This is a genomic window from Allobosea sp. CRIB-10 (genome assembly GCF_900112185.1).
Taxonomy (GTDB): domain Bacteria; phylum Pseudomonadota; class Alphaproteobacteria; order Rhizobiales; family Beijerinckiaceae; genus Allobosea.
In genome coordinates this window covers 510272-611514 of the sequence record NZ_FOKP01000001.1, presented here as the reverse complement: position 1 = coordinate 611514, position 101243 = coordinate 510272, and the positions used below count along the sequence as shown (strand labels likewise).

Sequence of the window (101243 nt, the reverse complement as noted above, 5' to 3'; positions counted from 1 at the left end):
CGCCGTCACAGCCATCTCGGCGGCATCAGTCCCGAAGCGTTCGAACGCGCGTCGGCGTGAGGCTCGGCTTTGTCCACGAAACCGGGGACCGTCCAACTCCAACTCCACTCGCTGCGGATCGGTTCCTTGGGATGCGGGCTGTAACCGATGATCTCGCTCGTCATCTTCTGGTAGGTCCCGTCCGCGAGCATGTCCGACAGCGCCTTGTTCAGCGCCTTGGCAAGATTCGGCTTGTCCTTGCGGATGGCGAAACCTTTCTGCACATGGCTGAGATAGCCCTCGGTCGCCTTGATCGGCAGCGCCGACTTCTGGATGCCCCAGGCACCGACGATCGCGTCGGTGATCATGCCGTCGATGTTGCCGTTGACCAGATCGCGCAGGGCGTCGACCTCGACCTTGTAGTACTTGGTTTCCCTCGCTTTAAGCTTCTCCGCCAGCTTGGCCCATGTCGAGCTCGCCAGCACGCCGATGACGCCGTTGAACTCCTCGGGCTTGGAGATCTTCGCATCCTTCGAGACGAGCAGGCGCCCGCCGGATTCGAGCCAACCATCCAGGAACCTGACCTGCTTTTGGCGCTCCGCCGTGATGTCGAGAACGTTGCAGAGCACATCGTACTGATTGCTCATCAGGCCGACGAGGGCGGAGTCGAACTTGACGACGACCGGCGCGTATTCGAGGCCGACGCGGCGAGCCATCTCCTTCATCACGCGGACTTCAAGCCCGTCGAACTCCCCCTTTTCGTTGGTGAAGGAGAAGGGCGGGTAACCGCCATCGGCGCCGCAGCTCAGCTTGCCGGGCTGCAGAAGCTCAAGCTGGCCCTGTGCCTGAGACGCCGCGGGAAGGAGCATCGCCATCAGAGCAATGGCGCAGCCGAATACCTGTTTCCTGATCATGCGTAACTCCCCTTCTTTTGTTGCCTATATCAGTAACGAAGCGAATACCTGTTCTCGACCTGGCGAAGAGCCGTAAGGCAAACCGTCGTCATCAGCAGGTAAATTATTGCTGCCGCGATATAGAACTCGAACGGCTTGAAGGTTGTCGCGACGATCACTTCTGTTTGAAGGGTGAGTTCCATCAACGTGATCGTCGAGAGCAGGGATGTATTCTTGATAGACGAAGCGACTTCGTTCGAGATCGGCGGAATGATCACTCGCACGACCTGCGGCAGGATGATGCGACGCATGGCGTCGCTATGAGTCAGGCCTAGCGCAAGCGCCGACTCGCCCTGTCCGCGAGGGATGCTGAGAAGCCCGCCCCGGATGGTTTCGGCCACATAGGCCGCACTGTTGAGTCCCAGGGCGATCGTGCCGGCGACGAAAGGCGACAACCTCAGCCCGAACTGGGGCAGGCCGAAATAGACGATGAAGATCTGCACCAGCGCCGGCGTGCCCCGGATGAACCAGATGTAGAAGCGGGCCGGCCACTGCAGAAAGCGCGACTTCGACGACCGCATCAGGGCGATCGCCAGCCCGAGCACCCAGGACAGCAGGATGACGACCGCCGTGACCTGGACGACGAGCCAGCTCGCCTTGGCGAGAAGCGGGAGGTAGCCGTCGATGACGCCCCACCAGTTGGTGATGACAGCAAGGCCCGTCACGACGTCTTCCTCGATTTGAGATCGGGATGCAGAACACGCTTGAGGAAGCGCTGGGCCTGCTCGCTGCGCGGCGCACCGAGCACCTGCGCCGAGGGTCCTTCCTCCTCGCTCACCCCTTGATGCAGGAAAATGGTGCGGTGGCTGACATCGCGCGCGAAGGCGATCTCGTGAGTGACCACCAGCATCGTCACGCCTTCGTCGGCGAGCTGGCCCCGTATATCGGCGGCTCCACTGGAGAGGCCCTTGAACGGACCGCCCGCCATGTCTCCGAGGACATCGTCCGGGTTCTGCGCGGAGAGCAGCCTCGCAATCCAGTCGTGGAGCGAAGGCCGTGAGCAGGCCGCCAGATCGCCATCCCCGCGCCTTCTTGCCTGCGGCGATGCGGCGCTGTCGGTCGAGTTCGGCAACGAGATCGACGAAGGCCTGAACGACCGTGTGCTCGCGCTCGACGCGGCACTCGGCAAAGCTGCCATCCCCGGACTGGTCGAGACGGTTCCGACCTATCGCTCGCTGCTGGCCTGCTACGACCCGGTAACGGACGTAGACGGGCTGAAACAACGGATTCTCGCGCTCAGCGGAGACGCGGCGGATGAACCTCGACGCATACGGCGGTGGCGTGTGCCGGTGGTCTATGGCGGTGCCTTCGGCCCCGATCTGGACGCGGTTGCCGAGCGTCACGGCATGACGCCTGACGAGGTGATCGCGCTGCATGCGGGCGCGACCTACCGTGTCTACATGATCGGCTTCATGCCCGGCTTCGCCTATCTCGGCGGCCTCGATGCGCGCCTCGAAACGCCACGGCGACTGCAGCCACGCCTCAAGACACCGGCGCAATCCGTTTCGATCGGCGGCGCCCAGGCGGCGATCAGTTCCGTCGAAGCGCCGAGCGGATGGCATCTCCTCGGACGCACACCGGCGAGATCCTTCATGCCCGGCCGGGATCCCGGCTTCCTGTTCGCGGCAGGCGACGAAATCCGGTTCGAGCCGACGCCTCCGAAACACTGGGACGAATTGGACGCTGCAGCGGCACGCGGGGAGCCGGTCATCGGCTGCGAGATCGCATGAGCGAACTTCTCGTCGAGTCCTGTGGTGCACTGACGACGGTGCAGGACGCCGGACGCTTCGGCTTGCGTCGCTTCGGCGTCTCCCCGGCAGGGGCCATGGACGCGACCGCCCTCGCGCGGGCCAACGCGCTCGTCGGCAATGCGCTCGATACGGCAGCGATCGAGTTCTGCCTGATGGGAGGCCGGTTTTGTCTCGAGGGCGGCCCGGCTTTGATCGCTTTCTCGGGAACGAGCGCCAACGCAACGGCCGGGGGCCGCGCCCTCGATGCAGATAGCTCAATGTTGGTCCACGCCGGGGAGCACCTCGTCATCGGACCTGTGCGCGAGGGCGTCTACGCCTATCTCGCCATCGCCGGGGGTATCCGGCTTGCGCCCGATATGGGGAGCAGATCAGTGCACCGACGGTCAGGCATCGGCGGACGCCCACTCCAGCGAGGTGATCGGCTGCCGCTTGCCGATGACGCGGGCGAGGCCCAGCCGCGAAGCCTCCCGCCGGCCGAGGCGCTCGGAAACGCCCCAATTCGGCTGATCCTCGGTCCGCAGGACGACCTGTTCACGGAGCGAGCGCTCAAGACGCTGTTTCGTGAGGAGTTCGCGATCAGCGCCCAGGTCGACCCTATGGGTTGCCGCCTTGAGGGCCCAAAGATCGAACACAGCAGCGGCTTCAACATCATCTCGGATGGCATCGTGCAAGGAAGTGTTCAAGTCCCCGGCGATGGGCAGCCGATCGTGCTGCTGCGCGATGGCCAGACCACCGGTGGATACCCCAAGATTGCTACGGTGATCAGCGCCGATCTCGATCGGTTCGCGCAATTGCCACCCGGATCTGCGGTGCGCTTTCATCTGGTAACGCGTGAGGAGGCACTAACGCTGGCGAAGGCTCGCGCGCAGAAAATCGCATCGTTCCATGAATGCGCAAAGCCCTTAGCGATCGAGTCGCCGGCGGATGCACTTTTCTCAAGCAACCTGATAAGTGGTGTCACCAACGCTTTCGCCTTCGATCATATGTAATTTACTCTGCCTCGACATGGTGAGGGACATTACAATAATGATGTCGGTTCTTGGTGGTGCAGGGTGCCACTTCGTGCCAGTGAACGGACGTTGGCACTTGCCTGAAAGCGGACATTCATAACGCAATGGTTTTTACAGCCAGGCGCTCCATCGATGATGGCAATTTTCCAGTTGTGCATCTGACAAAACCGTCGAAACGACAGCACGAGCATTGGCAGAGGTTCGCTACCGGTCGGCACTTTGCCATTCTGCTCTAGTGAGCCATAAGCAGCGTGACGGGAGAGCTGGCCAGAAGATCCGCGGTGACGCCGCCCAGGGCCCATTCTCTGAAGCGCGAATGGCCGTAAGCTCCTGCGACGATCAGGTCTGCAGAAGTCCGTCTTGCCTCATTGAGAAGAGCGTCGCCTGGGGCGGTCTCGGTTTGCAGGGCATTCGCAGTCACCTTGGCGCCGCAGCGGGTGAGGTGGGTCGTGATGTCGGCCAGGGCTTCGGCCCCGCCCATCCGTCCATGGGCCTCTTCGCTGACCGTCACGACCTGCACCTGCGACGCCCGGGCGATCAGCGGCATGGCTTCCGCAACCGCGCGGGCGCTCTGCCGCGAATCGACCCATGCGATGAGAACCGTTCGGATCGCGGAGCGCAGCTCCACCTTCGGCGGCAGCAGGAAGAGGCCTCGTCCGCCGTCGAACATCACGCTCTCGATCATCGCACGCCAGCGCGCCTGTTCGCCGTCGCGCGGGCTGCTCGCCACGAAGAGATCGTTCCAGCGCGCCTCGGTCGCTACCGCCTGCTCGAGCAGGCCGGGGAAGGCGTCGAGGCGACGCAGCTCATTGGCCGGGCCGAGCCTGCCGAAGCGCCGCTTCAGGCGCGTCTCGATAACGTTTCCTTCTTCAATGACGGTATCCGTCAATTGCCCGATCGCCGAGATGCCGCAGTCGCCGGCGAACAGCGCGGGATCGGGCAGCATGTTGGTGAAGATGCCGGTGAGCCGTGCCGCATGGCTTGCCGCCAATGCTTCGGCCCAAGCCAGACGGCACTCATCCTCCGGTGAGCCATCGAGATGGACGGCGATGTCGCGATAGGTAGCGCAGCCACCAGCCGGCATCGACCGCGCGATCTCGGACGATGATGAGACGTCGTTCATGGCAACCTCCGCTTTCACTCTGTATGGCGTGCGATCATCGAGCGACGGGCGGAGCGGCTGCGCATTGATCTTCGTCAAAGCGCTTTGAATTGGCGAAGTCGCCGCGGTTTGCGTTGCATCAATGCGGTTGCCTGAATCTGCCGCAGTCTCCGGTCGCGGCAGTTCGACGAGATTTCAGAGAGCGACCCGCGACGCTCGGTTAAAGCGCCCGGTATCGACCGGTGGCTGCGGCGCGGGTCCGCGGCAAATTTCGATCGTTTCCAACCCACTGAACACGTGCTGTATTGATCCGGCGGCATGACCCAGGCCGGGTGTGATTCCGGTCGAGCTCGTGCCTTCGCGTCAAGTCTCGGTCTCTTTTTGGCGCCCGGATGCAGAGATCAACGGAAGCAGACGAGATCCTGGCCGAGACGGTTCCGGCTGACATCCCGTTCTCGGACACGGTCGAGCGGTTCGTTCTTCTGGTGCTCGACGCCAGCGGCCGGATTTGCAGCGTCAGCGCCGGCTGCGAGCAGGTGGTCGGATGGAGCGCCGACGAGCTCTGCGGGCAGTCGCATCATCTGTTGTATGGCGAACAGGATCAGGAGACGGGGCGCCCAGCGTCCGACCTCAGCGCTGCGCGGCTGAAGGAGCTCCGGCTCGAGGCGCCGCGCCGGACCAAGAGTGGCGCCGACTTCCAGGCTCGGATCACCATCTCGGCCCTGTACGGGGATCGGAAGCAGGTCCTCGGCTTCGGTATCGTGCTGCGCGATGCCGGTGGGCAGCGTAGCGCCGAAGGAGCCTTGCGCGCCAGCGAAGCGCATCTGCGTTCGATCCTGGAGACAGTGCCGGATGCAATGATCGTCATCGACGAACGGGGCCACGTCCAGTCGTTCAGCGCTGCGGCGGTCAGGCAGTTCGGCTACGAGCCCGGCGAGGTCATCGGCCAAAATCTCAAGATGCTGATGCCCGACCCCTATCGTTCGCAGCATGATGGCTATATCGCGCGGTATCTCACGACTGGCGAGAAGCGGATCATCGGCATCGGCCGCGTCGTGGTCGGCCAGCGCAAGGATGGCTCGACCTTCCCGATGGAGCTCTCCGTCGGCGAGATGCGCTCCGGAGGGCAGCGCTACTTCACTGGCTTCATTCGCGACCTCACGGAACGTCGGCAGACCGAAACCCGGCTGCAGGAGCTTCAGTCCGAGCTCGTTCACATGTCGCGCTTCACGGTCCTCGGCGAAATGGCCTCGACGCTGGCTCACGAGCTCAACCAGCCGCTGACGGCGATCACGAACTATCTCAAGGGCTGCCACCGCATCCTGCAAAGGTTCGAGGGCGACGAGTTCCAGCTGCTGCGCGACGGGGTCAACCAGGCGGCCGAGCAGGCCTTGCGAGCCGGCCAGGTGATCCGGCACCTGCGCGAGTTCGTCGCGCGCGGCGAGAGCGAGAGGCATGTCGAAGCATTGCCGAAGCTCATCGAGGAGGCGAGCGCGCTCGCCCTCGTCGGCGCCAAGGAAAAGGGCGTGCGCATAACCTTCGCGCTCGATCCTGCGGCCGCTTACGTGTTGGCGGATCGGATCCAGGTTCAGCAGGTCCTGCTGAACCTGATCCGCAACGCCCTCGAAGCCATGTCCGGCTCGCAACGACGCGAACTTTCGATCTCGACGAGGGCGGTTGCCGACGAACTGATCGAGATCAGCATCGCCGACACGGGCCCCGGCATCAGCCCAGCCGTCGCCGAGCAGTTGTTCCAACCGTTCATGACGACCAAGAAGCAGGGCATGGGCGTCGGCTTGTCCATCTGCCGAACGATCGTCGAGGCGCATGGCGGGAAGATCTGGGCCGATAGTCGTTCTGGCGAAGGGACCACCTTCAGCTTTACGTTGCGCGCGTTCGATCCCGGAGAGTTCCAGAATGGCTGAAGAGCCGGTCGTTCATATCGTCGATGACGATGCGGCGGTGCGCCAGTCACTGTCGTTCCTCCTCGCCTCGGACGGCCTGCCGGTCAGGCTGCACGAGTCCGCCGTCGCCTTCCTCGACAAGGTCGGCGTCGGTGGCAGGGGCTGCGTGGTGACCGACGTCCGGATGCCGGAGATCGATGGCATCGAATTCCTGCGCCGTCTCAGGCAGGGCGGCTATGCCATGCCGGTGATCGTGATGACCGGCCATGCCGACGTGCCCCTGGCAGTCGAGGCGATGAAGGAGGGAGCGCTCGATTTCGTCGAGAAGCCCTTCGACGACGAGACGATCCTCGGAGCGGTCCGCTCGGCGTTGAACCGCCACCGTGAGCGTTTCCGCATCGACAGCGAGACCCAGGAGATCAGCCAGCGACTTCAATCTCTGTCCGAACGCGAGCGTCAGGTGCTGGACGGGCTGGTTGCAGGCAAGGCAAACAAGGTCATCGCCTTCGACCTCGACATCAGTCCTCGGACAGTCGAGATCTACCGCGCCAATGCCATGACGAAGATGCAGGCGCGCAGCCTGTCCGAGCTCGTCCGCTTCGTGCTTCTAGCCGGGGCCAAGGACGACAAGCCCTAAGGGGTTTCCCGGAATTTCCGAAGAGCTTGGCGAGCGCGATAACGGCTCGCATGTCTGTCGAGAGCCCTCCGACATTGGAATCCACCGGGCCGGTGATCATCGTCGACGATGATCCCGCCGTCCTGCGTTCGCTGAAGTTCGCCCTCGAGATCGAGGGGCTCGACGTCCGCATCTATGGCGATGCGCAGAGCCTTCTTCTCGACGACGATCTTCCTGCCCGTGGCTGCCTCGTCATCGACTATGCGATGGCCGGGATGGATGGCTTTGAGCTGATCGACCGGCTGAGGCGCCGCAATGTCCGGCTTCCGGCAATCCTCATGACCGGTCTTCCCAGCCGGGAGGTGCGGGAGCGCGCGAGACGGGCAGGCTTCTGCAAAGTGCTCGAGAAACCCCTGCATGACAGCGCACTGCTCGACGGAATCCGGAGCGCCCTGACGCGATCGCAGGAACGGCCTCAGTAAAATCCCTTAGGAGTGTATCGGATTTTGGCAGGGTTCCGCGGGAGGTAGAACGTCATCACAGATCGCAAGCGGAGACATGCCGATGCAGACCGCTCTTCAGTACCCCCACGCCGGGCATGCGGTACCAGGTGCCATCGTCCAGAAGCGCGCCATTGCGTTCATCGATGTTCCGACACGCTTCAAAAAGGGGCAGACCGTCTTTTCCGAAGGCTCAGCTGCGCTGCACTTCTACGAGGTGGTCTCCGGAACGGTTCGGACGTCGCAACTCCTCAAGGACGGGCGGCGCCAGATCGACGCCTTTCACCTGAAGGGTGATCTTTTCGGATTTGAGGCGTCCGCCCTGCACCGGGTCGGCGCCGAGGTCGTCGAAGACGCGACACTGCGGATCTATCAGCGCTCGCAGCTCGAGCGGATGCTGGCGGAAGATGCCGAATTCGCCCAGCGCGTGGTCGCGGCGATGATGCATGCGATCGAGCGCGCGCAGAGCCACATGCTCCTGCTCGGCCGCAAGAGCGCCCTGGAACGCATCGCGACCTTCCTGCTGGACATGTCGGGACGTCTCTCCGAGATGAGCCATCTGGATCTGCCCATGTCGCGCAGCGACATCGCCGATCATCTCGGTCTCACGATCGAGACCGTCTCCCGCACGTTGACTCAGCTCGAGCGTAAAGGCGTCATCGAGCTGCCGTCCCATCGCCGCTCGATCGTCCTGCGCGACCGGATCGCCTTACGCCGTCTCGACGCCTGAGGCCTGCGCCGCGGCGATCAAGGGACACTCGGCCTGCTTGTGGAGCAAATGTCTCAAAGCAGCGGCACTCTGTCGCCGTAAGCAAGCATGGAGCCGAGAATGAGCACATACCGCTTCGATGCGCTGATGCAGCCGCGCTCGGTCGCGGTTGTCGGAGCCAGCGAACGCGCCGGCTCGGTCGGGCAAGCCGTTCTCGCCAATCTTCGCGAGGGTGGCTTCGCCGGGTCCCTGCGCCTGGTCAATCCCCGCCATCGCGTGATCTGCGGCGAAGCCTGCTATCCCGATCTCGCGACGCTCCCGGAGCCGCCCGACCTCGCCATCATCTGTACGCCACCGGGGGCGGTTCGGGGCGTCGTCGAAGCTGCCGCCAAACAAGGGGTCAGGGCCTGCCTGATCCTGACGGCAGGGCTGGGACGCGGGCCGGGTTCCGCGGCCTGGGCGATCCGGGAGCTCGGCCGCGCGGTCGGAATGCGCATCGTCGGGCCCAATTGCCTGGGGCTGATGTCGCCCTATGCGCGCCTCAATGCGAGCTTCGCTTCCGGACAGCTCCAGCAGGGCGATCTCGCCCTGATCTCCCAATCCGGCGCTGTCGCTGCCGGCCTGATCGACTGGGCGGCGGCGCATCGCCTCGGCTTTTCCGGAGTCCTCACGCTGGGCGACCAGATCGACGTCGATTTCGGCGACTGCCTCGATCATTTCGCACTCGACCCCGGGACGCGGGCGATCCTGCTCTATGTCGAGGCCATCGCCGATCCACGCAAGTTCATGTCGGCGGCGCGCGCGGCCGCGCGAGTCAAGCCGGTCGTCGTCATCAAGGCCGGCCGCCATGCGCCCGCAGCCGCGGCGGCCGCGACCCATACCGGCGCGCTTGCCGGCTCCGATGCGGTCTACGATGCGGCCTTCAGGCGAGCCGGGCTGGTCAGGGCCTATGATGTCGCCGATCTGTTCGCCGCCGCCGAGACGCTCGGACGCCAGTCGCCGTTCGATGGCGATCGGGTCGCGATCCTGACCAATGGCGGCGGTATCGGCGTGCTTGCGGTCGACCGTCTGCTCGATCTCGGCATCAGCCTGGCGACCCTGACTGAGGCGACGAGAGCCCGGCTCGATGCCGTCCTGCCGCCATCATGGTCCCAGGCCAACCCGGTGGACATCATCGGCGACGCCGATGCCGATCGTTTCGCCAAGGCGCTCGATATCCTGCTCGAGGACGAGAACAGTGATGCCCTTCTGGTTCTCGACGTCGCGACCCGCCTGACCAGCCAGCGCGAGGCCGCAGAAGCGATCGCGCATGTCGTCGAGCAGCGCCGGGCGCGCCGAGAGCTCCGCAAGCCTGTGTTCACGGCCTGGATCGGAGCCGACAAGGAGGAGGGGCCCGATCGTTTCGTGGCTGCCGGGATCCCAAGCTTTCCGACCGAAGCGGATGCCGTGAGCGGCATGGCTCATCTGATTGCCTATCGCCGGGCTCAAACCGAGCTGATGCGCATGCCGGACGGCATGCCGCAGGATTTTGTCCCAGACACGCCGACTGCAAAAGCGGCCATCGGCGAGGCGCTTCGGAAGGGTGGAAACTGGCTCGATCCGATCGAGACGGCGCGGGTGCTCGAAGCCTATGCGATCCCGGTCGCGGCGCCGCGCCTGGCATCCGATCCGCAGGAGGCGGCCAGGTTTGGCGCCGAGGTGCTCGCGGCCGGCAACACGGTGGTGCTCAAGCTGCATTCGGCCGACATCATCCACAAGTCCGATGTGGATGGTGTCGCACTCGACCTGACCACGGCCGAAGCTGTCCGCGTCGCCGCTGAAAACATGCTGGCGCGCATTCGAAAGATCAGGCCGGAGGCACGGATATCGGGCTTTCTGGTTCAACCGATGATCCGGCGGCGCAATGCCCGCGAGCTGATCGCCGGCATTGCCGACGACCCGACGTTCGGTCCGGTCATCGTCTTCGGCCGAGGCGGGACGGCGGTCGAGGCGATCGCCGACAAGGCACTGGCGCTGCCGCCTCTCGATCTCGATCGGGCTCGCGACCTCATTGCCCGCACCAGGGTGTCCCGTGTCCTGGCGGCTTACCGGAACGTTCCTGCCGCCAATCTCGACGCTGTGGCGACAACGCTCGTCAAGCTTGCCCAACTGGCGGCGGATTGTCCCGAAATCCGCGAGCTCGACCTCAACCCTCTGCTCGCCGACCCGGACGGCGTCATCGTGGTCGATGCCCGGATCAGGGTGATGCCGGTTGGCGCCTGCCGCGAGAATGATCATCCGCGCATGGTGATCCGGCCCTATCCCCGCCATCTGGAGCGGCGGACGGTGCTGAAGGACGGCCGCAAGATCCTGATCAGGCCGTTGCGGCCCGAGGACGAAAAGCTCTATCCGGATTTCCTGGCGGGCATCACCGAGGACGATCTCCGCCTGCGCTTCTTCGCCCTTCCGCGCAAGCCCAGCCACGATTTCATCGCGCGGCTGACCCAGCTGGACTATGCGCGCGCGATCGCCTTCGCCGCCATCTCCGAGGAGGATGGGCGTCTCCTCGGCGTCTCACGCCTGCATGCCGACGCCAATCACGAACGCGCCGAATACGCCGTGCTCGTCCGCTCCGATCTGAAGGGCCAGGGCCTGGGCTGGACGCTGATGGAGATGGTGATCGCCTGGGCTCGGCAGGAGGGACTGTCGGTCATTCACGGTCAGGTGATGCGCGGCAACTCCACCATGCTGAGGATGTGCCGCGAGCTCGGCTTCGGCACGCGGCCCGAGCCGAACGACACTGAGCTGGTCAATGCCGAGCTGATTCTTCGGCCTGCTCCCGGCGTTTGAGGAACATCAAGGCGCTCAAGGGCGCCGCGTGCTCCTGCTTGTCGATCACAAGGCGCACTCGGGGTCTCGATCGCGGGAATGGGCTGACCATAAGGAGGAGGTTACAATGACAGGCTTGAGCAAGATTTCGCTGCAGCTCGCGCGTTGTCCCGAGTTTCCCGAAGGCAATCCGCGCGACGGCTACGAGATCGTCGCACCGCTCGACGAAGCGGGGCGGCTCGACACGGAGGCCTGGCACGCCCAGCGCGATCACTGCCGCGTGAGGCGGTTGGCACCCGACGGAGCAACGCGCCACGGCAGGCTGCTCCACCGCGCGGGCGGAGCAGGTGGAGCGACCTGGGTCTTCGACTATGATGACCGGTCTGACGCGGACGATGAAGGCGGCTTTCGCCTCGACAGCCACCGGATGGCGCCTGGCGAATATGTGTCGATCAAGGACGCCGGCGGGCGTTTGCGGACCTATGCCGTCATGGCGGTCCGGAAGGCCTGATCTACCGGCTGCCGGAGCACCTGCACCTCACGCCGCGGCGGCCGGTCAGCCCTTGGGATGCATCTGCTTGGTGTGTTCGAAGAACGTGGCGTTAGGGCAGAAGTCGGGGCCGCGCTCGGCATTTTGATGCTGCTCGATCCATCTGCCGCACTCTTCATGAGCGGCGCACCAGAGACAGCGGCGATTGGCGGCGTCATAGAGCCGCCCGCGACTTGCCGCCAGTTCGGGCTCAATGCCAATTCGCTCCATCATGGCGCCCATCAACCGGGCCTGCCGTTCGAAACGGCGCCTGAGCCAGATGCGCATGGTGGTGCTCCATCGGTTGCAAGTCGAGCACGCATTATCGGGATCGAGCGACATGCGCGCCTTGATCTCGGACAAGTCCGCGCATGGCGACCCGGTTGAGGGGGCTTTGACGCGCATCAAGGCGGAGCCCAATGCGCGATCTAGGATCGTCTCCGATAGTCATCAGTGGGAGGCTCCGATGTCCTACGCCGAGATATTGGTTGCCCTGGGCGAAGACGATGCCGCCTATCAGCGAGCCAGCTATGCGGGAATGCTCGCTGGCCAGCTCGGCGCGAGCCTTCTGGGTGTTCTGTCGCGATGGCCGCACCCGCCGGAGGTCGAGCCAAACGCCACAATCGGGATGGTGGGCGAGCTGCTCGCGGAAGCGCGCGCCAGCTGCCATGTCGATCTCGCCACAGTGGAGGCAGGGTTCCGCGCCACGGTCGAAGCGAGCGTCGACCAGGTCTTCTTTGCTGGCGGAATCGGATCGATGACCGAAGCGGTGCTGCGCGAAGCTCGGCGCGCCGACCTCATCGTGATCGGACAGTCGACATCATCGGGCAATGATGATGGTCCCTGTGATGCGCAGGTGTTGCTCGTCCGCGGCGGGCGGCCCGTCCTGGTCGTGCCGCCTGCCTACGAGGCTCGCGCGTTGCCGCGACATATTGCGATAGCCTGGCGCGACTGTCGGGCCTCGCGACGCGTTGTACGTGAGGCTCTGCCGCTGCTGCGCCGGGCGCAGCAGGTCAGCGTGGTCACCTTGAACGAGGTACTGTCGGCCACACCGGCAAGCAGCGCCGCCGATGTCGCCGATTTCCTGCAGAGCCACGGCGTCCCCGCGAGGGCCCGCGGTCGAAGCGGGGCAGCACCGCTGCGAGAGCTCCTGCATATCCTCGACGAAGACGATGCCGATCTGCTCGTCGCGCCCGCCTATTGCAGCAATCAGCTCGTGTGTTCCGAGCTGGTGCGGCAGACGACGCGGATGTTGTCGCGCTGCCGCATTCCCTGCCTTCTCTCGACCTGACTGCGAGCAGCGCCGCTCCGAAATGGGCTGTTGGCACACTCATGATTGACCGGATCAGGCAAACAAGGCGCGATCGGGCCGGTTTTCTTAGTGAGACATCAGACAGCAAACCGGCGTCGATTCCAGTAGATCTGCAGTCATCCCGCCGAGCAGCCACTCGCGCATTCGGCTGTGGCCATATGCGCCGGATACAATCAGGTCCGAGTTCTGGCGGCGCGCACAGTCGATCAACTCTTGCGCTGCGAAATTGGTGATCTTGGGCCGCACATCGAGGTCAGCCGCAACACCGTGCAGAGCGAGATAGTCGCGTACGTCATGGGTGCCCTGCTCGGGAGCCCCCTCTCCAACGGAGACGATGGTCACAGTCTTGGCACGCTTGAGGAAGGGCAGAGCATCCCAGACGGCGCGTCGCGCCTCCCGCGTATCGCGCCAGGCGATCACGATGTTCTCGGCCGAAAGCTCGGCGACGTCCGGCGGCGCGACGAGAAGCGGACGCCCGAGATCCATGACAAGATCAGCAGGGGCGAGTGCCATCCTGCCTTGCGGCGCGTCGAGTGAGGACTGCCGGCCCACCACCACGATATCGGCAGCGCGAGCGTTGCGCGTGATGTAGGGAAGCGGCGTGTCGATGGCGCTGCGCCAGACGATGTCATTGTAGTGCCCAGCGACGCGCCGAAAGATGGCCTCGGCCTTTGCGAGGTCCTCCTGCGCGGCCTTCGTGGCCTCCTCGACAAGCATCGCATCGACGCTGACTGTACCGTCTCCGAGATAAAGGACAGCACGTTCCAGAGCGGCAATCCCGATCAGACGACTGCCGAAGCGCTCTGCGAGCGACAATGCGAGCCTGACACGATCGGCCGCGCCAGCGCCGAGATTGATCGGGACCATGACGCTCGCGAGGCCAGAATCCTGTGATGAGGCCGTGTTCAGTTCCATGACGATCTCCCTGGTTGGAGTGACAAGGAAGCTTCGACCTGAGTGGAGAGAACGGCATTGATTTGCCGCAAGCAGTGGCACGCTTGTCATGCGTGCGCATCGGTGGCGCCAGCTTGGCCGAGCAAGACGCGCTTCACTGCCGCGGCTACGGTCGCCGCTTCGACGTCAGCACGGATCGTGGTCCAGTCGGTCGGCGCCTCATGCCTGGCGATCTGCTGCACCACCACATCCGGCGTGGCGTCGGACGGATCGTCCCGGCGATGCGCGACGCGATCGACCAGGATCCTTTCTGGGGCCTCCAGCCAGACGCCACGAAGCGTCGCACCGACGCAGGCCGCTATCCAGGCGAAACGATCGCGATCTGCCTGCCGGTCGAACACCGCGTCGGCGATAACGGATCGGCCACCTTGTAGGACGCGCTCTGCGGTTTCGGCGAGCTCGGCATAGACGCGGAGGGAGATCTTCGTCCGATACGCATCTGCCGGCAGGCGGGCGCGCGCCGCGACGCCGAAGAGGCGTTTCCGGAAGCGATCACTGGAGAGGACGCGCGCTCCGGGCGCGGTTCCCAGGCACGGCGCGACTGCGGCAGCGACAGTCGATTTCCCAGAGCCGGAATAACCGCCGATCGCCGTCAGGGTCGGCGGGCTTTCGCGCAGGAGTTCGCAGCAGAGGTCGAGATAGCCCTGAGCTTCGAGGGCATTCTGGCCGATCGTCGCGGTTCGCGCCGTAACATGGGCCCGGACCGCGGCGCGCACCGCCATGAACAGCGGAAGCAGGGCGATGCCGGCATCGTCTCCGGTTGCGTCGAGATAGCGGTTGAACAGGATGTTGGCCAAGTCCTTCGCGCCGCCATGCCACAGATCCATCAGCGTGAAGGCGACATCGTAGAGCACGTCGGTGGTGGCGAGGTCTTCGTCGAATTCGAGGCAGTCGAACAAGGTCGGCCTGCCGTCGATCAGGCAGATGTTGCGAAGGTGCAGATCGCCATGCACGCGCCTCACGAAGCCGTCTCGTGCGCGCTGATCGAGCAGGGCGGCGTGACGCGTCAAGGCCGCGCGGCAGGCGGAATCCGCGGCGGCGACGGCATCCGGCTGCAGATGCGGCGCGCTTGCGAAGGCGCGCGCATTAACGTCGAGCACGCGGCGGAGGCGCTCCGCGCCGCCGGTATCGTCGCAGACAGCGGCCGATCGATGGAAGCCCGCGATGACATCGGCCAGATCCTCCATCTGTGCCCCGGTCAATGTCCCTGCGCCGGCCAGCTTGTCGAACAGCATGGCACCGTCGAAGCGCCGCATCTCAAGGACGGCGTCGACGAGTCGGCCGCTGCCGTTTAATGCGAGGCGGCCGTCGGGCTCGCAGGTAATGCGGTGTACATGGCGATAGAGATCGGGCGCCGTCCGACGATTCAACTCGAGTTCGCGCTGGCAAAGCTGGAGCCGGCGCTCCGGGCGGGATAGGTCGACATAGGGAAGGCGCACCGGCCGCTTCAGCTTGAAGGCGCGTTCGCCCAGCAGCAGCACCGTCGAGATATGCGTCGAGACCGTCTCGTCCGGCGGCTCGCCCGAGCCGAACGCCCGCTGCGAGCACAAGAAGGCGACGATGTCGTTCTGGCTGTCGGCATCATGCTGCGGTCTCCGGCTGCACGACGCGAGAGTAGCCGGCACGGACGCTGGCGGCCTTGACGTCTCTCAAGGCCGAGCCTTTGCCGCCGCAATGTGGACTGAACCCAAAAGCAGGCGCAGTGGTTCCCGCGTGTAGCGCTGGCTGGTCGCGAGGGCGAACGCGCAAACCTGCGCGTCAGTCGCTCAGAGCACGCAGCGCGTTGAGCACCACCGCGACATCGATTCCCTCTTGCAACAGAGCTCCCTGCACGGGGGTCAGCCATCCCATGGCCGCCGCCGCCATGCCCAGGAGCGACAGCCCGATTCCGGCGAAGACGCTCTGGAGCGCGACCTCGCGGGCGCGGCGTGCAATCTGCAATGCGAGCGGAAGACGATCCAGGCTGTCGACCAGCAGGACCATGCCGGCCGTCTCGGCGGAAGCGGTCGAGCCGTGCGTGCCGAGCGCGGTCCCAATCGTCGCGGCGGCGAGCGCCGGGGCATCGTTGACGCCGTCGCCAACCATCATGACCGGCCCGTATCGCTGCTCCGCCTTGACGATAGCGACCTTGTCGGCTGCGGATTGGTCGGCGTGGACGGCATCGAACGGCAATCCCGCGGTCATTGCCGCCGCGATCTTCGGCTGGTCTCCGGTGGCCAGGAGCACCCGTTTCACACCGAGGGAACGCAGTTGGCCGAGGACGTCGCCGGCGCCATCGCGCAAGCGGTCGGACAACAGGATCTTGCCTGCGAACCTGCCATCAATCGCAACGGCGACGATCGGCACGCCATCCTGGCCCTGAGCTCGGCCTGCCGCGTCAGGCAGCGCGATCAGGCCCGTCACGAAATTCCAGCCGCCCAGGGCGAGATGCAGTCCCTCGACATAGCCGGAGATGCCTTCGCCGGCCGTTTCGCTCACCGCCTCGGGAACGGCGAGAGAAAGGCCACGGTCCCGGGCTTCATCGACGAGGGCACGGGCCGCGACATGTGGTGACGCCTGGTCAAGGGACGCTGCGAGCCGCAGCAGCGTGGTCTCGTCGCAGACAGGCGGCTCGGCCAGTTCGATACCGGCAAGGCGAAGACGCCCTTCCGTCAGCGTGCCGGTCTTGTCGAGCACGATCGTGCGAATGCCGGCGAGACCTTCGATGACCTGGGCGCCCTTGACGAGAATGCCGTGCCGGGCTGCGCGCGACATGCCGGCCACGAGCGCGACAGGGACCGCAAGCAGAAGAGGGCACGGGGTGGCGATCACCAGGACAGCGACGGCCCGGACGGCATCGCCGCTCGCGGACCAGGCCAGGCCCGCCAGTGCAACGGTGATCGCGAGAAAACCCAGCGCATAATGGTCGGCTAGCCGCGACATCGGCGCCTTGGAACGCTGCGCGGCTTCGACCATGCGGACGATGCCGGCGTAGGCGCTGTCCTTCGCCGCGCGGGAAGCGACGAGCTCGAAAGCCTCGCCGATATTGCTTGCCCCGCTGGGGATCTCGGCGCCGATCTCGCGATGAACCGGCAGCGATTCACCGGTCAGTGCCGACAGGTCCAGCCGGGCAATCCCCTTCCTGATCAGCCCGTCGACCGGCGTGACGTCGCCCTGCCGGATCAGCAGTCGATCGCCGGGTGCGATGCTTTCCGCTGATACCTCACGCAGCCCGTTGCCGTCGAAGCGCATCGCTCGCACTGGCCGGCGCGAGAGCAGCGCGGTCATGTCACGTTGTGCGCGTCCCTCGGCGAAGGCTTCCAGATACTGTCCGCCGGCATACATCAGTGCGACGATCGCAGCGGCCAGGCTCTCGCCGACGAGGAGCGCGGCGCTCATCGACAAGGCCGCCGCGATGTCGAGCCCGAACTCGCTGCGACGCAGGCTGACGAGGATGTCGAACGCGAGCTTGGCGAGGACCGGTAGCGTCGCGACCATCCAGGCCAAGTTCGCCGCAGCTTCGGTGCCGTACAGCTTCAAGGCAAGGCCGAGCGGCAGCCCGACCAGAGGCGATGCCACGATCCCGCGCTTCATCCAGCCGTGGAACGGGGCTGTCACCCCCCGCCTGTCCCTGCTTTCCGAATGAGCGGGGAGTATTTGAGGCGGCGAACCGATCATGTCCGCAACTGGTCCTTGCCGGCTGCATCTGCCGCCGGCAAGATCTCGACAGTCAAAAGTGAGACAATGCTGCGGCGGACGAGCATGACGGGCTTGGAGGCTTTGCTCGGCATTGCGATCCTCCTGTTTGCATATTCAAGGTTGGCCGTTTCGACGGCAGACCGGTCAAACCAGCTGGTCGATGAACTCCACCCCCAGCTCCTTCTGTCTCCGCCAGCGTACCTTCACCTGCCGCCTCTGGGCCTGATGCGGCAGCATCAGCTCGAACTCCTCCGGTGCGACCAGGCTGCTGTTGATCCGCAGGCGTGCACCGGTCGATGAAACATCGAGGACCGCGCAATCGATTGTCGCGTTGAGGTGCGGGAGGACAATCTTGCCACGCTTATTGACGCGGGATCGTTCGCCGAGGCGACGGTTCACTTTGCGACCGCGCCCGCGGGCAAATGAATGCTGCAGGGGGACGCCGTAGGTATCCGCATCGGCGATATGGTAGCGGACCCCTCGGGCCATCGCGTTTTCCAGGGATCTGTCGGCGCATTCGATTGCCAGCAGCGCTTCCGGTGCGATGCCGGAATCGCAGGCGCCGATGACGCTTTCGATGCGGAAATCCAGATCACTCAGCCGCACTGCGAAGCTCAGCTGGTTCGAGATCTGGCCAATCGCCATCTCCAAGGCAGCGGCTCCCGACATCGGGATTAGCAACGCTACAAAGCTCGCATCTGGCCGTCGGCAAAAATAGCCAGTCCCCTGGAGCGCCAAATTCAGGCGCTTCGCGAATTCGCGTGAGATCTCTTCGGCTGTCTGGCGCCCGAATTTGGCGGCGAAGTAGCCTAGCTCCGGGATTTGAATTGCCAGGATACCAATCCCATCGCCGGCATTTGCCCGCACCTCGTCGAGCTTGCGCACCAGCTTTTCGGGAGACAGCAAGTTCATGGGGAGCTGCCCGGCCGCGGCGGGATCGTCATATGCGTGCGAGCTGGAAAGCGAACCGCGATCAAACGCGGTTCTCAGTCTCTGGATCGCCTCGACGAGGTCGTCGGCGCAGGCTTCCGTCATCGTCACGCAGTCGCGTGCTCCAAGGCGGAAGGCCTGGATGACCGCATCCTGGCGTTTTTCCGGCGCCACGAATATGACCGGAGCGCGCCCCGATACGCGGTCGACGACGCTGCCAAGCAGGGGCAGGCCTTCATCGAGACCGGCGTCCGAGCAGAGCACGCACTCGACTCGATTGCGACTGACCAAGTGGTCAAGTTCGTCGAGGTTGCCGGCGGCGGACACCATGCAGGCGCTTCGCGCGCTCAGACGGGCGGCGAGTTCCTCGCCTTGCGCGTCATCGCCCCAAAGTGCGGCGATCACGCCACTTTCCGCTGTCGCCTGCCCCTCCATCCCAACCCCACGAGATAGGTGTCGTTGGTTCAGCCAGCGTGAAATCGCCGAGCGTGTCGTTGATGTAGATCAAATCGTCCGCAATGGCCGACGCGATTTCCTTTCGAATGCCCGCGTCGGCAGCCCTGCCAGAGGCGCAGCCATGATCCCGCGCTTCACGAGCCGCGGAACCCGGCAACCACCCCTGCCTATCCCTACTCCCCGGATGAGCGGACAAGACCCTAAGTGGCGCGCCGATCACGCCGCAAGCTTGCCCTTGTCGCCGGTGTCCGCGACCAGTTCGGCTCCGACCGCCGACAGCGAGGCGATGTTGCGGCGCATGACCTCGGAGAGCTGGTTCACCTCGTCCGAGTAATCCTTGGTGACGCGTTCGGTGAACTGGCGCTGGAGGTCGACAGCCTCGCCGAGCTCCTGGCAGCGGCCGAGGCTGCGGCAGAGATCCGCCTGGGCCTGCAGGCGCCGGCTTGCGAAGCTCAGGAACTCGGACGCGATCGCCCAGTTCGCCTCGACGATCGCTTGCGGGATCGCGGCCGCCGCCTTGAGCTGCGACTGAGCGGTCCGGGCAATTCCATCCAGCCCGGCGATCGCGTCCTTGGCCGCCTGCTGGTTCGACTTCACATTGGTCATATCCGCCTCCGTTTCTGGGATCGTGCGGTATCCAGGCTGCACGCCAGACAATTGCCGCGTCCGGCATCTCGGTGCCTTGACACAAGTCAAAGCACCGGCCGCCAGCATGGTCATGCTTTCACGAGTTGCCCGGATCCGCAGGGACCGCCATGACCGCCGCTACTTCACAGCGTTCCGCCCTTGCCTCCGCAACACCGATCGCGGTGACCGCGCCAGCGGCAGCTCCGGCTGGCGGCGAGCCGCGCGTGGACCGGCTGCTCCATGCGGCCATCGGACGATCATTCGCTGGGTTTTCGCCGATGGGACTGGCGGAAGCCTGGTTCGACTGGTCGCTTCATCTTGCCGCCTCGCCGGGACGGCTTGCCGAGCTGGCACGCCAGGGATTGGCGGAGACGATGCGCCTCACCGAACTGGCATTGAGCGCGAACACCAGCAATGTCTGCACGCCTTGTGAGCGCTCGCTGCCGCATGACAAGCGCTTTCGCCACCCATCCTGGCAACGTTGGCCCTATGCGCTCTGTGCGGAATGTCTGCTCGCGAGCGAGCGCCTGTGGGATTTGGCGACCCGCGACGTCCATGGCGCAACGCCGCATCACCTTGCCCAGCTCAACTTCGTCGGCCGGCAGACGCTCGATCTGCTCGCGCCATCGAACTGGCCCTGGAGCAATCCCGAGGTGGTCGACACCACCGTTCGGGAACGCGGATCGAACCTGCTTCGCGGCACCATGTTCGCGCTCGAGGACGTGGCCCGGCTGGCCAGGCGCGAAGGTCCGCGCGAAGCGTTGCAGTTTCAGCCCGGCAGAGACGTCGCGTTGACCGAAGGCAAGGTCGTTCACCGCATCCCGCTGGCGGAGATCATTCAATACGCACCTTCCACCGGCGAGGTTCGGGTCGAGCCGATCGTGATCGTGCCCGCCTGGATCATGAAGTACTATATTCTCGACCTGCGCCCGGAGAACTCGCTGATCCGGCATCTGGTCGAGCAGGGCTTCACGGTCTTCGTCATCTCCTGGAAGAATCCCGAGCTGTCCGATCGTGACGTCGGCCTGGACGACTATCGCGTGTCCGGGGTGCAACCGGCCTTTGCGGCGGCGCTCGCCGCGACCGGCGCCAGCCGGCTTCACGCCGTCGGCTATTGCATCGGCGGCACCTTGCTCGCGCTCACGGCTGCCGCCATGGCACGCGATCTCGACGACCGCCTGGCGAGCCTGACTTTTCTCGCCGCGCAGGTCGATTTTCGCGAGGCGGGCGAGCTCAGCCTCTTCGTTGACGAAAGCCAGCTCGCGATCCTCGACGACGTGATGGCGGAGGACGGCGTGCTCGAGGCTGCGCGCATGGCGGGAACCTTCCACCTGCTACGCTCGAACGACCTCATCTGGTCGCGCATCGTCCGGACCTATCTCCTCGGACAACGGGAAAAGGCGACCGACATCACGACCTGGTCGACCGATGCGACCCGCATGCCGGCGCGCATGCATTCCGAATATCTGCGCGCCTTCTACCTGAACAACGACCTGGCCGAGGGCCGCTTTCAGGTCGAGGAGCAGGCGGTATCGCTGCGCGACATCCATAGCCCGATCTTCGCTGTCGGCACCGAGCACGACCACGTGGCGCCGTGGCGGTCCGTCTACAAAATCCATCAGTTGGCCGATGCCGATGTGACCTTCGTGCTGGCCGATGCCGGCCACAATCGCGGCATCGTCGCCCCGCCATCGCAGGCCGGCCGCCATTTCCGTATCGGCACGATGCCGGCCCACGACCATCATGCGACGCCGGAACAGTGGCTGGCCCGGGCCTCGCCTCAACAGGGATCCTGGTGGCCTGTCTGGGTCGACTGGCTCAGCGAGCATTCGAGCGGGTGCGTTCCCGCCCGGACCGTCGACGATCAGGGCCTTGGCTCGGCGCCCGGCAGCTACGTCCACGGGTAAACGAAGGCCGGTTCTTGATCTGACGCAATGAACGCCCGCCGTTATCGCTCATCATGTTGGCAGCAACAGGAGGATGACATGCTGACCGGCATCAAGAGCGTTTTCGTCGCGATCACCGAGGAAGGTCGAGAAGAGCCGAGCGCGGCGCTGAGCTATGCGCTGTCACTCGCGAAAGCGGCCAATGCGCATCTCGTCGTCGAAGCCGCGGCGATGCGCTACACGATTCCTTATTCGATGATCGACGATTTCGGCCAGGCGCTGATCTCGTCGGAGAACCGCCGGATCGCCGCGTTGGCCGAAGCAGTGGCCGGGACGGCGAAGTCGGAAGCCGACTTCGCCGGCGTGGTCGCCACGATCGAATCGGAGCCGGTCCACTACAGAGACATGCGGGACCGTCTGATCCTCCGCGCTCGCGTCGCCGACATCACGGTGCTCGACGCTGAACCCTCGCCCGCGGAGATCGATCGCGGCCTGATCGAGGCTGTTTTGTTCGAGAGCGGCCGGCCGGTGATCATCGTGCCGCCTGATCGTCCAAAGTTCGACGCCAAGCAGGTCCTTGTCGCCTGGGATGGCGGGGCAAGGGCAGCTCGGGCCGTGGCCGACGCCATGCCTATTCTGCGGGCAGCAGAGGCCGTCGAGATCCTTTCAGTCACCGGGGAGAAAGAGCTCGAGGGAATGCTCCCCGGAACCGATCTGGCTCCTCATCTGGCACGGCACGGGATCAAGGTTACCGTCAATCTCGCCGATACACGCTCCGGCGACGTCGCTGACGTCATCCGGTCGCATGCGGTCGGCAGCGGGGCGGGGCTGGTCGTGGCTGGCGCCTATCGCCATTCAAGGCTGCGCGAATTCCTACTCGGCGGAGTGACGCAGTCATTGCTCAAGGAATGCACAGTGCCGCTCCATCTCTCCCATTGAGAGCCATCGACGCGGAGCAGGGAGGCCAAGCTTGCGGGCGATGGTCTTGCATGAGATCGGGTCGTCTCGGTGGCAAACCTGGCCCGGGAAGACGCTGGGGACTTCATCGCCATCGCGCCTCGCGCCGGTGTCAGGACGACGACGCATGTCTATCGGCTGGATCAGGCGACGAAGCCCTGGCCGATCTGCGAGCCGGGCGCTTCCAGGGCGCGGCGGTGTTGGTACCCTAGCTTCGCAAGGCTGATCTACGCGAAGGGCACGACTGAATGCCACCAGCGGAGAACATCATCGGCACGCTCGGCGCCGGCATTCTGATGTAGCGGCCGGGACGGGAAGGGTGGCCTCTTACCGAGGCGCATAACCGATACTGCCCCGGGCAATCTCCGCTGCTCGACAGGCTCCAGGCGCTCTGCGAAGGCACGAGCTGAGCCAGGGCGCCTGTTTTCATCGCCGCGGCGGCCGGTGGGACCGGTCGATTGTCCTACCGCCGAATATGATCTGCCTGAGCAGGCTCAGGAACCCCCTGACATGCATCCAGATCGAGATGCGCGGCTCGCTGTCGAGCTCCCCAGCTAGATCCCCGGAGCGGCTTGCGTCGGCCGTGCGGCGATGCTGGCGGAACCTTGCTTTGCAACGATCGAAAGACGAGCGGGACATGGGAGCAACCGACGCTGACAATCGACATCGACAGATTGGAGCAACGCCGGCTCGCGTCTTTGATATCGATCAATCCGGATGGGGTTCTCGCCGAGAAGCAGACAAGCTGGTGGGGCCGGGTGCGCGCCGGGATCAGTCGACCCTTTCGTCCGCGAAGATGGTCCGCCCGCGCTCGCCTGCGAAATAGGCCTGGAGCCAGGCATCTTCATGGGCAAGCAAGTCGCTGAGCGTTCCGGTCGCGATGACCTTGCCATGCGCGATCGCAGCGATCCTGTCGCAGGTCGCGTGGAGGCTGCTGAGATCGTGGGTGATCATCATCACCGTCAGGTCCAGGCTGGCTTTGAGCGTCAGCAATAGCTCGTCGAAGGCGTCGGCGGCGATCGGGTCGAGACCGGATGTCGGCTCGTCGAGAAAAAGAATCTCCGGATCGAGGGCAAGCGCGCGCGCCAGAGCGGCCCGCTTGGTCATGCCGCCCGAGAGTTCCCACGGATATTTGCCTGCGGCATCGTGAGGAAGGCCGACCAGCTCGATCTTCAACATCGCCATTTCCGCCATCAGGCGCGGCGACATATGGAGGCCTTCCCGCATGGGAAACTGGATATTGTCGGCAACGGTGAGGGAGGAGAACAGGGCGCCGTGCTGGAACATGACGCCGAAGCGCTGCTCCATCGTCCGGCGTTCTCTGGCTGACAGCGTATCGACATCCTGGCCGAAGATTTCGATCACGCCGCCGCGCTTTGGCACGAGTCCGAGAATCGTCCGAGCCAGGACCGACTTGCCCGAGCCTGATGCACCGATCACGCCGAGGATCTCGCCGCGCGCGATCTCGATATCGAGGCGATCCAGGATGGTCTTATCGCCAAAACCGACCTCGAGTCCGCGCACGCTGACGACGATCTCGCGCTGCCGCTGTTCACCCTGGATGGTCAACGTCATATGCCCGTCAGCAGCTGCTCGATCTCCTGGATCGGGTGCTTGGTCAGATCCTTGTCGATCTCGGCGATGACGGTAGCCTGCACACCATTGCGCAAGTTCTCGCGGAGCGCAGCGAGCATCCGCGGTGGGGCCACCAGCACGACCCCGTGTGGACGGCTGCGATAGAGTGCTGCGAACGCGTCGACCGTCTCGCGTGCGAAGTCCAGCTCGGCCATCTCGTGCCAATCGGTCGGTTCGGCTGCACTGATGGGACCGAAGGCGTTCTGGATGCGCCCGGGACGGTCCGTTCCCTGCTTCGCGGTCGATGGGTTTGCGGGCGCTTGGGTCGCTCGTTCGAGCCGCAGGTTCGGAAAGGCCGCATCGCCTTCATTGCACAGGAACAGCGCCTTGCCGGCATCGCAGACGAGAACCCAGGCCTTGGGTGGAATGCGCAGTTCCATGGCGTCGATCTCCACAGCATGCGGCGGCGCCGCCCGTTGGGATGATTTCCGATCGATCGACGGCGTTCATTGATCGAGCGCAAAGCCCGGCCGAATGGTCGATGACCTCATGCAGCAGCGGGCGTTGCCATGGCTCGCGGGCATGGGGAGGGCTGCGACGCTTTAACTGAGAAGAAGCGCCGCACCCCGGCATACGCCTATCGTTTCATGGCGCGGCCAGGCCGTGACCGGATCGTGCTACGCGCTTGAGACCAGCGAGGCGCGCATCCTCGTCGATTGTGGCCTGTTCCAAGGCTCGAAGGCGGAAAAGGAGCTGAACTACAGGCCGTTCCCGTTCAACCCCGCATCGCTCGATGCAGTGCTGTTGATGCACGCCCATATCGATCACAGTGGGCTGCTGCCCAAGCTCGCAAAGGACGGTTTCGGCGGGCCGATCTTCGCGACATCGGCGACCATCGACCTCCGCTCGGTCATGCTGGCGAAACTCCTAGCTGACCCGTTCAGTTTATTGTTTTGTGATGGGGTGATCGCATCCGCGAAAATGCGCGCTGCCCCAAAGGTCAATAGGAATCGCTGCCGGCCGAGCGCCTAGTGGCAGTTCCGGCGGACGGGCCGGAGCGCCATCGCTTTGCGCGAGGATGCGTCAGCGTGCGGAGGTCATGTGATCCGGAATTGTCTCCTTCTGTCGCTTTTCGCGATTCTGACCACGGCATGCGTTCCGCGCGATGCTGCGGTGCAGAGTTCCAGCGGTCCAGGCTATATGCAGGAAAGCGTTCGGCGCCCGCCTCAACAAACCGACTTTTTCGGAAACAGCTTGCGGCATCAGGGCCCGTGACCCGCCTGGCGAAATGAAGCTGCGGCAGAAGATTCCCGGCCGACGCCTGAAGCTCAATATACTTGGTCGAAGGAGGCACGCATGAAGCTTTCGGTCATTCTGTTGGCGATATCGATCGGCTTGATCATGGGGACCGCCGGCGAGGTTCGCGCCGTGGTCTACTGCCAGTACGTCAACTACCCGGTCGGCTGCATTGCCGCTCCCGGCGTTGTCCTGCGCCCCCGACCGGTCGCCCGCGCCGCAGCCACTCCCGGCGTTGGCGCGCCGGGGGTCGGCGTTCGGCCGGGAACCCCGATGAACCGCGGTGGGCCGGTCAATCGCGCCGGGCGACGCTGAGATCACCGTCGCTCAGGGGCGCGATGTCGCCTCCTCGCCATTCCGCCGAGCCCCGGCCATCCAATTCGTCGGTGTGCCGGCTCAGTTGCCTTTCCCCACGGGGAATCCTGCGCGCCGTGCCCCGTCGACTAGTTTCTCGCGATCGCTGGCGGTAAAATTCCGCATTGCCAGCTCGGCCTCGAAATTGTCGAAGAAGCGCGGCCGCATCGTCAGAAACTGATCGACGCTTTCAGCGCGCTCCGTCTCCAGGCCGGCACGAGCGAAGATGAGCGCGGCGACAAAATGATAGATTGAAAACCTCGGCAGATCCGTCCTCTTGATCCATTCGACGGCCAGCTCGTCATTTCCCATCATATGATGCGCTTGGGCTATAAGCCCCGTATAGTAGCTCGCTTGACTGGGATTTCTGGCCAAGGCCTCTTCCATCATCGCCGCGCCACGCTTCCAATCGCCGGCCTGAGCAATCCGGCTGCCGAACTCGGCCAATATCTCGGTATCATTGGGATTGAGCGCCAGCGCTCTTGCGCCGATCTCGAGGGCAGCGTCCGGCAGCCGGCTGAAGAACAGCACTGTCATGAGCGCCTGGAGCGCCCGAGCGTTGGTGCGATCGAGCTCGACCGCGCGCTCCGCGGCCTGGCGCGCGCGATCTGTTCCAGACGGGGCGGGCCCGCGTCTATTGAGGTCGAAACGATCCTCGTCCAAGTACAAATACGCCAGCATGGCCCAGCCAGTCGAATAGGCGGGGTAATCGGTGACTGTCTTCTCCAGGCAATCACGTGTTGCGGAGTGCTCCTGGTGGTCGAGCACCTTGCGATAATGGTAGAAACGCAGAACGCACAGATAGGCCGCCCCATTCGCGACCGTATGCGCCAGAGAGTTCTGCGAGGCGGGCGCGAAGATCGCGCCATATGGCTGCGCGACCGCTGCCGCCACCTTCGCTGCAATGTCAGCCTCGATCTCGAAGCTTCCTGCCCCCTTCAGGCTTCGGTCATAGATCTGGCTCCAGACGACCCTCCAGCTTTGCCGGTCCATCAGCCTCGCCGACACGCGTAGCTGATCGCTTGCGACACGAACCCCACCTGTCAGCAGATACCGGGGGCCTGCCAGCAGATCGGTGACATTCGCTGTCTGGCCCGGGGCGCTCGGAAAGCTTGCGACGACCTTCAAATCCCTGAACCGGGCCAACTGGGTGAGCAACTCGTCGGAGATGCCGGAGGCGTAGAGCGATCCTGGAGGCCCGGACAGGTTCGCGAACGGAAGGACCTCGACCGTGATCTCCGGATCGAAAGGCCTTGTCGGCAAACCGATCCGCCCTCCAATCACCGCCAGGACGAGCAGCGCAATCGACAGGGCGACCGCCCATCGGCCGAGGCGCGGGCGTCGCGCCCAGGGCGCCTGGCTCAGCGGAACAGACATATCCAGAGGGGCGAGATCGGCCTCCAACGAAGGCTCGCGGCCGGTCCACTGCAAGGTGGGAATGTAGGTTCCCTTGGGGATATCGATCCGGATCGGATCGTTGCGGCCGGACAGCAGATAATATCGCTCTAATGCGCGGCGAAGACGCCCGGCTTCGATACGGACCACCGGATCGTTCATCGTGTCGAAGTTATCGCCGCGCCCGAAAACCTCCTTGGCGATCACATAGGCCTTAAGGCGATTGCCTCGCCCCGCCAGCGCTTCTTCGACGACAAAGCTCAGGAAACTCCGCAGCCGCCCCGTCGCCGCGAAATCTACGCTCCTCAGGATTCGTTCTACCTGTTCTCGAACCGCGTCGGCGTCTACGCCGTCATGGTCGTCGCGGTGCGCCCTGGAGCTCCTCATGATGTCGCACCCCCATGCGAGGCGAACAGTATTTCCGGCCCCAAATTTGGACAACCCGAATATCCCAATCAAAAAGCCAAGTATTTTAGCTAATTGGGATTAATATTAGGATTAGTCCGTCCCGGACGGGCGTATTCGGCAGGCGCCAGCGGACGACTATGAATAGCCGTCAACCTTCGGGCATTGATCGATGTCAAAGAGTCGAGCGAGGTCGCTGCGCCCGCGGATCCGTGATCACTTCGGTCAGATCGACATCAGGGCGACGAGCACGGGGCCCCAGGCCGTCAGCAGAATGTTGCCGATCGCGTAGGGCACCGTATAGCCGAGTGCCGGAATGCTGCTCTGCGCCTCGTCCTGAACTGCCCGCAATGCGGCGGTGATCGTGCCTGCCCCGGCGCAGGCGCCCAGGACGATGAGCGGATCCATCTTCAGCACGTAACGGCCGAACAGGATACCGATCGTGTGCGGCAGCAGCGCGGAGACCAGGCCTACCGCGACAAGACTGGGCCCGGTCGTGCTCAGCCCCGAGACGAAGCTCGGCCCGGCGCTCAAGCCGACGATGCCGATGAACATGCACAGGCCCAGCGTATCGAAGACCCAGATCGCCGGCTCGGGGATGCGACCAAACAATGGGTAGGCAGAACGCAACCAGCCGAAAATCAGTCCCATGAGCAGGGCGCCGCCGCTGGCCGTCAACGTCAGGGGCACGCCCCAGACAACGACCGACAACAGGCCAAACAGGCCGCCAAGGAAGATTCCGAGTCCGACAAAGACCATGTCCGTCGCCGTCGTGCGCCTATCGGGATAGCCGATCTCGGCCGCTGCGCGTTCCACCTCGGTCAAGGGACCGACGAGCGACATGACGTCGCCGCGGTTGACCTGCGTCGTTGCGGCGACCGGCATGGCGAGACCCGATCGTGTCAGCTTGGCCAGAAAGACGCCGCGTGCGAACTTGGCTTCGGCCAGCTCGGCTAGGGACTTTCCGTCGAAGTCGCGATTCGTCACAACGACGTCGAGCGTTTCGAGCGGTATGTCGAGCAGCTCGGGATCGCTAACCTCCGGTCCGATGACGTCCCCTCGCGCGGCGTGGACCTCGTATCGGGCGATAACCGCGATGACATCTCCTGCCTGGAGCTTGTGGGCGGACGCCGAGTCGAAGACCATGTTGCCGCTGCGTCCGCGCAAAGCGAAGACCCGCGACGCCTTCGGCAGAGCTTCCAGCTCCGCGAAGGTTTTGCCGACCAGCGCCGGGCTCGTCACCCGATAGGCCCGGACGTCGAACAGGCGCGCCGCCGAGATCACGCCCTCGACGTCGGCGACCGCTGCGACCGACTGGGACCGCGCCTCGGCTGCAACCGCCTTCAGGTCGACGCGCATCAGCTTCGGCCCGATTTTGGGTAGGAACCAGACGAGCGAGGCCGTTCCGACGAGATAAGTCACGGCATAGGCGATCGGAATATTGTTGACTAGCGTCGTCCGCTCGGATTGCGGAAGGTCGAGGCGCTGGATCGCCTCGCCGGCCGTACCGATCACGGTCGATTCCGAGAAGGCTCCGGCGAGCAGGCCGGCAGCGGTGCCGATGTCATAGTCGAGCAGCTTCGCGAAGCCGAGCGCCGTGAGCAGGCAGGTCACGCAAAGAACGACCGTCAGGGCCATTTGCGGGAAGGCGTCCCGCTTCAGGGCCCGGAAGAATTGCGGCCCCACCTTATAGCCCGTGGTGAAAAGGAACAGGTCGAAGAAGACCGTCTTGACCAGCGGCGGGACCTTGATGTCGAGCTGCCCGATCAAGACGCCGGCCAAGAGGCAACCGACGACGATGCCGAGGCTGAAGCTGCCGAACTTCAGCCTGCCGATCATGAACCCGACGGCGATGGTGAGGAAGATCGCAAGTTCCGGATTCTCACGCAGCGCGTTCGCGATATAGCTCATGGCCGCCTCGTCGAGACACGGGTGCCGTGGACCGGTGGAGGCCCGACCCACCAGATCTAGCGGCGGCTCTGCCGCCGTCACGCGTCGATGCTCCGACTATTCGCCGGGCGCCGGTGCTGGCGTCCGCCTTGCAGCCTCGGCCAGCGCGAGCTTGTAAGCTTCGAACGCCTGACGATATCCGCGCGCGACCGCGCGTGTCGCCCGGCCGATCTGGCCGTAGACCTCGTCGTCGAGGTTGGCGAAGGAGACGCGGACCGACCAGTCCGGCGCGTGGAAGCCGCCACCGTTGAGCAGGACGATGCCGTGGTCCTCCGCCAGGCGGAAGACGATGTCGAGCGGATGGATATTCTTCTTCATATAGGCGACGACTTCCGGGCCGACATATTTGTTGGCCCAGAATTCGAAATCGACGAGCCCGTAATAGCGGTCGTGCAGGACGTTCTCCGGTACCTCGATGCCGAGCCCTTCGATCATCTTCTGCGCCCGGTTGTTGACGATCTCCATGCAGGTCTTCTGGTAGAGCTTGGCCTCGTCCATCAGTTCTGACAGCGAGAACAGCGTCATCATCACCTGCTGCGGCAAGGAGAGGCCGGCGGTGTGGTTGAGCGCGATGTCGCGGCTGTCGGCCACGATGCGATCGATCAGCTTCATCTCGCGCGGCTTGAGCGTCAGCGGCCCATAGCGCTTGTCGAGTATTGCCAGCGTTTTCTCCGGGTGGTTGGCGATGACTTTGTCGAAGATGTTTTCGCGATGGACAGCGATGACGCCGAGCCGCCAGCCGGTGCAGCCGAAATACTTCGAGTATGAATAGACGCCGATGGTGTTGCGCGGCAGGGCACCGAGCAGGCTGCGGAAGCCCGGGACGAATGTGCCGTAGACGTCGTCGGTCAGGATCAGGAGATCGGGACGCTTGGTCTCGACCAGCTTGACGATCTTGGCGATGGTCTGTTCGCTGAGCGCGACCGCATAGGGATTGCCCGGATTCACCACGAAGAACGCCTTCACCTTCGGGTCCTCGAGCTTCTTCAGCTCCTCGTCGGTGAATTGGAAGCGGTTCTCCTGCGGTGCCGCGACCGAGATCACATCGAGGCCGTAATCCTCAAGATGGGGCATTTCGAGATAGGGGGTGAAGATCGGCGTCGCCAGCGCGATGGTGTCGCCGGCGTTGAGCAGGCGATTGGCCTTCAGCGACTTGAAAAGATAGCACATCGCCGCTGTGCCACCCTCGACGGCGTAGAGATCGAACTGGCCGGAGGGGCGCGGCTCGCCGCACATCGCCCACATCAGGTATTCGTGCACGACGCGCTCGTTGTGGACGAGCATCCGGTCCGGCACCGGATAGTTGTCGCCGATGATCGAGTCGACCAGCTCATGCACGAAGGCGTCGGGCTTGAAGTCGAACTTCTTGACCGCGAAGGCGACCATGTCCTTGAGGAAGCCGGCGCCCGGCGTGCCGCTGTGGTCCGCGAGCCAATCGTCGAGCCGCGCGGCGATGCCGTCGGCCTTCGGCATGCCGCCAATCCCGGCCGGCTTGCTCATTACCCGCCGGCTCTCGGTGATCGCGAACTGGCCAAGCAGAAAGAAGCCTTCGCGCGGCGTCGTCGCGACCCAGTTCGGGTTCCCGCGCCCGGCATTGAGCATCGCGATCGACGAGTTCTGAGCAGTCAATTTGGCGAGTCGGATCAACTCGTCCTTGATCTCGAAAGGGCTGAGCTTCTCGAAGCTGCGCAGAGTGACAGGATCCATGACATTTCTCCGAAATTTGCGTTGTTTCAAGGAGTTATGACGTGGTCGGCTAGGTCATGAGCATGATGATAACCATGCCCCAGATCGTGAGCAGCGTGTTTCCGACGGCATAGGTCACAGTGTAGCCGAGGGCCGGAACCTGGCTCTTGGCGGTCTCGCAGACCATGCCGAGCGCAGCCGTCGTGGTGCGGGCGCCGGCGCAGGCGCCGAGCAGGATCGCCGGGTCGAAGCGGAAGATGTACTTGCCGGCGAACATGGCCAGGATCAGCGGGATCGTCGTGGCGAGCGCACCCCAGAGGAAGAGGCCGACGCCCTGGGTCTGGAGGCCCTTGACGAAGCCTGGACCGGCCGAGATGCCGACGACCGCGATGAACATGTTGAGGCCGACCGAATTCATGAACCAGACGGTCGAGCTCGGAATGCGGCCGAAGAACGGGCGCACCGAACGCAGCCAGCCGAAGACCAGGCCGGAGATCAGCGCACCCCCGGCCGTCGACAGCGTCAGCGGAACGCCTGCCACGTTGAAGACGATCGCACCGATCAGGGCGCCGAGCACGATGGCGCCGCCGATGAAAGCAACGTCCGCCACATCGCTCGGACGATCTGCATGCCCCAGGGCCTTGGAGACCGCAGCGATGTCCTGCGTGCGACCGACGACGGTGAGGATGTCGCCGCGGTGGATCACCGTTTCCGGCAGGATCGGGATGCTGACCGCGGTTGCGCCACGAACGATCTTGCGGAGAAAGACGCCGCGCGCCGTCGGCAAATGCGACAGCTCGGTCAGGGTCTTACCGTCGACATCCTTGCTAGTGACGTAGATGTCGATGCCCTCTGCCTTCAGATCGAGCAGCTCGGGATCCTCGACCTCGTCGGCGTTCTGGCCTATCAGGTTGACGAGGGTCTCGCGCGGCCCGGCCAGTGCGATGACGTCCCCTTCCTGCAGGATCGTGTCGGCGGTGGCATCTTCGACGACCCCGTTGCGGCGGATGCGCTCGACGAAGACGCGGGCGTCCGGCACCAGGGCCTCGGCTTCCGCAGCGCGCATGCCGGCGACCTTGGCGCCCTCCCGCAAGCGGAAGGCGCGCAGCTCGAAGCGACGCCAGGCGGAGCCCGGCCCACCGATCTCCTTGCCGCCGCCCAGCCTCGCTTCATAGTCCTTGCAGGCCTGGACGAGATCGATGCCAAGGAGCTTCGGCCCAAGTAGCGCCAGCACCATGGCAGAGCCGACCGTGCCGAAGATATAGGTCACCGCATAGGCGACCGGCATGGCGTCGAGATATTCCTTGGTCTGTTCGGGAGAGAGCCCCAGGCGGTTAATCGCATCGGTCGCCAGACCCATCGAGGCCGAGATCGTCTGCGTGCCGGCATAGAGGCCAGCGGCATAGCCTGGATGATAGCCCGCGAATTTTGCGATGATGACGGGGACCGCAAGGCAGAACACCGTCACGAGGACCGCGAACACAGCCTGAGGGGCACCATCCTTGGCGATGCCCCGGACGAATTGCGGCCCGACGCCGTAGCCGACCGCGAACAGGAACATCAGGAAGAAGGTCGACTTGACGTTCCCTGAGATCGTGATGCCGAGCTGACCGATGATCACCGCGGCGATGAGCGTCGATGTGACCGCGCCGAGGCTGAAGCCTTTATAGGCGAAGCCGCCGACGTAATAGCCGATGGCGAGTGACAGAAAGAGTGCAATCTCAGGGTAGCTGCGCAATGTGCTGACGAACCAGTCGAACATGACGATCCCTCACTTCAGTGTTCAGGGCCTACGCGCTGACTATGCCGCCTGCGATTTCTTTCGGCCGTTGCCGGTAACGCGGGTTTTCTTGCTAAGAAGCGCGTCCGACTTCAGCAGCTTGAGACCTTTTGCCTTCTCGTAGCCGTGGATCTCCTTCACATCGAGCTTGCGCATGAAGGTGATCGTTTCGTGTGTCACCACCTGTCCCGGCACCAGGATGGGGAAGCCGGGCGGATACGGGATCACGAAGTTCGCCGAGATCAGCGCCGGCCCCTTCTCGATCCGGCGGTTGCAGTCCGGGCTGTCGATGCGGAGATATTCGCACTGCTCCTCGGCATAAGCGGCGAAGAAGGCGCTTCGGATATCGCCTTCCGGGGTCGTCTCGCCGGCATCGGCGCGGAAGGCGTCGTGGAAATGACTGAAGTTCGGCAGATCGGGCACGTCGTTCATCAGGGCGTGAACGCGGGCGGCGAACGCGCTTTGCTCCGCTTCCCCGCCGCGCTGCAGCCGCGCCTCGATCTCGTTGCTGATCTTGAGCAGGACGCTGATCAGCAACGCGACATCGCTGCGCGTGTTGTTGATGTTCGACTGCAGCAGGACCGAGTTTCGCGAGGTCTTATTGACCTGGATGTTGTATTGGGCGGCGAGCAGCCCCTTGAAGCTCGTGCCGTCGAAGCCGGCCGTGCCGCAGACCAGGGTCATGCGGGTTGGATCGAGGCAGAACTCGTCCTCCCGCATGCTGCGCAGCTGATTGTCCCAGCGGGTGTCAGGCGCGAGGAAATCGATGAAGCCGCTGCTACGGTATTCCTTCGGCACCATCCCGTCGGCGCCGACGATTCGGAAATATTTCGAGATCAGCGGGTGGATCGCGACCTCGCGCCGGATGTCGAGCGCCACCTCGATCGCGTTCATGACCAGGCCGTAGCCCTCGAGCTCCATCTGGCGGCGGGCGACATCGAGGCTGGCGATGAGCTGCTGGTTCGGGCTGGTCGAGGCATGGGTGAACACCGCCTCGTGGAACTGCGCCTCGACCTTGTGGAAGTCGACATCCTTGACCAGGACCATCGAGCCCTGCCGGATCGCCGACATCGACTTATGGGTGGAGTTGGTCTGGTAGACACGCAGCCGCACCGCGCGCGGATCGGGCACCAGGCGGGTGTCCAGCAGCTTGTCGATCGACGGCTTGCTGCCGAGTTCCTTGCGCTGCCGTTCGTACTGGACGATCGAAGCGGGATCGCGGATCCAGGCCTCGATATCGGCGGCCGCTCCCATCGCGGTGCGTGGGCGCAGGAAGGGCGACCAGCGGGCGAAGCCAAACCAGGCCTCGTCCCAGAGGAAGATCAAATCCGGCTTGATGGCGAGGCATTCCTCCATCACGCGCCGGGTGTTGTAGATGTGGCCGTCGAAGGTGCAGTTGGTCAGGTCGACCATCTTGACCCGGTCAAGCCGGCCTTCCGCCTCGAGGTCGAGCAGAGCCTGCTTGATCGTGCGCAGCGGCACGGCGCCGTACATCGAGAATTCCACCATCGGGAACGCCTCGACGTAGAAGGGCTGGGCCCCGCTCAGCACCAGCCCGTAATGGTGCGATTTGTGACAGTTGCGGTCGAGGATGACGATGTCGCCGGGCGCGATCAGCGCCTGCAGCACCATCTTGTTCGAGGTGCTGGTACCGTTGGTGACGAAGAACACCTGCTCGGCGCCGAAGGCACGCGCCGCCATGTCCTGCGCCCGCTTGATGTTGCCAGTCGGCTCCAGAAGGCTGTCGAGGCCGCCGGTGGTGGCGCTGCTCTCGGCCAGGAAGAGGTTGATGCCGTAAAACTGCCCCATGTCGCGGATCCACGGCGAACGGAACACCGATTTGCCGCGCGCGATCGGAAGCGCGTGGAAAGTGCCGATCGGCCTTTGCGCATAGAGCTTGAGATTGTCGAAGAAGGGCGTCTCGAAGCGGGCCTTGATCCCTTCCTGCACCGAGAGGTGCAGCTCGAGCGGCTCCTCGATCTGATACATCACACGACGAATCATCGCCGCTCGCGGATCACCGGCGAGCTTCTCGACGCGCCGGTCCGAGAGCAGATAGATGTCTAGCTCCGGCCGGATCGCCTTCAGGCCCGCCGCCAGCCGCAGGGCCAGATCGGCTTCGTCGACCTTGTCGAGCAAGGGCTGCTGCGCCGCGAGCACGCTGCGCAGCACGGGCGCATCATGGGCCGAGCGCAGGGCAAAGCCTTCGTAGATCGCGACAGCCGCAATGTCGGGGTTCAACACGGCCGCGCAGATCGCGTCCTCGAGGCTGCCGACCAGAACCGCTTCGTAGATGAATGCGTCCTCGGACCGCCGCAGCCGACGGAACTCGGCAGCCATATGGGCCCAGCGTCCGGCAGGCGCCGGCGTCACTACAAGCATCTCGAAATAGGGGCGATGCGAAGGCGCGTCACCGAGCGCGGAGGGCAGCACGTCGATCGTCTCGGACAGCGAGAGATCCATTGCCTGCCATTCGTTGACGTCGTGCTTGTAGTTTCTAGTAACGATCGCGAGTGAAATCCGCTTGGCCAAGGCGAGGAAGCCGTTTGCGTCCTCGTTCTTCAGCCGCTCGCGCAATGCGCCGATCAGCTCGCCGCCGGGAAAGGCGTAGAACTCCTCGATCGCACCGAGTTCGTCCAGCGCGGCTGTCACGGCCTGCTTCGGTTGCGCGCCCTTCGCCCATGACCGCGCGATTGCATGCAGGTCGCGCCAGCGGTCGATGCGGCCCGACGGGGCGGAGAAGAAGTGATCGATGGCGCGCGCGTCCTGGAGGGTGGAGGCCATCTCGAGCCCTTTCCTTGACCGGCAGAATGTCGTGCCGCAGCCGCATTGCGTCGGAAGAGGTGTCTCAGAACCCGGCGGCCGCGCGCAGTTAAGTGTCCAGGAAACTCAACATAAGAACCGCCGGTGGCGTATTGTCCTTAGGTACAGGTTCTCGTCGCGCAGGATCGGCTAGTATTGGCTTCCAATCTCGATAAGCACGAAGCCGGCAGTAGAGCCCCGCGGGTCCACCGGATGTGATCGCCGCCGACGTCGTCGAGATAGCCGTGTTCCCGGGAGGTCAAGTCATGGTCAAAAGCATCTTTCTGGGATCAGCTTTTTTCCTTGGCCTGCATGTTTTCCACGTCGTAGTCGGATCAGATATAGCCTTCTCGTGCAATAGAACTGCCGGTTGCGCGATGGATAATATGCTAGAAAACTACGATATGATGCATAGCAATAAGATGAAAGATGCGATGACTGCGGGGAAAGAAAACATTGAAGCGTTCCGCCGACTGCAGGAAGCTGAGCGAAAACGCAGCGGGAGCTTGGGCACGGGCGCGGGCAAGCCGAAGCTTTGAGAAGAACAGACTTCACCCCGGACACTGCCATATCTAGGAAATTTCTTGGGATCTCAAACCCATTCTTGGCGCCTTGCCTGCCCAGGGAGAGAGGCGATGTATTTCCGCATAGCTCTGGCTTGTCTCGTCGCGACCGGATTGAGCCCTCGCGCGTTCGCCCAGGCACAAGCGCCTCAGCCCCCTCCCGCAGCTGCAGCCACGGCAACCGCCATGCCCAGCGAGCAGCTGCTGAGCCAGGCGCAGCTCGACGCGCTCGTCGCCCCGATAGCGCTTTATCCCGACGTGCTGGTGGCCCAGATCCTGATGGCCTCGACCTATCCGCTCGAAGTGATTCAAGCCGAGCGATGGGTCGCCGCCAACAAGCAGCTCAAGGGGGATAAGCTCACCGCAGCGGCCGAGCAGCAACCCTGGGACAGCAGCGTCAAGGCGCTCGTCGCGACGCCCGAGGTACTCGAAAGGCTGAGCAAGAATCTCGACTGGACCCAAAAGCTCGGCGACGCTGTCCTGGCTCAGCAGGCTGATCTGATGGATGGCATCCAGCGCCTGCGCGCCCGCGCGCATGAAGGCAAGAAGCTGTCCTCCGGCTCGCAGCAGACGGTGGTGGTCCGTCAGGAGAACGACAAACAGATCATCGCGATCGAGCCGACGGCCCCCGAGACGATCTACGTGCCGCAATACGATCCGGCTGTCGTTTACGGCACATGGCCCTATACGGACACGCAACCCTATTACTTTCCGGCTCCCGGCTACATTGCCACCGGTGTGATCGCGACGGGACTTGCCTTCGGCGCCGCGTACGCCCTGGGCCGCTGGGCCTGGAACGGCAATTACTGGGGCGGGAACATCAACTGGAACAACAACAACATCAATATCGACCGCAACCGGGTGACCCATTGGCAGCACAATCCGCAGCATCGCCATGGCGTCCAGTATCGCAACAACGCCGTCCAGCAGCGCTTCGGCAACAACAATATCCGCGCGGGCAGCGAGGGGCGGATGGACTTCCGTGGCCGTGGCGGCGACCAGGTCCTGCGGCCCGGCGGTGGTGACCGCGGCCCTGGCGACATCGGGTCCCGCCCGCGTCCCGAGCAGCGCCCGGGCGCCGGCGCCAATGTCGGCGACCGGCGAGCCGGCGACCGTGCCGGTCCCGGCCAGTCGCGTCCTGGCGGCGGCGCAGCCGGCCGACCGGCGCAGCGCCCGTCCGCCGCGCGCGCCGCCCAACCCGCCCGTGACGGCGCCTTCGGCAATGTTCAGTCCGGCCGCGCCGCGAACCTGCAATCGCAGCGTGGACGGGCGAGCTATGCCAATTCCGGTGCTGCGCGCGGCATGGCCGGCCCCAGGCCATCGGCCCCACGCGGCGGCTTCAGCGGCGGCGGAGCCCGCATGGGCGGCGGACATATGGGCGGAGGAGCGCGCATGGGCGGCGGCGCAAGGGCAGGCGGCGGAGCGCGGGGAGGGGGACGCCGGTCCGACCTCGCGCTGAAAACCGATATCGAGCTGCTGGGCCGGTTTGCGAACGGGATCGGCCTGTACCGCTTCGCCTATCATGGTTCCGACAAGGCCTATGTCGGCGTCATCGCCCAGGAGGTCCAAAGCGTGGCGCCGCAAGCGGTGTGGCGCGGGGCGGACGGCTATCTGCGCGTCGACTATCGCCGGATCGGGGTCCGGTTTCAGACATTCGAGACATGGCGGGCGTCAGGCGCTCCTCTGCCAGCCGCGACGACATCGCACTGATCGCAGGCTGTCGGGACGGACTCATGAACGAAGGACGGAGGCGATCACATGCCGAGGTTTGCAGCCCGCTCCGCCAGGCGCCTCATATGCTCGACGCTGGCAAGCCTTCTCGCCTCGATCGCAACCGTCGAGGCGCAGGAGCTCTTCAAGACGCCCGAAGACGCAGCCTCCGCGCTGGTCGCCGCCGCGCGCGACAGCAATCTGCGGCGCCTGTACTCGATTCTCGGAGCCAATGGCCCGAAGATCGTGTCTTCCGGGGACCTTGTGGCGGACGCCGCCGACCGCCAGCGCTTCGCCTCGGCCTATGACAACCGTCACTCGATCAAGGAGCAGGGCAATTCCGCGACGCTCCTCATCGGCCAGGACGAGTTCCCGTTCGCGATCCCGCTGGTGCGCGCCTTCGGCCATTGGAAGTTCGACACGCAAGCGGGATACCGCGAGATCAGGTTGCGGCGGATCGGCCGAAACGAGCTCAATGCGATCCAGACCTGCCTCGCCCTCGTCGACGCGCAGCAGGACTATGCCGCGAAGGACCGCGGCCAGGGCGTCGGCGCCTATGCGCAACGGATCGTCAGTAGCGAAACGGCGAAGGACGGCCTGTACTGGGAAACGGCTCCCGGCGAGGAGGAAAGCCCGCTCGGCAGGCTCGCGGCAGAGGCCGCCAGCGAAGGCTACCGGGCCAGCCAGCGGCCCCAGCCCTTCCATGGCTATTTCTACAAGATTCTCAAGCGCCAGGGGAATGCGGCTCCTGGCGGCGCGATCGACTACGTCGTTGGCGGCAAGATGATCGGCGGCTTCGCGCTGCTTGCCTATCCGGCCGAATACGGCCGGTCCGGAGTGATGAGCTTCATCACCAGCCACGCCGGCACGATCTACCAAAGGGATCTCGGCATGAGCACCGGATACACGGCAGCGCGCATGACCCGCTTCGACCCTGGCAAAGGCTGGAAAGAGATCCCGCCCGCTGACCTCAAGCCGAGCAGCGCCGGCACAGTGGGCAATCGACCCTAACGCTCGATGGCGGCGCGTGCGTATCGCGCTCCTTCATTGGAGGCTCCGGTGATTGGTGGCATTCCGATCTTGGCCGGGCTGGCGGGCTATCAGCGGCGGTGGCTGCGGTTCGACGTCACCGCCGGCCTTGCCGTCGCCGCGGTGGCCATCCCCAGTGCGGTCGCCTATCCGGCTATTGCCGGGCTACCGCCTGAAACCGGTCTCTATGCGAGCATCCTGCCGCTCGTCGGCTACGCTTTGCTCGGCCCCTCGCGCAAACTGATCGTCGGCCCGGATGCCGCGACCATGACCGTCCTTGCCGCGGCGCTGGCGAGCCTGCCGCTGCACGATTCGGCCGAGCGCGTCGGAGCGGCGGCGGCACTGGCATTGCTCGTCGGCCTGTTCTGCCTTGTCGCCAGCAAGCTCAGCCTCGGCGTCGTTGCCGCGTTCCTGTCGCGTCCCATCCTGATCGGCTTCATCAGCGGCATTTCGATCTCGATCCTGGTCGGGCAGATCGGGCGCTTCACCGGCGTGCGGATCGAATCCGACGGTCTGCTGCCACCGATATTGGAGATTGCCCGCAAGGCAGCGCAGATTCACTGGCTCTCGGTCGGTTTCGCTACGGCCATGATCGCGCTTCTCGCACTGCTTGCGCATCTGCGCTCGCCGATCCCCGGTCCCCTGGTGGTGGTCGCAGTCGCAGGGCTGGCATCGGCCCTTTTCGATCTCGAGGGGAAGGGGATGAAGGTCATCGGCAGCCTGCCGGAAACACTCCCGACCTTGAGCTTTCCGAACGTCTCGCACCTGCCGTTCAAGGAGCTTCTCCTCGGCGCCGGAGCGATCTGGTTGGTGGGCGTGAGCTCAGGCCTCGTTGCGGCGCGCAGCTTTGGCGCGCGCGACCGGTTCGACGTCAACGCGAACCGGGAACTCGACGGCATCGGGGCGGCGAATGTCCTCTCCGGCCTGTTCAGCGGCTTTCCGGTGACGGTCAGCGATTCCCGCACCGCGATCAACCTTTCCGCAGGGGGGCGCTCGCAACTCTCGGCGCTGGTGTCCGCCGCAACGCTGACCATACTCCTGCTCTATCTCGGAAATGCGCTGCGCCTGTTGCCGAGCCCGGCCCTTGGGGCGATCCTGGCCTTTGCCGCGCTCAGCCTGATCGACCTGCAGGGGCTTCGCGAAACCTGGCGCATCAGCCGCATGGAATTCGTCTTCGCGATCATCAGCATGTGGGGGGCGATCAGCCTCGGCGTGCTCAGCGGCATCGTTATCGCGATCGCCGGAACCCTGCTCTATGTCCTGCTGCACGAGATGCGTCCTCGCGAAGCCATGCTGGGGCGAATTCCCGGGCGGAGCGGCTTCTACAAGCTGCATCGTTCGAAGGATGCCCGCCCGATACCGGGCATGGTTCTCTACATGGTCCAGGGGAGCGTGCTCTTCTTCAACGCCGACTATGTCAGGTCGCGAATCCAGAGCATCGCGGATCAAGCTCCTCCGGGCACGAAATGGCTGGTCCTCGATGCGAGCGCGATCGCGCGGATCGACTCGACCGGTGCCGTCATGTTCCGGGAATTGTACGGTGTCCTGGCGGAAAAGGGCCTGTTGCTCAGCTTCGCCGAGCTCCATGCCGATCCCCGCGATATTCTCGAACGTGCCGGCGCGCTCGATCCGCGGCGGGCGAATATGATCTTCGAGGATCTCGATGACGCCTGCCGCGCTTTCGACGTCAGGGCGCCGTGACGGATTCAGCAGATTTCAGTCCATCTGCAGGTCGCGCTCGCTGAAGAGCATGTCGGCGCTGACGATCAGCGCCCACAGCGGAAAAATCAGAAAACTCCAGTCCACGACATGGCTGCCGAACAGGATGAAGCCCGCCGCAGCATATCCGGCCAACGCCGTCCAGCGGGCCGTGATCCCGGTGCGCAACAGGATCGTCGAAGCCGTGAGCAGGAAAACGCCAGCCATCTTCACTGCATAAATGCTTGCGAGATTATAGGCGAAAGACCTCGCCCAGATGAAGCTGACCGAGCCGGAGAGCTCGCGCGGCAATGCCGCATGAGCGGTCAGGATCGCTCCAATGGCCGAGGCTGCAGTGAAGAGCAGCGCGACGAAGAGCAATCCGCTGCCAAGAAAGACCGTGGCGAACAGCTTGTGTTCCTGGGCCCCGAGCTTGTCGCGCAACACCCCCATGAACCACAGAAAGGCGATACCGGCGAAAGGAATCAGATTCAGCGCCAGCGTGACTTTCCATGCCGGCGCTCTGAGCCAGTCACCAGGATCGCGCGGGTCCACCCGCAAGGTCTGCAGGATGAGAAAGATCGACGTCAGCAGCAGGAACGAAAACAGAATTCCAGCCACTGCGGCAGCCCGCGGCGTCTTCAGTCCCGCAGGTGCACTCTGTAACGACACGGTGCGCTCCTGTCAGTTCCACGGTCTGCCGGCTCCCGCGCTATGCGACCGCGGTTCGCAACAAGCCGAGCCGTTCGGCACAAGAGACCAGCTCGGCCACGGAGCGGACCTCCATCTTCTCCATCACCTTGTGGCGGTGGGCTTTCACGGTTCGCTCGGTTGTGCCGAGCTCGAAGGCGATTTGCTTGTTCATCTTGCCGCGGACCACGAGATCGAAGACCTCGCGCTCGCGCGGCGTCAGCTGGTTCAGCCGCGCCAGACGCTGCCTTGCCCAGCATTCCTGCTCGCTGACCAGGCGGTGACGTGTGATCACCCGGTCGATGGCCTCGATGAATTCGTCGCGTTCCACCGGCTTCGGCAGGAAATCTTCGGCACCGGCCCTGATTGCGCGGACGGTGGTGCGGATATCGCTGTCTCCCGCCAGAAAGATCACGGGCAGGCTCGTGCCGGCGGCGATCAGGCGATCGCGAAGACCGGGGCCACCGACGCCTGGAATCTGGACGTCGATGACGATGCAGCTGTCGACGCTGCTGTCGGGCAGCCGGCTCAGAATTTCATCCGCGCTGCGATAGGCCTGGATCCGATATCCTGACGCCTCGAGAACCGGGCCGATCGACGCCTGGAACGCCGCATCATTGTCGACGAGATGTACAAGGGCCATCGTATCCCCCTTATTCCTCGCGCTGGTTGGCGGACCCGGAACCGACGCCGCCATCATGGCGCTCGCTTGAGCGAAATCTGCTAATCCGTGCCTGTGCTGCGATCCGCCGTGGTCAGGTCCTGCGGACCACAGCGCTTGTACTTGGCGGCGACGCCGCCATCGGACGCGAAGTATCGATAAAGCATCCCGTCCGCGGCCGGCGCGAGAATAGCCCGGGCCGTGTCGCTGGCGATCGACGTCGTGCAGTGGAGGGTCAGAGTCTGCCGGTCGCCAGTAGCCAGGACCTTGACGATCCGGCACGTCGCAAGCGACGTCGACAGACGCCGGCCGGTGATGATGAAGGCCGGGATGAAGGCATTTGCAGGTCGCTTGAAGCCGATACCATTGCGCGTCGAAGCGAAAACGCTGGCGCAAGCGATATCGCCGTCGAGCCAGGCGCCCTGAAGATCTCGGGTCTGCGACAGGGCATCAGGCACCGGCGCAAACATTGCGATGGGAAGCAGATACAGCGCCGCTCGGCGAAGTCTTGCGATCATGGCCCCCTCCGCGCCGGCTGCGGCATCACCCGCTTGCGATGCGCCTGCGTCGGCGATCCATCTTCTCAATGCGCGTCGGGCCTTTCGCGAAACATCATCGCGCCGCCAAGCCGATCACACATGACCGGCTGTTCCCCCGACTGGTGCGTTACGCAGCAATCAAGGCCGCATCGCCTCTTGCAGGTAGTATCTTACGGTACGCTACGCGGCCGGAGGCGCGCGAGCGATGACAGGCTCGAGCTCGCTGCGACGGGCTATTCTTTCACATCGGCGATGTGCGGCTTCACCGGGAAGCCGGCGAGCGCGGCGGCTCGGAACAGGATGACGCGGTCCCTTGTGTTGAAGTTGCGCTTGTCGAGCTCACCCTCGAAATCGTCGAAGAATGTCGGGCGCAAATTGAGAAACCGCACGCGGCTGTTCTCTGCCTCATCGTGCAGCCCCGCACGCGCAAAAATCAGGGCTGCCACCAGATGGTAGATCGGAAAGCGCCGCAGATCGGCCCCGCGGATCAGCTCGACCGCCCGCTTGTCGTCATTTTGCATATAGGCTGCGAAGGCGAGGATTCCGACATAGTAGTCGGCATGGCCGGGATTGCGCGCCATGGCCTCCTCAAGCAGTGCGGCGCCGCGTTTCCACTCTCCTGCCTGGGCGATCCGGCTGCCGAATTCTCCGAGTAGCTCGGTATCGTTCGGATTGATCGCAAGCGCCTGGTCGCCGACACGAAGCGCCGCGGCGGGGTCCTTGAGCACAAACAGAACCGTCATCAGCGCCTGCAGGGCGCGGACGTTCTGAGGCTCCAAGCGCACAGCAGTCTGCGCCGCCTTACGAGCTCGCTCGACCGGCCCCGGCGAGCCAGGGCGCCGGTTCCGATCGAAGCGGTCCTCATCGAGATAGAGATAGGCCAGCATCGCCCAGCCCGTGGCGTAATCGGGATAGAGCGTCGTCATCCGCTCGAGGCATTCGCGCGTCGGCAGATGCTCGCGTGCATCCAGCGTGGTCCGATAGCGGTAGAAGCGGAACGAGCACTGGTAGGCTTCGGAACCGGGCAGGCGGGTTTCGCGGGAAGAAGCCATCTGTTTGAAGAGGATGCCATAGGGCTGCGCGACAGCTGTCGCGACCTTGGACGCCACGCTCATCTCGATGTCGACGATGCTGCTGGTGCGCAGATCGGCATCATAGGCGTCGGACCAGATGACCGTCGCGGTCGCGCCGTCGAGGACGCGGCTCGTGATTCTGAGCCTGCCGTCGAACATGCGGACGCTGCCTTCCAGCGTAAAGCGGTTGCCGAACTTGCGCCGGATTTCCGGCGCCGACACACCAGCGGGCACCGCGCCGGACGTCTCGCGTCCGAAAACAGTCAACTCCTTGAAATGAACCAGCTGCGCGAGAATCTCTTCGGACAGGCCGGCCGCATAAACGTCCCCTTCGGGATCGCCTGAGAGGTTGATGAACGGCCTGACGATGATGGACGGACCGGCCACGGCTATCCGTTCCTTTTGTATCGTCGATACAATCGGCAGGTCGGATATCCCGACGAAGAGCAAGCCCAGGCCAATCATCAGCGCGATTGAAACACCGGCGAACCAGCGGCACCTCAGCCAGTTGGCAGTGAAGGCGAGGAGCTCTTCACCCCGCGATGAGCCGAGCAAAGGCCGCAGTGGGACCGGCTCCGGCTGGTTCGACGTCAGCTGCAACTTCGCTTGACCTGGATGATCCACTCGCCGGCAGAACCGGGGCGCATAGCCGCCCTTGGGGATCTCGATCAGGATCGGGTCTCGGCCTCCCACCACCAGATAGTAGCGTTCGAGGGCGCGTCTCAATCGGCCGGCTTCGATGCGCACCACAGGGTCATTCTGGATGTCGAAGTTCACACCCCTTCCAAAAACCTCGACAGCTATCGAATAGGCCTTGATGCGGTCCGCATGGCCTGCAAGCGCTTGTTCGACCACATATGACAGGAAGTGCCGCAAGCGTTCAGGGACGCTAAACTCAACATTACCTAAAATACGAGCCAGTTGAGCGCGAACATCTGCTTCACTGGGCCTAAGCACCGGCAAGGTACTTGGCACTCCATTTACGATAAGCTCTGTTCCAAACCGCCCCATGGAACCGACCCCCGGCCGAAAATCCACGGCATTTGCCTTCAATTCGAAGGGTAATGGCGCGTAACATCCCGTTATTTACTCCCCTCCGACGCGCCGCGCCACATAATTGTGGCTCTCACAAGGGGGTGCCTTCCCATGGATCGAGGCATTCTGGCCGCCATCCGGCTTCTGCCGAACCATAAGAAGTCGATCCAGGAATTGATTCTCAGAAACGGGGATTTCCGTACTTTGTGTACGGATCTCGTTGAAGCAGAGGCGGCGCTCGAGCGGTGGGAAAACTCGAAATCACCGAACAAGGAAGCGCATTGCGCTGAATACAGGCTCATCATCATCGGGCTCGAAGCAGAAATACGACAAACGTTTCATGATAAATAGCCTCTGAATCTAGGCTTCAGATGTCGATCTGGAATGTTTTCTGCGTGAGATTCGCGAACGGGAGATTCTCGCCATGTCGAAACGCATCAACTGGATCTTCGCCCTGGCCGTGGTGACGGCAGCATCCGGCTGCGCTCCGTACCCGCTTGTCAGCAGCGAGACCGTGATCGTCGCCGGTATCGGCCCGGTGGAAATCGAGCGCCTTAATGCAAGGGTGGTGTCGGTCAACCGAGCCGATCGCTCTGTCGTCGTCGAGCAAGGCCGCCGCAGATGGCTGGTCAACGTTCCCCCAGTGTTCGGCGATCTGCGCCGGGTTCGTGCGGGGGACATGGTGGAAATCAGCCGGATCGAAGGCGCCGCCGTCGACGTCCGGCGCAGCCGACGCGGTGATCGGCCCGCCATCACCTACACGGAAGCGGTCAGCGGCCCGGTATTCCAAAACTTGCCGGATAAATACGTCGTGCGCACCGTGACCCTGACCGCCCGGTTCGAGAGCTTCGATCCCGCCAGCAGCATCGTGAATTATGACGGCCCTCTCGGCCCACGCTCGCGCACCGTCGTCGATCCCGTGGTAAAGTCGGAACTGCAGACCTTCAGGCGCGGCGACATGGTCGATCTCACCTTCGCTGAGGCATTCTACATCACGCTGAACTGAAACGCGCCGGTGCCGCTGGCGATGACAGGGGCCGCGTCGGAATTGCGATCATCAACAATGAAGGAGACGAGGGCCATGTCGACAGTCAGCGATCCGGCCAAGGCGGGCACCCTCGCCGACGAAAGCTTCATGTCGGCGGATGATCTGCGCTCTTACATGACCGAGTTGGAAATGGCCAAGGCCTCCAAGATGGCGGCGGGCATGGACAAGGCGGAACAGGCACGAAAGAAGCTCGTCGCCTCCCTGCAAGAGGAGATCGCGGTCACGCCGGCCAAGATCGCCGAGATCAAGCAGAGTCTCGCGACGAAAACGCGTGCGGCCGCCGAACGGGGCGAACAGGAGGTCCTGGTCATGCGCTTTCCAAGCGCACTCTGCACGGACAAGGGCAGAGCGATCAACAATATGGAGCCGGATTGGCCAACAACCCTCACAGGCAGGCCTCGGCAGGCCTACGAATTCTGGAAGGAACATTTGCAGCCGGCAAAGTACAAGCTGCGCGCGATGATCATCGACTGGCCGGGGGGGCTACCGGGGGATGTCGCGTTCTTCCTGAGCTGGTCCTGAGAACGGGAGGATTTTGCCATGGAAGTGCCCATCCGCGAACCGTTGAAGCGTAAGCGTTATGAACGGAAACTCCGGGACCTGCACGCCGAGCTGGTGAAGCTCCAGGAATGGGCAAAGCACACGGGTGCCAAGGTCTGCATCGTCTTCGAGGGACGCGACGGTGCTGGAAAGGGCGGCTGCATCAAGGCGCTGACCGAACGCGTCAGCCCCAGAGTCTTCCGCGTGGTCGCGCTACCTCCGCCGACCGAACGCGAAAAATCGCAGATGTATATCCAGCGCTATCTGCCGCATCTGCCGGCGGCCGGCGAGATCGTGATCTTCGATCGCAGCTGGTACAATCGCGCCGGTGTCGAACGGGTGATGGGCTTCTGCTCCGAAGACCAGGTGAGGAATTTTCTCGAGATCGTTCCGAGCGTCGAGAAGGCGATCGTCGGATCCGGTACGATCCTGTTGAAGTACTGGCTTGAGGTCGGGCAGAAGGAGCAGACCAAGCGCATGGAGGAGCGTATCACCGATCCGCGCAAGATCTGGAAGCTCTCGCCGATGGATCTGGAATCCTATTCGCGATGGTACGATTACTCGCGCGCCCGCGACGAGATGTTTCAGAAGACCGATACCGCTTGGGCGCGCTGGTATGCCGTCCACTCCGACGACAAGCGCGCCGCGCGCCTCGACGTGATCTCTCACATCCTGGCGTCGATCCCCTACGAAGCACCGGAGCGGGAGAAGATCAAATTGCCGAAGCGGCAGAAGCCCGGCGGCTATGAGGAGGCGGATTTCGCCCGCAACTGGATACCGCAGGTGGCGTGAGGCCTCGAGTGCCCATCACTGTGGCCGATATCGGCCAGCGCACGCTCGCCGAGGAATACGCGCCGCGTGGAGGAACCTTGCCGGAAATGTCAGCGGAGCTCCCTACACGCAACTCAAACAAGCAATCAGGCTTGAACAATGCCGGCGGGCGCGGGCGTGTCGCAGGAACTGAACGTCGCGCCGCTCCATTGTCCTAGAGGGCTATTGCATTGCCGTCCCAATCGGGCAGCATTTCGATAAACCTGATGTCGGTGATCGGGCGATGCGTATCGAAATCGAGCGGAAGTTCATGGTGACCGGACAGGAATGGCGCGCAGTGGCCAGCCCCGGGCGCTTGCTCCGCCAAGGCTATTTCGTGCCGGCTGGCCGCGCCGCAACCATACGCGTCCGATGCTCGGCCGACGGTGCGTGGTTGGCGATCAAAGGCCCTCGTGAAGGACCTGTGAGACCAGAGTTCGAGTATGAGGTGCCCCTGGCGGATGCAGAAGAGATGCTGCGGACGCTATGCGTCGATCGTACGATTGAGAAGCTGCGCTACAGTATTGAAGCCGACGGCCTGGTTTGGAATGTCGACGAGTTTCGGGGCGCAAACTCCGGGCTGGTTTTCACGGAAGTCGAATTGGAGAGCTCCGATCAACCGGTGAAGCTCCCGTCCTGGGTCGGGGAGGAAATCACTGGGCGCGAGGAGTACAGAAACGCCGTTCTGGCCGAACGGCGCTTCCGGGATTCTCCAGCACTGCCGTAAACCTGCGCCTATCTGCCATAGGAGGGCGTCGCTGTGGGTTCCGATGTCCGTCTTTTCCTATTCCGTCAGTCCGATCGCGACGAGCGATCGCGCCGAATGGCGGTTTCAGCCGACAGTCATCTTTCAGGAATTTTCCAACGAGGATCGCTGCCGGGCTGCAAAATCGAAGTTGGAGGGCAGTTTGAAGGAGGCTGGCGAGAAGCTGAAGAGCGCGCTGAACGACCACCAGTTCGTGGGCCATATCAGTCCGAAGGATATCATCTTCGCCTACAATGTAGAGTGTATTCTGAAGTAGTATGTTAATTTCGGGTTCCGGGCTTCTGATCTCTCGTTGCAGAAATAGGCGCTTAGGCTCGTCGAGATAAAGTGTTTCTTCAATTTTTCGAATCGCGAATTGCCCGATCTTCTTGTTTTATTGCATTTTCTCACGCGAACCGGTGTCCATTTTGCTCGAAAATGCTCTAGGATACAGCCAGCGCTGATATAATCGTGCCGATAACGTCTATTCTTTACGGGAGCATTATTGCGGCGCCTGAGGCGCATGGCCGGACAGGCACTTTCCTGCGCCGATCCTGGTTGCTCTGGCTTTCGTCTACTCGTGGTCGGCTTGAAATAACATTCTCCGAATAATTCTCAAAAAGTGGATACCAGGATGCTCGACTGGATCGTCCGAGTTGTATCACAGCTTTCCGGTACGATGGCGGGGTGGATTATTGCACCCGACGCGCACCGATTCGGGCTCGCCCAGATTGCGTTTGCGATTCTATTGGTGACTTCAGTTGTCGTGCTGGCCGCGGTTTTGCCTCTCACCTGGTCTCGCAAGCGCCCCCAAAAGCACGACCCTTGAGGGTATGCATGCCTAACTCGCAAGAGGGTTTCGGCTGCGGCATGAGCATGTGGCGCAGATGTCCGCTGTTCGGACAAGGTCACTCAAGCCGCTCGAAGCGGGACGTTACAAAACATGTCTTTGCGGCCACGGTGTAAGCGTTGATGGCGACTGCGGAGGCTGCTGACTCCCTATTTGCCCGCGCTCATGATGGACACGGTTCTCGATGAGGTTCGTCTGGACCGGGTTGCGAACTCGTTCGGGTTTAGAGCCTTTCCGCAATTCTTCGAATCGCGAAATTGCTCTAGATCCTTGTTTTATCGCATTTTCTTCACGCGAACCGGTGTCCACTTCGCTCGAAAATGCTCTAGTCCGCCTAAGCTCGTATATCGCCGGTAGGCGTTATAGTCCGTCCTGCATCCACGATCGACCGGCGAGCCCACCACCACGCACGGCGGACAATGAGCACTGTCCATTGCATTGAGCAAGAATTGCTCGCGCTGATCCATGTTGCAGAACTGGCTTTGCCAGGCTCGGCAGGAGCTTCTGCTTTCACGCGACGTGCCAATGGGGGCGGCGCACCGCGGCCGGTTCATCGCACGGAACGGGCAGGGGATCGATATGCCCCCAATCGCCGTGCAGTGATTGCTGAAGCGCGGCCAGCGCGCTTCAGCATGTATGGATTAGAAGGTCTGGCTCACAGCCCGTACTGCCGTCGCATGATGTCAGCCGCTCGCTCGCCGACGATCGCACAGGGTGCCATCGTGTTGCCGGTCGTGACGCGCGGCAGTACCGAACCGTCGGCGATCCGCAGGCCGGTGATCTGATGGACCGAGAGCCGGGCATCCACCACCGACATGTCGTCCGAACCCATCTTCGCCGTGCCGCATTGATGCCAGTAGGTGACCGCCGCATCGCGAATGAACGCGTCGTCCGCCGGCTGATCGACACCGGGGATGCGCTCACCGATGACGAAGGGATGGAAGGCCTCGCTGCTACCGATCTCACGGCAAAGCCTCACACAAGCCCGAGCCGCTTCCAGATCGCGCGGATCAGACAGCATGTTGGCGTCGACGACAGGCGTCTTGCTCGGATCGGCAGAGTTCAGGCGTATCCGACCACGACTATGGGGCTGGGCCAGCCCTGCGAACATCGTCCAGCCATGGGCCGGCACGCCCAGTAGTGCCGTCCGCTCGCTCGGAACCGGGAACTCCACCTGGCAGAACAGCAAATCCGGCTCGGTGAGGTCGGGACGGCTTTTCCAATAGAGTTTCGCCTCGCTGCCACTGTTGCGGGGCGCAAGCGGCTCACGATACTCCCACGTACAGCCGAACGAGACGTGATCTTGCAGATTGCGGCCCACGCCTGGGAGGTGCTGGACGACGGGAATGCCGAGCCAAGCCAGTTCGTCACGATCACCGACGCCGGACAGCATGAGCAGCTTTGTCGTATTGATCGCACCGGTCGAGATCACGATCTCGGTGCTTGCCTTGATCGCTGAGATTGATCCGGCTCGTTCGATCTCCACACCGATAGCGCGGCGCCCCTCGAACAGTATGCGTCGAACGACGGTCTCGGTCAGGATCGTCAGGTTCGGATGATCGGCGATCGGCTGGACATAGGCCCGATACAGGGAATGTCGTCGACCCTCGCGGACCAGCATGTCGGTGTAGGCAACCCCTCCTACGCCTTCCATCAACTCACCATTGGGATGATCGAAACGAGGGATGCCGAGGCCTTCCGCTGCATCCAGCAGAGCGCTGGCGATGGGGCTCGGGTCCTTGGCGGGCTGGACCCAGACCGGCCCGGTCGTGCCGCGATATTTGGGATCCGGCTTGCCCTGCCAGTTCTCGATACGGCGATAAATATCCAGCACTGAGCCGTAGCTCCAGCCGGCGTCGCCCGTCTCGGCCGCGAAGTGGTCCCAGTCGCTGCGGTGGCCGCGGGCCCAGACCATGACGTTCACGCTGGAGCCGCCGCCGAGGCCCTTGCCCATCGACATGGAAAGCGCTCGGCCGTCGAGATGCGGATTGGGCTCGGCCCGGAACCCCCAGTCGCGGTCCGAGCCAAGATTGGTAGGCCACAGGGCGGGGTTGAGGACGGATTCTGCTTCATCATCCGGTCCGGCCTCGATCAGAAGGACGTTACAGGCCGGGTTCTCGGCCAACCGGCGCGCAACCACCGATCCCGACGAACCGGCGCCACAGACGATGAAGTCGTAAATGGTCTTGAGGTTGGCTCTGCGCTCCGCCTGGTTTTCGCGCGCGCGTCGTTCGAAGCCCCCGGCATCGCCGGGGGCGGGCATGTCAGTCATGGTTTGATCTTTCCAGTTCGGCGCTAGGCGCAGGATGCTTCTGGCCGGCTACTTCGCAGCTGCACTGTTCTGGCGAGCGGCTTGGTCGACCACATCGGCGATGACCTTGGGCTGGGTCATGAAGAGCGCATGACTGGCCGAGACCTTCGTGACCTTGGCGCCGATGCGCTTGGCCATGTGATCGAGCATGGCCTGATCGAAGGCCTTGTCCTCGCTGGCGATCACGGCCCAGCTCGGCTTGGTGCGCCAGGCGGCGTTCTTCAGCTTGGTGCCGAAGGCCGACAGGTTGATCGGCACCTGCGAGTCCCGCATGAAAGCGACGTCAGCATCGGAGACATCGTGCGCGAAGCCGGCCTTGAACTTGGCGCGGTCGACGAAGGCGAAGCCGTCCTGGGCCTTGTCGAGGACGAACTCGGTCGCCGGGGCGAATCCTTCGTACTGCTGGGCCGTCGTCTCGCCGGCATCAGGGGAGAGGGCCGAGACATAGACAAGCCCAGTGACCTTGGCATCGACGCCCGCTTCGGTGATGACGGTGCCGCCCCAGGAATGGCCGACGAGGATCGTGGGGCCGTCCTGCCGGTCGAGGGCCCGCTTGGTCGCCGCAACATCGTCTTCGAGCGAGGTCAGCGGGTTCTGCACGATCGTGACGCGGTAGCCGCGAGCCGTCAGCAGGTCATAGACGCCCCGCCATCCCGATCCATCCGCGAACGCGCCGTGAACCAGAACGACATTCTTGGCAGGCTGCGCCGTGCTCGCAGGCTGGGCGAGGGCGGCCTGCGACATGCTGCCGATGGCGGCTGCGGCGAGGAGGGTGTTGCGGATGAACTTGTTCATGACAGTGCTCCTCGGGTTGGGTTATTGCAATAACTGTTATTGCGATAATAGATGTGCCGATTATCGCCATCCTTGTCAACCAGACATTTGTCGCGATATATGTTTTCGAGATCACGGTTCCGTGAGCCGCAACGAAAGGCCTGTCGATGACCGATGCGACCACCGCTCCGCCAGTGCCGCTGGAGGACCAGCTTTGCTTCTCGATCTACTCCGCCGAGATCGCGATCCAGCGGGCCTATAAGCCCTTGCTGGATGGTCTGGGGCTGACCTATCCGCAGTATCTCGTGCTCAACGTCCTCTGGCGCGAAGACGCCCAAACGGTCGGCGGCATCGCTCAACAGCTTGCCTTGGAGTCCAGCACGCTGACGCCGCTACTGAAGAGAATGGAAGCGGCCGGGCTGGTGCGCCGCACTCGCAATCCCGAGAATGAGCGCCAGGTCATCATCGCGCTCACCTCGGAAGGTGACAGCCTTCGCTTTCGCGCGCGCTGCCTGAACGACAATCTGCTCCTGGCCTCGGGACAGACGCCCGGCCAGCTTGCCGAGCTCAATCGCCTCGTCCGGCAGCTCCGAGATGCGATCTACAGCCATACCGGCGTCCCGGAGTTGGCAGCGCCAGAGCCGGTCGCTGCCCCCGCGAACTGACGGCGAGGGCGCCCGGCGCGACAACGTCTTCGTCTAGCGCCTCTGGAAATCGGTCAAATACGAGGAGGTATACCTGCGCGCCTATGCCAGCGTGTCGGAGGCACGCGCCTCGATCGGTCGGTATCTGGCCTTCTACAACGGCAGGAGGCCTCACCAGAGCCTGGCCCGTCAGACACCCGACCAGGCTTACTTCAACGCGCTGCAGCCAATCCCGGTTGCGGCATAACCAGGGCCGAAGCCCACCTAGCGACAGCCCCGAAACTGTTCAGCTCAACCGAGCCAGCTCTTTTTGGGCATGTCTATCCAGATCGCTTAGTCGAAGCACTATGACGGTACTTTTTCTTTTGAGGGCCGCCTTGGCAAACCGCTCGAACCGGCGGAAAATATCGATTGATATCGGCAGACGCCGAATACCCACATCTTTATTTTTCGGCCAATTTCTCAATGAAATCAAAATCGTAGCTTATTGATGACCTCAAGGCCGGGCTGCGCTCGCCATACTAAAAAATCAACTCGTGAAATCAGTACGTTATAGCAATATCTTACAATCGACTGGGGAGTGAGAAGAGCTCTCAGACCCCGAACACCATCGTGCCGCGGCGTTTCATCATCAGATAGAACACCGTCGCGATGCTGCTCATCAGCAGCGACCAGAGCAGGCCGAGCGCCGCGACTTCGCTGAGCTCGCCATTGACGGCACGGTCGAAGATCGCGACCGCGATCGTCTTGGTGTCGGGGCCGGCAAGGATGATCGCGGTCGAGAGATCGCGTGCTGCCCTATCTCTCGGCCCATCGCATCCGCGAAATCTATCTGCGCAGCCCCGCGGAGATCGCCTCGGCCGGGCTCGGCGACAGCTGGGACCAGTTTCGCCGGGCCATGGCGACGATAAGGCGCGCCGGCTACGCCACCAGCCATGGCCGGATCACGCCCTATCTCAGCGGCGTCGCCGTGCCGATCCTGCCGCCCGACGGCTCGCGAGTCGTCGGCAGTCTCGCTCGCACGATACCGACTGCGGCGCTCTCCGCAGAGGCGGAGACGCAAGCGGCTGCCGAACTCACCAAACTCGGGCAGCGCATCGCGGAGCGCTATCTCGCTTTGCTGCGCGCCTGAGGCCGTTCTCGCCACGTGACGCCGGGGCAGGGCAGCGATGGCCCGCGCCGGCGCGTCGCGGATGCCCCTTTGATGTCGAGGCTCGACAGATCATGCCTACCTCACCACCCCGCCTGCTCGAAATCGGCCCGCTGCCGCCGGGGCTGACCAAGGCCGCGCGCGAGCGATTCTCACTCCATCCGCTCTGGCAGGAGGCCGATCCGGCCGGCTTCCTCGCCAGCCATCATGGCGCTTTCGCCGGTGCGGTCACCATGGCGCGCCATGCCTGCACGGCCGAGCTGTTCGCGGCAATTCCCGGCGGAGTGGTCGCTTCGTTTGGCGTCGGCACCGAGAAACTCGATCTGGCGGCGGCGGCCCGCTTCGGCGTCCAGGTCGCGATCACGCCGGATGTCCTCAACGACTGCGTCGCGGATACAGCCTTCGGGCTGATCCTGGCGACGACGCGGCAGCTCGTGAACGCCGACCGCTTCGTGCGCGAAGGCCGCTGGAAGGCCGGCGCCTTTCCGCTGGCGACGCAGGCGACGGGCAAGCGCCTCGGCATCGTCGGCCTCGGCAAGACCGGTCGCGAGATCACGCGCCGCGCCGCCGGTTTCCGTATGGAGATCCGCCATTTCGGGCGGCGCCGGCAGGCTGATGTGCCTTATGGCTTCGTCCGCGACCTGATCGACCTGGCGCGCTGGGCCGATATCCTCGTCCTGTCCTGCAGCGGCGGGCCGGCGACGCACCACCTCGTCTCGGCGGCTGTGCTCGAAGCGCTCGGCCGTGACGGCTTCCTCGTCAACGTCTCGCGTGGCAGCGTCGTTGACCAGGCGGCGCTGGTCGAGGCGCTGAGCGACGGCCGCATCGCCGGCGCGGGCCTCGACGTCTATGCCAACGAGCCGAACGTGCCGGTGGAGCTCATCGAGAATGACAGGGTCGTCCTGCTGCCGCACATCGCCGCGAGCACGCATGAGACGCGGCGCGCCATGGAAGCGCTGGTCATCGCCAATCTGGACGCGTTCTTCACCTCTGGCGCCGTCCTGACCCCACCCGAACCATCAGCCTGAGCAGGTCGCCATGATCATCGAGCACCGGACCTATGTCGTCGAACACGGGCGGACCGAAGAATACCTCGAGCGTTACCGGCAGCTAGGACTGCCGCTGCAGCAGAAATATCTTGGGCGGCTGCTCGGCGTCTTCGTCAGCGAGATCGGGCGGCTGAACGAGGTCCTCTATATCTGGGTCTATGACAGCCTCGCCGATCGCGAGGAGCGGCGGGCGAAGCTCGACGCCGACCCGGCCTGGCACGAGTTCCGCCGTGGCAATCGCGGCACCTTCGTCCAGCAGGACGTCAAGATCATGCGCTACGCCTCGTTCAGCCCGCAGTGATCGTTCCGATCAGCTCGGCCGTGCGCCCCAGAACAGCGGAATGCCGCGCGGCAGATCGGTGATGCTGGTGCGCCGCGCGCTCTGCGTCTTCCACTGGCCGAGCGGGATGAAGGGCACGTCCTGCCAGGCCTTTTCCTGGAGTGCCCGGCAGATCCGCTGGCGCTCGGCGAGGTCCGGCGCATCGAACCAGGCGTCGCGTAGCCGCTCGATCTCCGGCGAGGTCAGCCAGCCCCCCGCCGCCTTGCCGTCGCCGCGCAGGCTGATGCTCACCGCCGGGTTCACCAGATCGTTGCCGGACCAAGTGCCGACGAAGGCGCTCCAGCCACCGCTGTCGACCGGCTGCTGGCTCGTCCGCCGCTGCATCACCGTGCCCCAGTCGGTCGAGACATAGTCGACATTCATGCCGATGCGGGTCAGCAGGTCCTGCGCCACCTGGGCGAGGGCGTGGATCGCATCGATGTTCGAGGCGGCGAGCAGGACGACCCGTTCGCCGCGATAGCCGGCGGCGGCAAGCTCGCGCTTGGCCTTGGCTAGATCGCGCGGGCCGAACAGCCCGGCCATCCCCGCATCGCTCGCCATCGGCGTTCCCGGCGTGAAATAGCCGACCCGGTCGTTCCACATCGCCGGATCATCGCCCGCAATCGCCTGCATGAACGGTGCCTGGTCGACCGCGCCGAGCACGGCGCGCCGGATCGCCGGGTTGTTGAAGGGCGGATGGAGATGGTTGAAGCGGAAGACGCCGACCGAGCCGGCAGGGTCGAGCGTCTCGACGGCGATCTTGCCGTTGCTCTTCAGCAGCGGAATGAGATCGGGAGGCGGCGCTTCCCACCAGTCGATCTCACCCGACTGGAGCGCGCCTGCGGCTGTGCCGGCGTCAGGGATAGTGATCCACTCCACGCGGTCGAAATGCGCGACCTTGGCGCCGGCGACGAAGCTCGGCTTGGCGGGAGCCGGGACATAGCGGTCGAATTTCGCATAGGCCGCGGAGGCGCCGGGCACCCGCTCCGAGGCGAGGAAGCGGAACGGGCCGCTGCCGATCACCTCGCCGATCTGCGTCGTCTGCGGGGTGAGGGCGATCCGCTCCGGCATCATCGCGCACATATAGGGGCTGGCCTTGCCGAGCGCGGCGGGCAGGAGCGGGAAGGGGCGCTTGAGCCGAAATCGGATCTCGCGATCGGTGGCAGCCGAGAGCTCGTCCGTCGCGGCCATGAGCTTCTGGCCGAACGCGTCGGCGCTCGCCCAGCGCCGGATGCTGGCGACGCAATCCTGCGCACGCACCGGCGTCCCGTCATGGAAGAGCAGCCCATCCCGCAGCGTCAGTCGCCACAGCAGGCCGTCATGCTCGACGACATGCCCCGCGACCATCTGCGGCTGCGGCTCGAAGCCGGAGTCCAGCCCGTAGAGGGTGTCGAACACCATGAAGCCGTGGTTCCGGGCGACATAGGCCAGCGTCCAGCCGGGATCGACGAAGCTCAGATCGGCATGGGGAGCAAAGCGCAAGGTGCGAGCGCGGCTGGATTGCGCATGGCCGAGGCGTGGCATGGCGAGGCCCGTGGCGGCGGCGCTCGCCCCGGCGATGAACTGGCGGCGGTGCATGCTCCTGATCTCCCTTCAGTCGATGGTCCCGTGACGTCATGCAAGCGGTGCGGCGGCGCTGCTCTCAGGCGCTGCCATGGACGAGCCTGCCCTCGAACCAGGTGGCCAGGACCTCCGTCTGCGCGATCGCCAGTGGATCGATCGTCATCAGGTCGCGGTCCAGCATGATCATGTCTGCCGACAATCCCGGCGCGAGCCGGCCGGTGCGATCGCCAAGGCGCATCGCTGCTGCCGGGTTGGTCGTGTAGAGCGGCAGGACTTCGGCGACGCTCAGGGCCTGGTCGGGCGCGTGCGCGCCGTCGTGGCGCCCGGTCGGGTCGCGGCGAGTGACGAGGCCGCACATGGCTTCCCAGGGATCGAGGTCCGGCGCGATCGTGCGCCAGTCGGAGGCGGCGACGACGGCAGCGCCGGCGGCGAGGATGTCGCGCACCGGCCAGACCGTCGCATAGCGCTCGGGGCCGACCATCCGCTCATGCGTCAGGCTCGCGGAATTGGGATGCCAGAGCGGCGGACACATGTCGTGGAGGACGTTGAGCTGCGCCAGACGCGGAATGTCGTCTGCGGTGATGAACTGGCCATGGGCGATCTGGTGCTGTGGTCCGCCCGGGCCGTTGCGGCGACGCACCTGCTCGACGGCATCCAGCACCATGCGGATGGCGCGATCGCCGACGGCATGCACCTTCACGCCGATGCCGTCGCGATCGAAATCCGCGATCGCCTCGGTCAGCTCGTCCAGCGTCAACGAGGTCGCGACCGGCGGCTCATCGGGCGCGCTGGCATAGGGGGCGAGCATCGCGGCGGTGCGCAGCGACGGTACGCCATCGAGGAAAATCTTGGCGAAATCGGCGTTCATATGCGGGCCGCAGAGTTCACGCCGCTGCTCGCGCATGAGCCTGGCCTCGTCGGCCGAATAGCCGGAGCAGGTCGGGCTGAGGGCAAGATGGAAGGCAGCCCAGCAGGTCAGGGCGCCGGCATCGTCGAGAGCCCGGTAGAACTCCAGCGCCTCCAGGCTCGCCGAGGCATCGGCGAAGCCGGTGATGCCGAGGCTGTTGAGGTAGCCGATCGAGGCACGCGCCGCTTCGGCCTTTCCGGCTGCCGACAGCTCCGGAATGGCGGCGGTGACGGCCCAGGCTCCGGATTCGACTAATAGCCCGGTCGGTTGGCCTGCAGCGTCCCTGACGATCTCGCCATCGGGCGGATTCGGGGTCGCGGCGTCGATGCCGGCGAGCCGCAAGGCGGCGGAGTTGGCGAAATGGCCATGGCCGCTGAGATGCTGCATGACGACCGGCCGGTTGCCGCTGACCGCATCCAGGGCCGCAAGCGCGCCCGGCTCGCGCATCCGCTGCAAGGCGAGCGCGCCATAGGAGTTGGCGACGACCCAGTCGCGCCCATCGCCGCGCGTGCAGGCGTCGGCGACCTTGCCCAGGATCGTGTCGAAGTCGTCGGCGGTGTCGATCGCCGTCGTGTGGAGACGCGCGATCATGCTCGGGAGCAGGTGGACGTGGAAGTCGATCAGCCCCGGCATCAGCATGCGGCCGCCGAGATCGATGACAGCCGTTCGCTCCCCTCTGAGAGGCTCGATCTCCGCCCGGCTGCCGACTCCGATGATCTTGCCGCCGGCGATGGCGAGGGCCTGGGCGACCGGATTGGCCGCGTCCATGGTGCGGATCACGCCGTTGTGCAGGATCGTTTCGGCTGAAGGGTTGGACATCGGTCTTCCTGGCTCCTGACGACGTTCAACAGGTCGGCTTGCGTAGCGCGGGCTCTCACAAGGTCCGCGCCAGGCGTGGGTCGAGCATGTCGCGCAGGCCATCGCCGATCAGGTTGATGAACAGCACGGTCGCCCCGAGGAACAGGCTCGGATAGAGCACGACCCAGAAGGCGAGCTGCACGACATTGCGCCCCTCCGAGATCACGCTGCCCCAGGTCGGCGTCGTCGGCGGGATGCCGAGGCCGAGGAAGCTGAGATAGGCTTCCGACAGGATGGCGGAGGCGCAGACGAAGCTCGCCTGCACGATCAGCGGCGCGATGGTGTTGGGCAGGACGTGCCTGATCAGCAGGCCGGGAAAACGCACGCCGCTCAGGCGCGCTGCCTCGATATAGGGCTGCTCGCGGATGCTCAGCACGACCGAGCGGACGAGGCGCACGACGCGTGGCACTTCCGGGATCGCGATCGCCACGACGACCGTGGTGATGCTCGGCTTGACGATGGCGACGAGCGCGACGGCGAGCAGGATGCCGGGGATCGCCATCATGCCGTCCATGATCCGCATCAGGACCGCATCCGCGACCCGGTTGAAGCCGGCGACCATGCCGATCGCAAGGCCGAGGCAGACCGACAAGGCGGCGACGCCGATGCCGACCGTGAGCGAGACCCGCCCGCCCCAGATGACGCGGCTGAAGACGTCGCGGCCGAACGGATCGGAGCCGAACAGCCAGGCATCGCTCGGCGGGCGCAGTCGGGCGGCCGGGTTGATCGCAACCGGATTATGCGTCGCGATCAGCGGCGCGAACAGGGCGATCAGGATGATCGCGGCGAGGCCGATGCAGCCGAGGATGAAGAGGGGATAGCGCCGGAGCCAATAGCTCAATGTCTTGGAGCCGGCGCTCTTGCGAGGGGCCTCGATGGCGATGCTCATGGGCTCGTCCTCAATAGCGGATGCGCGGATCGAACAGCGAATAGGACAGGTCGATCAGGAGGTTGATCAGCACGTAGAGCGCCGACAGCACGAGGATGACCCCCTGCAGGATCGGGAAGTCGCGCCTGATGATCGCGTCGATCATCAGGCGCCCCATGCCGGGGATGGCGAAGACGGTCTCGGTGACGACGATGCCGCCGAGCAGCGAGGAGAGCCCGATGCCGACCATGGTGACGATCGGTACGGCGGCGTTCTTCAGCGCATGCACGGCGAGGATGCGCGGCGTCGCCATGCCCTTGGCGCGGGCGGTGCGCATATAGTCCTGGTTCAGCACGTCGAGCACCGTCGCGCGGGTCATCCGCGTCAGCAGGGCGATGTAGATGAAGCTGACGGTCAGGCTCGGCAGCACGATATGCGGGAAGAACTTGGCCGGTCCCGCCGACATCGGCTGGTAGCCCCGGACCGGGAACCATTTCAGCTCGACCGAGAACTTGAAGATCAGCAGATAGCCGATCAGGAAGATCGGCATCGAGAAGGCGATGACCGCGAGCGTCATGATCAGCTGGTCGATCCAGCTGCCGGCTTTCCACGCGGCGACGACGCCGAGCGGGATCGCGACGATCACCGCGAAGGTCATGATCGTCAGGCCGATGATCAGGGTCGGCTCGATCCGCTGCGCGATCAGTTGCGACACCGGCATCTGGTTGAACAGCGATGTTCCGAGATCGCCCTGCAGCACCTGCCAGAGCCAGCCGAGGAACTGCTCGACGATCGGCCGCTCTAGCCCGAGCTGCTCGCGGATGCGGCGCAAATCCTCGGGGGTGGCGAGGTCGCCGCCGATCAGCGCGGCCGGGTCGCCCGGCGTCAGATGCAGCAGCATGAAGACGATGACCGCGACGGTCGCCATCACCGGGATGGTCGCGAGCAGGCGCTTGAGGATATAGGCCAGCATCGATGGCTCCGTTCCAGTGTTTTTGGGGCGGGCCATGCGCTTCGCCGACGTGATGCCGGCGTTGCGGAATGGCGTTGCCGCGGCAGAGAAAGGCGGCGCGCGCCAGGCACGCGCCGCCGGCCGCTCACTTCTTGCTGACGTTCCAGAACAGCGGGATCGGCGAGTCGATCAGGCCTTCGACCGATTTGCGATAGGCGGTGAGCTGCTTGTACTGGCCGGTCAGCCCATAGATCGAGGCGGCGTAGGCCTCCTGCTGGATCTTGTCGGCGATGGCGCCCTGCTCGGCCTCCGGCGCCTTGAGGAAGGCGGCCCGCAATGTCTCGATCGCCTCGTTCTTCGGCCAGCCGATGGAGGCCTTGCCGACGCCTCCGGCACGCAGGGCGTTGTTGAGGAAGGGCACGGAGTAGTTGGTGCTGTCGGCGTATTGCGGGCCGATGTTCCAGCCGCCCTGCGTGATCGGCTCCTGCTTCAGCATCAGTGCGAAGATGGTGGCGCCATCCGTCGCCCGGAGCTCGACATTCATGCCGATCGCCTTGAGGTTGTCGAAGAGCACGACGGTGATCGGGTGCAGGATCGTATCGTCGACGGCGTCGAGCAGCACGACCTTCTCGCCCTTGTAGCCGGAGGCGGCGAGCGTCTTCTTCGCCTCCTCAAGGTTCTTCTTGAACAGCAGCTGCTCGGACGCGAGGTCCCGTCCGAAGCGGGTGCCGCAGAAATAGAAGCTGCGGCAGGGCTCCCAGCTGCGCTTGTCGTCGCTGAGGACGCGCAGATATTCGCCCTGCTCGATCGTCTGCAGCACGGCGCGCCGGACCTTCTCATTGTCGAAGGGCGGATGGATATGGTTGAAGCGGATCATCGTCTGCATGCCGAAGGGATCGACGGCGCGGACGGTGATGTCCTTCTCCTTTTGCAGCGTGGGTAGAAGATCGGACGGCGGATGCTCGAGCCAGTCGACCTCGCCGGCCATCAACGCGGCGGCCGCGGTGGCGCCGCTGGGGATGAACACCCACTCCATGCGCTCGACATTGACGACCTTGCCGCCGGCCATGAAGTCCGACGGCTCGGAGCGGGGCTGGTAACCCTTGAATCTCTTGTAGACCGCCTTGTCGCCCGGCATCCATTCGTCACGCGCGAACATGAAGGGGCCGGAGCCGATCACCTCCTTGATCTGCTCGAAGCCGCTGGTCTTGGCGATGCGCTCGGGCATCATGAACGGCACCGGCGAGCCGGTCTTGGCCAGCGCTGAGAGCACATGGCCGAACGGCTCCTTCAGCACGATCTCGAGGCTGTCTGCTCCGGTCGCCTTGATCTCGCCGGCGGCGGCGATCAGCGCCTGGCCGATGGAGTCGCGCTGGCCCCAGCGCTTGATCGAAGCGACGCAGTCGGCAGCGGTGACCGGCGTGCCGTCATGCCAGCTCAGGCCCGGCCGCAGCTTGAAGGCATAGCGCAGCTTGTCGTCCGAAACTGTCCAGGTATCAACCATTTGTGGCTTGACCTGGAATTTCGAGTCGAAGGCGAACAGCGTATCGTACACGAGATAGCCGTGGTTGCGGCTGTTGTATTCCAGCGACCAGATCGGGTCGATGACGCGCAGATCGGTCGCCGCCGCGAAACGGAAGGTGTCCTTCTCCTGCGCGGCGACGAGCGTCGCCATGCTGGCCGCGACCACGACGCCAGCGGCGCCCATGGCACGCGCAAAACTTGTCCGGATGTTCATTGTCTGAGCTCCTCACCTGAACGAGATCACGGGTCGCGCGCTCTGCGGCGTTTGATCGACCGGTGTCGGTGAGGAAGGCTCGATATAACGAGGATTGAGACCCTCGCTATCGCCAACCGCCTGATCTTTGAAGCCTGAGGCCATGCCTCGGGAATGTCAAGCATTCTCCGATAGTTGCGACAATCCGGAGCCGACACCTTGCGGTAGAAAAAGCTGGCCCTCCACAGCCTCCAGTCCGGTGAAGGGATCATCGAGCAGATGATCGAACTCGGCGAACTCGACGGGGTAGTGGAAGGAGGGCAGCGCTGCGGCCAGATGCAGGCATTGCGCCGCGATCAGACGCGGCCCATAGGCGGTGCCGACCCGGTACGCGCGCCCGGCCGCCTCGCAGATCTGCGCGGCGATGAAGACCTTGCCGAGCCCGCCGAGGACCGAGCTCTTCAGGTTGAAGCTGTCGCAGGCGCCCTCCGCGATCAGTGTGACGATATCGCGCAACGAGCGGATGGCTTCATCGGCCTCGATGGCGATCGGGCTGCGCTGCGAGACGAAGGCGAGGCCGGCAATGTCTGCGGCAGGGACCGGTTGCTCGACGAGGTCGACGCCATGGCGGGCGATGCGCTCGATCATGCGCAGCCCGGCTTTCGGCGTGTAGCTCTGGTTGGCGTCGGCTGAGATCCTGACTGCAGGTCCGACGCTTTCGCGCACGGCCTTGACGCGCGCCTCGGCGAGATCGGCATCGCCATCGACCTTCACCTTGAGACAGCGATAGCCGAGCCCGGCGAGCCTGATGGCATCGGCGGCCATGCCCTGCGGGTCCTTCAGCGGCAGGATGCGCTGGAGCTCGACGCTGGTTCGCCGCGCGCCGCCGAACAACACATGAAGCGGCACGCGCAGGGTCCGCGCCGCCAATTCATGGAGCGCGCTGTCGAGGCCGGCCTTGACCGCTTCGTGTCCGGACAGGACCTTGTCGAGGCGGTCCCGCGTCTGGGCATAGTGCAGCGGATCGGCGCCGAGCAGGACAGGGCGCAGCACCTCGATCGCAGCCTCCGAGCCGGCGAGATCGTCGGCATAGAAGGCCATCGCCTCGACATGCCCTTCACCGACGGCGCCTGAAGCGGCGCGCAGCGTCACGATCAGCCCGTCGAGGCGCGGAATGCCGCCGAGCGCAAAGCGCCAGGCCGGGTCCTGCTGCGGCTGGACGCAGCGCCTGACTTCGACGGCGACGATCCGGTCGGCCTCGGCGGAAGGGGTAGCCATGATCGAGGTGCTCCTAGCGGCTCAGCGAGCCGAGAAAGTTCAGGATTTCGCGGTTGTAGAGCTCCGGCACCTCCCACCAGGGCGAATGGCCGGAATCGGGCAATATCGTCAGGCGCGCGCCGGGAATCCGGCTGGCGATCAGGCGGGCATTGGCCGGCGGTGCATAGAGATCGGCATCGCCCGTCAGGACAAGGACCGGGAAATCGAAGCGCTCAAGATCGGGCCAGCGGACGTAGGTGGCGAAGCGCAACGGAACGCGCTCGACGCCCGAGCGCGCCAGCATCGCCTTCCAGCGTATGAGGCCTTCAGGGCACTGCGCCCGGTAGGACGGGCCGAGCTCGCGGAAGTCGTGGGGAAGCCGCTCGAACTCGGGCGGCAACAGCCGCTGCAACATCGCCTGATAGTCGTCGTCGACCAGCCCGACGATGCTGCTGGAGATGACGAAGCTGAGCAGGCGCTGCGGATACGAGACGGCGAAATCGGTCGCGACCATGCCGCCGGCAGCGGTGCCGATCAGGTGGAAGCGCTCGAGCCCGAGCGCATCGACCAGCCGTAGCAGATCGGTCGAGGCCGGTGTCGTCGTGGCCGCCACGTCGCCGTCGTCGGAGCCGAAATGCCCGCGCCGGGAATAGCCGATGACGCGATAGCCGGCTTCGGCGAAGACCGGCCATTGCCGGTCCCAACATTCGCCGCTGCCGGCCGAGGCATGCAGCAGGACGATGGCCGGGCCGTCGCCGCCCGTATCCCAGGCCCAAAGCCGGACGCCGTCGCCGACATCGATTTGGGTTTCGAGCCGTGAACGGCTCGGGGGCAGGGCGGTGTTCACCGGCTCAGTCCGCCTTGAAGGCGATGGCGTCGGCCTCGATCAGCCAGGCCGGGTTCGCCAGCCCGCCGACCACAAAGGCTGTCGTCGCCGGCGGCTTGTCGGAGAAATAGCCGTTGCGGATGCCGGCATAGCCGATGATCTCCTCGGCGCTGCGGCAATAGGCGGTGATCTTGACGATGTCGTCGAAGCCCATGCCGGCCGAGGCGAGGACGGCGCCGATATTCTCCATCATCTGCCGGACCTGATCGTCGAAGGCTTCGGGGATGGAGCCGTCGGGCCGGACGCCGACCTGCCCGGCGATGAAGAGCTGGCGGCCGGGGCCGCGAGTCTCGACCCCATGCGAATAGAGATTGCGCGCGGGCGGCGCGATCGAAGCCGGGTTGTGCTGGAGCGTGGTCATCGGTCGTCTCTTGGTGGAAGGGGATGCGCTCAGGCGCCGACCTGGCTGACGAACTTGGTCGAGAGATAGGCTTCGAGCCCCTCCGTGCCGCCTTCGCTGCCGTAGCCGGAATCCTTGACGCCGCCGAACGGGGTCTCGGCCGCGGCGAGGCCGAAATGGTTGATCGAGACCATGCCGCTCTCGAGCCCGTCGGCGAATTGCGCGGCACGTTTGGTCGAGCGGGTGAAGGCGAAGGCGGCGAGGCCGAAGGGCAGGGCGTTCGAGCGCTCGATCGCCTCCTCGACCGAGCCGACCCGCACCAGCGCCGCCACTGGACCAAACGGCTCGTCGCGCATGATGCGGGCGCTGTCCGGCACGTCGGAGAGGACGGTCGGCTCGAAGAAGAAACCCTCATTGCCGATGCGGCGGCCGCCGGTTTCGAGCCTGGCGCCGTGCTGGACGGCGTCGGCGACGAAATCCTGCAGCGCATCGAGCCGGCGAGCATTGGCGAGCGGGCCCATCTGCGTGCCCGCGGCCGCGCCTGGGCCGACCTTGACCGCCTTGGCGGCCTCGGTGAAGGCGGCGCGGAAGCCGTCATAGACGGCGTCCTGCACATAGAAGCGCGTCGGCGAGGCGCAGACCTGGCCGGCATTGCGGAATTTCAGACCGACGCCGAGCTTCACGACTGCGTCGAGATCGACGTCGTCGCAGACGATGAACGGCGCATGGCCGCCGAGCTCCATGGTGGCGCGCTTCGCCTGCGCGCCCGCCAGCGCGCCGAGATGCTTGCCGACCGGCACCGAGCCGGTGAACGAGACCTTGCGGATGATCGGCGAGGCGATCAGCCGCTCCGAGATTTCGGCCGGCACGCCGAAGAGGATGTTGAGCGCGCCCTCCGGCAGGCCGGCCTCCTGGAAGCACTTGGCAAGCTCGATGCAGGCCGAGGGAGCCTCTTCCGGCGGCTTGGCGATGATCGAGCAGCCGGCGGCCAGGGCGCCGGCGATCTTGCGGACGAGCTGGGCCAGCGGGAAGTTCCAGGGGCTGAAGGCTGCGACCGGGCCGACCGGCTCCTTGATGACGATCTGGCGTGCGCCGGGGATGCGCGAGGGGATCACCCGGCCATAGGCGCGCCGGCCTTCTTCTGCATACCACTCGATATGCTCGGGCGCCGTGCCGGCTTCGCCACGCGCCTCGGCCAGCGGCTTGCCCTGCTCGCGGGTCATATGCTCAGCCATCAGCTCGGCGCGCTCGCGGACGAGCGCCGCGGCGCGATGCAGGATGCGCGAGCGTTCGAGCGCGGTCATGGCGCGCCAAGTGATGAAGCCTTTCCGTGCCGCCTCCAGGGCGGCATCGACATCGGCCGCCTCGGCGAAGCCGAGCCTGCCGATCACCGCGCCGGTGGCGGGGTCGACGACGTCGCCGGTGCGGGAGCCGGATGGCGCGCGCCAGTTGCCGGCGATGAGGAGGGGCTTGTCGAGCATGATCGATGTCCTGCGTTTGGAAGCTTGAAGGCCGCAGCTGCGCGGCCCGGTCGTTGGTCGGGGAGGGTGCGGGCGCTATTCGAGTTTGACCCCGATCGACGCGATCAGCGGACCCCATTTCGCCCGCTCGGCCTTGATGAAAGCGACGAACTCCTCCGGCGAGGTCGGCGAGGAGATCGCCTCCTGGCTTTCGAATTGCCCGACCAGCTCGTCCGAGCGGAGCGTCGCCAGGGCGGCGGCGTGGATCCTGCCGGACACCTCGGCAGGCATTCCGGCCGGGCCGACCAGCCCGTACCAATTGTCGGAGACGACCTTGGGAAAGCCGGCCTCGGCCGTGGTCGGCACATCCGGCAGGGCCTTGATGCGCTTATCCGTGGTGACCGCGAGGGCATTGACGCTCCCGGCCTGGATCTGTGGCAGCAGCACCGGGATATCGGCCGTGACCATGTCGATATGGCCGGCGATCAGGTCGTTCACGGCCGGCGCGGCGCCGCGATAGGGCACATGGGTGATGTCGACAGCCGCTTCCGCCTTGAAGAGCTCGCTGGCGAGATGGGTGATGCTGCCGAGCCCGGCCGAGCCGAAATTGACTTTGCCGGGGTTCTTCTTCGCGTAGGCGACGAGGTCGGCGAGGGTCTTGAGGCCGAGCCTGGCATTGGTGGTGATGACCTCCGGAACGCGCGACACCAGAGTGAGCGGCGTCAGGCTCGTCTCCCAATCGAACGGCATTTTCGGGATCATGAACGGCACGGTCGAGAGCGCCGCCGCGCCGGCCAGCGCGATCTGGTAGCCATCCGGTCCGGCCTTGGCGATCGCGTCGATGGCGGGCAGACCCGCTGCGCCGCCGGGGCGGTTGTCGATGACCACCTGCTGGCCGAGCCGGGCACTCATCCCGCTGGCGAGCGTGCGGGCGAAGAGATCGGCCGGGCCGCCGGCTGCGAAGGTCACGATCAGGCGGATCGGCCTGACCGGATAGCCCTGTGCGCCGGCATTGCGCGGCGCCAGCATCGCTGCCCCGGCCGTCGCCATGAATCTGCGCCTGTCCATCTCGATCCTCCTCCCGTTTATGGTTTTTCCGGCTCTGGCGGCGCGGATGTTTACGAAGGCTGCAAGGCGGGCTCGCGGATGAGGTGGGCTGCGGGCAGTCGCGCCAGCGTCGCCCGATATTCCCCGGCAATCCGTGCCACGAGCTCGCCGGCTGGCACGATGTCGTCGATCAGCCCGGCGCTCTGCCCGGCCTCGACCTTGCCGTCCTCGATGTCGCCGTCGAAGGCGGCGAGCTTCAGCGAGGCGCGCTGGAAGAGTTCGCGCCGTTCCTCGTCCGGGCATCCGGCGCGCTCGGCCGCCGCCATCGTCTCGGCGAAGCGGTTGCGCAGGACGCGGATCATCCCGAAGCCGCGGCCGACCACCATGGTGTCTGAGACGGAGGCTGCGACGACGCGGCGGCGATAATCGTCGTGCAGGCGCGCTTCCGGCGTCGCCATGAAGCGGGTGCCGAGCTGCGCGGCGTCGGCGCCGAGGGCGAGTGCGGCCGCAAGGCCCTGGCCGTCAGCGATGCCGCCGCCCAGCACGATCGGCAGCTCGGGCACGGCCTTCGCCACGGCGCGGCCGATCACCAAAGTCGAGACCAGCTCGGGCGGCGGATGGCCGCCGGCCTCGCCGCCGACCACGACGAGGCCGTCGACGCCCTTGGCAGCGGCCTTGGCGGCATGGAGCTCGGAGGCGACCACATGCAGGCAAATCGCCCCAATTGCCTTGAAGCGATCGAGATAGCGGTCCGGCCCGCCCTGCGAAGCGATGATGACGGGGACGCGCTCGTCGACCAGCAGAGCGAGGATGTCATCGACCTCTTTGCGATAGAGCGGGACGTTGACGGCGAAGGGCCGGTCCGTCTGCGCGCGGACGCCGGCGATCGCGGCCTTGAGGTCGTCGCGCCGCATCGGCCCGGCGGCGATGACGCCGAGCCCGCCCGCGCCCGAGACCGCTGCCGGCAGCGCCGCGCAGGAGGAGGCCCAGCTCATCCCTGCCTGTACGATCGGCAGATCGATGCCGACCAGCCGGGTGAAGCGCGTCTCGATGCGCAGGCTCTCGACACGCGTGTTCATGCCACCGCCTCGAGGCCGAAGAGCTGGCGCGCATGGGCGGCGAGCTTGTTCTTCTGGACCTTGGAGCTCGCGGTCATGCCGATCTGGTCGAAGCTCTCGACGATCTCGACATAGCGCGGCACCTTGAAACCGGCGAGGTGCTCCTTGCTCCAGGCGATGATCTCATCGGGCGCCAGCGAGGTGCCGCTCGCCAGGATTACGAAGGCGGCGGGCACCTCGATCAGGCGCTTGTCGGGCACGCCGACGACCTGCGCCTGCTGGATGCCGGGATGGCGGTGCAGCACGTTCTCGATATCGGCCGAGGCGACGTTCTCGCCACCGACGCGGATGATGTCCTTGGCGCGTCCCACGAAGGCGAGCCGGCCATCGGGCGAGAGGCGGCCGAGATCGCCGGTGCGCAGCCAGCCATCTTCGCTGAGGACCGCGCGGGTTTCCTCCGGCTTGGCATAATAGCCCTGCATCACGTTCCAGCCGCGCGCATAGATCTCGCCGATCTCGCCGGGGCCGGGCTCGGGGCCATCCTCGGTCGCCCGGATCTCGACCTCGACGCCGGGATGGATGCGCATCCAGCCGGCGATCCGGTCGGCGAGCGGGTCCCACCAGGCGGCAGTGCAGATATTCGGCGAGGCTTCCGACTGGCCGTAGCAGACCGCCATCTCGGTCGCGCCGAGCTGGCGCGCGATGCGCTCCATCACCGAGGGCGTCGCCGCGGCCCAGCCGCCGCGCAAGGAGAGCTTGCGCTGGGGCAGGTCGGGATGGTCGAGCAGCATCAGGAAGATCGTGTCGTTGCCCGACATCAGCGTGCAGCGCTCCTCCTCCATCAAACGGAGTGCATCGCCCGGCTCGTAGCGCTCACAGCTGACGAGGCAGGCGAGATGCTGGAGGGAGGCGATAACGGCGAGCGTGCTGCCGGCGACATGGAAGAAGGGGCGGGGGCTGAAATAACGCTCGCCCGAGCGCAGGCCGAAGAAACGGCCGGCGGAATAGGCGTCCCAGGTCATGTTGCGATGGGTCAGCACCGCCCCTTTCGGGAAGGAGGTAGTGCCGGAGGTGTACTGGATCAGCAGCGGATCATCGGCCGCCGGCACGGGGGCCGGGACGGGCTGACCGGCGCCTGCCTTCAGGAAATCAGCGAAGCTGGTCGCGCCCGCCGGAACGGTCTCGCCGAGCACGACGACGCGGGTCAGCTTGGGCAGGGCCGGGTCCGGCAGCGTCTTGTCGACCGCAGGGCAGATCTGCCTGAGGATCTCGACGAAATCGATCTTGAGCAGCCGGTCGGTCATGAACAGCAGCGAGACATCCGACTGCCGCAGCGTGTAGGCGATCTCCTCCGCCTTCAGCCTGGTGTTGACCGGCACGGTGACGGCGCCGAGCCGGGCGACGGCGTGGAACAGCACGATCCATGGGATGCTGTTGCCGAGGCAGATGCCGACATGGTCGCCCTTGCGAACGCCATGCGCGGCGAGCGCGGTCGCGACCTCATCGACCCGCGCGGCGAGGGCGGCATAGCTGATGCGCTCGCCATTGCAGACGACGGCTTCTTCCTGACCGGCCAGGCGCACGGCCCGCGCCAGCGCCTCCGGCAAGGTGTCGGCGCAGCCGAATAGTTCGGATGGCAGCTCGCTGGCGCTCATGAGCTCTTTCCCTGTGCGTCGCGTTCGGCGAAGGCTTCGAGGCCCTTGCGCCATTCGGTGTCGGCGAGTGCGCGCTCGATCGCGGCGAGCTCGATGCGGATGCCTGTGGCGAGGTCGGTCTTCTCGCCGAGCTCGATCGACTGCTTGGCGAGGGTCAGCGCCAAAGCCGGCGCCTTGGCGATTTGCGCGAGCAAGTCCGCGACGGTCGCTTCCAGTTCGTCCGGCGCGACGATGCGGTTGACGAGGCCGGCGGCCAGGGCGTCCTCGACCGGCCAGCGCCGCGCCGTGAACAGCAGCTCCTTCGCCAGCCTCTTGCCGACGACGCGCTGCAGGCGCTGCGTCGCACCGACCGTACCCCAATGCGCTTCGGGGAAGGTGAAGCTGGTGCGCTCGGAGGCGATGATGAAGTCGCAGGCCATGGCGATCTCGCCGCCGGAGCCGACCACGGGCCCATCGACGACGCAGATCACGGCCTTGCTCGAACGCTCGATCGCGTCATAGGCGGCGAAGGAGGCGAGCCGGCGCTGCCGGACCCAGATCTCGTCCTTGTCCTTGCGCTCCTTGAGGTCCGCCCCGGCGCAGAACACCGGGCCAGCGCCATCGAGCCGGACGATGCGAACAGCCGGGTCGGCCTCGATCGCCTCGAACACGGCGCGCAATTCGCGGCACATCGTCAGGTCGAGGGCGTTGCGCGCCTCGGGGCGGTTCAGCGTCACCCGCAGGATCGGGCCATCGGCGGAGATCGCGAGGCGCTCGAAGGTCATCCCGGACGGAAGAGTCTCGCTCATGCGCCGATCTCCTTCAGGCCGAATTCGGCGACGAGGGCAGCGCTGTCGGCGCCGTGCAGCGGCGGGGTGCCGAGCGACGGGGTGTCATAACCCGTGAAGCGCAGCGGGTTGCGCAGGGCCGGGAAGGTGCCGGCCGTCGGATGCTGGAACTCCGCCACCATGCCGCGCGCCTGGACATGCGGATCGGCCAGCGCCTGCGCGACCGTATTGACCTCGCCGGCCGGGACGCCGGCTGCGCGCAAGGCTTCGGCGACGTCGGCACGCTTGCGCCCAGCCAGGGCCTCGCGCATTGCCGCCATCACGCGCTCGCGCTGCTTCACCCGTTCGGCGTTGCGGGCAAGGGCTGCGTCGGCTGCGAGTTCGCCCAGGCCGAGGACCGAGCAGATCGCCTGCCAATGCTGGTCGCCGCCGCTGATATGGAGCCATTCGGCGCCGGCGCAGGCGAAGGCGGCGGAGGGGACGCGGCCGGGATGCTCGGTGCCGGTGCGCTGCGGGTCCTCGCCCAGGGCGAAGAGGCGCGCTGCGGCGATGGTCAGCAGGCTGATCTGGGTGTCGAGCATCGAGAGGTCGACATGGCAGCCCCTGCCGCTGCTGGCGCGGCCGACCAGCCCGGTCAGGATGGCGACGGCGTTCCAGAGCCCGGCGGTGAGGTCCGCCATCGGCACGCCGACCTTGGCGGGCGGGCCGTCCGGATGGCCGGTCAACGCCATCACGCCGCTCAGCGCCTGGAAGATGGTGTCGTAGCCGACGCGGTCGCGATAGGGGCCATTTTGGCCGAAGCCCGTATTGGAGACGTAGACGAGCTCCGGCTTCTCCTTGGAGAGCTGCGCATAGCCCAGCCCCATCTTGTCCATCTGGCCTGGCAGGAAGTTCTCGAGGACGACGTCGGCCTGGAGCGCAAGCGTCTTTGCCGCGGTGCGGCCGGCCGGTGTCTTCAGGTCGAGGACGATCGATTCCTTGCCGCGGTTGAAGGCGAAGAAATAGGCGCTCTCCTCGCCGACACGCGGCTCCCATTGCCGGGATTCATCGCCCGTGCCGGGCCGCTCGACCTTGATGACCCGTGCCCCCATCTCGGCCAGGATCATCGTCGCCATCGGCCCGGCGAGGACGCGCGAGAAGTCGACGATGGTGATGCCGTCGAGCGGTCTCATGCGCCGTCCCCGTCGCGGAAGCTGCGCATCAGCGCGTTGATGTCGCGCCCGGCCGCCATCGCCGCCTCGAAGGGCAATTCGGCGACGCGGTAGAACAGGCGCTTGGTCGCCTCCATCGCGACCGGCTTCACCTTGGCCCAGCCCTCGGCGATGGCGAGCGCTTCGGTGAGCACGTTTTCGGGCGCCACGACCTTGTTGACGAAGCCGAGCCGCAGCGCCTCCTCGGCGCCGACCATCCGCCCGGTGCTGACCAGCTCGAAGGCGAGCTTGCGGCCGACTGCGCGCTGCAGGCTCGTCATCACGATGGCGGGGACGATGCTGTGGCGCAGCTCGGGATAGCCGAATTTCAGGTCGCTGCCGGCGACGACCATGTCGCAGCCGATCGCGGTGCCGGCGCCGCCGCCGACCGCGACGCCCTGCACGGCGGCGACGATCGGCTTGGAGAGGCCTGGCAGCAGCATGTGCAGCCGCGTGGTCAGGTCGGCGCGGGCGACCACGGCCTTCTGGTTGGCCGGGGTGAGGTCGGCGAATTCCTTGAGGTCGGCGCCGGCGCAGAAGCCGCGCCCGGCGCCGGCCAGGACGACAGCCCGGATCGCTTCATCCGCTTGGGCCGCCAGCAGCGCGTCGAACAGCCCCTGCGTCAGGGCCGTGTCGAGCGCGTTGAGCTTGTCGGGCCGGTTCATCGTCAGGATGCGGACGGCGCCGCGGGTCTCGATGAGCAGCGGGGCAGGGGGCTGGGACATGATACCTCTTCAGGATCAGGCGACGAGGCCGAGCCCGGAACGGGCGACCATCGAATGGAGCTGGCGACCGAGAACCTCCTCGCAGCGATGCGCGGTCTCGATCAGGGCGGTGAGGTCTAGGCCGGTCGGCACGCCCATCGCCTCGAACATGTTGACGAGGTCTTCGGTCGCGACATTGCCGGTGAAGCCGCCGCCATAGACGAGCTGGGCCGGGTGGCCGCCGATGCCGCCGAAGGCGCTGTCGAAATTGCGCACGCCGGCCTCATGGGCGGCGACGCAATTGGCGAGGCCGGTACCCCGGGTGTTGTGGAAATGGGCGATCAGCGTCAGCTCGGGCACGGCCGCAGCGACGGCCTGGAACAGCGCCTTGGTGGTGCGCGGCGTGGCGAGGCCGGTGGTGTCGCCGAGCGTGACATGGCGCACGCCGAGGGCTGCGAACCGCTTAGCGTCGGCGATGACGGTCGCGGCGTCGACCTGGCCCTCGAAGGGACAGCCGAAGGCGACCGAGATCGTGCCGATCAGGCGGAAACGGCCTTGCGCGGCGGCGACCATCGCCTCGACATTGGTCCATTGCCCGGCCCGCGAGCTCTTCAGGTTGCGCTCGCTATGCGCTTCCGTCGCCGAGACCAGCAGGCTGATCTCGTTTGGTCCGTAGCCGGCTTCCGAATCGGCGACGGCGCGGGCGACGGCGCGCGGATTGGGGCAGGTCGCCTTGTAGAAGACCCCGTCATTGCGCCGGATGCCGGCGAGGACCTCGCTGGCGTCGGCGAAGGCCGGCACCACCTTGGGATTGGAATAGGAGGTCGCCTCGATCCGCTCGAAACCGACGGCGGTGAAGGCGTCGATCAGCGCGATCTTCTGCTCGCTCGGCAGGAAGACGGGCTCATGCTGCAGCCCGTCGCGGGCAAAGCATTCGCAGATGACAACCGCATCGGTCATGGCGTCAGTCCAAAAAAAAACCGGCACACGGACGAGCGGGGTTTCCGCTCCTGCGTGTGCCGGTCCGATTTGCTGTGGTCCCGCTGCCTTTGAGGGGCGTCGGGGCACAAATCTCCTAGCTGCTTTCAGGTCTATGCCCGTGTCCGGCGCGCCGTCAAGTGGCGAAATTCGGGGTGCTCATCGACGCACAAGTGGCCGGTTCCTCCTCATCGGGGCATGGCGGATGCGCGCTGCCCGGTTTGACAACCACCGTGCCCGCAGGCATTTTCGACGCTGTCAGGCGATTGGCGATGGGCGGCTTCGACGGCTGCCCAGACAAGCGATCGAACCGGCTCTTCCCGAAAATTTGCGCGGATGCGAGGCGGTTTTCGGCTGCCTTGAGCCGGCATGCGAGGTGCGCCATGACCGCCAATTCCAATCACGCCAGAGACATCGCCTATCAGCTACATCCGCAGACGAATTTCTCGCTGCATGAGAAGATCGGCCCGACGATCATCTCCCGTGGCGAGGGCTTCCACGTCTATGACGACGCCGGCAACCGCTATCTCGAAGCCATGGCCGGGCTGTGGTGCGCGGCGCTCGGCTTCAGCGAGAACAGGCTGGCCGAGGCTGCGGCGAAGCAGTTCGCGGCGCTGCCCTATTACCAGAACTTCGCGCACCGGACCTCGGAGCCGGCGATCGCGCTGTCCGAGCGCCTGATCGAGATCGCGCCGGTGCCGATGTCGAAGGTGCTGTTCCAGAGCTCGGGCTCGGAAGCCAACGACACCGCCGTCAAGCTGGCCTGGTATTATTTCCACGCGATCGGCAAGCCGCAGAAGCGCAAGATCATCGCCCGCAAGCGCGCCTATCACGGCACCTCGATCGCCAGCGCCAGCCTGACCGGGCTGCCGCATATCCACCGTGACTTCAACCTGCCGCTCGATGGCTTCCTGCATGTCACCTGCCCGCATTTCTACCGGGAAGGCTTGCCGGGTGAGAGCGAGGAAGCCTTTGCGACGCGCCTCGCCAAGGAGATCGAGGACCTGATCCTGGCCGAAGGGCCGGAGACGATCGCGGCCTTCTTCGCCGAGCCGGTGATGGGCACCGGCGGCTGCGTCGTGCCGCCGAAGGGCTATTACGAGAAGGTCCAGGCGATCCTGAGGAAATACGAGGTCCTCTTCGTCGTCGACGAGGTCATCACCGGCTTCGGGCGCACCGGCAACTGGTGGGGCTCGCAGACCTATGACCTGAAGCCAGACATGATCAGCAGCGCCAAGGCACTGACCGCCGCCTACCAGCCGCTCTCGGCCTTGCTTTTGTCGGAGCCGATCTATCAGGCGATGAAGGAGCAGAGCGACAAGATCGGCGTCTTCGGCCATGGCTACACCTATGGCGGCCATCCGATCGCCTGCGCGGTCGGCCTGGAGGCGCTGACGCTCTATGAGGAGCGCGGGCTGATCGCCGGCGCGCCGGCGCTGGGCACCCGTCTGGAAGGGCGTCTCAAGGCGCTGCTCGACCATCCGCTCGTCGGCGAGGTCCGCGGTGTCGGCCTGATGTGGGGGATCGAGCTCGTCCGCTCCAAGGCGACGCGGCAGGCTTTCGAGCCCGCGCTGAAGTTCGGCCTGGAGATCCAGCGTCTCGCCTTCGAGAACGGCCTGATCGTGCGGGCGCTCGGCGACACGCTGATCATGACGCCGCCGCTGATCATCACGCCTGAGGGCATCGACGACGCCGTCGACCGCTTCACCAAAGCGCTCGACCTCGGGCTCGACTTGCTGACGACCAAGGGCATCGCGCTGGACAAGGCCGCCTGAGGGCGGCCAGGCCGGTCTTTGTTTCACGCAATTCCGGACGCAGAACCGCTGCACACTTCTGCTGGAATTGCTTGAGCTCAGCCGCGGTTGTCGCGGATCTGGAAATAGCGCTGCACGGCGGCGCGCGTGGCGACGATCAGCGCCTCGCGCGACGGCGTGTGCACGGCCGTGGAGATCAGCCGCTCCAGCGGCGCCATGCCGTTGCTGACGTCGTAGCCGACGATGAGGCGCGAATAGAACGAGCGTGCGAGCTGGGTGACGAAGGTAGCGTCGACCGCGACGATGACGTTCGTCGCCGGGTCGATCTCGAGCACGACGCCGGCATGCTTGAACTCCTCGAACATGCTGGTGCCCTTGGGAGCGGCGGAATAGCCGCTCACCAGCACAGTCCTGACATCCGACATGACGTTCCCCTGTTTCGTGCTTGCTTGGCCAGACGGCTCTCACACTCGCCTGCCAGCTGGCAAGGGCTGAAAAGACAGGAGCAGGACGACGGTTGACAGGGGTGAAATTCCGGCGCGTACTAAATGGGCTAGGTGATTTGTGCTGGGCCTGCCCCTCTCGCGACGGGCTCCCAGAGGAACAATTCAGACCGGCGCTTTTTCTCCAGGCCGATCCGGCCGGGGTCAAAGCGCCGGTCTTTTTTTGTTTTCGGTCACCTCGGCGAAAGAACAATTCCGAGGGGTTGGCAATGACCGATAGGACAGACAGCGCAAGGCGCCGGCAGATCGCCGCGATCGTCGGGGCGGCGATTTCCGCGATGCTTCCGGCTGTCGCGAGCGCGCAGGAGAGCGTTACCGTCGCCGGCTATGGGGGCGCGATGCGCAGGGGTTTCGATGCGGCGCTGGTCAATCCCGCTGCGCAGAAGGTCGGCGTCAAGATCCGCAGCGAGACGCATGGCGATCTGCCCTCGATCCGGGTGCAGGTCCAGTCGGGCGCCCCGGCCTGGGACCTCGTCCATCTCGGCGGCGATGAATGCGCCCGCGGCGAGAGCGAGGGGCTGTTCGAGCCGCTCGATCTCTCGAAGCTCGACGATGCCGCGATCCCGGCCACGGCGCGTGGCAAGAGCTGGGTCGCGACCAACTATTATTCCGTGGTCATGGCCTGGCGCACCGACAAGGTGAAGCAGCCGCCGAAGTCCTGGGCCGATTTCTGGGATGCCAAGGCGTTCCCGGGGCGCCGCGCCGTCTCCGGCCTCGCCCAGGAGACGCTGGAGATCGCGCTGCTCGCCGACGGCGTGCCCAAGGACAAGCTCTATCCGCTCGATGTCGAGCGCGCCCTTGCTGCGATCAAGCGGCTCAAGCCGCAGATCGGCGTGTTCTGGACGACGGGCGCGCAGTCGACCCAGCTGATCAAGGATGGCGAGGTCGACCTGATCGCGATCTATGGCAGCCGGGTCTCGCCGGTGATCGAGGATGGCAGCGCGGTTCAATTCACTTACGACCAGGGCATCCTCGGCTATGGCTGCATCGCCATCCCCAAGGGCGCCGGGAACGTCGCGAAGGCGAAGGCGCTCGCGCTGGCGATGATCTCGCCCGAGATCCAGGCCAACATCATCGAGAAGATGGACAATTACGGCCCGGTCAATGCCAAGGCCTACGAGGTCCGCAAGTTCACGCCGGAACAGCTCGCCAAGACCAATTCCTCGCCGCAGAATGCCGCAAAGCAGGTGCTGATCGACGCGGCCTGGTGGGCCAGGAACGGCGACAAGGCGGAAGAGGCCTTCAAGTCGGCGATCCTGCAATGAAGGTTCCGGTTTCGATCCGGGGGCTCTCGAAGACGTTCGGTTCGTTCGAGGCCCTCAAGGACATCAATCTCGACATCGCGCCCGGCGAGTTCGTCACGCTGCTCGGCCCGTCCGGCTCGGGCAAGACGACGCTGCTGCAAGTGCTCGCCGGCTTCGTCACGCCGACGAGCGGCAGCATCCTGGTCGCGGGCGAGGAATTGCTGACGAGGCCGCCGCACCAGCGCGGGATCGGCCTCGTCTTCCAGAACTACGCGCTGTTCCCGCATATGAACGTGTTCGAGAACGTCGCCTATCCGCTCAAGCTCCGGCGCCTCTCACGCAGCGAGATCGAGACCAAAGTGCGCGGCGCGCTCGATATGGTCAGGCTGAGCCAGTTCGTCGATCGTCCCGTCGACAAGCTCTCGGGCGGGCAGAAGCAGCGTGTCGCCCTGGCGCGGGCGATCGTCTTCGAGCCGCGCATCCTCCTGATGGACGAATCGCTCTCGGCGCTCGACAAGAAATTGCGCGAGCAGATGCAGATCGAATTGCGCCATCTGCATGAGCGCCTGCACACGACGACGGTGTTCGTGACGCATGACCAGCGCGAGGCGCTGACCATGTCGGACCGGATAGCAGTGATCAACAATGGCGCCCTGATCCAGTTCGATACGCCGCGGGCGATCTACGACCGGCCGCGGACGCGCTTCGTCGCCGATTTCGTGGGGGAGACGACCTTCCTGCCGGTGGAGCTCGGGGCAGGCGGCGGCGCCAGCGTCTTCGGTACCCCCTTGCGCCTGCCCGATCATGCGGGAGCGTCGAGCGCTCCCCCCCGTGAAAGCTGGCTGGCGTTGCGGCCGGAAAAACTGGCGATCGGCCCGGTCGCCGGTCCGGAGGCCGAGGTCAATTCGTTCTCTGCCGTGGCGCGCGAGACGATCTTCCAGGGCGACAGCCTGCTGGTGATCGCCGGCTTCCCCGATGGCCAGAACATAGCCGTGCGAGTGGTGCCGCAGGAGGCCAATCGCGGGCTGGTGCCGACACCCGGCCAGCCGATCCACATCAACGTCCACCGCAACGACAGCATCCTGGTCAGCGGCGATGTCTGAGGCGCGATCCATGACCGGCGTCATTGCAGCCGCGGCGCCGGGCTTCACCGACGCGGCCTATTTCGCCCGCGCCGAGCGGCGCGAGGCATGGTCCTTCGCGCTCCTCGCCGTGCCCGGGCTCGTCGTCATCGGGCTGCTGCTGATCGTCCCGGTCGGCTGGCTCTTCGTCCTCTCCTTCATCGGCAAGGATGGCGGCGTCTCGCTCGAGAACTATGCAAGGCTGGCGCAGCCGGTTTACGTGATCACCTTCGTGACGACCTTCCAGATCGCCGGGATCGTGACGCTCGGTTCGATCCTGCTCGGCTATCCCGTCGCCTATCTGCTCTCGCAGCTCAGCCCGCGGGCGGCGGCGATCTGCATGATCTTCGTGATTCTGCCGTTCTGGACCTCGGTGCTGGTGCGCACCTATGCCTGGCTCGTGCTGCTGCAGCGACGCGGCCTGATCAATAGCTGGCTGGTTAGCCTCGGCATCATCAACGAGCCGATCCCGCTGGTGAACAACTTCATCGGCACCACGATCGGCATGCTGCATGTGCTGCTGCCCTTCATGATCCTGCCGCTCTATTCGAGCATGAAGACCATCGACACCGATTATCTGAAGGCGGCGTCGAGCTGCGGCGCCTCGCCGATGCGGGCCTTCTGGGACGTGTTCTTCCCGCTCAGCCGCCCCGGCCTCTTCGCCGGCACGGTGCTCGTCTTCATCCTGAGCCTCGGCTTCTACCTGACCCCGGCGCTGCTCGGCGGCGGGCGGGTCAGCATGTGGTCGATGCAGATCGCCACCAATGTCTCGACCTACAGCAACTGGGGCGCCGCAAGCGCGCTCGGGGTGCTGCTGCTCGTGGTGACGATCGCCATCCTCGCCGCGCTGAACAAGGTGTTCCGCGTCGACAAGCTCTATGGGGGCCGCTGATGCTGACCGCCGCCGCCAGCGCCACGCAGATCAGGCATTATCAGAGGCTCTGGCTCTACGGACTCTGCGCGCTGATCTTCACCTTCCTGATCGTGCCTTGCGTGCTGATCGTGCCGATGTCGTTCTCGGCCTCGAACTATCTCGAGTTCCCGCCGCGGGCCTGGAGCCTGCGCTGGTATCGCGAATTCTTCGACTCCGCCGAGTGGATGGATGCGCTCTGGCTTTCGCTCAGGGTCGCCGGTCTGACGACGCTGATCGCGACGCCGATCGGCACCGCGGCGGCTTACGGCCTCTCGCAGATGCCGGAGCGATTGACCAAGCCGCTGCGTATGTCCTTCCTGCTGCCGATGATCGTGCCGAACATCCTGGTCGCGATCGGTGTGTTCTTCGTCTTCGCCAAGCTCGGCCTCAACAACACGGTGACCGGCCTCGTGCTCGTCGGCATCATGCTGGCGCTGCCCTTCGTGCTGGTGACGGTGTCGAGCGGGCTGCAATCCTTTGACGGCAATCTGGAGCGGGCGGCCCGCAGCCTGGGTGCGACCCGGCTGAAGGCGTTCCTCACCGTGACGGTGCCGCAGATCAAGAGCTCGATCGCGGCCGGGGCGCTGTTCGCCTTCGTCGCCGCCTTCGACGAGGTGGTGATCGCCCTCTACATCTCCAGCGGCGAGAACTCGACCTTGCCGCGCCGGATGTTCGCCAACATCCGCGACCAGGTCGACCCGCTGGTCGCGGCAGTGTCCTCGGTGCTGGTCGTCGCTTCGATCGTACTGCTGCTCATCGTCCAGATCGCGAAGCGGCCAGAGAAGGGAGCAGCGCGATGACCGCCAGATCCGTTTCGAAGCGCGGCGACGAGGAGGCGGCCGAACTGGACTCGCTCTGCCAATACGCGATCCAGGGCGTGCACGAGGCCTCCTATCTGGAGTTCCTGCGCTTCGCGCCGCTGGAGAAGCCGGACGCCGAGATCAGGGCGACGCTGCATCCCGGCTGCGACCGGATGCGCCTGCCCGCGCATATCGAGGCGCGCGCCGGCTTCTATCTCGCGGACGCGCTGACGGCGGTCTCGCCTTCGACCTGGCCGGACGCTTTTGCCGGGGCACGAAACGTTATAGCCGGTGCTTTGCAGATTGCGGCGGGCGAACGGCAGGCCGTTATCCGCGGGGTCGGTGGCGGGCGCCACGCCTATGCCGGGCGCGCGGCGCATGGCTCCTACCTCAACCATGCGGCGATCGCGGCATCCTTCCTGCGCGAGAGCCTGCCGCGTATCGCGGTGCTCAGCCTTGGTCAGCATCACGCCAATGGAACCCAGTCGATCTTCCTGGCGCGCGCCGACGTGCTGACCGTGTCGGTTCATGGCGATCCCGCCCAGCGCTACCCCTTCTACACCGGCTATGCCGACGAGCATGGCGGCGAGGGTGCCGCCGGCGCCAATCTCAATCTCGTCCTTGGCGCAGAGGCCGATGAAACGACCGCCGATGCCGCGCTCGCCGAGGCCTGCGAGGCGATCAGGCGGTTCTCGCCCGGTGCCGTCGTGGTCGATATCGAGGCCGGGCTGACGGCGCCGTTCGACCGCCTCGCTTTGTCGGGCCCCGCCGCCGCGGCGCGCAAGCTCTCGGGCGCCCTGAATTGTCCGGTCATGGTGATCGCATGTGAGACCAGCTAGACGGCCGCGCGCCCTTGCATAGGGCGCCTGGCCGAACCCGCCTTTTTCATCAACGTCGCAAGGCATTTCGCGGTGTCCTTCCCGCAAGGACGGACACGGGCAAGCGGATGAACCGGCGCCGGCATGCGGACAGCCCGTCCGCGTGCGCGGCGCCGTTTTCATATCGGGAGGAGAAACATGACGCAGTTTTCATCGGGCATGACGATGTCGCGCTTTGCGTTTGCCGCCGCCGTGCTGATCGGCTCGGCGCCGGTCGCCATGGCGCAGGATTCGGTCACCTTCGCCGGCTTCGGCGGGCAGTATCAGGGTAGCGTCCGCAAGGCGCTGTTCGATCCGGCGGGCAAGAAGCTCGGCGTGCGCGTGCGCGAGGAGAGCCATAGCGGCCTCGCCAGCGTCAGGGTGCAGGTCCAGTCCGGCAAGCCCGGCTGGGACATCGTCCAGCTCGGCGAGGCCGATTGCGCCCGCGGCCAGAGCGAAGGGCTGTTCGAGCCACTCGACTATTCCAAGATCGATACGACCGGGATCGCGCCGCAGGCGCGGGGGACGGCCTATATCGGCAGCAACTATGTCTCGACCGTGCTGGCCTGGCAGAAGGACAAATACAAGGACAAGCCGCCGCGCAACTGGAAGGATTTTTGGGATCCGAAGGCGTTTCCGGGCCGGCGAGCCATGCACATCTATCCGCAGGAGAGCATGGAGGTCGCGCTCCTCGCCGACGGCGTCGACAAGGACAAGCTCTATCCGCTCGACGCCGACCGTGCCCTGGCCTCGCTGGCGAAGCTGAAGCCCTCGATCGACGTGTTCTGGCAATCGGGTGCCCAAGCCGCGCAGCTGCTCAAGGATGGCGAGGTCGACATGATGGTGATCTGGGGCAGCCGGGTCGCCAGCGTGCTGGCCGATGGCGCGCCGGTCGAGTTCACCTATGACCAGGCCCTGCTCGGCTTCGGCTGCTTCGGCATCCCCAAGGGCGCGGCGAACGCTGCTGCCGCCCAGCGCATGATCGCGCAGATGGTGACGCCCGAGATCCAGGCCAACATCCCCGACCTGCTGCCCTATTACGGGCCGATCAACGAGCGCGCCTTCGCGGTGAAGCAGTTCTCGGCCGAAGCGCTGGCGAAGGCCAATTCCTCGCCGCAGAACAAGGATCGCCAGGCTCCGCTCCAGCCCGCCTGGTGGGCTGACAACATCGCCCGCGTGCAGGAGCGCTACCAGGCGTTGATCGCGAAGTGAGCCTTTGAGGACTGCCCGAGATGAAGACGATCTTCCATCCCGACCAGTATGGTCACCACGTGCGCACCCGGCTTTCGGGGGGCACGCTCACCACGGCGCTGGAGGTGCCGGACCGGGCGCGCGTCCTGCTCGCGGCGGCCGAAGGCTGCACCGAGGCGGTGGTCGCGCCCGGACCGGCCGACATGGCGCTGATCCGGCGGGTTCATGACGCCGGTTATCTCGCCTTTCTCGAAACCGGCTTCGCCGCCTGGAAGCAGCGCTTCCCGGCGAGCGAGGAATTACGGCCGAGCCTGCATCCCAACGCCTATATGCGCCAGCTGCCGCAGGACCTTTTGGGGCGGGCCGGCTACTACATCGCCGATGCGGCGAGCGTGCTGCTCGCCGACAGCTGGGCGGCGATCCTCGCCAGCGGTGCGACCGCAATCGAGGCGACGGCGCGGGTGCTGAATGGCGAGCGGGCGGCCTATGCCCTGTGCCGGCCGCCGGGGCATCACGCCTATCGCGACCAGGCTTGCGGCTATTGCTTCCTCAACAATACCGCGCTGGCGGCGACCTTGGCGCGCGATCACGCCTCGCGCGTCACCATCCTCGATGTCGATGTCCATCATGGCAACGGCACGCAGCAGCTGTTCTATGATCGCGCCGACGTGCAGACCATCTCGGTCCATGCCGACCCGGCGACGGTCTACCCGTTCTATGCCGGCTATGCCGACGAGATCGGTGCGGGGGAGGGGGAGGGCTTCAACCTCAACCTGCCGGTTCCGGAGCGGGCGGACGACGAGGTCTATCTCGCCGCCGTCCGGCATGCGGTCGAGCGGGCCAAGGCCTTCTCGCCCGATATCCTGGTGATCGCGCTCGGCCTCGATCCCTCGGTGGCCGATCCCTTCGCCTGCACTGCCGTGACGACGGAAGGCTTCCGGCGCATGGGCGAGAGCCTCGCCGGCTTACGACGCCCGACCGTGATCATTCAGGAAGGCGGCTATCCCTCGCCGGTGCTGGGCGACAATCTCGCGGCGTTCCTGACCGGCTTCCAGGAGGCGATGGCGTGAGCGGTCTTGCTGCGCCCGCTCTGGACGATGCGCTGATGGCGCCGCTGCCCCAGTTCGCTGGCGATGAACTGGCGCAAATGCTGCGCGAACATTTCGGGATCAGCGGTTCCCTCGCGCGGATCAGCGGTGAGCGCGACCTCAACCTTCATGTCGCCTGCGCGGATGGCCGCGACGTCGTCTTCAAGATCTGCGGCGACTCCGACAGCGCCGAGGAGCTCGCCTTCCAGAACGCGGCGCTCACCCATCTGGCGCGGACCGATCCGGCCCTGCCGGTGCCGCGCGTGGTTGCCGCACGCGATGGCAGCACCATCGTCGTGCATGAAAGCGGCGGCCGGCGCAATCTGCTGCGCGTCCTGACCTATCTGCCGGGTGAGCCTGCCCTCGGCAGCGCCTTGTCGCGGGCCCAGCGGGTCGAGATCGGCATGCTGGCGGCCCGGCTCGATCGGGCGCTGGCTGATTTCGATCATCCGGGCGCGCACCGGGCTTTCATCTGGGACCTCGTCCACTTTGCCAGCCTGCGCGAGAAGGTCGCCTTCCTCGATACCGGCCAGCGCAAGGCTCTGGCGGAGCGCGTGCTCGATCGCTTCGCCGAGGCCGTCGCGCCGCTTCTGCCGGCGCTGCCCCGGCAGGTCATCCATAACGACCTCAACCAGAACAACCTGCTGCTGCAGCCGCAGGACGGCTCGGTCTCCGGCATCATCGATTTCGGCGACATGATCAGGACGATCCGCGTCGCCGAGGTCGCGATTGCGGCGGCGCATCTGCTCTATCGCGAGGCCGACCCGCCGAGCGCGATGGCACAGGTGGTGAAGGGCTATGCCCGGGTCCTGCCGCTCGAGACGGACGAGATCGCGGTTCTGCCGGTTCTCATCCAGGCGCGGCTCGTGACCCGCGAGCTCATCGTCTCCTGGCGCCGCCAGGCCAACCCCGCCGCGACCACCTCCTATCGCGACGATGTCAGCCGCTTCGGCTGGGAAGCGCTCGCCCGCTGCGACGCGCTATCCCCTACCGAACTCCACGCTCGCCTCGCCGAGGCCGCCGGCCTCGGCAACCGTTGACAGTCTCCCTCGGAAAGACGCTCGCCATGTACGACACGCTGATGGAACGCCGCGCCCGCCTGCTCGGGCCGATGTACAAGCAATTCTACCAGGCCCCGTTCGCGCCGGTGCGCGGCGAGGGCGTCTGGGTGACCGACGCGAACGGCAAGCGCTATCTCGACGCCTACAACAACGTCCCGCATGTCGGTCACTGCCATCCGCGCGTGGTCGAGGCGGCGAGCCGCCAGCTCGCAACCTTCAATTCCAACACCCGCTATCCCAGCGAATTGATCGTCGACTACGCCGAGCGACTCGCCGAGACCATGCCGGACCCGCTCAAGGTCTGCATGTTCGTCTGCTCGGGCACCGAGGCGAACGAGCTCGCCTGGCGGATCGCCATGGCCAATTCCGGCGGCAGCGGCGCGCTGATCACCCGCTCGGCCTTCCACGGCAATTCGACGATCATCGGCGCGCTCGATTCCTCGACGCTTCCCCCCGAGCGCCAGCAGGGCTGGGTCGCGACCGTGCCCGCTCCGGAGCATCGCGGCGTCGGCGACAAGACGCCGAAGCTGACGGCCTCCGAATACGCTGAGCAGTATCGCCGGGCCATCGCCGGCCTCGCCGAGCGCGGGCACCGGCCGGCGGCGTTCTTCGCCTGCCCGGTCTTCGCCAGTGACGGCCTCTACAGCCCACCGGCCGGCTATCTCGACGAGGCGATCGCCGAGGTCCGCAAGTCCGGCGCGCTGATCGTCGCCGACGAAGTGCAGTCCGCGCTCGGTCGCACCGGCACACATTTCTGGGGCTTCCAGCACGCCGGGATCACGCCTGACATCGTCACCATGGCCAAACCGATGGGCAACGGGCTGCCGCTCGCCGTCGTCATCACGCGCCGCGAGCTGGTCGAAGGCTTCTTGAAGACCGAGCGCTACTTCAACACCTTCGGTGGCAATCAGGTCGTCGCCGCAGCCGGCATCGCAGTGCTCGACGTGCTGCGGGACGAGGGTTTGCAGGAGAATGCGCTTGATGTCGGCGCTTATCTGCGCGATCGGCTCGCCAGGCTGATGGAAAAGGACGAGCGCATCGGCGATGTCCGCGGCACCGGTCTGTTCGTCGGCGTCGAGATCGTCAGGGATCGCGCGAACCAGGCGCCTGCGCCTGAAATCGCGCGCGCGCTCATCGAAGAGCTTCTGCAGCAGGGCGTCCTCGTCGGCATCACCGGCGCCGGTCGCAATCTGCTCAAGATCCGGCCGCCGATGATCTTTTCGAAGGAGAATGCTGACCAGTTGGTCGAAGCATTGGAGCGGGCACTTCGGCTGACCTACCCGGCGGTAGCTCCTGTGCCGCGTTGAGCTCGGTTTGAGATCGGACGTCGCCAATCCGTCGCGGCCGATCGTCGGATCGGTCCCACGATTGCGGTCAGGCGGACGGCATTGGCGGGTGGAGCCCGTCACTGCTCGATCATCCGCCGTGCAGAGATCGGTCAGTACAGCTTCAGCTCTCATGGGGATGCGGTTTCCGCTCCCGGAAAAGCATCTGTACCGAAGTCGGTTTATATGGCGAAGTCGATCTCTGGCTTGTACGCCGCCGCGCGACTCACGAGATCGGCGATAGTGGTGTTGTCGACCACCGCTGCGATCGCGTCGCGCGCCTCGCGCATGACCGAGCGGACGACGCAGGCTTCGATGTCGTCGCAGTCCCGGCAAGGCCGAAAGGCCGACTGGCTGGCGCATTCGATCGGTGCGATCGGCCCTTCCAGGGCCCGGATCACCGCCCCGACCTTGATGGCGCGGGCCGGCTTTGCCAGTGCGTAGCCGCCGCCCGGTCCCTTCTTGCTACGCAACATGCCGGCATTGCGCAGATCGAGCAGGATGGCGTCGAGAAACTTCTTGGAGATGTTGTTGCGCTGGGCGATTTCGGAGATCTGGGCGGTCTCGCCGGCATCGAGGCCGGCGAGATGGATCATCGCCTTGATGCCGTATTTGCCCTTGTTGGTCAGCACTGCCCGCCCTCGCAAAGAAGTATACTAGATCGATCTATTTTGCGGGAACTGCAAGTGAATCGGCGTCAGCGGACGTCCGGGGGAGAAAGTCCAGGGGGCCGGACCGCCGTGAGGCTGGCGGGCCGCGTCGATCCACGCCTCGATCGCCGCCGTGATCTTCGGCTCCAGCACCGGCGTGGAGTGGTTCCGGACGGGTCGCGCCGATGATTGCCGAGGTCACGAACAGGCGGCGTGGTCACTGCCGCCTTCGGCGAGGCCGGGATCAGAAATGCGCCTTTGGCTGCAGCCTCAGCGTCGTGCGCGTCGAATCCGCCATTTTCGACAGCAGCCAATCGGGGTTGCCGAGATTGAAATAGGCCTTCAGCAGGAGACGCCAGAACTGGCGCTCAGCCTGCGACGAGGGGCCGTGCTGCGCGTAGACCTTCGCGCATTCGGCGGCCGTACGGCTCCCATGAATCGCGCTGTTGTTGACGCCGGTCCGGCGGAAGCAGGCGATCGGCCGGTCGATCCGGCCATAGGGCTCCTTCGCCAGGGCCCGGCAGAACATGTCGTAGTCCCCGGCGTCCTTGTAGGCGATGTCGAAGCCGCCGAGCTCTTCGAAGAAGGTCCGGGAGAAATAGGTCGCCATGTGCATGATCGGGTTCCAGCCCAGGCAGACCAGCATGGCGGGCGTCATCCAGTTCGGAGGCGCTGCGAGGCCGCCGAGACTGTGCCCGTTCGAATCGATCCACCGGATGGCGCCGACCACCCAGCGTCGACGGCTCTCGCAATAAGCGTCGACGACGGCCGCAGCCGCGCCCGGCAGCATGACGTCGTCGGCGCCGAGAAAGCCCAGCAGTTCGCCGGAGGAGTTGAACGAGCCCTTGTTGATGGCATCGAAGATGCCGCTGTCCTTGCCCTGCATCACCCGAAGCCCATAGCTGCGAGCGAGCTCGACGGTACCGTCGGTACTGCCGCCGTCGACGATCACATGCTCGATCTCGACGCCGCGCGTCGCGTTGCGGCGCGCGGACTCGATGCATTCCTTCAGATAATCGACGGCGTTCAGCGTCGGGGTCACGATTGTCACGATCATGGGCTGGCTCCGGCGCTGAGGGGATCCGATCACACGAGACGAGGCGAGCTCATCATGTCCGGTCGCGTGGCGATGATCGGCAGCGGTGTGTCCTCCACCGTGTCGGCCTCTTCGACCACCGGGATGCGGGTCACCGAGTTCTGCATCGCCCACATGGCGGCCTGGGTGCGGTTCCTGACGCGGACCTTGCGCAGGATCGCCTTGACGTGAACCTTCACGGTGGCTTCGGCGATATCGAGCTTGCGAGCGATCACCTTGTTGGATTCGCCCAGCATGAGGCCTTCCAGAATGCTCACTTCCCGGGCGGAAAGACCCTGGAACGGCGAGCCGTCCGCTCTGCGCTGCACGTCCTGGAGGAGCCGCTGCGGCTCGACCGCGACTTCGGAGAACTGCGAGAGCAGATCGGGAGGGAAGACGGCGCCGTTGGCGATCACGACCTCCAGCGAGGTGATGAGGTCTTGCGCCGAAACGGACTCGACGAGGTAGCCCACCGCCCCGAGCTGCATGGCGCGGCGCATCAGCTCGCGGCTGTCGCGCAAGGCGAGCGCTACGATCTTGGCGCTCTTGAACTGTCGCCGGATGTCGCCGACGATCGAGCAGGACATGTCGTCGATCACGACGATGAAAAGATCGGGCGCCGCCTGGCTGTCCTCATGCCTTTGAAAGTCGAGGCTCGTGCTTCTCTGGCTCACCCGGAAGCGTGCCCCATTCAACAACTGGGTTATCCCCTCCCGAAGCAAGGCGTTGTCGCTCAGCACGGCCGTCTCGATAATGTCAGCCATTGTTACTCCCCTTTACTCAAAACAAGACTGTTGTCGCGGATGCAACAGAAGGCAAAAACTCTCGCTTTCGGTGATTTTTGTTTTGCGTAAGCCTTGGCGCAAAATACGCGCTGGCTACTCATTTGTGGGCATCAGGTGACAATGAGGGATGCCGCACCCTCGGCTCGATGGTTAATAATTAGTTCATTCGGATGTATTCGTCTTGTCAGGAAAATTACGATCCTGTCAGGAGAAACCTTACAAGAAAGAACGTGCGATGATTGCAAAAACCTCGGGTTAGGCCGGACGTATTACTTCAGGTTGTAGGGTCGACCTTGAGGATGCGGATGAGGTCCTTGGCCAGCACTGCGGCCTCTGTCCGGTTGCGTACATTGAGCGTCCGCATCAACGCCGAGACATGAATTTTCGCCGTCGGTTCGGCGATGTGCAGGGCCTGGGCGATCTCCCGGTTCGAAAGCCCGTCGGCCAGCAAGGCCAGGACCTCCTTCTGCCGGCGGGTCAGGCCGAACGGGTCCTGCTGCGAGCCGGCGCGTCGCTGCGGCGCCTCGCGAAAGCGATGCCCCTCTGAGGCGGACCCGAACGGCGTGAGGCCACGTGGGACCGCAAGGCGCCCGGCCAGAACCTCCTGGATCGCCTCGACGATCTCGTCATCCCGCTGCAGCTTCGAGATGAAGCCGTGGAACCCTTCTGCGATGTAATGGAGGACTTGATCGAAAGAGCCATTGCTCGAGATGACGACATAGCGCGTCGTCGGCGAGGCCCGTTTGAAATCCCAGATCACTTGCGGATCGGTCGAACCTGTCAGGCCCATGCTGACCAGCACGAGATGAACCGGCTGTTCCTCCATCAGACTATGCATCAGGCCGCTGAAATCCTCGGCCTCGAGAATATCGGCTTCGGGCAGCGCGGCATGCAGGATCGTGCGTAGACCGGTGCGGTAGAGCGCATGTTCGTCGGCAACGAGAATCCTTGCCATGGTCGTGCCGCCGGTCTGGTCGCCTCGCAGTTGGGAGACACAGTGCCTTGGTCAGCGCCGCACGATCGTACGCGACAACCAAATGCAGGCCTCTATCCCCAGGGACCTGTCGTACCGGGAACGGCCCTCCAAGTCGCGACGCTCTTCCGGAGGTGTCGTTGCCCGGCGCGTGGCCATTATCGTTTCGACGAGGCCAAGTTGAGTACTCCGCACAGCTGAAAAGCAGAGTTCAGAGCACCGACGGCTTAGAGCCTCCAGCAAAACCTCGACCTATCTGGATGGGTCCAGGTTTTGCTGGAGGCTCTTAGTCAGGCGCGTCAGATGTCGAGAATCCAACCATGGCTGGCGCCATATCTGATGATATCGAGGCGCGAGTGCAGCATCAGCTTCTTGCAGGCCCTGTAGCGGTAGGTTTCGACCGATTTGATGCCGAGACCGATCCGTCGGGCGATCTCCTTGTTGGAGTGGCCGACGGCGGCAAGGCGCAAGACCTGCATTTCGCGGTAGGTCAGCGTATCGGCGGCTGCGGCAGGAACCGCGCCGGCAGTCGGGCAGAGCTTGAGGATCCATTCGGCGCGGAAATCCTCCAGATCCGAATCGATATAGACGCCGCCGCTCAGGACCGTTCTGATCGCCTGCGCGACCTTTTCGTCCGCGGAGGCCTTGAGGACATAGCCGCGAATTCCGATCCGCAGCGCCTTCTGGACATAGCTCGGCTCTTCGTAATGGGTCAGCATGACGATGCGCATGTCGGGCGCCTCCTCGAGGACGCGCTCGGCCAGAGTCAAGCCACTCATGCCCGGCAGGCCCATGTCGAGGATCGCGACATCGGGGCGTTGGCTGCGGACAAGCGCGAACGCTTCGGATGCGCAGCTCGCTTGCCCGACCAGTTCGAGCTCCGGCAAATCGAGCACAAGAGCCCGCAAGCCGGCCAGGATGACCGGATGGTCGTCGACGAGGATGAGGCGCGCCGTCATGACGGAGCGTCACCATGCATTTTGCAGGCCAACGCCACTGTCGCCGTGACGATCGTGCCGGCGCCGGGGCGAGGACCAATGTCGAAGGTGCCGCCAATGTCGTCCATGCGCTGGCGCATTCCGCGAAGTCCGATGCCGGCATTCTCGCTCCCCACGCCTTGTGCGGCCTTCGCCGGGCAACCCGCGCCGTCGTCGGCGATCACCAACGACAGCGAGTGGCCGGTGAATTCCAGAAGGAGCTCGACCTTCCGGGCGCCATGTGCGTGCTTGAGCACGTTCGTCAGCGCCTCCTGAGCCACACGATACAATGCGCTTTCGACGGCGATCGGCAGAGCCTCGGGAACGGCTCCCTTCTTCCTGAAGCAGAGATCGAGCTTGCCATCGGCCGCGAACGAGGCCGCCATCGTTTCGATGGCTCGGGCAAAGCCGAGTTCCTCGACGATGCGCAGCCGCCCGCCAACGACGGCATGATGGATCTTGCGTCCGACCCCGGTGACATGCTCGACGATCTCGTCGAGGCGCCGCTTCGCCGGCCCCTTCACGCTCTCCTGCAATGCTCTCAGCTCGGCCAGGACCCGGGTCATTTCCTGCCCGGCATGGTCGTGCAGGTCCTGCGCGATGCGCTCCCGCTCATCGGCGCGGATATGGCTCATCTCGGTCTGAAGTTCGCGTGTCCGCGCCTCCACAACACGCAGCGCTTCGGCGACGAAGCAATATTGCTCGACGAGCCTCAGACGGTCGCTGCGTAGCTCGTCGAACTGCTGCTGGGCAAGGCGGCGTTGCTGCTCCGCCGTCAGGCGCCTCATCCGTTCGGCAGCCGCAGAGAAGCGCGCGTCGAGCACCGGAAACAGCCGCAACAAGAGTATGGCCGGGCGGTTTCGGGTCCGCGGGACCAGGACGTTGCCGAAGCAGCGATAGTCAACCGAGCCGTCGGCGCCGTCGAGGCTGACCTTGTCGATCAGCGGTTGGCGGGAGCCCGAGCAGGCGAGGAGATAGCTCCGCAGGGCTTCCACCCGTTTCGTGCACAGATCGAGCAACGACGGGGTTGCGCTTGCGGAATTGAGGGTCTGGCTCGCGGCACGGTTGAGCGCGCGAACGCTTCCGTCGCTGAGGGCGAGGATCGACGGCTCGAGATAGGTTTCGAGATCTAGTTCATGGCGAAGCTGCAGATGCATCATCGCGGAAGTATTCCCTCGTATCCGGGCTCAGTTCCGTTCGCTTCAGATGGAGAACCACGCGGCATCCGGCCGCGCCTTTCGCGATCGTCTCCTCCAGATCGACAGCGGCATACCCGACCGCGTTCGCGGTCAGGCGGCCGAAGATGTTCGAGGTCAGCATGCAAAGAGAAGGGTGGTTCGCAGCGGCATCCCCGAGCGGACAGGCGCAATTGCCAAAGACGATCCGCTCGTCGCTTTGCTCGATGACGGAGAATTTCCCGCCGGCGCGATTCTTCAGATCGATCAGTACCTCGATCAACTGATCGCGATTGAAATGTTGAATGCCGAGCGCGGTCTTGTAACGCTGCTCGATGTCCGCCCCCAAGCGTGCTGCGATGCCACTGACATAAGCGCATGCGTCATCGATGCCCGCGATGCTCTCCAGCAGCTCGGCCATGTCGGAGACCAAGGTGCTGAAAAGACCATGGTGATCGATGCCGATGTCGAGCGAGCCGATATTCGGCAGAGCTGCGTTGGCGACGGGTGCAGTCACGCTGGCAGACCTCCTGGATTGATAACTAATTAAGCGAGGAGTGCTGTGTGTTTTGGTTCTCCGAATTCTGTTGGTTTTCTAAATTAAAGGATTCTATTTATTATGAATGAATTTATATATTACTTATATAAACTAGAATATTTCCTATATAGGTTCAATGATTTCTATTTTTCTTAGAAAAATATTTATAGAATTTGCTATGGCGCGTATCGCGGCAGTGAATTTTAGGAACGCAAAATTTTAGACCCGATACTTACCTAGCGGAATGTGAAGCAAAAACCCGCATCTACATCCGATATAGGGTCAATATTTTTTCAGCTTGCATTCGATTTCCTATAAAAACCTTCACTAAAAAATGCCACTATGACAATAAGCCAATTCGCTGTCGGCGTAGATCGAACACGACCTCCCAACCCTGAATACGTATTTTCCTGCTGATGATAACATACTATCGGGATTTGTCTGCCAGAAATTAAATAGGACAGTCTCAAATGGTTTTTGCGAGTCTCGATTTCTAACATAAGTTGTATCTTGAGGGTTTTTTGAGGCTTGCAAAGTTCGAGTGTATTAAGTTATGAATCAATGTTGATGTAATTACGCCAATAAAATCTCATAGAATTTCTGAATTTAAATTTTAGAATGAGATTCAAGATATTAATTTATGTTCATAGTTTCCAGAATAAATGAATTATACGCTGACAGTTCGATGTCCTGATTCTTGTCAGGTTTTTGTTGTTCTTGAAGTGCATTCTGCTCTCAAAAGCTAGGCAGTGGGTAGCGCCAAAGCCCTCGTGGTAAGAAATTCGTGATCGCAGCTTCGACCCTGCGAACCTTCCACGAAATCTCGTGTGAAATGCCGAATCCTTAGGCATTGACCAAGATCGTTGTTGACGGCTGTTCACATTCGCGCGCTTTGGATTGCAGCCTCCGTTGCATCGATCATCTGGCGAGCAGGCCCGGCCGGCGAAGTCGCCGTTGCGTCGATAGCGCGACGAGCTTCCGGAGCCGCCGCCAGGCGAAGGGCAGCAAGCTTTGCTCGGCGTGATCGGCGGGTGTGCGCAGCACCAGGCCAGGGTCGATCAGCATGGTCCCGCCGGTCAGAGCAGCGAGGTGGCGATTGAAGACGAGGTGCTCGCAGATGGCGGGAGCGGCATCGACGTAGGTTCCCAGTCGGTAGATCTCGGCGCGGTAGAGACAAAGGCCGTTGAAGGTCGAGGCGCAGGTGATCTCGCGATCGCTCGTGAGCGCTTGCTGGTGCGGATAGATCCGTGAACGGAAGAAGCGATGATACTGGAAGATGTCGGATCGGCTGCGCGCTAGATCATCGAGAAGCGTCGTGAAGGACCGATGTTCATCCTCGAAGGCGAGGAGGTCGTAATAGTGCGGGCGCGAGCTCGCCGACACGCCGAAAACGCCCGGACGATCGAGTTTCGCCGCGGCTGCGAGCAAGGCGGCGGGCGAAGGCGGCTGGACGATGACGTTGTCGATGTCGAGGACGCAGACGAAGCGGGTCTGGATCCCCGATGCGTCCAGTTCGTGCTTCAGCCGCTCGCGTCCCAGAGCCATCCGCCGGAGCCGTTGCGGCTCGTCCGCCATGAACGGGGTCGGAACGAGGGTGATCCCGCCCAGCATCTGCGCACGCTGAAGCAAGGCCTGCGTTCCGTCGCTGGAGCCGTTCTCGCCGACGAAGGCCGTGACGCTGATGCCGTTGCGACGCAGGGTCGCGAGCAGTTCCAGGAAGCGCGGGATCGTGCCGGCGCAGTCCTTGGCCAGAGCCAGAATGACGAAGTCCCGGTGCATTGCTTCCTCCTGCGTTGACCCCGGCGACTTTCGAGGGCGGGCGCGGTGTCGACCCGCAGGACAGGGCTGATCGAACTGGAACAATTCCGCAATTCTTCCAATCGCGGAAATGTTCTAGGCCCTTGTCTTATCGCATTTTCTTCACGCGAACCGCTGTCCACTTCGCTCAAAAATGCTCTAGTCTGGTCTGACGACCCGGCCGTTCGCCTCCTGGCCGAGGCTGCGGAACGTTTCATAGGCGACCGGTTCGTGCCCCCAGATGAAAAACCGGGCATCGCTCGATCGACGCAGCACATAGGTGTTGCGATCGAACTGGTTCGCGCCCGTCTCGATGATCCCGAAGTTGGGGTTCGACGCGGGGACGTCGCTCGCCCCGCCGGACAAGCCAGAGCTGCCCTCATAGACGATCTCGTTGTCATGCACGGCGTTGCGCATCGTCCGGTAGAGCAGCTTGCCAGCGCCGTGTCGGCGCTTGGGCTGGTCAGTCAGCTCCCGTCCCTGATCGACGATGACGATCCCGGTGCCGCCGTCCGCCACGGTGACGGTGTTGCCGTAGACCTGCACGCCTTCCGATGCGGCGATCTGGATGCCGGCGCCCCAGACCCAGACGCTGCCCTGCTGGCCGCCGCGGCCGGTCCCATTGAGGCGAACGATATTGTTGCGGATGATCGCCTCGAAACTGATTTCGTAGAAGATGCCGGCATCCGCGTTGCGCTCGACGAGGTTGTTCTCGAACAGGACGTTGCGGCAGTCGACATCGCACCAGAGGCCCGAGCCGTAATTGTCGTGCACATGGTTGCCGCGCAGGGTCAGGCGCTCGACCTTGCCCGCCTTGACGCCGCCGGCCTCCCAGCCGGCATCGAAGCCGTAGATGTTGTTCTCGTAGATCTCGTTGCCTTCGATCAGGACGTCGGCGCCGTTCGGCGAGATCCCGAGCTGCCCATTGTGGTGCACCTTGTTGCGGCGCACGACGCTCCTCGCGCCCGTCGCGATGCCCGACCCGCTGTTGAAGCGAGCCTCGTTGTCCTCGATCAGCCAATCCGCGGCGCGGGGGGTCTCGTCGCCGAAGATCGCGCCCTGCTGGGCGGGCGTCGCATATTTCTCGACGATCAGGCCTTTGACGGTCACGCCGCGTGCGCCGCCGTTGTCGAACGCATAGAGCTGTCGCGTCCGTTCCAGGACACGGCCGCTCGGATCGTCGGCGAGATAGCTCAGCCCGGTCGCGGCATCGGAGTAGACGCGACCGGGCTGGAGATCGGCCCGGTCGACGACCGGCTCCAGTGGCTGGTCGTCGAGGAAAAAGCGTCGCGGATCGTTGCACCGGGCCCGATGCGGAAGGCAGCTGCCGAACGGTCTGACCTCGAGTTGGCCCGTGGCGGTGATCCAGAACGCTCCCTTCCGGCGGATGTCGCTGACCCGCTCGGCGCCGTTCAGCACGGCGCCGGGCTGGCCGATGAAGACCTGTCTGTCCTTCGGTGTGATCGATTGGGCGCGGTGGACGCCGGCGGCGATGCAGAAGACCGCTCCCGGAGGAGCCTTCTCGACGAGCGCCTGGATGGATGCGCCGACCGGAACAAGGATCGCACCGGGCGGGCAAGCCGCGGTCTCGGCAGCTTCGGGGCGGGAGCTGCCCAACGGCGTCGCGACCACAAGGAAGGCCAAGGCTGCGATGCGTGCGCCGTTGCGGGCCGTGCTCCTGAAGCCAGCTGGCGCGTCGACGACATGCCAGGCGCGGTAGACCATCAGCGAGCCGACGCCGATGCCGAACACGATCCAGAAGGGGATGCCGAGCATCGGCCCTTCGAGCGCGACGTCGAAGGAGGCATCGATGACGATCGAGGCGAAATAGCAGGCCAGGAAGACGAAGTAGCGCCCCCAGTCGAGGTCGCCGCGCCGCCAGGCGAGATGAGCGGCCCGCAGCAGCGCGATCGTCCAGCTGCCGATGGTCAGGAGCCACAGCGCGAGCCCGGGCACGCCGGCCCTGGCGAGGTAGGTCATGTGCACGCTGTGGGGGCTGCGCACGACCGGCCCGCCACGTTCGAGCCCGACGACGAAGCCGTCGGCCTCCGCCAGGCTCATGCCGAAGCCTTTGCCGGTCCAGAAATAGGGGCCGTGGAGCGTGTAGTCGCGGATCGCCTGCCACCAGCTCAGCCGCCAGAGCTTGGTGCCGTCGAGATTGTTGGCGGCGCTCGCGGAGGCGACGCTGGTGAGATTCTCGACCACGGCGACGGCACTGATCGGCCGTTCGCCGCGGGGCAGGTCGATCTCGAAATCGATGGCATAGCCGACGAGCATCACGAGTGTGAGGACGGCGGCGATGGCGGCGAGGCGACCGACCTGGCCGGTCAGGATCATGGCCCCAAGCAGTGGGATCAGCAGGGCCAGCATGCCGCCGCGGCTCTGGCTCGCGATGAGCAAAGCCGCGCCGAGAGAGGCGACGACCCAGGTTCGGCTGACCTTGCAGAGACCGACCACGACCAGCACGAGCGCACCGCACAGATGCGCGGCGAGCTCTCCCGAGCGCACCGAGATGATATCGATGTTCTGCCCGGGCACCTTCGGGATATGGGCGCCGAAGAAGCGCGCGATGAGATAGAGCACGATCGCGATCGGGATGAGCACGCGCGCGTGCACCCTGAAATAGCCGACGATCTCGGCGATGCGGATCGGGCGCTCGATCAACAAAGCGGCGACGATGAAGCCGAAACCGGCATAGAGGGCCACCGCGCCGTCGCGAAGCGCGTCGACCCCGTAGCTACCGAGGCCTTGCAGCGTCCGCAGCAACACCCAGGCCATGAGCAGTGCCGCGCTGATCGCCGGCACGGTGCTGAGCAGCGCCGTCGCGCTGCCGGAGACCAGGAAGGCGAGGAGCCCGAGCGCGAACAGGACCTCGCCGACGAAGAGCGGCGGCAGGCCGAGATAGGCGAAGCTCTTTCCGAACACGACATAGCCGGCAAAGCCCAGCGCCAGGATCGGCAGATAGCGATCGGTCGCCCGCCGCTCGGACGCGGCGTCGGTCGGTACTCGTAGTCGTTCTCTCACTGTCAACCCTCGATCGGCGCGGCGACCGCCGTCGCGTGACGAAGGTAATCCTCCGCCAAGCCGAAGCAGGTTGGGCATCCGAGGTAGCCATGCCGGCGAGGCTGTCCGTCCCCCTTCCTTTTGGGCAGCTCCTATGCCCAGCGCTGCCGAGAGCAGGACGACGCTAGAGTTCGGCTGACCATGCGGCCGGGCGACCAGCGATTGGGGCACTAAAGAATGCAGCGCGCGCGCGAGATCGGCCAGGGGCGCGGTCTTCCGGGACCGGGCAGGTCCGGCGACAAGGCACGGGCCAGCATGGCGGCGCGGCTTCGGGCGCTACGCGATCCGGCGCTGTCCTTTAGCGATCAGCTCTTGTCCAGCGCCTGCAATTTCCTGACGACCATCCTGCTGGCGCGGGCACTGGGTCTCGAAGCCTTCGGCCTCTACACCATGGTCTGGCTCGCGCTCTTTTTCGCGATGAGCCTGCAGCTCGGGCTGATCGTCAGCCCGATGATGAGCATCGGCACCAAGGAGGACGGGGCGGAGGCGGAAGCCTATTACACCGTCGTCTTCCTGCATCAGGCAGGCTTCGTGGTCGTTGCGACCATCGCGATCTTTGCCGTCCTGATGCTCGCTGCGGGCACAGCTTCGTCGCTCGCGGAGGCCGCGCTACCGGGGGCGATGGCGGCCGCTTCCTATCTCACGCAGGATTTCCTGCGGCGGTACCTTTTCGCCCGCAGCCGGCCCGCAGGCATCCTGCTGATCGACACGATCAACCAGACTCTCAAGCTGGGTGCGCTCATCATCCTCTGGCAGGCCGGGATGATCAGCGTCGCGAATGCGCTCTGGGTCGTGGCCGGCGCGGCCGCGATCTCGACGCTCTGCGGCCTGCGCATGTCGGGGCCGCTGCTGTGGCGGCGGGAGACCCTGACCAGCGTCACCGGGCGGCAATGGCGCTCGGCACGCTGGCTCGTCCTCACCGGTTCGGTGCAATGGGCGCTCGGGTATAGCGGGCTCCTGGTGACTGCCGGCCTGTTCGGGCCGAAGGTGCTCGGTGCCTTGCGGGCGGCGCAGAGCCTGCTCGCCGTCCTCAACGTGGTGCGTGAGGCGCTGGAGAACATCGTCCCGCCCTTGGCCGGAAAGGCCCTCGCGGAAGGCGGCATGCCGGGCCTCCATCGGATTCTCGGTCACACCATGCTCTTTGCGGGCCTGACCGGCGCCGTCGCCGTCGCCGGCCTCGGATTATTCGGTCCGTGGCTGCTGCACCAGCTCTATGGCGGCGAGATCCTCGAATTCGACTGGGTGCTCTTCTGGTACTCCTTCGCTCTCCCGATGGCGCTGATGAGCCTGGTTCTCGGCTGCGCGTTCCGGGCGCTCGAGCGCACCCGCCCCGTCTTCATGGCGACGCTCGTCGGAGGCTGCTTTAACCTGCTGGCGGTCTATCCGGCGGCACTGACCTTCGGCGTCGCCGGGCTGATCGCGGTGACCCTTCTGTCGGAGCTGGCGGCGCTCACCGTGCTGGTAGTGCTCGCGATCCGGATTCCTGGCCTGCTGGCGAGCCGGCCGGCCGGGCCGACCGGCAGTCGCGTGGTGCCGGTGCCGTCGCCATGATGCCGCTACCGCCCTCCGAAGTGCACCTCTGGTGCTGCCGGGTCGATCTCCGGGCGGCCGAGGCTGCCGAGCGGCGCGGAATCCTGTCGGATGAGGAGCGCTCCCGCGCCGATCGCTTTCATGACGCGAAGGCGCGGATCGCCTTCATCGCGGCGCGGAATTGGCTGCGGCGCGTCCTGGCGCTCTATATTCCGGTCGCGCCGCCGCAGCTGCGCTTCGGCGAGACGGCGTTCGGCAAGCCGTTTCTGGCGAACGAATATCGCGGGCGGCCAATCGCCTTCAATCTCAGCCATTCAGGCGAGCTCGCGATCGTCGCGGTCGCGGAAGGCATGTCCGTCGGCGTCGATATCGAGCGCATCAGGCCGGTCTCGGCCGATCTTCTGGCTGGTTGCCTTGCGCCGCGCGAAATCGCCATGCTCGCGGCTCTGACTCCGGAACTGCGCGAGGAATCCTTCATCCGCTGCTGGACGCGCAAGGAGGCCTGCCTGAAGGCGATCGGTGTCGGCCTCAACGGCAGCCCGTCGAGCTTCGAAGTCTCGCTCGATCCCTTCAGGGCGCGGCTGCTGGCGGTCGAATCCGACCAGGCCGAAGCCGATCTCTGGCAGCTCGCCGATCTGGAGCCGGCGCCGGGCTATTGCGGCACGCTGGCTGCGCGCCAGCGCGGCTGGTCCCCGGTCTGGATGGCCCGGCCGTAGCCTCGCAGGTGACGGGGGGAAGCCGGGTCAGCCCCGGTCTTGGCTCGTGGCTGCGAGAATCCGCTCCGCCATGGTCCGCGAGCCCGCCTCTGAGAACGCGCCCTCGTGACCTTCACCGTCCACCCAGAAGCAGGGTGTGTCCGGCGCCAGATGCGTCCCCCAGCCCAGCGTGGCGTCCGGCGGCCAGCCGGGCGGGATCGCGCCGCTCCGGAAGACCAGGACGCGCCCGTCATAGTTCGGCAGCGTGTAGCGTTGCACGAGAGCTTCGAGCTCGTCGGTCGTCCGCCAGAAGTCGGCCTCGTCCGCCGCCTCCTCGGCCGGGCGCCAGAAGAACAGGCTCTTCGCCTTCCGGATGGCGGCGGTGGACTGCAGCCAGAACGACATCCGCGTCACGAAGCTGCGCGGGCCGGCCTGCCAGAACCGCCGGGCGAAGCGGCCCGCGCGCTTCAGCCTGAACCGCAGGCGCGCAACATAGGGTTGCCGCAGGAAATAGCCCGGGGCCCAGCAATCGATCAGCGCCACCAGATCGACTTGCCTGCCGCTCGCTTCCAGTTGCCTTGCGACCTCCAGCGTGATCACGCCGGAACGACAGAAGCCCGCGAGCCGATAGCGGCCGTTCGGCTCGGTCGCGACGATCGCCTCGCAATAGGCTGCCGCGAGCTGCTCGAGCGAGGCCGGTGCGGCGCCGTTCACCAGCGGGTCGAGCAATTGCAGTGCGACGAACGGCTGATCGGGCCCAAGCTCCTGCGCCAGCGGCCGATACAGGCGTAAGTTATGGGCAGTGTGGTTTAGCGCGAAGAGCGTCGGCTGCGTGCCGGATTTCTCCAGCCAGGTGCGGCGCAGCGCCGTCGCGTCGATCACCGGCGCCAGCGCCGGAGCGGCCGGCAGCCAGAGCGGGGAGGCGACCGGCAAAGAGGTCGGCGCCGGCCGCGGCAGGCGGGCGGCCGGCTCGGAGACGAGCGTCTCGGCCAGGCGCTCGAACTGCTCCGCCAGCTCGTGCGCCGTCGCTTCGTCATAGAGGTCGCGATGGTACTCGCAGGTCAGCCGCCAGCCTTCCTCGCGCTCGACCAGGATGAAGTTGAGGTCGTAGAGCGCGCCGGGCAAAGGCGAGGGAATCCCCGACAGCTGGAAGCTGTCATTGGCGAGCTCGCCGATGAAGGCGCGCTGCACGATGAAGTTGATCGAGACCGGCGGCCGGCTGGCGTCGTCCTTGCTCGGCAGCAGCGGCAACAGCCTGTCGAACGGCCATTGGTGGTGATCGACGGCTTCCTCGAAGGTGTCGCGCGCGGCCCGGCAGAGATCGAGGAAGCTCTGTTCGTCCGAGATCGCCGTGCGCAGCACCAGCGTGTTGACGAAGGGGCCGACGATCCCTTCCAGATCGACATCGTCGCGGTTCGCCATCTGCGTGCTGAGCACGATGTCGCTGACGCCGCTGCGTTGCCGAAGCAAGGTCAGGAGAACCGCATAAGCGACTGAAAAGAAAGTCGTACCTTCCTTGCGCGCCAGATCCGCGAGGCCGGCAGTCAAGGGGCGGGGAAGCAGCCGCGACAATGAGGCGCCGTTCGTGCTCCGCGTCGCCGGTCGCGGACGGTCGCCCGGAATCTCGATGATCGGCAGATCGGTGAGCCTGTCTTTCCAATAGGCTTCCTCGCGTGCCAGCACGCCGCCGATCATGCTGTCCTCGCTGCCCTCGGCGAAGTCGGAATATTGCAGCGGAAGCTCGGGCAGCACGGGCTCGCGGCCACGGCCGAGCGCCTGATAGGCAGCGACGAAATCCTTGGCGATGAGGCCCATCGACCAGCCGTCGCTGACGATATGATGGGCGACGACGAGGATCACCGCCTCGGCGCGGCTCTTGCGCAGCAGCGTCGCCCGCAGCAGCGGCGCTTCGGCGAGGTCGAAGTGCGTGCGGGCTTCGCTCTGCGCGATGCGGTCGGCTTCTCTGCTACGGTCGGCCTCCGGCAGTCCGGAGAGATCGATCTCCGGCAGCTTGAAAGGGACGTGTTCGGTGATCGCCTGGACGGGCCGGCCGTCCTCGAGCCGGATCGCCGTCCTGAGGGATTCATGACGGTTCAGGATCGCCTGGAACGCCTCCTGCGCCAGAGAAGCGTCAAGGTGCCCACGGATCCGCCATTTGACGGCGATGTTGAGCGCCGGCGTGCCGGGGTCCCGGCTGTCGATTTCCCAATAACGCTGCTGGGCAGACGAGCACCTGGCCGTCATCACGATGCGCTCGGCTTGGCGCAACTGCGGCTCGGGCTCGCGCGTGAACTGATTGGCCATGACGCTCAACTTCTCTGGCGCTGCGAGACGGCGCTCGGCCCGCTCGGCTGCTGCGCGCCGTCGCGCGGCTGTCGCCAGGGCCGCTTCCAGAAGGCTGCGGCAGAGGCCCTGTTCTCCGTCACGACCTCGTCGGGCAAGGCTGCCGCGACGGCGGCGATCGTGCGGTTCCGGAAGAAATCCCTGGCTGCGACCTTGAGGCCCTCGCGGCGGGCGCGGCTGGTGATCTGGAAGATGCTGAGGGAGTCGGCACCGAGATCGAACAGGTCGTCGTGGACGTCGATGTCGTCGCGCCGCAGTACCTCGCTCCAGATGCGGATCAGCGCGTCTTCGATCGGTGTCCGCGGCGTTGCCGGGTCGGCTGCCTTGTCGACCTTCGGTGCCGGGCTCTGGCCATCCGGCGCCGGCAGCGCTGCGCGGTCGAGCTTGCCGCTCTGGTTCAGCGGCAGGGCCGGCAGGCCGACCCAGGCGGTCGGAA

General features: G+C 65.0%; 91 protein-coding genes and 2 pseudogenes (1 of these 93 cut by a window edge). 41 read left to right on the top strand and 52 right to left on the bottom strand.

Going from position 1 to position 101243, the window contains the following annotated elements:
• Positions 1 to 5: 5 nt before the first annotated feature.
• Genes BMZ69_RS02790 through BMZ69_RS02780 form a run of 3 tightly spaced genes read right to left on the bottom strand, consistent with a single transcriptional unit; the run spans position 6 to position 1860 of the window.
• On the bottom strand, positions 6 to 893 hold the full coding sequence (locus BMZ69_RS02790; protein ID WP_092154540.1) for a transporter substrate-binding domain-containing protein: 888 nt from the start codon (positions 891 to 893) through the stop codon (positions 6 to 8).
• A gap of 29 nt (positions 894 to 922) precedes the next feature.
• Complete coding sequence (locus tag BMZ69_RS02785; RefSeq protein WP_244543175.1) at positions 923 to 1597, bottom strand: amino acid ABC transporter permease; 675 nt, start codon at positions 1595 to 1597, stop codon at positions 923 to 925.
• Entirely contained in the window at positions 1594 to 1860 is a 267-nt protein-coding gene (locus BMZ69_RS02780; protein WP_092154537.1) for an ATP-binding cassette domain-containing protein, read from the bottom strand. Before BMZ69_RS02780 ends, BMZ69_RS02785 begins: the two co-directional genes overlap by 4 nt.
• Here BMZ69_RS02780 and pxpB point away from each other — a divergent pair.
• A complete protein-coding gene (gene pxpB / locus BMZ69_RS02775) occupies positions 1841 to 2662 on the top strand; it encodes a 5-oxoprolinase subunit PxpB (protein ID WP_244543174.1) in 822 nt (273 codons plus the stop codon). The two genes, BMZ69_RS02780 and pxpB, sit on opposite strands and share 20 nt — an antisense overlap.
• Positions 2659 to 3672, top strand: coding sequence for a 5-oxoprolinase subunit C family protein (locus tag BMZ69_RS02770; RefSeq protein WP_092154533.1), 1014 nt, complete (start codon positions 2659 to 2661; stop codon positions 3670 to 3672). Before pxpB ends, BMZ69_RS02770 begins: the two co-directional genes overlap by 4 nt.
• A gap of 253 nt (positions 3673 to 3925) precedes the next feature.
• Here the strand turns inward: BMZ69_RS02770 and BMZ69_RS02765 are convergent, their stop codons facing one another.
• Positions 3926 to 4894 carry a universal stress protein gene (locus BMZ69_RS02765; RefSeq protein ID WP_139218960.1) on the bottom strand — a complete coding sequence of 323 codons (969 nt, stop codon included), beginning with the start codon at positions 4892 to 4894 and terminating at the stop codon, positions 3926 to 3928.
• Between the two features lie 293 nt (positions 4895 to 5187).
• Here BMZ69_RS02765 and BMZ69_RS02760 point away from each other — a divergent pair, with 293 nt between their 5' ends.
• The 6 genes from BMZ69_RS02760 (at position 5188) to BMZ69_RS02735 (ending at position 11843) form a co-directional block, all read left to right on the top strand.
• Positions 5188 to 6720 (top strand): PAS domain S-box protein, encoded by a 1533-nt coding sequence (locus tag BMZ69_RS02760; RefSeq protein WP_092154529.1) that lies wholly within the window; start codon positions 5188 to 5190, stop codon positions 6718 to 6720.
• A complete protein-coding gene (gene fixJ / locus BMZ69_RS02755; RefSeq protein WP_092154526.1) occupies positions 6713 to 7336 on the top strand; it encodes a response regulator FixJ in 624 nt (207 codons plus the stop codon). Before BMZ69_RS02760 ends, fixJ begins: the two co-directional genes overlap by 8 nt.
• Before the next feature lie 50 nt (positions 7337 to 7386).
• Positions 7387 to 7797: a response regulator transcription factor gene (locus tag BMZ69_RS02750; RefSeq protein WP_092154524.1), complete on the top strand. Its 411-nt coding sequence runs from the start codon at positions 7387 to 7389 to the stop codon at positions 7795 to 7797.
• A gap of 76 nt (positions 7798 to 7873) precedes the next feature.
• The gene (locus BMZ69_RS02745; RefSeq protein WP_244543173.1) at positions 7874 to 8545 is read left to right on the top strand and encodes a helix-turn-helix domain-containing protein; all 672 of its coding nucleotides are present in this window, start codon (positions 7874 to 7876) and stop codon (positions 8543 to 8545) included.
• A 99-nt stretch (positions 8546 to 8644) separates the two neighbouring features.
• On the top strand, positions 8645 to 11353 hold the full coding sequence (locus BMZ69_RS02740) for a bifunctional acetate--CoA ligase family protein/GNAT family N-acetyltransferase (RefSeq protein ID WP_092154520.1): 2709 nt from the start codon (positions 8645 to 8647) through the stop codon (positions 11351 to 11353).
• Between the two features lie 106 nt (positions 11354 to 11459).
• The gene (locus BMZ69_RS02735; protein WP_092154518.1) at positions 11460 to 11843 is read left to right on the top strand and encodes a hypothetical protein; all 384 of its coding nucleotides are present in this window, start codon (positions 11460 to 11462) and stop codon (positions 11841 to 11843) included.
• Positions 11844 to 11888: 45 nt separating this feature from the next.
• On the opposite strand, the gene BMZ69_RS02730 is transcribed toward BMZ69_RS02735, so the two are convergent.
• Positions 11889 to 12149, bottom strand: a complete 261-nt coding sequence (locus tag BMZ69_RS02730; RefSeq protein WP_092154516.1) for a DUF6455 family protein — start codon at positions 12147 to 12149, stop codon at positions 11889 to 11891.
• Positions 12150 to 12201: 52 nt separating this feature from the next.
• Between BMZ69_RS02730 and BMZ69_RS02725 the strand changes: the two genes are divergently transcribed.
• Positions 12202 to 13152 carry an adenine nucleotide alpha hydrolase family protein gene (locus BMZ69_RS02725; RefSeq protein WP_139218959.1) on the top strand — a complete coding sequence of 317 codons (951 nt, stop codon included), beginning with the start codon at positions 12202 to 12204 and terminating at the stop codon, positions 13150 to 13152.
• Positions 13153 to 13239: 87 nt separating this feature from the next.
• Here BMZ69_RS02725 and BMZ69_RS02720 read toward each other — a convergent pair whose 3' ends face one another.
• The 5 genes from BMZ69_RS02720 to BMZ69_RS02700 form a co-directional block, all read right to left on the bottom strand.
• Positions 13240 to 14088 carry a universal stress protein gene (locus BMZ69_RS02720; protein ID WP_092154511.1) on the bottom strand — a complete coding sequence of 283 codons (849 nt, stop codon included), beginning with the start codon at positions 14086 to 14088 and terminating at the stop codon, positions 13240 to 13242.
• 86 nt (positions 14089 to 14174) lie between these two features.
• The gene (locus tag BMZ69_RS02715) at positions 14175 to 15752 is read right to left on the bottom strand and encodes a bifunctional aminoglycoside phosphotransferase/ATP-binding protein (RefSeq protein WP_139218958.1); all 1578 of its coding nucleotides are present in this window, start codon (positions 15750 to 15752) and stop codon (positions 14175 to 14177) included.
• A gap of 133 nt (positions 15753 to 15885) precedes the next feature.
• Entirely contained in the window at positions 15886 to 17724 is a 1839-nt protein-coding gene (locus BMZ69_RS02710) for a heavy metal translocating P-type ATPase (protein ID WP_244543172.1), read from the bottom strand.
• Positions 17725 to 17949: 225 nt separating this feature from the next.
• On the bottom strand, positions 17950 to 19140 hold the full coding sequence (locus BMZ69_RS02705; protein WP_175506638.1) for a PilZ domain-containing protein: 1191 nt from the start codon (positions 19138 to 19140) through the stop codon (positions 17950 to 17952).
• Positions 19141 to 19407: 267 nt separating this feature from the next.
• Entirely contained in the window at positions 19408 to 19797 is a 390-nt protein-coding gene (locus BMZ69_RS02700) for a phasin family protein (protein WP_175506637.1), read from the bottom strand.
• A 149-nt stretch (positions 19798 to 19946) separates the two neighbouring features.
• Here BMZ69_RS02700 and BMZ69_RS02695 point away from each other — a divergent pair, with 149 nt between their 5' ends.
• Entirely contained in the window at positions 19947 to 21725 is a 1779-nt protein-coding gene (locus BMZ69_RS02695) for a PHA/PHB synthase family protein (protein WP_092154500.1), read from the top strand.
• Between the two features lie 78 nt (positions 21726 to 21803).
• Positions 21804 to 22643: a universal stress protein gene (locus BMZ69_RS02690; RefSeq protein WP_092154498.1), complete on the top strand. Its 840-nt coding sequence runs from the start codon at positions 21804 to 21806 to the stop codon at positions 22641 to 22643.
• 789 nt (positions 22644 to 23432) lie between these two features.
• Here BMZ69_RS02690 and BMZ69_RS02680 read toward each other — a convergent pair.
• Entirely contained in the window at positions 23433 to 24236 is an 804-nt protein-coding gene (locus BMZ69_RS02680) for an ABC transporter ATP-binding protein (protein WP_092154496.1), read from the bottom strand.
• Positions 24233 to 24676, bottom strand: coding sequence for a baeRF12 domain-containing protein (locus BMZ69_RS02675; protein WP_092154660.1), 444 nt, complete (start codon positions 24674 to 24676; stop codon positions 24233 to 24235). The genes BMZ69_RS02680 and BMZ69_RS02675 overlap by 4 nt, the downstream gene beginning before the upstream one ends.
• A gap of 166 nt (positions 24677 to 24842) precedes the next feature.
• Here BMZ69_RS02675 and BMZ69_RS02670 point away from each other — a divergent pair.
• Both BMZ69_RS02670 and BMZ69_RS02665 read left to right on the top strand, forming a co-directional pair.
• Positions 24843 to 25154: pseudogene (locus tag BMZ69_RS02670) on the top strand (MBL fold metallo-hydrolase); the annotation flags it as partial.
• A 438-nt stretch (positions 25155 to 25592) separates the two neighbouring features.
• On the top strand, positions 25593 to 25847 hold the full coding sequence (locus BMZ69_RS02665; protein WP_092154492.1) for a hypothetical protein: 255 nt from the start codon (positions 25593 to 25595) through the stop codon (positions 25845 to 25847).
• Between the two features lie 81 nt (positions 25848 to 25928).
• Here the strand turns inward: BMZ69_RS02665 and BMZ69_RS02660 are convergent, their stop codons facing one another.
• The 5 genes from BMZ69_RS02660 to BMZ69_RS02640 all read right to left on the bottom strand — a co-directional run bounded on the left by BMZ69_RS02660 (position 25929) and on the right by BMZ69_RS02640 (position 35886).
• On the bottom strand, positions 25929 to 27668 hold the full coding sequence (locus BMZ69_RS02660) for a hypothetical protein (RefSeq protein ID WP_092154490.1): 1740 nt from the start codon (positions 27666 to 27668) through the stop codon (positions 25929 to 25931).
• Between the two features lie 243 nt (positions 27669 to 27911).
• Positions 27912 to 29597 (bottom strand): aspartate-alanine antiporter, encoded by a 1686-nt coding sequence (aspT, locus tag BMZ69_RS02655; RefSeq protein WP_092154488.1) that lies wholly within the window; start codon positions 29595 to 29597, stop codon positions 27912 to 27914.
• A 96-nt stretch (positions 29598 to 29693) separates the two neighbouring features.
• The gene (locus BMZ69_RS02650) at positions 29694 to 31343 is read right to left on the bottom strand and encodes a bifunctional aspartate transaminase/aspartate 4-decarboxylase (RefSeq protein WP_092154486.1); all 1650 of its coding nucleotides are present in this window, start codon (positions 31341 to 31343) and stop codon (positions 29694 to 29696) included.
• 49 nt (positions 31344 to 31392) lie between these two features.
• Positions 31393 to 33084, bottom strand: a complete 1692-nt coding sequence (gene aspT, locus BMZ69_RS02645; protein WP_092154484.1) for an aspartate-alanine antiporter — start codon at positions 33082 to 33084, stop codon at positions 31393 to 31395.
• 39 nt (positions 33085 to 33123) lie between these two features.
• The gene (locus BMZ69_RS02640) at positions 33124 to 35886 is read right to left on the bottom strand and encodes an aminotransferase class I/II-fold pyridoxal phosphate-dependent enzyme (protein WP_092154482.1); all 2763 of its coding nucleotides are present in this window, start codon (positions 35884 to 35886) and stop codon (positions 33124 to 33126) included.
• A 284-nt stretch (positions 35887 to 36170) separates the two neighbouring features.
• Here BMZ69_RS02640 and BMZ69_RS02635 point away from each other — a divergent pair, with 284 nt between their 5' ends.
• The 4 genes from BMZ69_RS02635 to BMZ69_RS02620 all read left to right on the top strand — a co-directional run bounded on the left by BMZ69_RS02635 (position 36171) and on the right by BMZ69_RS02620 (position 40907).
• Complete coding sequence (locus BMZ69_RS02635) at positions 36171 to 36443, top strand: hypothetical protein (protein WP_139218957.1); 273 nt, start codon at positions 36171 to 36173, stop codon at positions 36441 to 36443.
• Between the two features lie 210 nt (positions 36444 to 36653).
• Positions 36654 to 38177, top strand: coding sequence for a DUF3300 domain-containing protein (locus BMZ69_RS02630; RefSeq protein WP_244543171.1), 1524 nt, complete (start codon positions 36654 to 36656; stop codon positions 38175 to 38177).
• Between the two features lie 48 nt (positions 38178 to 38225).
• On the top strand, positions 38226 to 39188 hold the full coding sequence (locus BMZ69_RS02625; RefSeq protein WP_092154478.1) for a DUF2950 domain-containing protein: 963 nt from the start codon (positions 38226 to 38228) through the stop codon (positions 39186 to 39188).
• Positions 39189 to 39236: 48 nt separating this feature from the next.
• On the top strand, positions 39237 to 40907 hold the full coding sequence (locus BMZ69_RS02620) for a SulP family inorganic anion transporter (RefSeq protein ID WP_348272444.1): 1671 nt from the start codon (positions 39237 to 39239) through the stop codon (positions 40905 to 40907).
• Positions 40908 to 40922: 15 nt separating this feature from the next.
• Here BMZ69_RS02620 and BMZ69_RS02615 read toward each other — a convergent pair whose 3' ends face one another.
• The 4 genes from BMZ69_RS02615 to BMZ69_RS02600 form a co-directional block, all read right to left on the bottom strand.
• A complete protein-coding gene (locus BMZ69_RS02615; protein ID WP_092154474.1) occupies positions 40923 to 41576 on the bottom strand; it encodes a hypothetical protein in 654 nt (217 codons plus the stop codon).
• A gap of 40 nt (positions 41577 to 41616) precedes the next feature.
• Positions 41617 to 42291, bottom strand: coding sequence for a response regulator transcription factor (locus tag BMZ69_RS02610; protein WP_244543170.1), 675 nt, complete (start codon positions 42289 to 42291; stop codon positions 41617 to 41619).
• Between the two features lie 26 nt (positions 42292 to 42317).
• A complete protein-coding gene (locus tag BMZ69_RS02605) occupies positions 42318 to 42773 on the bottom strand; it encodes a hypothetical protein (protein WP_092154470.1) in 456 nt (151 codons plus the stop codon).
• Between the two features lie 254 nt (positions 42774 to 43027).
• The gene (locus BMZ69_RS02600; RefSeq protein WP_244543182.1) at positions 43028 to 44824 is read right to left on the bottom strand and encodes an adenylate cyclase; all 1797 of its coding nucleotides are present in this window, start codon (positions 44822 to 44824) and stop codon (positions 43028 to 43030) included.
• A 189-nt stretch (positions 44825 to 45013) separates the two neighbouring features.
• Here BMZ69_RS02600 and BMZ69_RS30980 point away from each other — a divergent pair, with 189 nt between their 5' ends.
• The 7 genes from BMZ69_RS30980 to BMZ69_RS02570 all read left to right on the top strand — a co-directional run bounded on the left by BMZ69_RS30980 (position 45014) and on the right by BMZ69_RS02570 (position 48874).
• Positions 45014 to 45253, top strand: coding sequence for a hypothetical protein (locus BMZ69_RS30980; RefSeq protein ID WP_139218956.1), 240 nt, complete (start codon positions 45014 to 45016; stop codon positions 45251 to 45253).
• Positions 45254 to 45326: 73 nt separating this feature from the next.
• Positions 45327 to 45908, top strand: a complete 582-nt coding sequence (locus BMZ69_RS02595) for a hypothetical protein (RefSeq protein ID WP_092154466.1) — start codon at positions 45327 to 45329, stop codon at positions 45906 to 45908.
• Between the two features lie 75 nt (positions 45909 to 45983).
• A complete protein-coding gene (locus BMZ69_RS02590) occupies positions 45984 to 46472 on the top strand; it encodes a hypothetical protein (protein WP_092154656.1) in 489 nt (162 codons plus the stop codon).
• Between the two features lie 18 nt (positions 46473 to 46490).
• Positions 46491 to 47282 (top strand): polyphosphate kinase 2, encoded by a 792-nt coding sequence (ppk2, locus tag BMZ69_RS02585; RefSeq protein ID WP_092154464.1) that lies wholly within the window; start codon positions 46491 to 46493, stop codon positions 47280 to 47282.
• Positions 47283 to 47544: 262 nt separating this feature from the next.
• A complete protein-coding gene (locus BMZ69_RS02580) occupies positions 47545 to 48027 on the top strand; it encodes a CYTH domain-containing protein (RefSeq protein ID WP_092154462.1) in 483 nt (160 codons plus the stop codon).
• Between the two features lie 43 nt (positions 48028 to 48070).
• Positions 48071 to 48322, top strand: coding sequence for a hypothetical protein (locus BMZ69_RS02575; protein WP_244543169.1), 252 nt, complete (start codon positions 48071 to 48073; stop codon positions 48320 to 48322).
• A gap of 357 nt (positions 48323 to 48679) precedes the next feature.
• Positions 48680 to 48874 carry a hypothetical protein gene (locus BMZ69_RS02570; RefSeq protein WP_092154458.1) on the top strand — a complete coding sequence of 65 codons (195 nt, stop codon included), beginning with the start codon at positions 48680 to 48682 and terminating at the stop codon, positions 48872 to 48874.
• A gap of 676 nt (positions 48875 to 49550) precedes the next feature.
• Here the strand turns inward: BMZ69_RS02570 and BMZ69_RS02565 are convergent.
• Together BMZ69_RS02565 and BMZ69_RS02560 are read right to left on the bottom strand one after the other, a co-directional pair.
• Positions 49551 to 51167: a GMC family oxidoreductase gene (locus tag BMZ69_RS02565; RefSeq protein ID WP_092154456.1), complete on the bottom strand. Its 1617-nt coding sequence runs from the start codon at positions 51165 to 51167 to the stop codon at positions 49551 to 49553.
• 48 nt (positions 51168 to 51215) lie between these two features.
• The gene (locus BMZ69_RS02560; RefSeq protein WP_244543181.1) at positions 51216 to 51950 is read right to left on the bottom strand and encodes an alpha/beta fold hydrolase; all 735 of its coding nucleotides are present in this window, start codon (positions 51948 to 51950) and stop codon (positions 51216 to 51218) included.
• Positions 51951 to 52147: 197 nt separating this feature from the next.
• Between BMZ69_RS02560 and BMZ69_RS02555 the strand changes: the two genes are divergently transcribed.
• The 5 genes and pseudogenes from BMZ69_RS02555 (at position 52148) to BMZ69_RS02535 (ending at position 55124) form a co-directional block, all read left to right on the top strand.
• Entirely contained in the window at positions 52148 to 52645 is a 498-nt protein-coding gene (locus BMZ69_RS02555) for a MarR family winged helix-turn-helix transcriptional regulator (RefSeq protein WP_092154452.1), read from the top strand.
• Positions 52644 to 52871 (top strand): annotated as a pseudogene (locus BMZ69_RS02550) (integrase core domain-containing protein); the annotation flags it as partial. The gene BMZ69_RS02555 and the pseudogene BMZ69_RS02550, both read left to right, overlap by 2 nt.
• A gap of 543 nt (positions 52872 to 53414) precedes the next feature.
• A complete protein-coding gene (locus BMZ69_RS02545; RefSeq protein ID WP_092154450.1) occupies positions 53415 to 53756 on the top strand; it encodes an IclR family transcriptional regulator in 342 nt (113 codons plus the stop codon).
• 92 nt (positions 53757 to 53848) lie between these two features.
• Complete coding sequence (locus BMZ69_RS02540; RefSeq protein ID WP_092154448.1) at positions 53849 to 54802, top strand: 2-hydroxyacid dehydrogenase; 954 nt, start codon at positions 53849 to 53851, stop codon at positions 54800 to 54802.
• A gap of 10 nt (positions 54803 to 54812) precedes the next feature.
• Positions 54813 to 55124: an NIPSNAP family protein gene (locus BMZ69_RS02535; protein ID WP_092154446.1), complete on the top strand. Its 312-nt coding sequence runs from the start codon at positions 54813 to 54815 to the stop codon at positions 55122 to 55124.
• Positions 55125 to 55133: 9 nt separating this feature from the next.
• On the opposite strand, the gene BMZ69_RS02530 is transcribed toward BMZ69_RS02535, so the two are convergent.
• The 17 genes from BMZ69_RS02530 to BMZ69_RS30975 all read right to left on the bottom strand — a co-directional run bounded on the left by BMZ69_RS02530 (position 55134) and on the right by BMZ69_RS30975 (position 73734).
• A complete protein-coding gene (locus tag BMZ69_RS02530) occupies positions 55134 to 56720 on the bottom strand; it encodes an ABC transporter substrate-binding protein (protein ID WP_092154444.1) in 1587 nt (528 codons plus the stop codon).
• Between the two features lie 64 nt (positions 56721 to 56784).
• The gene (locus tag BMZ69_RS02525) at positions 56785 to 58431 is read right to left on the bottom strand and encodes an amidohydrolase (RefSeq protein ID WP_175506636.1); all 1647 of its coding nucleotides are present in this window, start codon (positions 58429 to 58431) and stop codon (positions 56785 to 56787) included.
• Between the two features lie 55 nt (positions 58432 to 58486).
• A complete protein-coding gene (locus tag BMZ69_RS02520) occupies positions 58487 to 59359 on the bottom strand; it encodes an ABC transporter permease (protein WP_092154440.1) in 873 nt (290 codons plus the stop codon).
• A gap of 10 nt (positions 59360 to 59369) precedes the next feature.
• Positions 59370 to 60311: an ABC transporter permease gene (locus BMZ69_RS02515; protein ID WP_092154438.1), complete on the bottom strand. Its 942-nt coding sequence runs from the start codon at positions 60309 to 60311 to the stop codon at positions 59370 to 59372.
• Between the two features lie 124 nt (positions 60312 to 60435).
• A complete protein-coding gene (locus tag BMZ69_RS02510) occupies positions 60436 to 62028 on the bottom strand; it encodes an ABC transporter substrate-binding protein (RefSeq protein WP_092154436.1) in 1593 nt (530 codons plus the stop codon).
• Between the two features lie 156 nt (positions 62029 to 62184).
• Entirely contained in the window at positions 62185 to 63285 is a 1101-nt protein-coding gene (locus tag BMZ69_RS02505; protein ID WP_092154434.1) for a mandelate racemase/muconate lactonizing enzyme family protein, read from the bottom strand.
• Between the two features lie 13 nt (positions 63286 to 63298).
• Positions 63299 to 64111 carry an alpha/beta fold hydrolase gene (locus BMZ69_RS02500; RefSeq protein WP_092154432.1) on the bottom strand — a complete coding sequence of 271 codons (813 nt, stop codon included), beginning with the start codon at positions 64109 to 64111 and terminating at the stop codon, positions 63299 to 63301.
• A gap of 4 nt (positions 64112 to 64115) precedes the next feature.
• Positions 64116 to 64511 carry a RidA family protein gene (locus BMZ69_RS02495; RefSeq protein WP_092154430.1) on the bottom strand — a complete coding sequence of 132 codons (396 nt, stop codon included), beginning with the start codon at positions 64509 to 64511 and terminating at the stop codon, positions 64116 to 64118.
• 29 nt (positions 64512 to 64540) lie between these two features.
• Positions 64541 to 65974: an NAD-dependent succinate-semialdehyde dehydrogenase gene (locus BMZ69_RS02490; protein WP_175506641.1), complete on the bottom strand. Its 1434-nt coding sequence runs from the start codon at positions 65972 to 65974 to the stop codon at positions 64541 to 64543.
• Positions 65975 to 66046: 72 nt separating this feature from the next.
• Positions 66047 to 67018 carry a Bug family tripartite tricarboxylate transporter substrate binding protein gene (locus tag BMZ69_RS02485; protein ID WP_092154426.1) on the bottom strand — a complete coding sequence of 324 codons (972 nt, stop codon included), beginning with the start codon at positions 67016 to 67018 and terminating at the stop codon, positions 66047 to 66049.
• Positions 67019 to 67068: 50 nt separating this feature from the next.
• Positions 67069 to 68076, bottom strand: a complete 1008-nt coding sequence (locus BMZ69_RS02480; RefSeq protein WP_092154424.1) for an NAD(P)H-dependent flavin oxidoreductase — start codon at positions 68074 to 68076, stop codon at positions 67069 to 67071.
• On the bottom strand, positions 68073 to 69710 hold the full coding sequence (locus tag BMZ69_RS02475) for an AMP-binding protein (protein ID WP_092154422.1): 1638 nt from the start codon (positions 69708 to 69710) through the stop codon (positions 68073 to 68075). The genes BMZ69_RS02480 and BMZ69_RS02475 overlap by 4 nt, the downstream gene beginning before the upstream one ends.
• Positions 69707 to 70498, bottom strand: coding sequence for an enoyl-CoA hydratase/isomerase family protein (locus tag BMZ69_RS02470; protein WP_244543168.1), 792 nt, complete (start codon positions 70496 to 70498; stop codon positions 69707 to 69709). Before BMZ69_RS02470 ends, BMZ69_RS02475 begins: the two co-directional genes overlap by 4 nt.
• Positions 70495 to 71649, bottom strand: coding sequence for a CaiB/BaiF CoA transferase family protein (locus tag BMZ69_RS02465; RefSeq protein ID WP_092154417.1), 1155 nt, complete (start codon positions 71647 to 71649; stop codon positions 70495 to 70497). Before BMZ69_RS02465 ends, BMZ69_RS02470 begins: the two co-directional genes overlap by 4 nt.
• The gene (locus BMZ69_RS02460; RefSeq protein ID WP_092154415.1) at positions 71646 to 72392 is read right to left on the bottom strand and encodes an enoyl-CoA hydratase/isomerase family protein; all 747 of its coding nucleotides are present in this window, start codon (positions 72390 to 72392) and stop codon (positions 71646 to 71648) included. Before BMZ69_RS02460 ends, BMZ69_RS02465 begins: the two co-directional genes overlap by 4 nt.
• A 15-nt stretch (positions 72393 to 72407) precedes the next feature.
• Positions 72408 to 73331, bottom strand: coding sequence for a hydroxymethylglutaryl-CoA lyase (locus BMZ69_RS02455; RefSeq protein WP_092154413.1), 924 nt, complete (start codon positions 73329 to 73331; stop codon positions 72408 to 72410).
• Positions 73332 to 73485: 154 nt separating this feature from the next.
• Positions 73486 to 73734, bottom strand: a complete 249-nt coding sequence (locus BMZ69_RS30975) for a hypothetical protein (protein WP_139218955.1) — start codon at positions 73732 to 73734, stop codon at positions 73486 to 73488.
• Here BMZ69_RS30975 and BMZ69_RS02450 point away from each other — a divergent pair.
• Positions 73733 to 75124, top strand: a complete 1392-nt coding sequence (locus tag BMZ69_RS02450) for an aminotransferase (protein WP_092154411.1) — start codon at positions 73733 to 73735, stop codon at positions 75122 to 75124. The genes BMZ69_RS30975 and BMZ69_RS02450 overlap by 2 nt on opposite strands.
• 77 nt (positions 75125 to 75201) lie before the next feature.
• Here the strand turns inward: BMZ69_RS02450 and BMZ69_RS02445 are convergent, their stop codons facing one another.
• On the bottom strand, positions 75202 to 75528 hold the full coding sequence (locus BMZ69_RS02445) for a DUF3870 domain-containing protein (RefSeq protein ID WP_092154409.1): 327 nt from the start codon (positions 75526 to 75528) through the stop codon (positions 75202 to 75204).
• Between the two features lie 287 nt (positions 75529 to 75815).
• On the opposite strand from BMZ69_RS02445, the gene BMZ69_RS02440 reads away from it, so the two are divergent.
• The 9 genes from BMZ69_RS02440 (at position 75816) to BMZ69_RS02400 (ending at position 85188) form a co-directional block, all read left to right on the top strand.
• Complete coding sequence (locus tag BMZ69_RS02440) at positions 75816 to 76871, top strand: ABC transporter substrate-binding protein (RefSeq protein ID WP_092154407.1); 1056 nt, start codon at positions 75816 to 75818, stop codon at positions 76869 to 76871.
• Positions 76868 to 77953 (top strand): ABC transporter ATP-binding protein, encoded by a 1086-nt coding sequence (locus BMZ69_RS02435; protein ID WP_092154405.1) that lies wholly within the window; start codon positions 76868 to 76870, stop codon positions 77951 to 77953. Before BMZ69_RS02440 ends, BMZ69_RS02435 begins: the two co-directional genes overlap by 4 nt.
• Positions 77954 to 77963: 10 nt before the next feature.
• Complete coding sequence (locus tag BMZ69_RS02430; RefSeq protein ID WP_092154403.1) at positions 77964 to 78863, top strand: ABC transporter permease; 900 nt, start codon at positions 77964 to 77966, stop codon at positions 78861 to 78863.
• Complete coding sequence (locus BMZ69_RS02425) at positions 78863 to 79684, top strand: ABC transporter permease (protein WP_092154401.1); 822 nt, start codon at positions 78863 to 78865, stop codon at positions 79682 to 79684. Before BMZ69_RS02430 ends, BMZ69_RS02425 begins: the two co-directional genes overlap by 1 nt.
• Positions 79681 to 80523, top strand: coding sequence for an arginase family protein (locus BMZ69_RS02420; protein ID WP_092154399.1), 843 nt, complete (start codon positions 79681 to 79683; stop codon positions 80521 to 80523). The genes BMZ69_RS02425 and BMZ69_RS02420 overlap by 4 nt, the downstream gene beginning before the upstream one ends.
• A gap of 177 nt (positions 80524 to 80700) precedes the next feature.
• Positions 80701 to 81753, top strand: coding sequence for an ABC transporter substrate-binding protein (locus BMZ69_RS02415; RefSeq protein ID WP_175506635.1), 1053 nt, complete (start codon positions 80701 to 80703; stop codon positions 81751 to 81753).
• Between the two features lie 20 nt (positions 81754 to 81773).
• Positions 81774 to 82802 (top strand): histone deacetylase family protein, encoded by a 1029-nt coding sequence (locus tag BMZ69_RS02410; protein WP_092154395.1) that lies wholly within the window; start codon positions 81774 to 81776, stop codon positions 82800 to 82802.
• Positions 82799 to 83860 carry a phosphotransferase gene (locus BMZ69_RS02405; RefSeq protein WP_092154393.1) on the top strand — a complete coding sequence of 354 codons (1062 nt, stop codon included), beginning with the start codon at positions 82799 to 82801 and terminating at the stop codon, positions 83858 to 83860. The genes BMZ69_RS02410 and BMZ69_RS02405 overlap by 4 nt, the downstream gene beginning before the upstream one ends.
• A gap of 26 nt (positions 83861 to 83886) precedes the next feature.
• Entirely contained in the window at positions 83887 to 85188 is a 1302-nt protein-coding gene (locus tag BMZ69_RS02400; RefSeq protein ID WP_210187974.1) for an aspartate aminotransferase family protein, read from the top strand.
• Positions 85189 to 85388: 200 nt separating this feature from the next.
• Here BMZ69_RS02400 and BMZ69_RS02395 read toward each other — a convergent pair whose 3' ends face one another.
• The 9 genes from BMZ69_RS02395 to BMZ69_RS02355 all read right to left on the bottom strand — a co-directional run bounded on the left by BMZ69_RS02395 (position 85389) and on the right by BMZ69_RS02355 (position 96200).
• Positions 85389 to 85838, bottom strand: a complete 450-nt coding sequence (locus tag BMZ69_RS02395; RefSeq protein ID WP_092154391.1) for an RrF2 family transcriptional regulator — start codon at positions 85836 to 85838, stop codon at positions 85389 to 85391.
• 262 nt (positions 85839 to 86100) lie between these two features.
• Positions 86101 to 86913 (bottom strand): glycosyltransferase family 2 protein, encoded by an 813-nt coding sequence (locus BMZ69_RS02390; RefSeq protein WP_092154389.1) that lies wholly within the window; start codon positions 86911 to 86913, stop codon positions 86101 to 86103.
• A 29-nt stretch (positions 86914 to 86942) separates the two neighbouring features.
• Entirely contained in the window at positions 86943 to 87695 is a 753-nt protein-coding gene (locus tag BMZ69_RS02385) for a LuxR C-terminal-related transcriptional regulator (protein WP_092154387.1), read from the bottom strand.
• A 295-nt stretch (positions 87696 to 87990) separates the two neighbouring features.
• The gene (locus tag BMZ69_RS32005) at positions 87991 to 88671 is read right to left on the bottom strand and encodes a LuxR C-terminal-related transcriptional regulator (RefSeq protein WP_092154386.1); all 681 of its coding nucleotides are present in this window, start codon (positions 88669 to 88671) and stop codon (positions 87991 to 87993) included.
• A 317-nt stretch (positions 88672 to 88988) separates the two neighbouring features.
• The gene (locus tag BMZ69_RS02375) at positions 88989 to 89648 is read right to left on the bottom strand and encodes a response regulator (protein WP_092154384.1); all 660 of its coding nucleotides are present in this window, start codon (positions 89646 to 89648) and stop codon (positions 88989 to 88991) included.
• Positions 89645 to 90826: a sensor histidine kinase gene (locus tag BMZ69_RS02370; protein ID WP_092154381.1), complete on the bottom strand. Its 1182-nt coding sequence runs from the start codon at positions 90824 to 90826 to the stop codon at positions 89645 to 89647. Before BMZ69_RS02370 ends, BMZ69_RS02375 begins: the two co-directional genes overlap by 4 nt.
• Entirely contained in the window at positions 90801 to 91358 is a 558-nt protein-coding gene (locus tag BMZ69_RS02365) for a methanogen output domain 1-containing protein (protein WP_092154379.1), read from the bottom strand. The genes BMZ69_RS02370 and BMZ69_RS02365 overlap by 26 nt, the downstream gene beginning before the upstream one ends.
• Positions 91359 to 92297: 939 nt before the next feature.
• Positions 92298 to 93158, bottom strand: coding sequence for a glycosyltransferase family 2 protein (locus BMZ69_RS02360; RefSeq protein WP_092154377.1), 861 nt, complete (start codon positions 93156 to 93158; stop codon positions 92298 to 92300).
• A 177-nt stretch (positions 93159 to 93335) separates the two neighbouring features.
• A complete protein-coding gene (locus BMZ69_RS02355) occupies positions 93336 to 96200 on the bottom strand; it encodes a right-handed parallel beta-helix repeat-containing protein (RefSeq protein ID WP_175506634.1) in 2865 nt (954 codons plus the stop codon).
• 216 nt (positions 96201 to 96416) lie between these two features.
• On the opposite strand from BMZ69_RS02355, the gene BMZ69_RS02350 reads away from it, so the two are divergent.
• Positions 96417 to 97790: a lipopolysaccharide biosynthesis protein gene (locus BMZ69_RS02350; protein WP_092154372.1), complete on the top strand. Its 1374-nt coding sequence runs from the start codon at positions 96417 to 96419 to the stop codon at positions 97788 to 97790.
• The gene (locus BMZ69_RS02345; protein WP_092154370.1) at positions 97787 to 98485 is read left to right on the top strand and encodes a 4'-phosphopantetheinyl transferase family protein; all 699 of its coding nucleotides are present in this window, start codon (positions 97787 to 97789) and stop codon (positions 98483 to 98485) included. Before BMZ69_RS02350 ends, BMZ69_RS02345 begins: the two co-directional genes overlap by 4 nt.
• A gap of 27 nt (positions 98486 to 98512) precedes the next feature.
• Here the strand turns inward: BMZ69_RS02345 and BMZ69_RS02340 are convergent, their stop codons facing one another.
• Both BMZ69_RS02340 and BMZ69_RS02335 read right to left on the bottom strand, forming a co-directional pair.
• Positions 98513 to 100768: a condensation domain-containing protein gene (locus BMZ69_RS02340; protein ID WP_092154368.1), complete on the bottom strand. Its 2256-nt coding sequence runs from the start codon at positions 100766 to 100768 to the stop codon at positions 98513 to 98515.
• 5 nt (positions 100769 to 100773) lie between these two features.
• Positions 100774 to 101243, bottom strand: the end of a protein-coding gene (locus tag BMZ69_RS02335) for a hybrid non-ribosomal peptide synthetase/type I polyketide synthase (RefSeq protein WP_092154366.1). 7498 nt of this gene lie beyond the right edge of the window; the window shows 470 of its 7968 coding nt (coding positions 7499–7968); the start codon falls outside the window, past its right edge — the gene reads right to left on this strand; the stop codon is at positions 100774 to 100776.

Coding starts and splice junctions, on each gene's coding strand:
- BMZ69_RS02790 (WP_092154540.1), bottom strand. CDS start 893: ATGATCAGGAAACAGGTATTCGGCTGCGCCATTGCTCTGATGGCGATG.
- BMZ69_RS02780 (WP_092154537.1), bottom strand. CDS start 1,860: ATGGCGGGCGGTCCGTTCAAGGGCCTCTCCAGTGGAGCCGCCGATATA.
- BMZ69_RS02770 (WP_092154533.1), top strand. CDS start 2,659: ATGAGCGAACTTCTCGTCGAGTCCTGTGGTGCACTGACGACGGTGCAG.
- BMZ69_RS02760 (WP_092154529.1), top strand. CDS start 5,188: ATGCAGAGATCAACGGAAGCAGACGAGATCCTGGCCGAGACGGTTCCG.
- fixJ (WP_092154526.1), top strand. CDS start 6,713: ATGGCTGAAGAGCCGGTCGTTCATATCGTCGATGACGATGCGGCGGTG.
- BMZ69_RS02750 (WP_092154524.1), top strand. CDS start 7,387: ATGTCTGTCGAGAGCCCTCCGACATTGGAATCCACCGGGCCGGTGATC.
- BMZ69_RS02745 (WP_244543173.1), top strand. CDS start 7,874: ATGCCGATGCAGACCGCTCTTCAGTACCCCCACGCCGGGCATGCGGTA.
- BMZ69_RS02740 (WP_092154520.1), top strand. CDS start 8,645: ATGAGCACATACCGCTTCGATGCGCTGATGCAGCCGCGCTCGGTCGCG.
- BMZ69_RS02735 (WP_092154518.1), top strand. CDS start 11,460: ATGACAGGCTTGAGCAAGATTTCGCTGCAGCTCGCGCGTTGTCCCGAG.
- BMZ69_RS02730 (WP_092154516.1), bottom strand. CDS start 12,149: ATGCGCATCTGGCTCAGGCGCCGTTTCGAACGGCAGGCCCGGTTGATG.
- BMZ69_RS02725 (WP_139218959.1), top strand. CDS start 12,202: ATGCGCGCCTTGATCTCGGACAAGTCCGCGCATGGCGACCCGGTTGAG.
- BMZ69_RS02720 (WP_092154511.1), bottom strand. CDS start 14,088: ATGGAACTGAACACGGCCTCATCACAGGATTCTGGCCTCGCGAGCGTC.
- BMZ69_RS02700 (WP_175506637.1), bottom strand. CDS start 19,797: ATGACCAATGTGAAGTCGAACCAGCAGGCGGCCAAGGACGCGATCGCC.
- BMZ69_RS02695 (WP_092154500.1), top strand. CDS start 19,947: ATGACCGCCGCTACTTCACAGCGTTCCGCCCTTGCCTCCGCAACACCG.
- BMZ69_RS02690 (WP_092154498.1), top strand. CDS start 21,804: ATGCTGACCGGCATCAAGAGCGTTTTCGTCGCGATCACCGAGGAAGGT.
- BMZ69_RS02680 (WP_092154496.1), bottom strand. CDS start 24,236: ATGACGTTGACCATCCAGGGTGAACAGCGGCAGCGCGAGATCGTCGTC.
- BMZ69_RS02675 (WP_092154660.1), bottom strand. CDS start 24,676: ATGGAACTGCGCATTCCACCCAAGGCCTGGGTTCTCGTCTGCGATGCC.
- BMZ69_RS02665 (WP_092154492.1), top strand. CDS start 25,593: ATGAAGCTTTCGGTCATTCTGTTGGCGATATCGATCGGCTTGATCATG.
- BMZ69_RS02660 (WP_092154490.1), bottom strand. CDS start 27,668: ATGAGGAGCTCCAGGGCGCACCGCGACGACCATGACGGCGTAGACGCC.
- aspT (WP_092154488.1), bottom strand. CDS start 29,597: ATGAGCTATATCGCGAACGCGCTGCGTGAGAATCCGGAACTTGCGATC.
- BMZ69_RS02650 (WP_092154486.1), bottom strand. CDS start 31,343: ATGGATCCTGTCACTCTGCGCAGCTTCGAGAAGCTCAGCCCTTTCGAG.
- aspT (WP_092154484.1), bottom strand. CDS start 33,084: ATGTTCGACTGGTTCGTCAGCACATTGCGCAGCTACCCTGAGATTGCA.
- BMZ69_RS02640 (WP_092154482.1), bottom strand. CDS start 35,886: ATGGCCTCCACCCTCCAGGACGCGCGCGCCATCGATCACTTCTTCTCC.
- BMZ69_RS02635 (WP_139218957.1), top strand. CDS start 36,171: ATGGTCAAAAGCATCTTTCTGGGATCAGCTTTTTTCCTTGGCCTGCAT.
- BMZ69_RS02630 (WP_244543171.1), top strand. CDS start 36,654: ATGCCCAGCGAGCAGCTGCTGAGCCAGGCGCAGCTCGACGCGCTCGTC.
- BMZ69_RS02625 (WP_092154478.1), top strand. CDS start 38,226: ATGCCGAGGTTTGCAGCCCGCTCCGCCAGGCGCCTCATATGCTCGACG.
- BMZ69_RS02610 (WP_244543170.1), bottom strand. CDS start 42,291: ATGGCGGCGTCGGTTCCGGGTCCGCCAACCAGCGCGAGGAATAAGGGG.
- BMZ69_RS02605 (WP_092154470.1), bottom strand. CDS start 42,773: ATGATCGCAAGACTTCGCCGAGCGGCGCTGTATCTGCTTCCCATCGCA.
- BMZ69_RS30980 (WP_139218956.1), top strand. CDS start 45,014: ATGGATCGAGGCATTCTGGCCGCCATCCGGCTTCTGCCGAACCATAAG.
- BMZ69_RS02595 (WP_092154466.1), top strand. CDS start 45,327: ATGTCGAAACGCATCAACTGGATCTTCGCCCTGGCCGTGGTGACGGCA.
- BMZ69_RS02590 (WP_092154656.1), top strand. CDS start 45,984: ATGTCGACAGTCAGCGATCCGGCCAAGGCGGGCACCCTCGCCGACGAA.
- ppk2 (WP_092154464.1), top strand. CDS start 46,491: ATGGAAGTGCCCATCCGCGAACCGTTGAAGCGTAAGCGTTATGAACGG.
- BMZ69_RS02580 (WP_092154462.1), top strand. CDS start 47,545: ATGCGTATCGAAATCGAGCGGAAGTTCATGGTGACCGGACAGGAATGG.
- BMZ69_RS02575 (WP_244543169.1), top strand. CDS start 48,071: ATGTCCGTCTTTTCCTATTCCGTCAGTCCGATCGCGACGAGCGATCGC.
- BMZ69_RS02570 (WP_092154458.1), top strand. CDS start 48,680: ATGCTCGACTGGATCGTCCGAGTTGTATCACAGCTTTCCGGTACGATG.
- BMZ69_RS02565 (WP_092154456.1), bottom strand. CDS start 51,167: ATGACTGACATGCCCGCCCCCGGCGATGCCGGGGGCTTCGAACGACGC.
- BMZ69_RS02560 (WP_244543181.1), bottom strand. CDS start 51,950: ATGTCGCAGGCCGCCCTCGCCCAGCCTGCGAGCACGGCGCAGCCTGCC.
- BMZ69_RS02555 (WP_092154452.1), top strand. CDS start 52,148: ATGACCGATGCGACCACCGCTCCGCCAGTGCCGCTGGAGGACCAGCTT.
- BMZ69_RS02540 (WP_092154448.1), top strand. CDS start 53,849: ATGCCTACCTCACCACCCCGCCTGCTCGAAATCGGCCCGCTGCCGCCG.
- BMZ69_RS02535 (WP_092154446.1), top strand. CDS start 54,813: ATGATCATCGAGCACCGGACCTATGTCGTCGAACACGGGCGGACCGAA.
- BMZ69_RS02530 (WP_092154444.1), bottom strand. CDS start 56,720: ATGCACCGCCGCCAGTTCATCGCCGGGGCGAGCGCCGCCGCCACGGGC.
- BMZ69_RS02525 (WP_175506636.1), bottom strand. CDS start 58,431: ATGTCCAACCCTTCAGCCGAAACGATCCTGCACAACGGCGTGATCCGC.
- BMZ69_RS02520 (WP_092154440.1), bottom strand. CDS start 59,359: ATGAGCATCGCCATCGAGGCCCCTCGCAAGAGCGCCGGCTCCAAGACA.
- BMZ69_RS02515 (WP_092154438.1), bottom strand. CDS start 60,311: ATGCTGGCCTATATCCTCAAGCGCCTGCTCGCGACCATCCCGGTGATG.
- BMZ69_RS02510 (WP_092154436.1), bottom strand. CDS start 62,028: ATGAACATCCGGACAAGTTTTGCGCGTGCCATGGGCGCCGCTGGCGTC.
- BMZ69_RS02505 (WP_092154434.1), bottom strand. CDS start 63,285: ATGGCTACCCCTTCCGCCGAGGCCGACCGGATCGTCGCCGTCGAAGTC.
- BMZ69_RS02495 (WP_092154430.1), bottom strand. CDS start 64,511: ATGACCACGCTCCAGCACAACCCGGCTTCGATCGCGCCGCCCGCGCGC.
- BMZ69_RS02485 (WP_092154426.1), bottom strand. CDS start 67,018: ATGGACAGGCGCAGATTCATGGCGACGGCCGGGGCAGCGATGCTGGCG.
- BMZ69_RS02480 (WP_092154424.1), bottom strand. CDS start 68,076: ATGAACACGCGTGTCGAGAGCCTGCGCATCGAGACGCGCTTCACCCGG.
- BMZ69_RS02475 (WP_092154422.1), bottom strand. CDS start 69,710: ATGAGCGCCAGCGAGCTGCCATCCGAACTATTCGGCTGCGCCGACACC.
- BMZ69_RS02470 (WP_244543168.1), bottom strand. CDS start 70,498: ATGAGCGAGACTCTTCCGTCCGGGATGACCTTCGAGCGCCTCGCGATC.
- BMZ69_RS02465 (WP_092154417.1), bottom strand. CDS start 71,649: ATGAGACCGCTCGACGGCATCACCATCGTCGACTTCTCGCGCGTCCTC.
- BMZ69_RS02460 (WP_092154415.1), bottom strand. CDS start 72,392: ATGTCCCAGCCCCCTGCCCCGCTGCTCATCGAGACCCGCGGCGCCGTC.
- BMZ69_RS02455 (WP_092154413.1), bottom strand. CDS start 73,331: ATGACCGATGCGGTTGTCATCTGCGAATGCTTTGCCCGCGACGGGCTG.
- BMZ69_RS02450 (WP_092154411.1), top strand. CDS start 73,733: ATGACCGCCAATTCCAATCACGCCAGAGACATCGCCTATCAGCTACAT.
- BMZ69_RS30975 (WP_139218955.1), bottom strand. CDS start 73,734: ATGGCGCACCTCGCATGCCGGCTCAAGGCAGCCGAAAACCGCCTCGCA.
- BMZ69_RS02445 (WP_092154409.1), bottom strand. CDS start 75,528: ATGTCGGATGTCAGGACTGTGCTGGTGAGCGGCTATTCCGCCGCTCCC.
- BMZ69_RS02440 (WP_092154407.1), top strand. CDS start 75,816: ATGACCGATAGGACAGACAGCGCAAGGCGCCGGCAGATCGCCGCGATC.
- BMZ69_RS02435 (WP_092154405.1), top strand. CDS start 76,868: ATGAAGGTTCCGGTTTCGATCCGGGGGCTCTCGAAGACGTTCGGTTCG.
- BMZ69_RS02430 (WP_092154403.1), top strand. CDS start 77,964: ATGACCGGCGTCATTGCAGCCGCGGCGCCGGGCTTCACCGACGCGGCC.
- BMZ69_RS02425 (WP_092154401.1), top strand. CDS start 78,863: ATGCTGACCGCCGCCGCCAGCGCCACGCAGATCAGGCATTATCAGAGG.
- BMZ69_RS02420 (WP_092154399.1), top strand. CDS start 79,681: ATGACCGCCAGATCCGTTTCGAAGCGCGGCGACGAGGAGGCGGCCGAA.
- BMZ69_RS02415 (WP_175506635.1), top strand. CDS start 80,701: ATGACGCAGTTTTCATCGGGCATGACGATGTCGCGCTTTGCGTTTGCC.
- BMZ69_RS02410 (WP_092154395.1), top strand. CDS start 81,774: ATGAAGACGATCTTCCATCCCGACCAGTATGGTCACCACGTGCGCACC.
- BMZ69_RS02400 (WP_210187974.1), top strand. CDS start 83,887: ATGTACGACACGCTGATGGAACGCCGCGCCCGCCTGCTCGGGCCGATG.
- BMZ69_RS02390 (WP_092154389.1), bottom strand. CDS start 86,913: ATGATCGTGACAATCGTGACCCCGACGCTGAACGCCGTCGATTATCTG.
- BMZ69_RS02385 (WP_092154387.1), bottom strand. CDS start 87,695: ATGGCTGACATTATCGAGACGGCCGTGCTGAGCGACAACGCCTTGCTT.
- BMZ69_RS32005 (WP_092154386.1), bottom strand. CDS start 88,671: ATGGCAAGGATTCTCGTTGCCGACGAACATGCGCTCTACCGCACCGGT.
- BMZ69_RS02375 (WP_092154384.1), bottom strand. CDS start 89,648: ATGACGGCGCGCCTCATCCTCGTCGACGACCATCCGGTCATCCTGGCC.
- BMZ69_RS02370 (WP_092154381.1), bottom strand. CDS start 90,826: ATGATGCATCTGCAGCTTCGCCATGAACTAGATCTCGAAACCTATCTC.
- BMZ69_RS02360 (WP_092154377.1), bottom strand. CDS start 93,158: ATGCACCGGGACTTCGTCATTCTGGCTCTGGCCAAGGACTGCGCCGGC.
- BMZ69_RS02350 (WP_092154372.1), top strand. CDS start 96,417: ATGCAGCGCGCGCGCGAGATCGGCCAGGGGCGCGGTCTTCCGGGACCG.
- BMZ69_RS02345 (WP_092154370.1), top strand. CDS start 97,787: ATGATGCCGCTACCGCCCTCCGAAGTGCACCTCTGGTGCTGCCGGGTC.
- BMZ69_RS02340 (WP_092154368.1), bottom strand. CDS start 100,768: ATGGCCAATCAGTTCACGCGCGAGCCCGAGCCGCAGTTGCGCCAAGCC.